We start from the raw sequence: 103682 nt of genomic DNA, 5'->3' as shown, positions 1-103682 counted from the left end.
CGGACTGTCCCCGAACTCTGGGATGCCATTCGCGATGCGCTGCCACGCTTCACACCCCACGAATGCACAAATTACTTTATCGCAGCAGGTTATGAGCCAGAGTGATCGGAATCTGCTCTAGTTCTTGCGGGTCTCCAGCTGACGTTCTCCCAGAACCATACCGGAATGACCGGGTCTGGTCGCGTCCTGCCGGAAACGGAACGCCGCTTCGTGGGACGAAGCGGCCGTTATTCTGTGCAGCGCGAACCGGCGGCTCCCACCCACTTGCGGACATAGCCGAACCCGTTTGGCTGATCGAGCGAAAGCAGGCGCATGACCGATGACGTAATTGCTCGGCGAGTTTTCATGATCGATGGGCAGCAGGCGGAGTGTCGTTTTCACAGACCCGAAGAAGATGCTGGCAGCTTCTTCTGCAAAGTTCAGATTGACTGGCCGGACGGTACGAAAAGCAAGAGAGCCGGAGGCGTTGATGAAGTTCAGGCTCTCCTGCTCGGTATGGTGTTGGCCCATACAGATCTACTCGCCGCCCGGAACGTCGATGGTCGCGTCGTCGAGTGGCTTGATGATCAGAGCCTTGGACTTCCAGCAACACCTGGCCTGAGAGATTGGGATTCAGACAACCGATTTTGAGGTAGGCGGAAGGTCCGCTTCCCACCATCTCGAGCTAGTCAGCACTCGCCCACTTGCGGACCATCGCCATATCGATGAAATAGTCCCGATGGATCGTTCCCCCTTGATACGCTGGGAGGGATGGTGCGGAGCGGCAATTGGCACTTTGGTAGCGCTTGCGGCAATCGTGGCTGCGGTTTTGTCAGGGGGAGCAGGTCATGGCTCTTATGTCGCTGCACGCGCACTTTTCCCGTTTTCTATGCTTCTGACGTTGCTCGAACGGAGCATTGGGCCAATTGGGATCGGCGTGGGCCTGGCTCAGTTTCCGCTGTACGGCACACTGATTGGCAGCGCGATAGCCACAAAAAATTACCGCGCCGTTGCTGTTGCGGCGGCTGCCCACCTCGTTGCCGGTCTCGCCTGTTTTTCGGGAATCCTGAGCGCTTTCGCTTAGCGAACGAATGACCGCTTCGCGCCACCAGGTGCGGCCGCAAATTGGATCGAGCAGCTGCCTGAAAGCGGACCTGCGGATTTTGCCGTGCGCTGGCTAGGAAGCCGCCCTTCAGCAACCGACGCCATTCCGAAAATTGTCGCAATGTGCTAAACCCTTTCAATGCTGCGAAAATCTGTCGCGATATTCTGCCTGCTGATTGGCGGCCTTTCTGCCGTCTATGGGTTAGTCTTCACCGTTGTGGCTTGGGGCGAGTGGCAATGCGGCCTCAACGGCTTCAACCTTGTTATCCTCGGCTTACTCGCGGCTATATTTCTCTCAACCTCAGCGGCCGTTTGGCGCACGAGGGTTCGATCAGGCGACCGCATTTCCGTTCGGTGGGTTTTGGGACCCTGGCTGATCTTGGGGGCGGCTTCGATTGTCATTTCCACCCAAGCATGTCCGTTCATTTCAAGGTGACGATGTCCATTTCCCACCCCGTTGCAGTCTTCAGCGGGGTCGAGGCTGAATCCTGAAAACCGCCTGGCAGCTTTCGGCGGATGCAGACGTTATTGTCGATGATCACGAACGGCCTAATCTGGGTCGCGTGCTGCCGGAAGCGGAACGCTGTATCGTGAGACAAAGCGGCCGATCGGCACCCCGTTACAGAGCGTCTCATTTGGCCAAATCCGGTCATTCGTGAAGCCGCGCAAGCTATTGCTAAGATTTCCGAACCAGCGGAGGGCGCGCTTCGCCGCCGCCAACGCCTTGAAGCGCAGTCATCTCCCGGCGGCCGACTGGTCAGGGCGCGCTGTACGATAGGTATCCGGACGATCATATCCACCCAGCCTGCCTGAGCGACGTTACGGCAGATCTGGCGACGGGGGCCTCCAGCCCGTTGTGCAATCTCAGCTTCATCGCGCGCGGTGTGCCTTGCACTTCCGCCACTGCCGCGCGGGCAACCCACCATGATCTGTGCGTGCGTAACCCTTCCGTTCTGCCGAGGGCCGCAATGCCCTGGCTCAACGGCATCAACACCAATTGGGACCCGTCCGACCGGTGCACTCGGATATAGTGATCCTCCATTTGCAGGGCGAGAACATCGCCGGAAAACGGCGACAAGTCCTCACCTGGTTGCTCGGTTGACGCGCTAGCGGTGCTGCCGGATATGAGGTCGCTCTTCCGGTCGCGGGTGAGCAGCAGGGCCACCCCGATCGTCCACGCGCCGCCCACCAGCACGGTCTGCCCATACCATGGCCAGAACGAAAGCGCTTGTTGGGGCAGCATCGGCCATAGCGCAAAGGCCAGCCTACGCGAAAACCAGGCTTCCGGGAGACTGGCGAACAACGAGCCGGCAATGATCATGCCCCACCGCCACCATGGCGCACTCTTCACCCACGACTGAACGCCCAGCAGCACGGCACCATACATCGCCAATCCCAGCCAGGCAGTTGCCAGCCAATAGGCGAGGCGGGAGGGCAACGGGCCATTGAGATAGGTTCCAAACGGCCCCAGAGCTGCCAGCAGGACGCCCAGCAGCGTGGTTCCGGCCAGGGCATGCAGAACATCGGGCGGACGGATGATCATGCCAAGACTTATACGGTGGCACGATGCGCTTGCGAAGACCATTCGCCCGCCCGCGAACCCATTCGCCCATTCACGAAGCAGCCCTGTTCTTTCTCTTTAAGGCCCGAAAGAGCGGCGAGATGGAACAGGAGATCGTGTCTTATGCGTTTGCATCTCGTCCTTGCCACCGTTTGCGCCGCCAGCATCCCGTCCGCGGCAACGAGCGCGTCGCTGCCGCTCGTCAGCGCGCCCGAGGCCGGTTTTGGGCATCTGATCATGCCTGACGGCGTCGAAGTCGGCATATGGTATCCCGCACAAGGGCAACCGGTGGCCATGCCGCTGGGCATTAGCGCACAACAAGTCATTCCCGGTGCTGCCCTGCCGGCGGGGAAGCATGCCTTGGTCGTCATCTCGCATGGCACGGGCGGTGTCTATTCCGGCCATGCGGATACGGCGATTGCCCTGGCCAAGGCCGGGTTCATCGTGGCCGCCCTTACGCATCCCGGGGACAACTGGCGTGACCAGAGCCGTGCCACCATGATTGAAGACCGGCCCCGCGCACTCTCTGCGCTGATCGACATGATGCTCACGACCTGGGATGGCGCTGCGGCGGTTGATGCGAAGCGCATTGGCGCTTTCGGCTTCTCCGCCGGGGGCTTCACCGTGCTGGCAGCGGCAGGCGGTAAGCCGGATCTTTCGACAATCCCACGCCACTGCGCCGATCATCCGGCATGGTTTGATTGCCGCTTGCTGGCTGGCCAGCCGCGTTCTGACCAGCCGGCTTGGTCGTGGCAGGGCGACCAGCGCATCAAGGCGCTGGTGGTCGCCGCGCCCGCGCTAGGATTTGCTTTTGATCGCGCGGGACTGGCCAACCTGACCATGCCCATCCAATTATGGCGAGCCGACGAGGACGCGATCCTCCCCTCGCCCGACTATGCCGATGCCGTCCGCCGCGCCTTGCCCAAAGCGCCCGAATTTCATGCCGTTCGCAAAGCGGGCCATTTCGATTTCCTCATGCCCTGCACATCCCCGTCCGCCCTGCCGGAAATATGCAGCAGCAAGCCCGGCTTCGATAGGACGGCCTTCCACCGCAGATTCAACGCCGAGGTTGTCCGCTTTCTGACAAAGGCGCTAGGAGGACATTGGACGGGCAAAGCCGACGGCCGAACCGCCGGTGTTGCCAGGCGGTTGCGGTCCAGCAGCGATCGGCTACGTGGTATGGGATTGCCCTATCCCCGTTTCTGACGGGCCGACCTTCGACCAAGACGCGCTCGTCCGTGGCGCTCTCGTCCCACCATGCGCCCAGCAATCCACCTCTGCCGCTCACGAAATCCCCGGCCCACTCCGCCCGCGGCCGATCGACCAGCTGATACCGCCCCCGCGGATCAATCCCGAGACCGATTTGCCCACCTGCTTCTCCAGCACCGGACGCCACGGCACGAGCGTAAAATCCCTGCTCCGCTCGATGAGAGCGAAGCGCCCGCTGACGAGCTCGACGGGCCGGCGGTAGAGGCCCTCGATCCGGGCGCCCTCGCCGGCTTCCCGGAACGGCAGCCCGAGCTCCTCGGAGAGCTGCCCGGCCACGCGCAGCAGTTCACGCCGCTGGAGCGCGGCGATCATGCCGCTCGAGAACCGCGTGCCGCTTGCCGTCTCCTCGGCAAAGCCCTGGGCCACCAGCCATTGCCGGCGGCGCGCCTGGGCTTCGCGCAGATCGTGGCCGAACCCCGCATCGCGGAGGGGCTCGGGCGCGCCCGACACCAGCTCGCGGTCAATCCAGGTCGCGGCTTCGGCCGCGACCAGCCGATCGAGCGGCTGCGCCGACAGCAGGACGAGCGCCACGGGGCGGTCGCGCAACCGCGCCGCTTCGTAGGCCGCGACGCGTTCGAGATGGTCGGGCGTCACGATCCAGCGCCCCGAGGGTTCGCGCGCGACAAGCCCGCCGGTCCGGCGCATGGCTTCGAGCCGCCGGACATGCGTCTCGGCAAAGGCCTCGGTGGCGGCCGGATCGTGGCGCAAGTGCGCGTCGATATCGTAGCGCCCGCCATTGGCGGCAGCGATCCTGGCGATCGTACGATCGACTTCGCGAATGGCGGGCCGGACGGGCTCGATCCGCACGATCGCGCCGCGAGGCATGGCATCGGCTTCGGCGGCCTTGCCGATCGCGACATAGTGGCTGCGCCCGTCGGTGCCATCGACGACGAGGTAATGGCGGTCGGCATGCTCGTCGGCGAGCCCGCGCGCAAGCACGCGCCCGACGAGGGGACGCGCGTTCGCAGCGGTCGGATCATAGATCGCCTGCTCGGCCGGCGCGCGCGCGACCGAGGCGCTGGACAGCGCACGCTGCATGGTGCGGATGATATCGTCGCGCTCGCCGATGCGGGTAAGCGTCTCGGCAAGCCCGGGCGCCAGCCGGAAGCGACCGGCACCGAGCGGTTCGGCAAGGCCAAGCCGGGCAAGCTTGGCGAGCCGGCCGGCGCGCAGGGCCTGGTCGGACGCATCGGGCGCGCGGCGCGAGACAATCCGTTCCGCGTCCGCGCTCCGCAGCAAGGCCCGGTCGAGCGAAGTCAGCCGCTCCTGCTCGACTTCGGCGCGCAGGCTCCGCGCGATGTCGCGCGCCGTGCGCGGCCCGAGATCGAGATCGACGAGTTCGCCGGCGCGCGCGCGAATGCCGGTCGTCAGATAGTCGCGGGCGATGACCAGGTCGCCGCCACGCTCGTCCTTGCCGCGCACGACGATATGGACATGCGGATGGCCGGTGTTGAAATGGTCGACCGCGACCCAGTCGAGTTTCGTGCCCAGATCCTCTTCCATGCGCGCCATCAGCCGCCGGGTCAGGGGTTTCAGGTCGTCATATTGGTCGCCATCCTCGGGCGAAACGATGAAGCGGAACTGGTGGCGATCGCCCGCCCCGCGCGCGCCGAACGTCTTGCCGTCGACCGCATCGCTGTCGCGGCCGTAGAGCGCACCGCGTGTCCCCTGGCGCGTGGTCCCGTCGCGCTGGAGATAACGCAAATGCGCCGCAGCGGCCGACGCGCCCTTGCCGGCGAGCTTGACCAGGCTTGCCTTGACGATGACGCGGCGGCCCGCACCGGCATGACCGCTCCGGCTGGCGAGCAGGCGTCCGATGCCCGCGCCGCGACCGCTGCGGCTGCCCGAGAAACGTGCCTTGCCGGACCCGCCGCTCGTACTTCCGCTCCGTGCCAGATGGGCGGCGGCAAGCACGCGGCCGAGATAGCGCCGGGACGGCGTGCCACCCTGGCTGCGCTGGCGCCCGAGGCGCGGCTCGAAGCTGTCGTTGTCGGCCATTGTCCTTGCCTTCCGAATGCCTGGCGGGGCGAGCATGACGCGGGCCGGCAGCAAAGGAAACCGGTGCCGCCCGGCGGCGCGGAAGGCCGTGGGTCTTGTGGCCGATGGCACTGCCCGCCACCGCGCAGTGCCATCAGAACCGCAAGAAAACGATGTGCAGGCAAGGGCTTATGGAAACGCAGTGCCATAGCTTTATCTTGCCTTACGCCGCCCTTCCCCGCCCAGCCGCCGTCGCTCCCCGTTTGCCGCCATGTCCGCCAATCCGCCCCTGCCGCCAACGCCAAGGCAGGAGCGGACAACGGAAGCCGGGACGCCGATGCCCGTCCGGCACCGGCGCCCCGGCGTTCCGATGCCGCGATCAGTGCGTGGCCGCGAATGCTGCGCGTGCCTGGCTTCCGCTGGCGAAGTCGCGCCGCCCGATCAATCCATGCGGGTTTCCATCGCCATCGACGATGCTCACCGCGACGAACCAGCGGCCATCGAGGCGGCCGATGATCGCGATCTGATCGAGCTCGACATCCCCTTCGCCCTGCGCATGATAGGTCCCGAGCCAGCGCTCGCAAGCCCGCGCATCCCACACGAAATCGCTCTCCTCGGCCTCCAGGAACCGTGCGGCCAGCGCCTCGCCCGCACCCGGTCCGAATTCGATGTCCAGGCCCGCGACGAGCCTTGCCACCACGCGGTCCGACACCGCATCAATGGGTTGAAACATGGTCATGATCGTCTCCTTCGCTTGACGTCCTCCGCATCGAGGACAGAGCTCCGGGGACGGGTGGCGGAGCGGCTGTCAGGGCCGCTGAAGGCGTAGCCGGAAGCGCCGCGCAGCGGCGGCGGAGGAACCGATTTTGTCGCGCCAAAAAACCAAAGGACGCGGCTGCGCAGCAGCCTCGCTTGCGCGGCAAAATTGGCGGGGCCGCCGGCCTTGCACAGCCGCTTTGCCACCCGTCATGCTGGGCCTTGCCGAGACGCGCCCCTCCCCACCCCCGCGTAGCGCGCCGCCCTTGCCACCAAGGCCCGGCAACGCCGCCGTCCCAGCGGCGTTCAGCGGGGCGCGCGAATGGCGAACAGCGGATCGGGTGGGGCTTCCGGCCCACGCGCGGAGAGCGGGTCGAGGGATGGCGCGCCGGATGGCAGAATGGATGGCGCAGGAGGCTTGCGCACCGCGAACAGCCCAGGCGGCGAACCAGGCGTCGCGGAAGCCGCCGCTGGCCTCTCCGGCCTCGCCGTGCCGAGGACCGTGGCGAGATAGGCGCGCGTTTCCGCCGGCAGCGCGCGGCCGGAGGCGAGATGCGCGGCGTAGCGCCCGGGGCCGGCGTTGTAGGCGGCGAACAGCCCCGGATAGCCGAAGCGGTCGTACATCGCGCGCAAGTAAGCGGTCCCGGCGAGGATATTGTCGCGCGGGTCATGGGGATCGCTGCCCAGGTCGTGCGCCGCGCGCATCGCCTTCCAGGTTGCCGGCATCAGCTGCATCAGCCCCATCGCGCCCACCCGGCTCACGATCGGCCGCCCGCCAAGCATGGTATGACCACCGCTTTCGGCGCGTATCACCCGTTCGATCCAGGCCACCGGCAGGCCGAACCGCGCCGACGCTGCAGCGATCTCGGCCCGCCAGCGATCGACGGGATCGGCGGCGGCGGGGCGCGCGACCAGCAACGCGACGGCGATCGCGAGCGTCCTCAGCGCAGCCACAGCGGGGTCGCCCTGCCGATGATATCTTGCGCCCGTGTCGGCCCGAAATAGCGTCCGTCGAACGAGTCCGGGGTGCTGGTCATGAGCAGGAAGACCATGCCTGGGGCCAGCCGGACGCAGCCCTGCCATGCCGGCAGTGGACGGCCTAGCGCATCGGCCGCGCGGCGCACCGCGACCGGCTTGCCGTCCACGGTCACGCTGCGACCGATCGCGCAGATCGTGTCGCCGCCGAGGCCGGCGACGCGCTTTACCAGCGGCACATTGTCGGGCAGATAGCGGCGGCGCGCGGCCAATTGCCGGGCGGCGCCCGGGGGCCAGGCGACGACCATGTCGCCGCGCCGGAGCGGCGCGCCGGGCGATACGGCATAGAGGCCGATCGGCGCGCTCGCGCTCGCGTTCCAGACCAGCCGGGGCCGCGGTGGCAGCGCGATGGTGAGACCGAGGCAGACGATGCCGCCGCCGAGCCAAGCGGCGCGGCGAAGCCGCCGCAAGCGGCGTGCGCGAAGGCGCAGGCGTTCCGCGCGCCGGACCTCGAACCAGGCGAACAGCGGCAGCGGGCGGTCCCGGGGCGGCGGCTCAGCCATGGTCGCCGCCCTGCGCGCGGGCCGCGGACCACGCCTCGATATCGTCGATATGATAGCGCCAGGTGCGGCCATGCCGGCGGCATTTCGGCCCGCGTCCCGTCTGGCGCAGGCGCTTGAGCGTCGAGTAGGCAAGGCCGAGATGAAAGGCCGCCTGCTTGGCGGTGAGGAACGGGCAGGCTTCGCGCGCGGCCTGCGCCCGGGTCCCGATCGTGATCGCGGTGTCGTCCATGAATCCAGTCCAGCGGCGCCGGTGCGGGGTGCGCCGGCTGATGAGCGCGGATTGGATCGTTCCGGCCGTCTTCGGCAGGGTCGCAGATCGACCCCTGCAATTGCGCCCCTCCCATCGGCACCGGCGTTTCGCGCCGATGGCGGTGCCCCGCGCCCTTGGCGGACGCGGGGCGGCTTGCTCAATCGGCGGGGTTCCAGATGATCACGAAAGCATCGTCGTCGTCCTGCCCGGCGGCGCGGCCGAGATTGGCGTAGAGGCGGCGCGGGCCGAATTCGGGGGCGGCGAGTGACAGCGATACATAGTCGCGGCCGGACATTTCGCCGCGCCGGACCCAGCCGGCCCCGACCTCGACGCCGGCCGCGGACACGCGATAGTCGGGCTGGCTGTCGCCGGACTTGCGGGTGTTGGGAATGATCTCGATGTCGGTGCGGATCGAGAGCGTCTTGAGCTGGCCCTTGAAGCCTTCTCCGTTGCGGGTGACATGACCGATGGCTGGCATTGTTCGTCTCCTTCAAAAGTCGCCCCGAACCGTTTCCGGGCGATGGGCGGACCAAGGGGACGGTCATAGCGGGCCTACGAACCGGCAGGCCGGAGCGGCAGCGGAGGACCGGAGCCCAAGGCTTATTTGCAAGCGCAGCGACCGCGAGGAGCCCGCAAGCTCGGGGTCCCCGCGCGGCCTGCCGCGGGGGGTGAGCGCGGGCGGGGAAATAAGCCGCACGGCGATGGTTTCGCAAGGGTCGCGGCCGTCCCAGGTCATGCGCCCGCGGAGCCGGAAACGGTGCGGGGCACGGCCTTGAGAACGATGACAATGCCAGTCTGGCCCATGCCATGGAGTGTTCCCGGACAGTACGGACGCATCACCGCGCCAGCCGATCGCGCCCGACATGCAGGCACGGCGGCGCTGCCGGCATTGCCGCCGGTCCGGCCGATGACGACGGATCGGGTTCCCGGTCCGCTGCGCAAGGCGGAAGGGCGAGCCCGATGGCGATGATCGCCATCCGCCTGCCGGCGCGCGGCGCCGCACGCCTGCCGGTCGCAGCCGCACCGCCGGATCAAGGGCGTGTCGGCGACGCCAACGAGTGCAAAACCGTCCGGCTGGAGAGCGGCCTGGCGCCCGCATGGCCGGGACCGAAGCCGCCGGAACCCGGGCGGGACGAGCCGGACGCGGCGCCGTGATCGCGTCCGGCCGGGCCGCGACGGCGCACCCAGATCCGACGCGGCGGCCGGACTGTCGCCCAACCGCGCTGTCGCCATCCCGCGGGTTGGGTGCCGCGCGCATCGCAAGGGGGTGCGCGGGTGGCGCCGGCCGGTCGCGACGCCGGGTCCGAACGGGTTGCGGGGTCGCGCGGGTGCCGCGCTGGCAGCGCAAGCCCGACGGGCCCCTGAGCGCACGCCGACGAGGACCAGGCGTGGCCATGCCCCGGCCACGCCCCGGCCGCACTGATGAACCGGCACGCGCGGCGCCCAGTGGCCGGAAGGGGCGCCCGATCAGGGCGCGCGAAGGGCAGGCCATGCGGGGCGCGCCGGCTTTCGACGCGCGCGAACCGACCCAGGGGCCTTGTCCTGCGCGATGCGCGCGCGGCACACGCTCGCGGACTATCGCAAGCGGAAAGATTTGGCCGTCCATGCGGAGACCCGTGCTTCTGCCGGCACAAGAGCAGCGAACGCGCGGCAGGGATCGTGGCAGCGTGCCGCTGGCAGGGATGCGCGCGGATACGCAGTCCGGCCATGGTCATCTCCCTTCCCGCGCGCCCGAGCCCACCAGGGCGAGGGCGCGCGGCGGCATTTTCGCGGATGCAAGGAATGCGGGCGGCGGTCCTGCCGCCGCCCGCAAGGGATCAGGCGGCGCGACGATCGGCCGCGTCATCGGGATCGGGCTGGGCGATCACCGCGCCCGGCGCGGTCTGATCGGGCACGTCCGCGCTGGGGCAGCGCCGCTCGCTCTGACGCGCTGCCTGCGCCTTGGCATGGGCCGCGACCGTGCCGACCCCGCCGCGCGCCGTATAGGCGGCGGGCGGAAACGCCATCCAGCGCGGCACCCAGTCCTCGCACAGCGCGCGCCCGTTGGTGCCGTCGAGATGATCGCGAACGATGCGCTTCAAGGTCGCGGTCTTCTCGCCCGCGTTGGCGCTGGCGACGGTTTCGCCCGCCACATCCGCGACGATGCGGGTCAGCACGTCGCGGTCGCGGAGCGCCGCGAAAAAGGCGTCGTCGGCCTGCCAGTAGCGGGCCATATCGACGCCGATCGCCAGACCCACCGCCTCGACGGCGGCACTGCCCGACGCCAAGGTTTCGCCCATGACGATAGCGACGACCTCCAACACCACGGCATCGGGAAGGTCGAGCAGCCGCTCGAAGATGCCGACGACGCCAAGGTCGTCGCCCGCATTATCGACAGCGCCGCCGGTCACGGTCGGTGCCTCGGGCGAGAAGCCGAGAACCGCCAGGACCGCGCGGCGACGCGTGTCGAACTCCGCCTCGGCCTTGCTGTTGTCGAGGCTGTCGCGGACTTCCTCGTTGCGCGTCGATTGCGGCTCGGGCGTGACGCGCCAGAGGTGCGAGCCGCCGATGGCATGGGCGACCATCAGGCGCAGCGCGATGGCCGGATGGCCGGTCAGCGCGGCGCGGACGGCGGCATGGCGATGCAGGTCGACATAGGTCTGCATCGTCGATGTCACCTCGGGCCGCGCCGCTTTCTGGCCGGTCCCGGTGCCGTTCTCCGATCCCTCGGCCTTGGCGATCCGGCGGGCCTCCTTGCCGGAGACATAGCCTTCGTGAACGATAACCTCGCCGGTGGCGCGCACGTCGATATAGACGCGCCCGCCCTTGCGCTTGCCCGCCTTCTCATATTCCCATGTCGAGAAATGATCGGACGGCGGCACGACGATCGCGTCGGCCCAGCCCTGTTCGACATAGGCCGCGCGGCGCGCCTCGATTTCGGCATTCTGCGCCGTCCAGAAGGCATCGGCATCGGCGACATAACGGTCCTCGCCGAACAGGTCGGCCACGGTCGCCAGCCCGCTCGCCTCCACGTCGAACAGCGCATGTTTCACCGGGATCGACGGCCCGCCGAACAGCCATGATTTCAACTGGTGGCCGGTCGGCAGATAGGCATTCTCGTCGTCGGCGAGCGCCAGCCATGCCTTTTGCTGGCTCTTGGACGCCATCGTCAGATGGCGCACGGTCGCCGCGTCGATCCGTTCCTTGCGATAGAGGTCGCGGATGGCGGGGAGCAGGTTACCGAGCGCCAGCACCCGTTTGACGGTGAGGTCGGGCAGTCCGAAAGTCGCGGCGATGTCCTCCACCTTGCGGCCCTCGCGGACGAGGCGGGTGAAATTTTCCCATTGCGTCACCTCGTCGGGGTCGAGCCGCGCCATGTTCTCGATCATCGACGCCTCGATGGCGGCGGCGTCGTCGCCGTCGTCGAGGATCGCGCAGGGGAGCATGGAATCCTGGTGTTCGGGTGCGATGTCGCCCACCGCGCGCCGTTCCGCGGCAACGATCTGCGCGGCATGGAAGCGGCGGCGGCCGGCGACGATTTCATAGCCGCCCTCATCGACGTCGGGGGCCGCGCCATCGGGACGGACGATGACCGGCTGGATGACGCCGCGGCGGCGCACGGTCGGGAGGAGGTCGGAGACGTCCGGGGCTTTCCTGCCGTGGCGCATGTTGGCCTTGCTCACGACCAGCTTGTCGAGGGGGATGAATGCGAGTTTCATAGGTCTGCTCCTGGTGGGGGTTGGGGAGTCACTTGGCTCCCGCACCGGTCCGTCGCGCTTTCAGGCGGGCGGACCGGCTTTGCGAAAAGCGGCGTACCGCGCCGCGCGTCATCCGCCGCTCCCCGCGTCGGGATCGGCCGGAAGCTTGGGGACCGGCGCGGCTTCGCCGCGGCGGATGATCGCCTGGGCCTCGCGGATCGAACCGGTGCGGCGCGCGGTGTCGGCCCAGACCGACAGGCTGGTGCTGGTCGCAAAGCCGATGTCGCGCTCGATGCCGAGGCCGAACGACAGGCGGATGTTCGCCAGTTCGGACAGGCTGAAACAACCAAGTTCGGGACAGCCCAAGCCGAGGTCGGCCAGCCCGAACAGGGTGTCGCCATCATGGCCCAGCGCGATCGCCAGCCATGTCGCCGCGCCGAGGGGCGAAAACAATTTGACGACCGGCGCGGGATCGTGATCGGGTTCGGCCGCGCGGACGGCGTTCGCACGCAGCGCGGCCCGGAGCGCGGGGGTGAGCAGGATCATGCCGCCCTCCGCTCGCCAGCTTGATCAGCGGGCGTGCCTTCATGGAGCGGTTCATCGCCGAAAGCGTCACCCTGGATGGCCTCGGCCTGCGCGGCGGCGTGCTTAGCCAGCAGCCAGTCGGCGGCCTTGCTCGCGGCGCTGGCGGCGCGGAAGATCGCGCGGTTGTCGGCGCGCAGCACGTCGAGCCAACTGCCAAGGTAATCGGCATGGCGCACGGTCGGGACGATGCCCAGCGCGGCGCAGAGAAAGGCCGAACCCATCTCGGCAATCAACTCCTCGCGGGCATAGTCCTTCGAGCCGAACGTATTGGTGAGCTTGCGCCCCAGCCGCGCGGCGTGGCCGGTGGCGTGGGTCAACTCGTGCAGGCAAGTCCGGTAGTAATTGATCTGCTCGAAGAAGGCCGGTTGCGGCGGCACCTGCACATAATCCTGCGCGGGCACATAGAAGGCGCGGTTACCCCCGATGCGGAAATCGATGCCGGATGCGGCGATGACCTGTTCGGCGACGGGCACGATCTCGCGTTCGGGCAAGGGCGCGGGTTCGGGCGAGAGCCCGGCGCGCAGCCCTTCGCACTGCGCGACGTTGAACACGGTAAAGCGCTTGAGAAACGGGATGGCGCGCGCCTCGCCGCCCGCGTCGTGGGCGCGGGCCTTCTCGGCTTCGGGGGTGAAGCGATCGGCATAGACGACCGTGGTGCCGCGCTCGCCCTTGCGGACGCAGCCACCCGCCTCCAGCGCCTGTTTGAAAGTCAGCCATCCCTGCGAGGGAAAGCCATGCGCGATCACCGCGCCCCACAGGATCAGGACATTGACGCCCGAATAGCGCCGGCCGGTCAGCGCGTTGCGCGGCAGGCCGGGCGCCGGCGCCAGGCCCTGGCTGTCGGGCCGGCCCCATGGCTGGACCCAGGGGAAGCGGCCGGCTTCGAGCTCGCCGATGATCCGCGCCGTCACCGCTTCATAGAGATTCGCGCGGGCCGCCCCGCTGTTTTCGCTCTCCTCGCTCTTCTCGCCTGCCAGCGGGGCCCTGGCCGGGCTGTGCCCGCGGCCGGCGCGGGCCTTGCCACGCTTGCCGGCCGGGCCATGGCCTGTCGAAACACGCATCGCTTACCTCCGCAACCCGCCCGAAAAACCACCATGGCCTCCCCGAAAAGCGGGGGTGGGCGGCAGACGCGACCGGAAAGGCCCGGCTGGAGCGGCGTCGGCACCCCAGCCGGGGTCCCCGTCGCGCCAGCGCGGCGGGGTGGCGCAGGGCCGCAACGGAGGTGGAGGAGCCGGTCCCGAGCGCAGCCGAGGGCCGGCTTGCCGGGGACGCGGACGGGCCTAGCAGGGCGCGCCGCCCACCCGCGCTTGACCGGGAGAGGCCACCTGCAGCGCCGCCGCGCGCCGCGCGGCGACCGCATCGCGGGCGGGCTGGCCCGTCCGCGCGCGCCAGCGATCGTTACCGCCAGGCCGAGACCCGGATGCCGGGGCGCGGCGGCGAGAAGCCAGGGCTTGTCGCCGTAGAGCGCGGCCGCGCCACCGGCGCGGGGCGCACAGGCCGGGTAGGACGGTCGACCCTTCAGGCTCCACTCATGCGGCACCGTGTCCTGGCGCGCGGACCACCGACGATGGATCGGCGCGCTGCAGACGTCCTGCGCCACGCGGCCGGCGCAAGCCGGCCGTAACCATGATCCCGCGCTCCAGGTCGCCATTTCCGGTGCGGGGCTACCGCGCGGCGATCCGGGACGCCGGCATCTGCTGGCAAGGCCGGCTACGGACGCTAGCGAGCGGTAACGTTCCGATCGGCCATGGGATTCTTTGCATCGCGCCGCAGCAGCTCGCGATAGCCGCCTTGCGCCAGGGCCCGCGCCTCGCGCACCAGCCGGCGGATGCGCGAACGCAGCGAATCCGAGCGGTCGTTCCAGTCTTCCGCCACGCGTTGCGCGCCGAACAGGGCGCGCGCGATGTCGCGCTGGCTCGCGCCATCGTCGAGCGCATCGTGGACGCGCAGCAACGCGATGCCGCGTTCGATCCAGGGATCGCGCGGGAACAGCGAGCGCCCGAACCGGCCATGGCGATAGAGATGGAGCAGGCGGCGCAGCGGCAGGATCGCCGCTTCGGCCTTGCCCAGGCCATGGAGGCGATAATGGAAATGGACCATCGTCGCGCCGGCCAGGCGTCCCTGCGCGACGTCGAGCCGGATATGGTGGCATCCATCGGAAAGGACGGCATGGTCACGTCCGTCCGGATCGGTGACCACGGTCAGCCAGGGCGCGACCCGCTGCAGGTCGAAGCATTCCGGGTCGGCGGGATCGCTCGGGATCGCCGCGGCGCTGAGCGTGGCGGGATCGAGATCGGCATGCCAAAGCAGCCGCGCCTCGGGTGCCGACCGGGCCGGATCTTCAGCGAAAGTGCAGCCCCCACGCGCGCGAATCGGCGGGGCCGCGGGTCACCCGGCTCGCCCTCGCGTGCCAGGCAATGTAGTGCGCGTCGCGCCGGAGCCATTCCCACATCAGCCCGGCGCGATCGACACCGCGCAGGCGGGCATAGGCCGTGCCGTCGCGCCACGCCCGGAACGCGGTCATCGGCCCAGGCTCGTCACCGCCGCGACCCTGCGCCGAGCGCGGACAAGCGCGCTTCTGCGCGCCACCGCGAGATGATATGGCAGTGCGATGACAGACCTTGCCAGGCGGTGGCTTGAGGCCCCGCCGCCTGGCCCGCAGGAGGAAGAAAGGGCGATTGCCGGGTTCCGGGCGCCACGAGACCCCGCCGACGGTCGCGACAGGACCAGATGCCGCTTTCGGGCATGGCCGAGCAGCTTGCGCGGCTCGTCGAAACGGTCGAGAGCGCCGACGCCCTGGCGGCGGCCATGGCCGCGATCAGCGTGGAGCTTGGCTTCCAGTATTTCGCGCTCAGCCATCATGGCGATCTGGCCGCGGCGGGAGACGAAGCGATCCGGCTGCACAACTACCCGCAGCGCTGGGCGGACTACTACGACGCCCATGCGCTGGGGGTCAGCGATCCGGTGCACCGTGCCAGCCACGTCACCAGCATCGGCTTTTCCTGGTCGCAGATGGCATCGATGATCGCCCTCACCCCTGGCGATCTGCGGATTCTGGCGCTCGGCCGCGCCCAGGGCATCGGCAACGGCTTTACCGTTCCGGCCCATGTGCCGGGCGAAGCCTGCGGCTCGTGCTCGTTCGCCTGCGCGGCGGGGCAGCCGCTGCCGGGCGCCATGCTGCCGCTGGCGCAACTGGCCGGCAATTTCGCGTTCGAAGCGGCGCGCCGGCTGTGGACAGGCCGCGGGCGGCGTCCGCCCGGGCGTGCCATCGCCCTGACCGACCGCCAGCGCGATTGCGTCCTGTGGGTCGCCCGCGGCAAGGGCGACTGGGAGATCGGCCGTATCCTGGGGATCAGCGAAGAGACGGTCGCCCGGCATATCAAGCAGGCCTGCGAGCGCTACGGCGTGAACAAGCGGACATTGCTGGTGACCCGGACGCTGTTCGACGGAACGATCACCTTCGCCGATCTCTTCCGCCGCCGCTATGACCCTTTTCGGGGATAGCGCGGCAACCGGCATCTCGCCGACCCTGGGCCGACCACGGCCAAGGGAGCAAGAGCCATGCTGCATATCGTGCAATCCGCCCCGCCGTCCGCGTCCGATGCCGCGCTGCGCGCGATGTTCGCGGCGCGCAAGTCGGTTTTCGTCGACCTGCTCAAATGGGACGTTCCGGTCCGCGACGGGCGCTACGAGGTCGACCAGTTCGACGATCTCCACGCGACCTATCTGATCCTTGCCGAAGCCGATGGATCGCACCTGGGTTCGGCGCGCCTGCTGCCGACCATGCGCCCGCACATTCTCGACAGCCTCTATCCGGGACTGTGCGCCGCGCCGCCGCCGCGCGCGGCGGATATCTTCGAGATCACCCGCTTCTGCCTCGATCGCCGGCTGCGCGCCGCCGCGCGCCGCGCGGCGCGCGACACGCTGGTGACCGCACTGGTCGATCATGCCCTGGCCCATGGCATCGTCGCCTATAGCGCGATCGCCGAAATGGGCTGGTACCAGCAGATCCTGGCGTTTGGCTGGCGCTGCCAGCCGCTTGGGCTGCCGCAGGTCGCCAGCGGCGCGACGCTTGCCGCGCTGCGCATCGACATCACCCCCGACACCCCCGCCCTGCTTGCCGCCGCCGGCATCCGCGCGGCCGCGGACAGCGGGATCGGCCGGCCCATCGCGGCCTGAAGCAGCAGGGACTGGCCATGACCGACGATCTCGACATTGCCGGCGCGGTCGCGCGCGGCGCGCGCACTCTGCTCGACCAGGGCTGGTGCATCCTGCCCGAGGCCTTGCCCCGGGCACAGATCGAAGCACTCGATGCGCAACTGGCGGACGATTTCGCGGCGACGCCGTTCGGCGAGGGCGGCTTCTACGGCCGCGAGACCAAGCGGTTCGGCCGCCTGCTCAAGCGGGCCCCGGGCGCGGCGGCCCTGGTCCAGCACCGCGTGGTGCTGGGCATTGCCGAGACCGTGCTGGCACCCTGGTGCGAATGCCTCCAGCTCAACACCACCCAGGCGATCGCCGTCCATCCCGGCGCGCCGGCGCAACTGCCGCACCGCGACCAGGACATGTGGCGTGGCCCGGTGGGCGCGATCGAATATCTCGTCAACGTGATGTGGCCGCTTACCCCGTTCACCGCCGATAACGGCGCCACGCGGGTCTGGCCCGGGAGCCATGGCGCCCATGCCCTGGCCGATCCCGGCAATGGTCCGCTGGCCGCGACAATGCAGCCGGGCGCGGCACTGCTGTTCCTGGGCTCGACCCTGCACGGCGCCGGGGCGAACCGCACGCGCGACGTGCGGCGGGGGATCGTGATCGGCTACGCGCTGGGCTGGCTCAAGCCCTACGAGAACCAGTGGCTCGCCTATCCGCCCGAGATTGCGCGCACGTTCCCCCCGGAGCTGGCGGCGCTGGTCGGCTATCGCCAGCATCGCCCCAATCTCGGCAATTTCGAAGGGCAATGCCCTTCGGTGCTGCTCGACGGACGCGCGGACCAGCCGCTCGGGGCGATCGATGCCCTGCGTGCGGACCAGCAGGCCCTGGTCGAGACTTACGTGCAAGAGCAGCGGAACGCGCCGTGAATGCCGGCGCGACCGCCGAGCGCGTCCACCAGGCCTTGCGCGCGCGGATCATGCGCCGGGCGTTCCGGCCCGGCGACCGGCTCGACCCGGCCATGCTGGCCGCGCCGCTGGCCGCCAGCGTCACGCCGGTGCGCGATGCGCTCCACCGGCTGACCGGCGAGGGACTGGTGGAAACCCGGGCCGCGGGGGGTTTCCATCTCCCACCGCTCGACGAACCGGGCCTTGAGGATCTCTACGACTGGTCGGCGGAACTGCTCGAACTGGCGATCCGCGCCTGGCGGCGTCCCGTTGCGCTATCCGGCTTTGACAATCTACCCGCCGGGGCGACCTTGGCCGAGCATGCCGCCGCCATATTTCTCGCGATCGCCCGCGGTTCGGCCAATCGCGAGCATGCCTTTGCCGTCGACCGGCTCAACGCCCGCCTCCATGCCGTGCGAACCGTCGAATCCCAGGTGCTCGCAGGCATGGCCGGCGAACTGGACGCGCTGCGGGACACGGCGATGGACGGCGCGCGCGACAGCCTCAAGCGCCTCTCCCGCCGCTACCATCGCCGCCGCCGCAAGGCCGCCGCCGATATCGTGCGCGCGGTCTACCGCGCCGATTGAGCCGGGCGCGCCGCCAGACAAAATGCATATAGAATCCGTATAAAGTTCGGATAGCCGGCAACGCTCCCTAGTCTGCCTGGGCTGCATGTTGCAGCAGGACGAAGGAGTGCATCATGGAACGCGAAGAAGACGTGATCGAACTCGGCACCGCCAGCGTCGAGACCAAGGGCGGCGCGGGCCTCGTCATCGATGCCAAGAACGGCCAGCAGCCGTTCGGCATGGTCGAGGACTGACACCGACGGACCGTGTCGGCGCGCGATCCCAAGGGTCGCGCGCCGATGCACGGAGCGGGGATCATGGGCTTCACCTTTCGTGGCGGCATTTCCTTTTGCCGCGTCGGCGACCGGATCGTTTTCCTCGACGTTGTTGCCGATCGGTACTTCTGCCTGTCCCGCGCGGCCGAATGCAGCGTCATGGCGCTGGTCGACGGCGGCGTGCCACCGCCGCGCGACGGCCACATCGCGGGGCTGGTGGCGCGCGGCCTGCTGATCCCCTCGCCCGACGTAGCCAGGCCCCGCCCCTGCCCGGCTCTCGCCGTGCCGCAGGCGAGCGTTCTCGACCGCAGCCTTCCCGCCGCGGGTGTCGCGGCGACGGCGCGCGCCTTGTCCGGCCTTATGACAGTGCGCCTGCGCCTGACCGGCCATGGGCTGGGGCGGACGCTCTCGTGGCTGTCTGCCCGCAAGGCCCGGATGCGGCCTCGCGCGGCGATGGAGCAGGACCAGGTGAAACGGATCATGGCCGGTTTTGCCGCGGCGGCGCGCATTGCCAGCCAGCGCGACAATTGCCTGGGGCAGTCGCTGGCGGTGGCGTCGCGGATGATCGCCGAGGGGATTTCGCCCGACATCGTCCTTGGCGTCCAGCTCGGACCGTTCGCGGCGCATTGCTGGGTCCAGCACCAGGGCAGGCTGGTCAACGACCGCGTCGACATGGTGCGGACGTTCACGCCGATTCTCGTCCTGTGACCGGCCGCCGCTTTGTCGCGATGCTGGCGATCACGGATACGCCACTTCCACCGGAGCGGATTGCCCTCGCGCGCCGGGCGGTCGGCCCCCTCCCGCTGCTGGTCGATAGCGATCGCCTGCTGCTGTGGAGCGACCACCGGCACCGGATCGCGCACCGCGCCGGTCATGCGGTCATCGGCCCGCTGTTCGATCGCGGCAGTACGCGGCCGGAAACCGCCCTTAGCGAGGCGGCGTGGGCAGCGATCGCCGGTTCGCGCGGACAGACGCTGATCGACCGCTACTGGGGCGGCTATGTCGCGTTCGTGACCAGCGAGCGGGGCACGGCGATCGTGCGGGCACCGTTCGGCGATCTGGGATGCTATGTTGCCCGGCACGAAGGCGTCCTCCTGGTCGCTTCCGATCTGGCGCTGCTTGCCGATCTCGGCTGCCGTTTCGCGATCGACCCGGCAGCGCTCGCCCGCCATATCGCCTATCCCGAATGGCGGCGCAGCGAGACCTGCCTTGCCGGCCTTGCCGAACTGCGCGGCGGCGATCGCCTGCTCGTCGCGGCGGAAGGGATAGAGCGCCACACCCTGTGGTCGCCTTGGCCTCTCGTCGCCCGGGACAGGGGGATCGATGACCCCGGGGAAGCGGCGCGCGTGGTGCGCAGTGCGATCGCGCTTGCCGTGCGCGCCCGCGCCACAGAGCATGAGCGCGCGATCCTGCTGCTGTCGGGAGGACTGGATTCGGCGATCGTCGCAGCAAGCCTGCAGGCCACGGATACCGAAGTGATCGGCCTCAACCTCGTTGGCGACGACGCGGCGAGCGATGAACGGCACTACGCGGCTTTGGCGGCCCGCGCGACCGGTATCGGCCTGCTCTGCCGGACGTTCGACGCGGCGCGTGTCGATATCCGCCGCTCGGGCGCGGCGCATATGCCCTATCCCGCACATCGCGGCTTTACCCAGGCCCAGGATGCGATCGCCGCCGAAACCGCTGCGCAAGCCCGCGCCTCGGCGATTTTCGACGGCGGCGGTGGCGACAATGTCTTCTTTGCCGCGCGCACTGTCGCGATCCTCGCCGATTGTCTGGTCACGGGCGGTTTCGACCGGCGGTTCCGGGAGGCATCGCGGACGCTGGGCGACCTGGCACAGGCGGGAACCTGGGCCTTGGCCTGGCGGGCCCTGCACCGCGCCTGGCTGCGCGCGCCCGCGCCGCGCCAGCTCCCAGCGGTCGCCTTTCTGTCCGCCGCGGCACGACCGATCGTCGAGGACGCGCCCCCTCATCCCTGGTTCACGCCACCGCCCGGGATGCTGCCCGGCCGGGCCAGCCACGTTGCCCTGCTGGTCCCCGCCGAGAACCTGGTGGAAGCGGTGAACGCGCAGGCCCCGCACCGCGCGATCTCGCCGCTGGTCTCGCAACCGGTGGTCGAGGCCTGCCTGCAAGTCCCGAGCTGGCACTGGCTCGCACCGGGCCAGGACCGGGCGATCGCACGCCGCGCCTTTGCGGCCGATTTGCCTGATGCGATCGTCGCACGCCGGTCGAAAGGCACCCCGACCGGCTTCGTCGCGACGCTCTTCGACCGGCACCGACAGGCCATCCGCGACATGCTGCTCGGCGGCCGCCTGGCCTCCCTGGGCCTGCTCGATCGCGACGCGCTTTCGTCGGCGTTAAATCAGCCCGGCCCGGTCCGCGACCTGCGCTTCGTGCGGATCATGGAACTGGTCGATGCCGAGGCTTGGGCCGCAACACGAGATTGAAATAGCACTGCCGTTCGGCGATGTCGGGCTTGTTCGGTACTGCCCGCGTTCAAGACGTCAATCCGCTGCCGTGGCTGACCGATCTCCGACCATGCCGAGCGTCAGATGACCGCTACCTTTTCCATATTATGTGAAGGCGAGCGAAGCTGGGGTTTTGCCGGCACACACGCCCCTCCATGAGGTCGCCGGTGTTATGCAGATAAAATTCGGGCTCCGTGGATATTGCGATCTCGCTAGCGAACTGGCGCTCCCGGCCGATACAATGCCCTCTCCTTTGATGCGCGCTGGGCGGAGCGCCAAGTACATCCGCCAAAGCAGGCTAGCAGGCGATTATCCCGTAACGTCGGATTGCCTGTCTTGCGTCGAGTTGAGCGCATGACAGGTCTTTTCCGCCGGCGGTGCAGCGCGCAACGGTCCGGCCATAGGCATCGGTGTCGACCGGCTGGCACCGTACGGCATTCCAGTCGACCAGCCGCTTCAGGCTCTCGGTGCTGGCTATTCCGTCACCGGGCGCACACCGGCGGCCAGGGCGACAATGTCCCGCGAGCTCCGGAGCATCGATCCCCTGCAACCTGATCCTGCTCCCGTCACAATCGAACGTATCGCCATCAATGACCCGGACCGAGGAACAGGCGAACTGACCTGCGCTTCCCTTTCCGGCCGTCAGCCAATGCCAGCCAGAAGCGCCCGCAAAGCCGGTGAAGGCCAGTCCCAATGCCACCAGTCGGGCAGTGCCCCAAGGAAAGCCCGAACGTCTTCGGGGCGGCTGCCGGCGGCGCTTGCGGTGTTGAAGACGGATGGGGCGGTGGCGGCGCATCTGCTTGTCTTTCATGACCGAGAGGCTGGGCGCAAGAAGCTTGGGGAGCAAACGATCCTGCAACGGGCTTGGTACCGCCCGCGATGTAAAGCGGTTTCGCGGCCCGTCTGGATGAGCGCTGGTTGGAGCCTGCACAGCGCACGCCAGTGCCATGCCAGGCATCATCAGCCGCACGGGCCCCATCGGCCGCGACGAACTTGCCTTAGCACCGGACCTGCCCGGCCAAGTCCGCAAGCTGCGCTCCATGCTGATCATGGGACTGGCCGATGCCCACGCCCGGGCCGCAGCGCAAGTGCGACGCAACACTGCCATTCGACGTCTCGGGATGGGCAGACGAAGCCCTTGACCTATGTAGGCACAACACGATTTATAGACGGCAGCCAGCTTTAGCCCCGATCGGCTACTGCTGCTTCGATCGCTTGCCTCAATTTATCGCCTGCATCGGCTGCGACGGTTTGCACCGTGCGCTTCCCGGTCTGAGGATCGGTTTGGTGAAAGTGGAACGCCTTGCCTCTCAGCGGTCCGGAGACCAGATCGGCTATCATGATTTCGCGCTGCCTGTTTTCCGCGTTGGCGAACGGCGCAATCAGATCGACCAGCCAGATGCGGTCGCCGCTGGTCCATTCTTCGAGGGTCAGGCGGTTTTGCGGATCGAGCATCCCAGCGTCGAGTTTGCGGGCAGCCGCCTCGTTGCATTTCGCCCACATGGCAAGGCCGACAGGTTGCTGCCCGTCGCGGAACAAATAGAATTGCTGATGGATAAGGGCCGGCATGATCAGCCATTCCAGATCGCCGATGGCGAGGACCTTGTGCAACGGAGAATGGCTCAAAAGCCAGGTCATTTCACCAAGAAAATGGCTGACCGTCGGTGCTGCGTTGGCGTCTCCTGCTGCGGCAGAGGACGTCTTGCCGTTCACCTTACCGTTCTTGCCGGTCGGGACCGCCCTCTTTTCGTCAACCTTCCTATTCATGGATTTTTTCGAATCTTTCTATCGTCGTTGATCGGGATCGTGACTGCAGCCGATGGTAGCAACGCGGCCTATCTGCAACCAGAGACAAAACACATGGCAGTTTCGGCTGCCTGCCACGTGCTGAAGTACTGGTCGATCTCAGGCAGTGGACGCTGCAAGCAGATTGGATTCACTCCACTGACTTGCCGCAACCGAGGAAAGTGTGCTGCCGTCCGCACCCGCTCCGAAACTGCTCATCGCCTCGCGCAACTGCGATGCCGCTGTTTGGGAAGCCAAAGCTCCGGTCGACAGCGTTTCAGGGGCAGATGCAGAGCTCGGGTCGAATGCCAGGGCGACCGTGCCGATCGTTCCGGTAATCCCGTTATCCCAGGTAAATGTCGCAGTCGAGAGCGCAATGTTGTCTCCCGGCTTCACCTGATCGTTCACGGCATTGGTGGACAGACCGATCTCCTTGATTCCCAGACCGGACAAGCCGCTGAGTTCGCCCTCGTCAGTAACCCCGTCGTGATCGCGGTCGACCCACACTTTGAGATCGGCAAAACGGGCATCGTTCTTATCCAGTTTGCCATCCTTGCTGCTGTCTAGCGACATCAAGGCTTCCCAGGAACTCTTGGCCTCATCCTTTTCCTTGAGGAGCGACAACTCGGCTGCGGTTGTGATCAAACCATCGTTATTGCGGTCGATCACCAGTATCCCGTCCTTGTCCGCAACCCAGCCCGTGTCATCGGTCACGCTGTCCCCGTCCATATCGAACAGGGCATTGGTTTTGTTTTTACGGCGGCCTTCCAGCCCATCGCCGTCAAGGTCGATGAAGATCGTCTGCAGCATCCCGATCGACCCGGTGTCGAACTTGACAATCGACGCTGCCGCAACCTGGCCTGCACGTGGATCGATTGCGCCCTGGGCCTTGCGGGGATTGAGCTGAAGCGTCCCATTGGATGAGGAAAACCGATAGTGCCTGCTTTTCCCGCCTCGGGTGCTGTGCTGGTACTCCACTTCGCGAAGCGGCTTGAAGGCGAAGCCCGCATCCATGAACGTTCCGGTCTGGCCGCTGGAGAGCGTATAACTCCCCATGTTGTACACGATGTTCGAGCCCGGCGTTTCGACTTCATCCGTTGCGGTGCCGGTCAGATTGATTGCTGTAACGCCAGCCTCGGCAAGGCTAAGCAGTTCGCCGGCGTCGGTCTTGCCGTTCGAATTGTTGTCTGCCCAGAGCTTGAATTCGACAAAGCGCGCGTCCTGCCCGTCAAGCAGGCCATCGCCATTGCTATCAAAAGCGGCCAGGCCTTCGAGATCGGTCTTTGCCCCGAGCTTGTCACTGACATAGGAAATCTCGCTGATATCGTCGATTGTGCCGTTGCCGTTGCGATCAAGCGCGAGCAAGGCGTCGCCCTGCTCGATCCAGCCTGTCTTGTCGGCAATGCCATCGCCGTTCATGTCGAAGCGGGTGACACTGTCTGCCAGCGATACCAGGCCTTGGTCGTCGTCGTCCAAATCGAACACGATTGGCGCTGCAAGTTCCGTGTCTTCCGCCGGTGCGTCCGGTGCCGGTACGGTGACCTCGTGAGCAAGAAACACGTCGCCTACGGCTGCGCTCGATCCGTCTGAACGCAGATATTCGGTGGTGCCGTAAAGGAAATTGTCGCTTTCATTGTGCTCAACGTCATTGAGCGTCAACGTCAGGTTGATCGCCTCGATGCCACGCTCGGCAAGCGTTTTGAGTTCGTCGTCCTGGCTTACGCCGTCGCTGTTGGCATCCTGCCATATGCGGAAGTCGGCAAACTGGGCGTCGTCGCTGTCGAAGAACCCGTCGCCGTTGGTATCATAGGCACGCAGCCCTTCAAGGTCGGACAATGCGCCATCAAGATCGGCCGCAAAGGAAATTTCGCCAATGTTGTCGATGGTGCCGTTGCCATCGCGATCAATGGCCAGAAGCCCATCGTCAGGCCCCACCCAACCCGTCTTGTCCCGCAGACCATCACCGTCCATGTCGAACATGGTGCTTGAAGCCAGCAAGCTAGTCAATTCAAGGCCATCGCCATCAAGGTCAAATATCAGCGGAGGCTTCACTGCACCTGATGGCATAAATCGAAAAGTTATGGTCGTCGATGTCGTTCGTCCACCAGCATCCGTTGCGTAAGCCGCAAATGTATATTCAAAGGATCCATAATTAGCTACATAGGTTCCGAATTGCGAATAATTAGATGACATAGGCGTCCATGCCGATGATATCGAAATTTGTCCTGAAGAATCTATAGATATATTCGGCCTATTTGCGACAGGCGTCTCTCCAGAAGCAAGAATATTGTTTCCGAAGGATGCGGTATATTGGGTAATCTGCCGATAGGAGACTGCGGAAAGGGAATAAGTCACGGTTGCCGGCAACACACCGACTGACTCGGGATCACGGCCTGCAGCAGACATCACAACGCCCGATTGACCGGCATAGATCTGGTAGGCATCGCCCACTCTTGCCGTTTTCGCGCCCACGACAGTCTGGGTAACAATCGGCGCTTCATCGACATTCTGCACGGCAAGCGTGATCGTCGCGCTACGAACCAAGCCGGTCGTATCGTCGATTGCCTGAACGCCCAGATTATAGACGGCCTTTGATGCGTCGAAACTGGCGACATAACTGACTGGTATGGTCTCGACGCCTCTGATCGTCACGTTATACGTCGCATTCACGGCCGCGATCTTGTCAAAATCGACACCCTGATACATCTTAAGAGTTCCATCGGGGTCGATATGCCACGGCCCCCAATCGGCAGTGCCGTTGGTAAACTGCCAGCGCATGTTCCGCCCTTCAGGGTCAGACAAGATACTGTTGCGAAGGCTGATCGGCGTACCGCTCGTATTGGCAAGTGGTACGGCGGGTCCCAGTGCAGCATCCGATTCGTTAACGTTGAACGTCGCGTTGCTCAGGTTGTGTGGTTCGTTGATGTCAGAGATGAACACTTGCAATTTCTCATCGGCTGACCAGGCGTTGCCGTCGAAAGCCTTGACCCAGACGTCAGCCACATGGGCATCGAGGCGCCCGTCGCCGTTCCAGTCGTAGATGTTTGAGCCGTTCGCGCGGAACCACTCGAAATCAAAATTGAGATTGGGGTTTATGCGCACCGTGTTGCCGTCGATATAGAACCAGCCTTGGCTGGTGCTGCCGTCCGAGAAACGCAGCACGGGCGCCGTCCCGTCCGGATCGCTCATCGCAAACGAGGCAACGACGCTGTAGGCATTGGCGGGGTTGGAGCCAAGGCCGGTCTCGTCGAGGAACGACCACTTGGTGACCCCGTTATCGGGAGCGTTGGGCGCTTCGTTGACGTCGGAAATGAAGACCTGCAGCAGTTCGTCACTCGACCAGGCGTTGCCATCGAACGCCTTTACCCAGACGTTTGCAATGTGTGCATCCTGCCGTCCATCCCCGTTCCAGTCGTTGATCCCGTAGCCATTGGCCCGGAGCCACTCGAAATCGAGATTTACGCCAGGATTGATCCTCACCGTGTTGCCATCGATATAAAACCATCCCTGGCTGGTGCTGCCATCGGAGAAACGCAGCACGGGCGTCGGACCGTCCGGATCGCTGAGCGTAAAGGAAGCAACTGCGGCAAAGGTATTGGCAGGGTTCGACCCCAAGCCGGTTTCATCAAGGAACGACCACTTGGTGACGCCGTTGTCCGGCGCATTTGGCGCTTCGTTCACGTCGGAAATGAACACCTGCAGCAAGGTCGACGTCGTCGACGCAAGGCTGCCGTCCCAAGCCTCGATCCGGACGTCGGCGATATGGGCTTCGAGCCGGCCGTCGCCATTCCAATCGTTGACTCCATAGCCATTGGCGCGGAACCACTCGAAGTCATAAGCGCCGTTGTTGAATTGGACCTGATTGCCGACGATCGTGAACCAGCCGTTGGGATTGCCACCAGCAGCAAAACGCAGCGCAGGTGTGGGGCCATCGGGGTCGCTGAGACTGAATGCAGCGATGGTCTTTCCTGTCGCAGCGGGATTCGATCCCATGCCGCTCTCGTCGAAGAACGACCATGCGGTCGAGCCACCGCCCGGCGCGCCTGGCGCTTCAGCCACGTTCGTGACCGGTACGACGATGTTCACGTCCTTCCAAAGCCCGGTGCTGTCCGTAACGCGGACCGTTATCGTATTGTCCGCGTCGCGCGTGGCAGACTCAAAGTTGAGGTTCGCTCCACCGTTGTTGACCAACAGGCGGCTCGGGTTGGATGAATCGAGGATGTAGCGGCCACCGGCATTATTGATGAGCTGGAAGCTTACCGGGGCCGGTGCACCCTCGGCCGTATCCGGATCCACGCCCGCCAATGTTCCCACAAACGTACCGTTTGCGGCATTCTCGGCCACGGAGCCAGTCAAGGTGATATTTGTGGGTGCGGCATTGACGACGACAGTGAGCGCCTGCCAGGCAGAGGTCAGGCTCGAGCCGCCGTCGAGAGACTGCGCAGCGACCTGGAGCGCAGCGTTCTCGAAACGCCCCGCCGGGACGCGCAGTTTCAGTCCTGAAAGCTGCGCGGTGGTCAAGCGCCACCAACCATTGGTGGAATCCCAGGTTCCGACCGCGCTACCGCTGGCATTAACCAGGCTATAGCCCGAAGGTACATTCTTGATAAGCACATCGACGCGTTCGGAACCATCAACATCGACGCTGCCCGCGGCGATGTTCAGCGGTATGTCGGTCCCGGCGTTGCCTCCGCTGCTTGCCAGCTGGCTAAAACTCGGCGTGTCCGCTGTCGGGGTAATCGTGAGAGCGATCCCCCCTGCGTCCAGTGCAGTGCGCGTCGTTCCGCGAATCTGCGCCTGCAATTGCAAGGGCAGCGTTCCACCAGACAGCAGATGGGTGCTCGCGTTGGGCTGAAGCGTCAGCGTAACGGTCCGGTTGCCGTTGCTGTCGGGCGTCCCATAGTCTACCGCGCTCACGTAGTTCGAGAGCACATGACCGCCCGTCGCGGTAAGCAGAAGGTCGATCTGGCTGGCAGGGATGACGAGACCCAGGCCCTGATCATCCTGGAACCAGGCCCGAACCGCGAAGCTGACAGTAGCAGTGCCATTGTTCAGTGCTTCGACGCCCGAGATGGCCACCGTGTCGCTGATCTTTGGCGGGCTCAGGCGTCCCCAGTAGTCCTCCAACGCATTGCTGAAGCTCTGGTTGCTGCTGCGCAGCGCGGCCATCTGCGCCTGCGTCGTTGGCCGGCTGGCAGACGGAATCGCCGCCATGGTCGTAACGAGCGCATTGACATTGACGGGGAGTGCAGCGCGAACCACCCCGTCGGAAACCAGATCGATCTTGAAGTAGCTGTCGGGCAGCCCGAAGTCGGGACTGGTGTACCAATTCTCGATTATGACCGAACCTTCCGGTCCTGCCGCCCCGAGTATTGTCATTTTCAGATGCGCGCCGGTTGCGCTGGTCACGCCGGCATCGTCGACACGGTCGAACCAGACGTCGGTATAGAGGATCGTGCCATCGAGCGCGATATGGTCGAAATTGGTACCCGTCGAGTCGAAGTTGCGGATGCGGTCGTTGCCCTGGTTGCGGCCGATGAAATAAACGTCGTTATCGACGCCGCCTTTCAGCAGATCGTTGCCGGCACCGCCGTCGAGGTAGTCGTCCCCCGCCTCCGCGTCGAGATCATCGTCCCCCGCACCACCAAGCAGGAAGTCATTGCCCGCACCGCCCTTGATGATGTCGTTGCCCGCACCGCCGAGAAGCACGTCGGACAAGGCAGACCCGGTGATCGTGTCGGCAAATGCCGAACCCTGCACAAGTTCGATGCCTGAGAAGAAGTCCCCCTGCGCGCTGCCGCCGCTCGCGGTGCTTGCGGTGGACGTATGCAACGCGAGGTTGACCACCACGCCGGCTGCGGATGCGCCATAATCGACGCCATCGAAGCCGACGCCGCCAATCAACTGATCGGCACCGAGACCGCCATCGAGATAATCGTCACCGTCGCCGCCGTTAAGGATATCGTTCCCGTCGCCACCTGCCAGACCGGCCACGGTAAAGCCACGCCAGGCATCGGTTCCCGTAGCCCGCGTTCCGTCGTTCCCGAGACCTCCGTTAAGCGTGTCGTTCCCATCACCGCCGCTGAGCACGTCGGCACCGTCGCCGCCGTCGAGGCTGTCGTTACCGGCGTTTCCATGAAGGATGTCATTGCCGAGCTGGCCGAGCATGGTATCGTCGCCATTGCCGCCATAAAGGGTATCGTTGCCGTCCCCGCCCTCTAGCTGGTCGCTGCCGTCCAGTCCCCACAGCGTGTCGTCTCCGGCAAATCCGCGGAGGATGTCGCGATTCTGCTGTCCGGTCAGCGCCTCCGCCGCGGCCGTGCCATCGACAATATCGTCAGCGTTGTTGATCGCAAACACGAATGTCCGATCGAGAGTAAGCGGATTTGTTGACTTGTCAGTAGCCCGCACCTTGAGCGTAATCGAAGCGCCATCGGTCTCGAAGTCGAGACTTTGATCGGCGAGCAAGATCAGCTGATTGCTCCCGTTGACAGCAAAGCGCGTGCTCACGCTGGTCGATGAGCCCTCATAGACCGCATAGCTGTGTTGGCCGGTAAGCTGGCCAGCCAGATCAGGGTCGGTAACGTTCAGCGTCCCCAGCACCAGCGCCGGACGCACCGAACCTGCGGCGAGGCGATCGCGCTCGCTGATCGAGGCTGCGGGCGACCCCAAGGTGATGGCGGTCTGTTGCTGATTGACATCTTCCACTTTCACCGAGAAGGCTGTCGACGTTCCGGAAAGCAACGCACCGTCGCTGGTGAGCACCTTTCCAGTCAGCGTCACTTCACCAAGTCCGTCACCATCGCTGTCGGCGATCGCGAAACCTGCTCCTACCAGCGCTTCGAAATCGGGCTCGACCGCAAACTGGACCTGATTCCCGACGATCTTGAAGCGGTTGCCGGGATTCCCCGTGGCGTCGGACGCGAAAACGAGCGTGAGGGACTGCGCGCCATCGGGATCGCTGGTCGTAAACTGTGCCACCGAAGTGCTGATGTTTGCGCTGTTGACCCCGGCGACATATTCGGCGGCCACACCCCGCGACGAGGTCAGGGACGGCGCATTGGGGGCCTCGTTGACATTACCGATGCTGACAACGAACGAAGCTACCGCAGAAGCACCAATTGCGTCAGTCGCCCGTACCTGGATCGTGTGACTGGAGGCCGTTTCGCGATTGAGCAAAGCGGCGTTTGCCACCTGAAGCTGGCCGCCTGCTGTGATGGAGAAGCGTCCACCCGCATTGTCGGCCAGCGACCAGCTGAACGGATCGCCTTCTACATCGACCCCCGCAAACTGGCCGACGACCGTTCCATTGGCTGTCGTGCTGCCGGGCGCGCTTTCCAGAACCGTGAGGCTTCCTCCACCGGATACGACAAAGTTGCGGGGCGCATCATTGACTGGAGCGATCGTGACGTTGACCGGCAGCTCGACCGACTGGCCGTCAGCATCGGTCGCGATGACGACAAAACTGTCGGCACCATTAGCATCCGCAAACGGCGTATAGGTTAGCGCACCGGTAGACGCGTTGAAGTTGGTGATTGCACCTTTGGTTGGACCGCTGTCGGCCTTGAGGCGATAGCCTGTAAGGTTCTGGTCGTGATCGATCACGCCGTAATTGCCATCGATAGCCAGGACGGCATCTTCGGCAAGAGAGATCGCGCGCGGCACCGCAGGACCCGTTGGTGCAGCCTTGTCGCCTTCATGCCAATAGGTCGCGAGCTTGGGCATGATCGCATCCGGCATTGCAGCGGGCGTCGCGGAGGGTGTCGCGGTGGCGACCGACATTGCCGTCACAAGATTGAGCGTGTCGGGGTGGTCGAGGAAAATGGTGTGCGTGGTGGTCTGGATCGCGCCGACGCGGCTTTGCCCGGTGCTCAGGAAAAAGCCCGTGACCGTAACAGCTGTGTTACCGCCGATCACGCCGACCCGCAGATCGTTGCCGACACGGGTCAGCCAGAGCTGATCGTAGCGTACCGAGCTATCGAACGTCAGGATGTTCGTACCCACCGTGTCGACCAATGTGTCGGCGCCGGACATCCGCTCAAACTTGTACACGTCGTTGCCGCTGCCGCCCTGGAGGTTGTCATTGCCGGCATCCCCACTCAGCGTGTCGTTGCCCGCCCCTCCCAAAAGGACATCGTTGTCCGCTCCTCCAACGAGGACGTCGTCGCCATCGCCGCCATCCAGGCGATCGGCACCAGCCTGCCCGGTCAAGGTGTCGTTGCCAGCTTCTCCATAGAGTTGGTCGGTGCCATCGCCACCGTCGAGGGTGTCGTTTTCGGTGCCTCCATAGAGGACATCGTTGCCATCGCCGCCCGACAGGCCGTCTTCGCCGGCATCGCCGTAGAGCATGTCATTGCCACCATCGCCACTGACGATGTCAGCACCTGCGCCGCCGCGCAGGATGTCGACGCCGCCAAGGCCGAACAGGCGGTTATCGTTGGCATCGCCCGTCAAGGTATCGTCGAACGCAGAGCCGACGAGGTTCTCGATACCGTTCAGAACGTCACCGAGCGCATCGGACCCAGCGGCGCCCCCTTGGGCGGTAGCGAGGTTGAGATCCACCGTAACGCCCAGCGCCGATCGCACATATCGTGCAGTGTCGCCGGCATCGGAACCCGCGTTCGACGGGCTATTGGCACCGCCGGTAAGCGTATCCGCGCCCAGACCGCCTTCGAACAGGTCATCGCCATTGCCACCACTGAGAACATCGTCACCGGCGTAGCCGACGAGCACGTCGTTTCCGTCGCCCCCCGACAGACTGTCGGCAAGCTCTCCCGCCTGTCCCGCCAGGAGATCATCGCCGCTCGTTCCAAGGAGCTGTGCGCTGCTCGACGCGACCAGGACACTCGACAAAGAAACCGAAAGCCCGTCGTTGAGCTTGAGCGTCTCGACCGCGCTGTTCGCCAGGAACTGGTCCTTGATCGTCACTTGCGACGACGCCAATCCGCCATGGCGGACGACCAGGTCATTGCCGTTCTTGATGAACGTGAGATCGTTGAGGCTGATATTTGCCCCGAACTCGAGCTCGTCATTGCCCGCGTTGCGGCTTGTATCGAGCTTTTGGCGCGTGACCTGGACACCATTGGTCCGGGCAAAGCCGCCGAGCCATTTGCCGAGATTGTAGCTGCTCGGGCTTGGTGCTGCGGGATTGGTTCCGTTGGCATAGGACCAGGTCGCATCATCGTGTACGAGTTCATTGGCGCTATTGCGGATCTGCAGGCGCCAGTATGTTGATCCCGACACCGAAACCGTCCCGGTGTTGGTCCAGCTAACGGTATATCCCGCGTTGAGCACACCCGCGGCAGTCACGGCCTCTTCCATGACAAAGCTGCTGTCATAGATCGTGTCCGCGCCGCTCCCGGCGTTCCAGACGTAGGTATCGTCACCTTCGTTGCCGAACAGGGAGTCGTTGCCTGCGCCACCGGTCAGTTCGTTCTGGCCGCTATCGCCGCCGAGCACGTCGGCACCGCTGCCGCCGACAAGATCTTCGATGCTATGGTACTCGTCGCCGACAGCATCGCCGGCATTCATATTTGGCGCGCTGAGCTGGACACGAACTGCCGCCGTGCTTGACGCGTAAGATGCCGCGTCCTGACCCGCGCCCCCGATGAGAACGTCCTTGCCGGCGCCGCCATCGAGCGTGTCGTTGCCGGTGCCGCCATAGAGAACGTCGTCACCGGCCTCGCCTCTCAGCGTATCGAACCCGCTGTTGCCGGCAAGGATATCGTTGCCCGTTCCTCCCGAAATGACGTCGTTGCCCGCCGCGCCCGTGATCCAATCGGCAATGGCCGTGCCTGAAAGGGGCGTGGACAACGTCCCGTCTGCACCGTCGGTCCCGGCGATCAACGAGGTCTTGGTGGGGATGATGTCGAGTATTCCGGTCTGATAGAACGCAAGCTTTTCAATGCTTCCCGGCGAGTCATACCAGTCTCTGATGGTGATGCTGTCCTTGGCGAGCGAGGTATCGGCGAGTTCTTCGTCCTCGTCGCTGATCGCCAGCACAAGATCGTCGGTGCCGGCGGGCCGGCGAAGGATCACGTCCTGGAGATTGATGCCAGGCGCGAATTCGATCGTATCGACACCGCTGTTGGCCGTAACGGTTGGCGCATCCACGGGCGGGTTGAACCGCTTGAGCGTCTGGCTCGCGCTGTCGTAGTCATAACGACCGAGCCAGCGCAGATCGGGCTCGGCGGTAGTGCCGAAGTTCTTGCGGATCAGCGTGGCGTCGGGGCCGGTCACCTCACCGGTCAAGGCGTTGTAGCTGTAGCCCGTGCCCCAGCGCCCCCCAGGTACGCTGGCATCGGCGCTCCATACCGTATCCCAGTAGGCTGCATATTCATCGAAAACCGTGTCGCGGCCATCGCCGCGAGTATAGCGGAAGGTATCGTCACCCGCCCCCCCGACAACGACGTCGCCATCGCCGCGGCCGCCGGAAACAATGTCCCGGTCGGCTCCGCCATAGATATCGTCGGCGCCGGCATCCCCGGTGATCGCGTCCATGCCGCCGCCACCGATCAGCTCGTCATCGCCGAGCCCGCCGATCAGCAGATCGCGGCCGATATCGCCGGCCACCATGTCATTGCCCGTGCCGCCGTTGCCGACATCGTCACCGCCCAGCAGGAACAACTTGTCGTTACCCGCACCGCCATAGACGAAATCATTGCCGCCGGTTCCAACGAGCACGTCGCTGCCTGACCCTCCAGCGATGAAACTGGTGATATCGCCGATCCGAATCTCGTTGCCATCGGCAAACTTGAGCCATTCGATCCGCTTGAACGGATTGGTGAACCAGTCTTTGACCGTGAGCTGGGTGCCGCTGAACGTCTCGACGTTGTTGACCGTCTGCATGACCATGACCAGCAGGTCGTTGCCCGGTGCAGCGGACGTACCCGAGCGCTGCAGCTTGATGTCGCCAATCGTGATCCCGGCGCCAAAGACGATAGCGTCTTCCCCGCCCGTGATCGTTCCGTTCTGCACCCCTGCCGACGTGCCCGTCCAATCCGGCCGAATGGCGTCAGCCGTGGCGGAATTGAGCTTCCACTTCTCGATGTTGGCAATGCGCTGCGTCATCGCATCGCCTGCACCGGTCGAGACCGGTGCTCCCGTTGCGTCCTCCTCGGCAATATCAAGGCCGTCGCCCAGGCGGACCACATACTGGTCACTATCCTGGCCGCCTTTCAGGTTGTCACCACCGCCGGCTCCACCCGCAAGAATGTCATCGCCCGCACCGCCCGTCAGCGTATCCACGCCATCGCCGCCTTCGAGCCAATCGGAGCCTTCCCGCCCTTTGAGGATGTCGTTACCGGCACCGCCGTTCAGGTAGTTGCCATCGCCGCCAAGCGCCGCCTGATCTAGAGTACCTGCATCGAGCCTGTCATCGCCGTCGCCGCCAAGCAGCCAGTCGTCCAACCGACCGCCATAGAGCGTATCGTTGCCTGCGCCGCCGAAGACATTGTCGCCAAGGTTCGAGGCATAGATCGTATCGTTGCCGTCGCCGCCATCGACGGTGGCCGCGATGTCGATATCGAGCACGCGACGGTCCGAAGTTGCAAAATCGACAGTCGCAGTCGTGGCGAGCGGGCGCGAGCGAGACAGGGTAAACACCGCCTGTCCGCTCGCTTCGTCGAGTACGACATCGTCGATCCAGACGAGCGGCTCGTTACCCGCGCCGTCGACGATCGTTCCGGTCCCGCTGACAACGGAAGTGCCATTGGCAAGCGCCGCCGCGCCTGCGGTGACGGTGGCCGACAGCGTAAAGCGTTCGTTGCCCTCGACGTTGAGGTACTGCGGCTCCGTTCCCTCAGGATCATAGGCCGGATTGGGGGTGTTATCGGCGACAATAGCCGTTCGCACGAAGCGCTCTCGAGATCCCGCGGTGAACGTCAGGCTCGTCGCGTTGACCCAATTGATGCCGTCGTCCGAAACTTGGATATTGGCTACACCCGCGCTACCGAAATCGACACCGGCACCCGACGCACCGTCGCCACCAAGGGCCAAGGACAGCGTAACCGCGGTAGCAGCCGCCTTGGACAGCGAAATGCGGAATACGGCATAGCCGTCGCCTTCCCAGGCATAGCTGTCGCCAACCATCAGCGTCGGCAAGGTCGCTGTGCCGTCTGTCACGGTTGCAACGGCGTCTCCGCCCATGATGCGCATGGTTGGCGCATTGGACAGGCTCGCGAGGAACGTTTCCGTTGCTTCCGCAATGCCGTCGTTGGCAACCGCCACCGACACGCTGGTCCGCCGGCTGTTGGCGGCGAACGACACCGCTACTGTCCTGGCAGAAAAGTCACTGCCGGTAACCGCGATGTCGTTATTCAGATGTCCGTCGACTTCGAAACCGCGCTGGTCAGTAAGCTTGGCGGACCTCAGGTCTATGGTATCGGTACCGGATGTGGCTTCGATAGTGGTTTGGCCGGCAATGTCGATGGTGTCGCCAAACGTATAGCGGCCGATACCGATAAGGCGACTTATCTGACCGCTGCCATAATCATAGTCGAATCTGAAATTGACATTGCCCGCGTTGGTATCGGCTTCCTTCAGCACATAAGTGAAACCACCAAACCAGTCGCTGCGATGCCGGCGCGTGAGCCCGAGTTCATCGGCCCGCGCCAGATTTATAAGAGTCTCTGCTGTGAAGGCACTATCAGGCTCTGCGGAAACGAGCGCATTGATCACCGACGAATTGGAGAGGTAACTTTCGTAGCTCTGTGCAGACGATATGTTGCCGACCAAGACATTGGTGTCGAAGTTCGTGGCATCGACGCCGCCGAGCTCGAAGGTATTGTAGATCGCGCGCTTGACGTAGACATTGCCTCCGGCAATCTGAAAATCAGGGTCCGTCAGGCCTTGATAAACGCCGTAACCAACCACACGGCCAAAGGCATTCTGCTGCTTTGAAGAGACTCGGAACGCTATGTAGCTCTGGTCCATCGATCCGCGTGTTTGATAGACGTAGTCCTTCTTGCGCATGCCATAGTTGCCGGCAAGCACCCCGGTCGGGTTCAGGAGCGTGCCCCCGGCAGCCGCGATAACGGCATTGAAAGTTTCCGCCGCCGAACTGGCCAGACTGCGCGCCGCATCCTGCGAGCCGCCTTTCCGTGACCAGACGTTGGTGACGACGAATTTCTGCTCGGCCCCGTTCCAAGTCGCATCGGCACCGGAGCGGGGGGTGCCACCGAAGATCGAGCCGATCAAACCGCCGACGATAAATCCAACAAAGGCGCCTATGGCTGCACCAACCGGGCCACCCATTAATATGCCCGCCTTGGCAAGCTCTGCAGCTGCCATAACACCGAGTGCCGACCCCACAGATGCCCCGATCTGCCCGCCGATGGTGTCGAAAGTGACTACCTTGGAGGCAAGGTATGACCCCAGGAATCCTCCAACGGCGTTACCAAGCTGCGTGCGACTCAGCCCATCGAAAAGCTCTTTGCCCGATGCAATATTCGTAACGATTCGACCGACTGCATAGCCAGCTGCGCTATTAGTGAGCTCGCCTACAAATCCGTCAAAACCTAACACTGCAACGAGTTCTGCCGTTAGGAACGATGAAATTGCCCCCAAGCCAGCAGATTTGAGGTTCCGCAATAACTCCTGATCAAAGTCTGCAAAAGCAACTTTTACGTTTTCACCTATTGCCTCTGGCGACCCGAATACAATTGCATCAACTGCCTCTCCAAGGTTCTCGCCTAACGTTCGAAGCCCCGCCGAGTACAGAGCGCCAGCAAGTTCATCACCACCAGCAAGGCGATATCCCAAGACGCTGCCTAACGTCGCGGCACCATCAGTAAAACTGATCATTTGTTCGTCGCTGGTCAGTCTCAACGCAGTATTTTTAATTTTACCATCCGGTTTACGTTCAATATAAACAGTAATATTACCGCTTTTATACTCACGTAAAGTCTCGACGAATTTAGGTGCTCCACCATCATTAACGACAAAGCCGTGAAACAGCATGCCGCTCTCTTCGTTCTGCAATACAAATCCGCTCTTACCATCACTCCACTTTGCTTTGGCCTTGAACCCTCCGACAGTCACAATGCCGTTCTTGTCCACCATTGCGACCGGTAATGTGCCCCCCCGCGCTGCGCCAGCGCTCTTCGCTCCCGAAAGAGTGGATGGAGCAGCAATAGCATTCGCGCTACTACCGCCATCGCTAGCACCAATATCTTGTCCGCTTTGGACGAACGCCAAAAGCGCCGAAGCCAAGCCTTCAGAAAGTTCTGGCGACGCTTGAAGAGCCGTCATCGCTCCAGTGTATGTGACGGTCGGCTTGCCACCCGTCCGGCTTGCCGTGACGACAATTTGCCCTTCTTCCGCGGTATCGCTTGCTGGTGTAAATAACGTGACGATATCGACCTTACCGCCGATCAATTCTTTTGAGATCTTTGCAAGATAGCGGGTGCCATCACCAAGTGACTGGGTAACATAAGTGTATGCGGAAGTGGCCGAGCTTGCGAAATAAGCTATAGGATCGGTCGATGCCTTACTCCATTCCTCTTGGATTGCAGCAGCATAGGGGCTAACGAACTGCTTAACAGTCTGATAAGTTTCAGTCCCACCTTGAATAACACGGTCCCTAAGATCCTTGATATAGCTAACCGCATCACTGGTTTTCTGAGCAACTGCTGTAACAGTTCCATTGAAATATTCTTGATGCTCTCTCCACATCGTATTGCTAAAAAGTGTATTTGGGTTTTTTTCAGCAATTACTGAAGCAACACCAAGACTAATTGTGACAACTCCTAAAACTGCCAATACAGCTGGCGTGCTGACAGTGATTGCAGCTAGACCAATTACTGCTGCAGCAGATCCAAATAACCAAGCTTCATATTTGTTTTCCTTTTCCTGATCTGTTTTATCGTTTCGACTCAGGTAATTTTTTAACTCAACGGTATCTGCCACAAAGCCCGTAAAAGCAGCTACGCTACCAGCTCTTTTTAGTGCTTTACCACCCACCTCCGCCGCGACGCCGGTTGCGGTACTGCCTAGATTCGCCAACTCGATTACTGGGCGAACGAGACTATCGACTGTCTGCACAACAGTGGAAGCGAACGAGACACGGGCTGCCTGCGAAGTAGGCTCATTCGCATTTGCAATATCGCCCACTTTCGCCGAAAGGGACACTCCGTTCGGCGCAGTTTGCCAGAAATCAACGGCTGTACTGAGGGACTCATCCAAAAGTTTGTTATTTGACACGGGGCACTCTCCGTTTCGCAGCCATACGCTCTTTGCGCCGCACCATAAGTTCTAGTACAATCCCGAAGGGGATTAGAAATGTACCAATCCACAGTCCGGTATTTAAACGGCTTCGTGGCGTATCATTAGCGTAGTGCAATGATACCATTTTTAATATTTCCATACGCTTATTACGATCTAAAATCGTATTTTTAGAATTTATTTCAATTACAGTTAATATTATGAGTGATTTTCTATATTGAAATAATTCTACTTTTGCTTTTAAAGGGAAATTTCTTGCAAATAAACAATCTGATCCACTTAAACGATCCATGAAACAACGAATTTCATGTGATGAGCCGTTTGCATCTGTCAGCTGCAACCTTCTTCCCCGTGGATCAGGCCGAGTTATCGTACCCTCAAGCCAGAACGTGGGGGCTTTCGTCGCAACGTCGTAAATGTCGGCATATTGCGAGTTTGCTCCACCCCAAGCAGCAAAACCACCAAGAAGAGGCAAACCAAAAATGACATGAAGGAACCATTTGCGGCAGAACTTCCAAACGCGTTCCAGCCAAGCAAAAAGTTTGACCGTTGCAGACCACAAGGCCTCTACCTTAGATCGACTACCACTGATCATTTAATGCCCTTGCTCATTGAGCTTTGCCAAACGGTCCTTGGCTTTTATCAAGCCTGCTACCCTGGGGATATCGCCAGCTTGAATAACACGTCCTATGGTTCGATTTCCTACAGAGGGCAGGTAGACCCATACTGGCCCTCCGCTGTCGGTTGATGCTAGCCGGTATAAACGGCGAGCCATTTTTACGTCTTTCTCCAGCCCTCGCCCTTCTTCAAATGCAGTGCCGAGTTCAAACTGCGCCTGTTTGTCGCCAGCCCGCGCACGCTGTGCCAACTGCTGCAACATCGGGTTAGTGGCACCTGGTGCGAGGCTGATTCCCATGTAGTTGGGCGATATGCATCCGCCCGCTATGAGGCATGGTAAAATGCAGAAGGTTATCAAAATCGGGCGACGCTGCACTTATTGGCTCTCCCGTACCCCTACTGATTCTTTGAAATTTATTGAAAAGATTGGGGTTGCACAAGCCAATTCCGATATAATTCAGTCGGTTCTGGCAGAAATCCCTGCATGCCTGACGCTATTTCTCATGCCCCGCCTGAGCGAGGCTGGTCTGCAACGGGCTGACCAGGTAGCTGATGATACGTCGTGTCCCGGTCTTCACATCGACAGTCGCTGCAAGGCCCGGTGCCAATGCATAGCGCCGCCCATCCGCGTTCACAAAGCTGCGGTCCAGAGCGATTGTTGCCATGTAAACCAGCCCCAATTCCTTGTCCTGCACGGCATCGCGACTGATCGAGCGAACACGGCCTGGCACCGTACCATAACGCGTGAACGGAAATGCCTCGAGCTTGACCGCCGCCTCCTGTCCTACCCGCACAAAACCCACATCCTTGTTAAGAACGCGGGCCTGAACTTCCAGTCCGCCCTTTGCTGGTACGACTGTCATCAGCGATTTGGCGGCTTCGACGACCCCGCCGACAGTATGCACCTCAAGGTTCTGCACGACACCGTCGACCGGGGCAGTCAGCTGTTGAAAGCGATTGAGCTGTTTGGCTTTCGTCACCTCTTCACGACGAAGGATCGCTTCCGCTTCCGATTTCGCAAGGTCGGCCAGCGCTGTCCGCCGCGCCTGTTCCCGCGTCTGCGCAATCTGCTGGGTCAACTTTCTTGCTTCGGAATTCCCCCGGTCGATCTGTGCAAGCGCAACCGATCGGTCGCCCACTTCGGAGCGGCGTTGACGCTCAAGCTCGAGCAGACGCTGCCCGGGGGCATAGCCTTTTGCATCAAGCCGGTTCATTCGCTCAATCTGACGATCAAGGATCGGCACCGTGTCTGCCAGCCTTGCCGCAGTTGCCCGCGCCGCATTTGCGTCAGCCAGGGCCGACTGCCGGGCATTCTCCAGGCTTGCCGCGGTCGCTTCGATCTCGGCGAGCTGCGCAGCGATCAGACGATGCTGCGTCTCGGCCACATCGGAAGGAGTGCCTGCGGGTGCTGCAAAATGCAATCCTCGGCCCGACAAGGCGTCGGCAATTGCCCGGTTGCGGGCGATTTCCAGTTCCGCCGCCGCCAGCGCCTTTTGCGCCGCCGCAAGATCCGCCCCCGCGATGGTCGGATCGAGATCGAGCAGAGGCTGCCCTTTCTTGACGACATCACCATTCTGAACGTGGATGGCGCGCACTACTCCTGTTCCGGGCGACTGCACGAGTTTGACATTCCCGGTGGGGATGATGCTGCCCGGCGCCGTTGCGACCACATCCACCCGTCCAAAAACAGTCCAGGCGATCGCCAGGGCGAGACCGACCAGCAGCACCCATGCGGTAACGCGTGCCGTGGGAGAAACCGGCCTTTCAGCCACTTCCAGCGCCGCCGGCAAAAAATCCGCTTCACTGCTTGGCACGAGCAGCCGTCTGCGCTCCCGGTCCGCGCGGATGGCCTCCCGCAATACGGCCCAGTGATGACCCCAGTTGCTCACAGTGTGCGCTCCACGGCATAGCCGCTTTGCCGGCGATGCAGATCGGCATAACGCCCCTCATTCTGCAGCAGGTCGTCATGCGTTCCGCGTTCGACAATGCAGCCGCTTTCCAGAGTAATGAGCCTGTCGCACTGCCTCACCGCCGACAGCCGGTGTGCGATGATGATGACAGTCCTTCCCGCCGAAATGGCCTTAAGATTGTTTTGAATGATCTCTTCGCTTTCAGCATCCAAAGCGCTGGTCGCCTCGTCGAGAATGAGAATACGCGGCTCTGTCACCAAGGCGCGGGCAATGGCTAGACGCTGCCGCTGCCCCCCCGAAAGATTGGTGCCCCTCTCCTCCACTGGCGTATCGTAGCCTTGGGGCAAACGGACAATAAACTCGTGCGCGCCTGCAAGTTCCGCCGCGCGCAAGACCTGCTCCAGAGGCATGGCGGGGTTGGCGAGGGCAATATTCTCGCGGATCGAGCGGTTGAACAAAAGATTTTCCTGAAGAACGACGCCGATCTGCCGCCGCAGCCAAGCAGGATCGATCTGTGCGATATCGACCCCATCGATCAGTATCCGCCCCGCAGCAGGCACGTATAAGCGCTGTAGCAATTTCGTAAGAGTCGATTTGCCCGAGCCTGAGGAGCCGACAATCCCGAGAGACGAACCAGCGGGTATATCGAGATCGATATCCTCGATCGTCCAAGGACCCTCGAGCGCATAACGAAAACGGACACGCTCGAAACGGACTTGACCCTTGATCGAGGGCAGAGCGACTGTGCTTCCGCTGCCCGGCTCAACTGGCTGATTGAGCACGTCGCCAAGGCGCTCGACGGCAATTCTGACTTGTTGGAAATCCTGCCAGAGTTGTGCCATGCGAATGACCGGCCCGGAGACCCGCTGGGCAAACATGTTGAAGGCGACGAGGCCACCGACGGTCAGGTCCTTGTCTATCACGGCCCTGGCGCCGAAATAGAGAATCAGCACCATGTTGATCTTTGAGATCAATTGGATCAGTTGCGTGCCGGTGTTGCCGAGATTGATAACTTTCTGCGACGCAAAACTATAACCTGCCAGTTGTCGCTCCCAGCGGTCCTGCCATTGCGGCTCGACCGCACCGGCCTTTACGGTCTGAATACCGCCGATGCTTTCGACGAGAAGCGCGTTGTTCGCGGCAGAGCGCTCGAATTTTTCCTCGATCCGACTGCGAAGGGGGGCGGTTATGAATATTGCCACTGCGATATAGCAGGGAATGGCAAGCACCGAGATCAGGAACAGCTGCGTCGAATAGATCCACATCACAATGAGGAATACGATCGTGAACAGCGGATCGATAAGCACTGTCAGCGAGGTGTTGGTCAGGAATTCCCGGATCGTTTCAAGTTGCCGGACGCGCATGGCGATGTCACCGACCCTGCGCGCTTCAAAGTACGACAAGTTCAAACCAAGGAGGTGACGGAAGAGTTTGGCGCCAAGCTCTACGTCGATTTTCTGGCTGGTTTCAGAATAGAGCCGGGTTCTGAGCCAACCAAAAAGGGTCTCCCAGATCGAAACAATCGCATATCCCACAACAAGAATGGTCAATGTATCCAGGGTATTGTGAACCAGAACCTTGTCTATAACATTCTGGAAAAAAAGGGGGGAGGCAAGACCAAGAAGATTTATTCCGAGCGTGACGAGAAGCACTTCACCGATGAGGCGGCGATATTTGACTATCTGGGGAATGAACCAAGATACGTCAAACGCCCGAGATATCCCGCCTATGCCTTCGCGGGTCGTCACTAATACCAGTTCGCCTGACCACATGGCTTCGAGGGCTGCCCGGGCGATTTTCATGATTTGGGGCTGCACTCCCTCCATTGTCGGACAGGGTGGCTGGATAAGCGCTTCATCCTCGCTGACCTTGGCAAGAATGAACCAGCCAGCTGGTCCATTTGCCAATGCCGGAAGCGGCGTCTGCCTCAGTTTCTCGAATGTCGTCCTGATGTTTTTAACGCGCACATCAGGGTTACGCTTGGCCAGTCTCTGCAGGTCCCCCGCGTCGATCGCCCGTTCGTGACCGAGACCATGGCGCAGCTGGGCAGGATCGACGGCGATCCTATGCAAAGCTAGCAACGTCGCATAGGCCGTAAGGCCGGAGTCGTCCCTGAAATTCGCAGCGCTCTCGACGCCAGCGCCTGGCATAGCTTCGCTCATGGGTTGGCAGATCCTTTGCGCTCGCTGCGAGCCGGAATGGGATTTGGCTGGCTTCCACCCTGCAACAAGGTGGTCGGCACTTGGGGCGTCTCTCCTGGGCGAATTCCCCCAGTGATAGTCTGTTGCAGCCGCTGACGCTTTTGAGGCTTGCCGCCCGGGGCGCCGAGTTTGTCCAGAGCGCGAGCCAACCCACCCCACGGAACTGAGTCGCGCGATTTGACCTGGGCAAGATATCGGTCGGGATCATAGGCAGGTACACTCGCCAGCAGGCGACGGGCTTCCAATTGACCCATTTGTCGCAAAAGGACCGCCTGCGCGACATACCGATCACGCTTGTTCTGCAGCAGCGCGACTTCCGTTTCGTTCAGTGAATTCTGCGCGTAGAGGACATCGAATGTCGAACGAAGACCCTCGCGATATTCCTCGAGCGTGCCTTCATAGAACAGCCGAGCTGCCCGGACCTGCAACTCTTGCGCTGTCACATTGCGATCTGAAGTAACCCACTGATTCCACCCGTTGATAATGGCTTCCACCACCCGGCGTCTTGTCGCTTCGATGCGAAGCGTGTCGGCACTTTCCCTGTTTCGCGCCTGGGCCACAAGCGATCTTACCCGGCCGCCCGTGAAAAGGGGAACCGTCAAGGTCGCGCGTCCGGTGAATGTTACATCGTGCTCGGTCCTGTCGAACGGGACCGCGGGGCCTGTCGTACCCGCCGTGCCCCGGAGCGAAAGCTCTGGGCGCCCCTCGGCCTGCGCCACGGCGATATTTTCTCGCGAAGCCCGAGCCTGGGCGATGGCTGCGGCAAGATCGGGATTCAGGGCCTCCGCCTGAACGAAAGCTTCGTCTGCAGAGCCTGGCAGATTGGGCAACGCCGGCTCATTTGCGAGCCTACCTGGTTTCCGGCCGACGATGGCCGTAAACGATGCCGTGCTTGCCTCTAGCTGAGCTTCGACCGCGTTGAGTTGCACGCGCGCTGCAAGCAGTTGCGTTTCGGCCTGGGCAATGTCTGTGCGCGTCAATTCGCCTGCGTCGCGACGAGCAACCACTTCGGCCAGCGTCGCTTCTAGCATCTGCAGATTATGCTTGCGGATCGCAACAGATTGGCGATCCCGGCGGACATCGGAATAGGCGGCTATCAAGTCGACCAGAAGATCGCCCTCAGCCCCCCTCAAGCTGGCCCTACCCACTGTGCTATTGGCATAGGCAGCGCGTAAAGCGCTTGCGGCTCGTCCACCAGTAGAAAGGGGTTGGTCTAGGACAAGTTGGGATGTGATTTCATTCCGCTCAACATTTGCATTGTTTAACCTGTCCGACAGGGGGCGAGTTGCCTGCGTAATTACGCCAGGGATGGTATAATCATATCCCCCGGCAATCTGACCTTGGATGCGTGGACGGGTTTGCGCCATGACGACCCCCACTTCATCGTCGGTCGCACGTAGATCATAGCGTCTGGCCTCCAATTCCGGGTTGGACTCAAGGGCGTCGGAAACTGCATTGGCGAGCGTATCGTCAAATGCCTCGCGTTCCGCATCATCGAGACGAGCAACATCAAGCGAACCGGACTCCGCGTACCCACCAGATGCCCTGACGCCGGCATTTCCGAAGGATTGTGCGAGGCAGTTCTGATACATTGTGACGACGACAAACGCAGACACCCACGCAAGGCACCCACATTTCCAGCGAGACAAATTGGCGCGCACTTGCACAACAGCAGCCTCGCGGCATATCACTATCGAAATTAAGAGCGATAGAAAATTACTCATGTCACTTCTTCAGATATAATCGCGTCTATTCATAGACCAGAACCGCTCTTCAGAGCTTATATTATATTATTTCAAATCATCGTCGATGCAGCAATTGCCTGGTAAGATCGCTTTGCGGCAGAAGTAACTACTGATTAGGTGTAGCTACGACTGCAGCCATGTAGTATCTGCCACCGACAGTGAGCCCCTCTTTTCCGGTTTATTGAACCAGGATCCGGCGGCAGGCCAGGCCGTGAGCCGACACCACGACGGGCTCTAAAGTGCTCCACGAAGCGCTGACAACCATGGTGATAACTCGCTCATCCCCCCTCCCTTTCGCATCCAAATTCCCTTTTGCCATATTTTGTTGCAATCAGAAAGTGTCTGAAATCAATTGTCTCGAATTTTTGATCGAGGTTCGGTGTTCGAAGCACCACGCCCGCCCGGACAAGCAGATTTGAAAGGTTGCTGTGCTGAAATTGGCTTGTCCGGCGATGGGGATGCTGGTCTTTCTGTTCATGGTGAAGGCAGCGAACGGATCTCAGCGATGACCAGCTTGCGGTCACCAACAGTTGAAGCATTGTGCGATGCGGTAAAGCTCAAGTTGCAGCAGTTGGCCGGCATCGACAGCTGTCGTCGTGCAATCAGCCAATACCTCGCCAATAAGACGCTGCGCAGTATCTGCACCTGCCGCAAGAACTGGTGTTTGCTGGCATCGAACGTGGTCGTGAGCGTGCTGCCGCCGCACGTCCGCAGGTCGAGGCCGCAAGGCTAAACAACGTTAGCCCGAGAGCATACCCAGCTAACGTGGCTAGGCCACATCGCAAGCGGCACCCGATCCGCCGGATCAACGATCTGCTGGCCTGGAATTGGTTGAAGGCAGATCGAGCTTCCAACGAGTTGGTGATGCTGGCTGCTCGGGGCTAGTCTCATGATCTCAAAGCCGATCAAATCCAGACGTCCATATATTCCAGGCGATTGAGCATGCATCACGATCGCAGTTGCCCTACATCGACCTTCTCATTTCGACGCATGCCGGACATTTACTGGAGTTCAGCGCACCGGAACAGCCACGGGCACCGGCGGAGTTCCCGCACGCATGGCACGCCAGCGGCCATACTGCGCGACCTTAGCGGGGCTCTCGTCCTCCCGAGCCTGCAGCCAGAACGCGAACCAATCCAGATTGCGCACGTAAACCGCACGCCGGTGGATGGGCTGCCACTTCACGTGATACTCGTCTGGATAGACATGCATTTCCACAGGCTTGTTCTGCTCGTGCAGTGCGCCAAACGCTTCCAGCGCCAGCCGGAACTCGTTGTCGGCGAGTTGCATGAGCAGCGGGGTATCGATCCTGGCGGCATTGCGAGCCAGCGACATGTCGCGCCAAAAGTCCGGATTGTCTTTGGTTGCTGGCGGATAACCCATCCCGCGCAGCCATTCCGCCCAAGCGATTCCGCCGTAAGTGGCGGTCGTATTGGGCTCCATGCAGCAAGTGCTGAGTGCCGCGGCCGCAAAAGCTTTCGAGTTGATCAAGGCAAAGGCAACGGTCGAGGCGCCGTCGCTCAAGCCGGTGATGCCGACGCGAGCAGGGTCGATGTCGCCGCGATCGACGGCCATATGCACACCGGCAAGAACCGAGGACAGCAGGCTGCGGCGTTCGCCCCAGTCCTTCTGGTTGGCCGCATTGATCTCGTACCACGTCTTCAGGTCCGGAAAGGCGGCCGCGAAGAAACTTGGCCGTTCGGTGCTCAGCACGGCGATCCCACGCTGGGCAAGAAGGAAGATGGGATATTCGTCCCCCGTACCGCCGCGCAAGAAACCGTCGCTATGGTATTGCACGACGACCATCGGCAACTTGGTGCCGGGCCTATGCCCCGGGGGCAAGACCAGGTCGCCCCATGCCTCGAGACCAAGATCGTTGCGCCATCTAAGGCGGGTAACCGATCCCAAGTGGATGCCGGCAAACGCGGGGTTGGGGTTGAAAATCTCCCGCATTCGGCCATTGGCCGTGTCGAGGGCAATCACCGTGCGTGGCGTCCTGCTGTCCTCGCGGGTACAGACCAGTTCGCTGCCCGCCTTGACGCAGCCATGCAGTACGTCGTTCGTGCGCAAGATCGTTGCGACGCGCGCTGCGCCCGGGCGCCAGCGGTAAAGTGTCGTCGTTTCCTTGGCCCAGCCCTCGCGGCGAAGAATGAGAACCGAGGAACCCTGCCACCAGAGCGCGATAATCCCACCGGCGCAAGCATCGGCATAGCAACGACGCCGAATGCCACCAATGGTGACGACCAGTCTGGCCGGGGCGAGCGGCGAACTGTCCTGGTGTTCGAGATGGGCTTTACGGCCATCGACGCCGACTGCTTCCGGATCGACCGGCATGTCGGCAGGCGCCGCGCGTTCGACCGTCACTCGGTCGGCCGCGTCTGCCGCACTGATCGCGCCCGTGCGCACGTCGACCGCGCGCACATCGAGCGCGTCGGTCGCCGGGGTCAGCGGCCGCGCCGAAATCTCGGGCGATATGCTGCGGTCGTACAGCCACCCGGACTGGCCCTGACGATCGATTTGTGCCTGTATGGCCGCCATGTCCTTTCGCGTGCCATAGAGCAGCCGCAATCCGTCGCCGCTCCAGGCTGCGACCTCGACATCGACACTCGATTGCGTCACGGCGCGCGCACCGCTTCCGTCGGCCCGGGCCACCCACGCTTGGGTGACGCCATTGTCGCGCCGCAGATACGCTATCGAACGTCCATCAGGCGACCATGATGGGACGATCACGCGCGTGGCACCGCTCGGCAGGTAGAACCCGCGCTGCACGTCCATGATCTTGATCAGTTCCCCGCCCCGATCGACGACGCTTGGTGGACCCGCGCTCGCAAGCCTGCTGACGACCAACGCCCGGCAATAGCCGTTTGCCGCAAGATCAGCGCGGTTGACGATATAGGCAATGCGCGTGCCGTCCGGCGAGACTGCAAACGGGCTTGGCCCGTTGAAGACCGCTGAATCAGGATCGCCGATCTCGCGCAGCTGGATAAGGTCGGCGGCCGTCAGGTCGCGGGTCGCCGTTCCACCGTGGCCTTCTGCCCGAGGCAGCACATCTTCGCAGCTTCCCCATGCCGGGTGGGGAAGGAGGAGGCAGAAAGCGGCGCACCAGGGGCGGAGCCAAGCGCTTACCATTGGCGGGTGATCCCGAAGGCAATCATCCGGCCGACCGGCGAATAGTTCGTCGAGTCGTACGGCGTGTCGTAGGGTATCGACGTCGCGATCGGGTCCGGCTTGGCATTGAACAGGTTCTGGACCGATACATTGAACTCAAGACCGCCGAGCGGGGCATCGGCATTGATGCGATAGCGCGCCGTGAGATCGAGCGTCGTCATCCCGCCTATACGCACCGCTGGCGTTGACCGCGTATCGTCGACACCGCCAGTGTAGTTGGCATTGGCGGACAGCGTCAGGTCTCCGCCGGTCCAGGCGATGCTCCCCTGCCCCCGCCAGTGCGGCGGGTTGAAAATGGTACCGGCCAGAGCATAGGTCGGTTGGCCGGCACTGAGTTGCTGGTCGCTTTCGAGATAGGCAATGTCGAGCGAAAGGCGCAATTGCTGGCCTGGCGCAACCGTCGAAGCGTAGCTGGCAAGGATATCCACGCCCCGCGCCCGCTGCCGGCCGGCATTGACATTGGCGTTGTTGACGATCGCGACCACATTGGCGGCGTCGTAAGGCGCCCCCGTGATGTTAAGGAACGTACTTGCGCTCGCAATCGCCGCGTCCTGGGCGCTGTCGCTCGGGTTGTAAGTGACCTGGTTTCGGTAGATCGGATTGCTGAGCGATTGGGTCAGCAAGGTAATCGGCGATACGATGCGGTCGCGATAACGCACGTTGAAATAACTGATTTCAAGGCTCGCGCCAGGCAGCGCGCGGGGATGGAGCGCAAGCGTGGTCGACCAAGTCGTTGCCTTTTCCGGCTTGAGATCAGGATTGCCACCGAGAACCAGGATAGCCCCGGCAGTGGAAGGCGTGCCCGTCGCCCCCAGCGTGGAGGCGGGAAACAGATAGACGGCCCGTGGCTGGTACTGCTGGTAAAGCGTCGGCGCGCGGAAGGATTTTCCCCAGCTCGCCTTCATGCTCAGGTCGGGGGTGACGGCCCAGGCCAAGCCGAGCTTGGGCGTGGCGACGTCCCCGATGCCGGGATAGCGCTCGTAGCGTAGGGCAGCGCTGGCATCGAGCTTCGAGACCAGCGGCAGGTTCTGGCCTGGGCCGACAAGAGGAAGGCTGAGCTCCCCGAAGGCGAACAGGTTGTCCTGAGACGCGACCGTGTTGACCGCGCTACCGGTCCCTGCAAAACGCTGGAAGCCAATGCCTCGATAGCCGCCGCCAATGGCGATCTTGGCAATCCCGCCAGGCAAGCGAAAGAGATTGCCATTGGCATTGATCTCAGCCGATCTGGCGGTGTTGCGATAGAAACTGGGACCGGAATCGCTACAGACGCCAAGAGTGCATTCGACCTGGTGATAATCGACCCGTTGCTTGCCATAGGTTCCGCCAAGCGCGATCTGCCAGCCGTTCGACAAACCCAGCGTAAACGTCGGCGCGACACCGAAGGACTTATCGGCGGACAGGAAGGTGGCCCTGCCTTCTTCGAGATCGCCGCCAGCCACCGTCGGAAACGTCAAGTCGCTCCAGCGGATATTGTAGAGCCCGTCGACAGAAAACGTCAGGCCGCCGCCAAGGTCCTGATGTCCGCTGGCAACGAGACTGTGATGCCGCAGCGCGGGAAACAGGTCGAGGCCCGGGGACCGCGTCGCCGCATACGACCGCTGGCTCGCGCGGATTGCGGTATTGCTGCCATATTCGTAGGCGGCAAACAGACCTCCTGATCGCCATTTGCGTCCAGCCAGAGCGCCATACTGCTGCTGGAAGTTGCCGCCGTCAGTCGTGCCGGCCAAGCGTGCGCTGGTTTCCAGCCCCTCATAATCCCGGCGCAGTATGATATTGGCGACCCCGGCGACCGCGTCCGACCCATAGACCGCCGAAGCGCCATCCGGCACGACCTCGATACGGTCGAGCGCAGACAGGGGAATGCCCGAGACGTCCACGCTTTGCCGGACAGCAGTGTAGGCAAGGCGATGCCCGTTGAGCAGCGTCAGGGTCGCGTCGCTGCCCAGGCCACGGAGATTGATCGACGATCCGCCGCCAACATCGACGCCGCTGGCTTCGGGGACATTCATGCCGATACCGGGATTTTGCCCACCGCCGAAGCTTTGTGGGATACGGCGAACAACATCACCCAGGCTGGCCTGACCTGAATCGCGAATGTCGTTCCGGCCGATGCGGACAACCGGCGAGGCAATCGCGGCACCGCGCAACCGGCTGCCGGTTACGACGATATCCGGCGCGTCGCTGGGGGAACGGTTATCGCTGCCGATTTGGCCCTGCCGTACCGTAAAACCGCCGTCGATAGAGGTATAGGAAAGCCCCGACCTGTCGAGCAGGAGGCGCAACGCGTCTTCAACCGTATAGGATCCCTGCAGTGCCGGGGCCTGCTTGCCCGCCACGACCGTGCTATCGGCCAGCACCGTTCTACCGGACTTGAGGGCCAGTGCCTTGAGCGATTCTCCCAGTGGCTGTGCTGGCAGATCGAAGGAAAGGCGCTCAACGCTCCGTGCTTGCAAGACCGATGGGCTCGCTACCAGCGTTACGGCCGCGATGCTGTCGAACAAATGTCTTTGGTGAATTCGAACCATGTTACGTGTCTCCCCCCTGGCCACGACGTGGCTGGTTGAGGGGAAGACGCCGAGGACGGGAAAGCCCCGACAGTTTTTTCAGCGGAGAGGCAGAGTGCGCGATGAGACCGGGCGCAGGCCGATCACGTCCGGTTCGGACCGGTCGATATCGAGCCCGAACGATGCTGCCACGGCCTGCGCGAAGGCATCCGGGTTGCGAACCTGGAAAGCCCCGGTCACCGACAGACGGGTCAGGTCAGCTTGAGCGAGGTGTATCTGGATGCGGTTGTAGCGATTGATGGCGGAGACGGCTTCCCCCAGTGGCGTGTTGTCGAGCGTCAGCATGCCGGACACCCATTGGCTCGCGCCTGACGGTGTCGGACGTGGCTGGTCAGCACCGGTCAGGTTCGCCGTCTGCCCGGCCTCAAGCACGCGGGCAGGACCAGAGGCTGCGCTAGGCGCGCTGGTCAGATCGACACGCCCCTGGAGCACGGCGACAACAGGACCTCCGCTTTCAACGCTGACATCGAACAGGGTGCTTCGCGCAACGATCGTGCCGCCGTGGACAGTAACGATGAATGGGCGTTGGCTATCTGGCGAGACGCGAAAACGCGCCCTGCCTCGTTCCAGCTGGACATGACGCTCCCCGGCTGAAAGCCTGACATGCACGCGCGTTGCAGTATCCAGCGTGAGTTGCGACCCATCCGCGAGCGACACGGTTCGGATTTCGCCAAGTGCGGTTTCATAAGTCGCGGCTTGCGCCGAGGCGATAATTGCGAAAGGCGGCCCGTATTGCAGCAGGCCTGCCGTTCCGATCCCAAGAACGGCGGCCAAGCTCAGGACGGTCGCAGCGACGCGGGTGTTGTGTCGCATCAGGAAAGGCGCGCGATCAAGTTTTCGCGCACGCCCAACCGCACGAGCGGCAAGCCAGTGACTTTCCGTCCAATACTGCTCGACCTGCTCATAGGCGATCCGGTGGCGAGGATCGGCCGCAATCCAGGCCGTAAAGGCCCTATCATCCTCCACGCCAGTATCCTGCTGGCGACGCGCCAGCCAATCGGCGGCGGCATCGTGGATGCGACCCGGAATTGGACCCGGCGCTTCAGTCATGATCGCGAAGATGCTGTCCAAGCTGCTTGATGGCCCGGCTCATCTGCTTTTCCACCCCCCGCACGCTCAGCCCCGTCTGTTCGGCAATTTCTGCATAAGTATAGCCGTCCAGGCGGCAAGCGAGAAATATCTGTCGGGTCAGTGGCTTTAGGCGAAGGACGGCTTGTTCGATCCGCGCCAGACGGTCACGCGCTTCCAAAGCAGCGACAGGATCTCCGCCGCCAATGTCGACATCCTCGATCGCCACATGCTGGGCTTGACAACGGCGGGCGGCGGTACGGGCATGATCGCGCAGAAGATTGCGCGCCGCTTCCCGCAGATAAGCGCCAGCTGACCCGACCCCTTCGGCATGGGATCCCGTCCGCGCAACGAGACGGGTAAATACCTGCTGGACGATCTCTTCGGCATGATCGCCGGAAACGCGCCGATCAAGGAACCGCAAGAGCCGCGGCCGTTCGGCGCGATACATCTCCTCGATCGCGGTTGTGCACGACAGCACACGATCGTGGACCGACGGCAATGGCTCGCCTTCTTCGAGAGGCAAGTGGGCCGCCCCTAGCGCAAACCGCATGATGTGCGGCGCCTGGCGCCGACCCCTTTTCCGGATCGCATCGATCGCATCTCCTCGCAACGGGCGAGGCGATGCCGGCGAAAGCCGGGTGTTGAGAACATGCACGAGCACATGCGCCGACGCCTTTGGCCGCGAACGGCTTGGACATGCGCGTCGGCCACCCGGCCAGATAACGGCGGATCGGTTTCATCTCGCACGAGGTTCTCACGCCTCGGCGCCATGACAGCATGGCGCAACACCAACTTACCGTAGGCAGGCCAAGACGCAAGCATTGCGCGAACGCTTGCAATTCAAGCATATAGGACGCCGTCCCGACGCGACCGGTCATGTCGGGAAAAACCGGTGGCAGGAGCGAAGCGTCATGTCGGATGATGAGGCAGTCTATTGCGCCGGTCTCGGAACTCTGGCCGATGGATATCCTCGTCATGGCGGGCTGGCGCAACATGCGCGAGCAGGTCCAATGGCGGCTCTATATTGTCACACAGCGCTGTTAGCGGGTAAATGCATGCGCACGTTATTCGGCCTCTCAGCCCTTGTTGCCGTTTCTGGCGCCTCTGCGGCCTGGGCCTGGGGCGCGGAAGGACACCGCATCACCGGCGCCATTGCCGATCAGCACCTGAGCGGCGTTGCCCGTGCCAACGTCCAACTCTTGCTGGGCGACGAGGATCTTGCGGAAGCCTCGACCTGGGCCGACGACATGCGGTCCGATCCTTCGCCGTTCTGGCAGAAGGAAGCGGGTCCCTGGCACTATGTGACGGTCAGGCAAGGCGATGTTTATCAACCCTCTGACGCGCCCCCAGAGGGTGATGCCATGACCGCACTTGCCCGGTTTACCGCGACGCTCAAGGACACTCGTGCTCCGCTTGAGGACCGCCGCCTCGCACTGCGTTTCATTGTCCACATCATCGGCGATCTCCACCAGCCTCTTCACGCTGGCGGCGGCACGGATCGGGGTGGCAATGATTTCAAAGTCACTTGGTTCGGCAAGCCCACAAATCTGCACGCAGTGTGGGACTCGGCCATGATCGAGCAGCGGTCGCTGTCCTATTCGGAATATGCGCGGTGGTTGTCCCGCTCCATCACCCCTGACCAGGTCATAACATGGAATGTTCGCGAGCCGCAGCAATGGGTGCGCGAGAGCATTGCGTTGCGCAAGATGATCTATCCGCAAGATACCGATCTCAGCTGGAGCTACGCGTATCAGCATCGCGCCGAAGTCGATTTGCGCTTGAAGCAGGCGGGGGTGCGGATTGCAGCGTATCTAAATGCGCTGTTCGACTATAAATAATTGAATAAAGCACTCTCAAGCAGGCGGCGCAGTCTTGTCTGTGCCAGCTGCCAACCCCAGGCAATATCGTCCCCAGGCAGCCATCAACTTCACCCGTGCGCCAGGCTGGTCCGACGTGCCAAGATAGGTCGTGCGGCGATAGGCTGCCTGCACTGCGTCGGGCGTCTTGTGCGCCAGCGCGGCTTCAACCACGGCATCGGGGAAGCCTTCGTTTGCGGCCCAATCGGTGAAGGCTGAGCGGAAGCCGTGGACGTGGTACGGTTCACTCATGTCGCGAAGCACCTTGAGCAGCGTCATGTCGGACATGGCCTTGCCAGCTACGCCGGGAAACACGACTTCGCTCTCGGGCATCCGCAGGGCACCAGCCTTTGCCAGCACCGCCATCGCCTCGTCAGACAGCGGCACGATGTGCGCCTTGCTCCGCTTCATGTGCTCGGCGGGGATCATCCACAGGCGGTTCTCCAGATCGAATTCGGCCCATGTCGCAAGCCGGACCTCCTGGCTGCGCACGCCGGTGAGGATGAGCAGTTCCAGTGCCAGCCGCCCGAAGGATGGTTTGCGCCGCAAGGCGGTGATGAAACCTGGCAGCGCCACATAGGGCATGGCTTTGCGGTTGCCCCTTTCCTTCACCTGTCGCGGCAACCCCCTACCCGCTTTCAGGCTGCCATTTCCCGAAGGTGCCTCGCGCGAGCGCCACCCCTTGGCATGGGAATAATCGAGCACGGCACAAATCCGGTTGCGCACCTGCCGCGCGGTTTCGGGGATTTCCTGCCAGATCGGCGTCAGCACCGTGATGATATCGGCGCTGGTGATGCTGCCCGTCGGCATGTCGCCCAGCTTCGAGAAGGCGTAGTTTTCGAGACTGGCGAGCCACTGGCGCGCATAGACCGCGCTTTTCCAGCCCGCCTCGTTCTCGCTGTGGTACTGGATCGCCGCAACGCGGAACGTCACCTTGGCGGCTGCCTCATCATTTTTCTCTGCCAAAACATCGCGCTGATCGACCTTGACCGCCTTGCGGAGCCCAGCGGCCCTATGACGCGCCTCCGCCAGCGTAAGCAGCTTGGCACCGCCTAGTCCGATATCCTGTCGCTTGCCATCCCGCTGGAGTCGCAAGAGCCAGTAGGCACCGCCGCGCTTGTCAACTTTCAGGAACAGCCCTTCCCCATCCTGATAAATTCCTGGATTCGCCAAGGCTGCCTTGACCGCAACTGCTGTGAGTTTGCCCATCGATTTACCCCCACATTCCTTGCCCCTACACCGGGGAGTCGAAGTGTGGGGGTAACCTATTTTACCCCCACATTACCCCCACACTAGGCTCCGGCTGCAGGCGAACGGGAGCGGTTGTCGGCGGCCTGATGAGGGCAAAATACCCTAGAAAATCGGGGATTTCCATGGGCCTTGGCGAATATCGATGAATAAGGGGGTGGTGGACAGGGCTAGATTCGAACTAGCGTACGCTTGCGCGGGCAGATTTACAGTCTGCTGCCTTTAACCACTCGGCCACCTGTCCACACCAGATTCGCCGGTGCCGGAATTGCCGTTTTCAGGCTTTTCCTGCTTTTGAAAAACCACGCCGCCCGATGCGGAATGGCCTGTCCGGCCGAGTGAGAGGCCCTTTGAAGAACCATCGCTTGCCTGTCAATGGGGGGGCTGGCTAAGGGCGTGGCAGTTTTCGTTCTTTTATGCACAGGTGTTCGCCATGCCCCGCCACGACGATGATGAAGACCACCGCCCCGAGAGTGGGCGCAAGACGCGCGCGCTGCGTGGCCGGGCCGGGCGCAACCAGGGCGGGCGCGGGTCCGGCCGTGGCAGTACCGGGACGGTTCGGCTATGGGGCCGCCATGCGGTGGAGGCCGCGCTGACCAATCCCGATCGCACGGCCAGGAAACTGTGGGGCACGCGAGAGGCGATCCAGGCGATGCTCGACGACCACGATGCCGAACTGCCGCGCGATCTGCCGGTGGAATATGCCCAGGCGGTGGACCTGGCCCGCCTGGTGGCGCGCGATGCCCCGCATCAGGGCCTGGTGCTGGAATGCCTGCCACTGGAAGACGTAGCGCTGGACGACGTGCTGGACGAGGCCGACGGCCGCACGCTCGTGCTGCTGGATCAGGTGACAGATCCGCACAACGTGGGCGCGATCCTGCGCAGCTGCGCCGCATTCGACGTGGCGGCGCTGATCACCCAGGATCGCCATGCGCCGCTCGAATCGGGCACGCTGGCCAAATCCGCCTCGGGCGCTCTGGAAGTGGTGCCATGGGTACGGGTGGTCAATCTGGCGCGCGCGCTCGAATCGATTTCCGAAGCCGGCTACTGGCGGATCGGACTTGATGGCGATGGGCCGGCCGCCTTTCCGGAGGCACTGCCCACCGGGCCGGTCGCGCTGGTGCTGGGGGCTGAAGGCGAAGGCCTGCGGCATAACGTGATGCAGCATTGCGATGCCATCGCCCGGCTGCCGATCGGCGGCGCGGTCGAAAGCCTCAACGTGTCGAATGCGGCAGCCATCGCTCTCTATGCCGCGGCGACGCGCGCGGCCGACGCGGACTGATGCCGGCAAGACGTTGCACCGACGAAAAAGGCCGCGTCGCCATGCAACGCGGCCCTGCTTGAAGCTTGCAACCGGTCGGGATCAGTTCACTGCGTCCTTGAGGCCCTTGCCCGCCTTGAATTTGGGCTGGGCCGAGGCCTTGATCGACATCGGCTCGCCCGTACGCGGGTTGCGGCCGGTAGACGCCTTGCGCTTGGCCACCGAAAAGGTGCCGAAACCGACAAGCCGGACTTCTTCACCCTTGGAGAGTGCCCCGGTGATCGATTCGAACACGGCTTCCACGGCCTTGATCGCATCGCCCTTGGACAGGCCGCTGACATCGGCAACAGCGCTGATCAGATCGTTCTTGTTCATCTGCGGGAACCCCCTACTTCTTATAGAATAGTCAGATTGGAAAAAGCGCGATTTCGGATGAGCGAAACAAGCCGAGAAAAAAAGCGCTGTCAAAGGCAAATATCCGGATCGGCGCTGATTGTCACGGCGGCGGGCAGCGCGGACGGCAAGAGACAAGCCGCGCGCAACACCGTTACGCGCGGCCTGGCCTGACGCACGGGAAAGCCGCCAAAGTCAATATGCGGACCCGGTCAATGTGCAGACCCGGTCAATGTGCAGTGGGTGCGGCCGGCACACCGGGGCCAAGCGCATTGGCGGCCGGCTGCGTAGCAAGGTCATCCGCCTCGGTCCATTCGATCGCTTCCACCGGCGCGGAAAGCGCGCGGGCCAGAACTTCGTCGACATGGCTTACCGGCACGATTTCCAGCCCTTCGCGGATGTTGGCGGGAATCTCGGCCAAGTCCTTGCGGTTTTCCTCGGGGATCAGCACCGTTTTGATGCCGCCGCGCAGGGCGGCCAGCAGTTTTTCCTTGAGGCCGCCGATCGCCAGTACGCGCCCTCGCAGCGTAACCTCGCCGGTCATCGCGACATCGGCACGCACGGCAATGCCCGTAAGGGTCGAAACCATCGCCGTGACCATACCGATGCCCGCGCTCGGCCCGTCTTTGGGCACCGCGCCTTCCGGCAGGTGGATGTGCAGGTCCTTCCGCTGAAAGATCGAGGGCTTGATGCCATAGGCCGGGCTGCGCGCCTTGACGAAGCTGAACGCCATCTGGACGCTCTCGCTCATCACCTCGCCCAGCTTGCCCGTGGTGCGCACCGCGCCCTTGCCCGGCACGGTCACACTTTCGATCGTCAACAATTCGCCGCCCACTTCGGTCCAGGCAAGGCCGGTCACCGCGCCCACCTGGTTCTCTTCGTCGGAAACGCCGTGGCGGAATTTGCGCACCCCGGCAAATTCGGCAAGGTTCTCGGGCGTGATGGTCACGCTCTTTTCCTTGCCTTCCAGAATCTTGCGCAAGGATTTGCGCGCCAGGCGGGCAATTTCCCGCTCCAATGTGCGGACACCGGCTTCGCGGGTGTAAAAGCGGATGAGATCGCGCAGCGCCGCTTGCGTCAGTGTGAACTCGTCGTGGCGGAGGCCATGCGCTTCCACCTGCTTGCTCACCAGATGACGCTCGGCGATTTCCACCTTCTCATCCTCGGTGTAGCCTTCGAGGCGAATGATTTCCATGCGATCGAGCAGCGGCTGCGGCAGGTTGAGGCTGTTGGCGGTGCAGACGAACATCACGTCGGACAGATCGACATCGAGTTCCAGATAGTGATCCTGAAACTTGGCGTTCTGTTCGGGATCGAGCACTTCGAGCAGAGCCGACGCCGGGTCACCACGGAAATCCTGGCCCAGCTTGTCGATCTCGTCGAGCAGGAACAGCGGGTTCGCCGTTCCGGCCTTGCGCAGGTTGGTCACGATCTTGCCCGGCAGCGAACCGATGTAAGTGCGACGGTGGCCACGGATTTCGGCCTCGTCGCGCACGCCGCCCAAAGACTGGCGGACGAACTGCCGCCCCGTTGCCTTGGCAATCGACTTGCCCAGCGACGTCTTGCCCACCCCCGGCGGGCCGACGAGGCACAGGATCGGCCCTTTCAGCTTGTTGGTGCGCGCCTGCACGGCAAGATATTCGACGATGCGATCCTTGACCTTGTCGAGCGCATAGTGATCGGCATCGAGAATCGCCTGGGCGCCGGCGATGTCCTTCTTCAGCTTGGACCGCTTGCCCCAGGGCAGGCCCAGCAGCACATCGAGATAATTGCGGATGACCGTGGCCTCCGCGCTCATCGGCTGCATGGTCTTGAGCTTCTTCAGCTCGGCATTGGCCTTGGCGCGGGCTTCCTTCGACAGCTTGAGGCTGTCGATCTTGTCCTGCAGCTCCTGGATTTCGTTGGCTTCTTCGCCATCGCCGCCGCCCAGTTCGGACTGGATCGCCTTCAGCTGCTCGTTGAGGTAATACTCGCGCTGGGTCTTTTCCATCTGGCGCTTCACGCGGCCGCGGATCTTGCGCTCCACCTGCAGCACGCCCAGTTCGCCTTCCATGAAGGAAAGCACCATTTCCAGGCGCTTGAGCGCATCGCTTTCCGAAAGCACGGCCTGCTTGTCGGCCACTTTGGCGGCAAGATTGGCGGCCACGGCGTCGGCGAGCTTGCCGGCATCCTCGATATCCCCCAGCTGCTGCCCGGCATCCTGGGGCAGTTTCTTGGAAAGCTTGGCATATTCGCCGAACTGATCGACTACCGAGCGCATCATGGCCGCGACTTCGGTGCCCGTGACGGCGTTGGGGTCGATCGCGTCGACTTCGGCCATGAGCATGTCGCCGTGGCTTGTCGCCTCGGCATTGAGCGTCTTGAGCTGAGCGCGCTGATTGCCTTCCACCAGCACGCGCACCGTGCCGTCGGGCAGCTTGAGCAGTTGCAGCACGGTGGCGATCACGCCGGTTTCGTAAAGATCGTCGCGATCGGGATCGTCGCAGCCCGGATCGAGCTGGGCCAGAAGGAAAATGTCCTTTGATCCGGCCATCGCGGTTTCCAGCGCCGCCACCGATTTCTCGCGGCCGACGAAAAGCGGCACGACCATGCCGGGAAACACGACGATGTCACGCAAGGGTAGCAGGGGATAAGAAGTCATAAGCACAAATGTCCGTCCCACCTGCCGTGAAGGGCCGAAACCGGCAGGCCTTGTCGCAAATATGGGGTGGAAGCCCCGGCCCCGCAATGCCCCTGCGACAAGACGGTGGGGGATTGCCCGATTTCAACCCGCGCGGGTTATTTTTGCAGCACCTGCCGTCAGGGCGTGGTGAGCGCAGGGGCCGGGGCCGGAGCCGCCGGGGCCAGTGCGGGAGCCGCCGGCGTGGGGGACGGCAGCATGATGGGCGGCAGGACCTGCCCGTCGGGCGCCCGTGCCGGGCCGGGCGCCACGGAAACGGGGGGCACTGCCGGCGCGGGAACCACCTGAGAGCCCGCCTGCGGCACGGCCGGCGTGGATTTCTTGCCTTTGAGGGCATCGATCTGGGCCTGGCGGGCGGCTAGATAGGCCTGTTTGGTGGCCAGATAAGGATCGCCGGCCTTGCGGATAGCCTGGATCTGGCGATCATCGTCAAGTCGATCGTTGAGCGAGCGCACGACAAAACCGCCTACCACCAGGTACGGGCTGCGCAAAGGACCACCGACAGCGAGCGGCAGCAACGAGCGATCGATACCAAGGCCGATTACATCACGCAGCGTCGTCGGGCCGACCAGCGGCAGGAACAGGAACGGCCCCGGCCCGACGCCATAATAGGCCATCGTGTTGGCAAAGCCGTTGCGGCGGTAAGGCAGCTTGAATGGCTTGGCCACAGCCACATCGATCAGGCCGGCGACGCCGACCGTCGAATTGAGCGCGAACCGGCCAAGGGTTTCGGCGGCCTTGCCCGGCTTCAACTGCAGCAGGAAATTGAGCGCGACGACCGGTTCGGTGAGATTGGTGAAGAAATGGCGCAAGCCGGCGCGGATCGGCGAGGGCACGACCGAGCCATAGGCCTTGGCCGCCGGGGCGATCAGAGCCCGGTCGACCGCCTGGGTCGCGGCAAAGGTAACCTTGTTGACAGCGATTGCCGGATCGCCCGGCGGCGGACCGCGCCGGGCATTGACGATGATGCCCGCCTCATCGCCGGGCTGTTCTGCAACCGCGGCCGGTAGCGATGCCGCCGGCGTCGAAGCGGATGTCGGCAGGGCGGGCAGGACGATCGGCGGCAGGATCTGGCCATCGGGCGCGCGGGCGGGCTCTGCCGGGGGCACCGCAGGCAAAGCCGCTGGTGCCGCGCCGGATGCCACGACCGGCGCAGGGGCGCTGGCAGCCGCCTGCTGCGGCGCGGTACCTTCGTCAAGCGGCGTGGTTCCGGCCAACGCGGCGGCAAGCAATACGATCATCTCGTCTCCGTTGTCCGTTACGCCATGACTGAAGGCTGAACGGTTGCAAAGCTCCGTCCATGGCGAAACAGCGAGCGGTAATGCAGCAAGAAAGCGCAAGTCAGAAGGGCAGCTTGAACCCCGGCGGGATGCCCGCTGCCATCTGCACCTTCTGCATCTCTTCGCCGGCAGCGGCGTCGGCCTTGGCGCGCGCATCGTTGAAAGCGGCCGCCACGAGGTCTTCGAGAATGCCCTTGTCGGCCACGACAAGAAGGCTGTCGTCGATAGAAACGCCGATCACGCGGCCCTTGGCCGATGCCTTGATCCTGACCAGGCCGCCCCCGGCCGCGCCTTCCACCTCGATCGCGTCGAGACGGCCCTGGGCGTCCTCCATCTGGCGTTGAATGGTTTCGGCGGCTTTCTGCGCCGCCTGGATCATTTCTTCCATGGACTTCATGCTTGTCTGCTCCGCGCGGGCGACCACGGCCGGCGCTCGGCCGTGGCAGGGTTGGATTCATCGAGGATTTCCGCATCGGGAAAGGCTTCGAGCGTTGCGCGGACGAGAGGATCGGCGCGCATCGCGGCTTCGGCCTGTGCTTCCCGGGCAGCCCTGGCTTCTTCCAGGCTGGGCTGCGCACCTTCCGCTGCAGCACCTTCCAGGCGCTCGACCTGCCAGTCCCGACCAGTCGTTTTGGTCAGCGCCTTGCGTATGTCGGCGGTGGGATCACCGGGCAAGCCGGGGGCGAGTTGATAGCGCAGCAGACCCAGGCGCAGTTCGATCACGCGGACGGACAGACGCATGGTCGCGCCGACGAGCGGTGAGGCTTCCTCCACCCGTTCGACCAGCGCCTGCCAATCCATGTCCACGGTACCGGCAGGCGCGGTGCCGAGGGCCGCAACCGGGGCTCCGGCGCCGGCCGGCGCCGGCCCGGGCTGCGCGGCACCTTGTGCCAGCATCGCCTCGAGCTTGCGCACCAGGCCGCCGGGATCGGGCATTTCCGCCGCGTGCAGCACGCGCAGCAGGGCCATCTGCGCCGCCACCAGCGGATCGGGCGCGGTTTTCACTTCGTCATGGCCTTTGAGCAGCAATTGCCACAGGCGGTGCAACTGCCCGGCGGAAAGCGTGCCGGCCCAGCCTTGCAACGCGGCTGCTTCCTCGGGAGAGCGCGCTTCGCCGCCCGGGCCGCTGATCTGCGCAACGGTGATCCTGTGCACCAGATCGAGTTGCGCTCGCAGCATGGCGACAGGCTCTATCCCCAGCGCATACTGATGGGCCACTTCGGCCAGCAGCGCCGGGCCGTCGCCGTCCAGCATGGCCGAGAACAGGCGGCGTTGCAGAGTCTTGTCGGCAAGGCCGAGCATGTCCTGCACCTGCGCGGCGGTGATCGCGATTGCCGCCCCATTGCCCCCCTCGGCAATATCGGCGCCGGCCATATCGGCATGGCTGATCGCCTGATCGAGAATGGAAAGCCCGTCGCGCGCCGATCCTTCGGCCGCGGCGGCGACCATGGCCAGCGCCTCGGCCTCGGCCTCGACGCCTTCGGCCTTGCATACCTGGGCGAAATGATCGGCAAGCAGCGCGGCCGGAATGCGGCGCAGATCGAAGCGCTGGCAGCGCGAAAGCACCGTCACCGGCAGCTTGTCCACCTCGGTGGTGGCGAACAGGAATTTGACGTGCGCCGGCGGTTCCTCCAGCGTCTTGAGCAAGGCATTGAACGCATTGCGCGACAGCATGTGAACTTCGTCGATGATATAGATCTTGTAGCGCGCCGAAACCGCGGCATAACGTACCGCCTCGATGATCTCCCGCACGTCGTCAACGCCGGTATGGCTGGCCGCATCCATCTCGATCACGTCGATATGGCGCCCCTCGGCAATGGCGCGGCACGGCTCGCACTGGCCGCACGGATCGATCGTCGGCCCGCCCTGCCCGTCGGCCCCCACGCAGTTGAGCGCCTTGGCAATGAGGCGCGCGGTGCTGGTCTTGCCCACCCCGCGCACCCCGGTCATCAGGAAAGCATGGGCCAGGCGATCGCGGCGGATCGCGTTCGCCAGGGTCTGCACCATGGCTTCCTGTCCGATCAGCGCCGAAAAGGTTTGCGGGCGATATTTGCGGGCCAGCACGCGATAGGGCTGTGCCGGCGTGGCGGCGGGCGCAGGGGGGGGAATTGGGGGTGCCGGCGCCGTGTCGCCGAACATTGCGCCCTGCCCGGCCGCTTCGAGTTCGGCCGCGGTGGCCAGGTCCGGAGCGGGCTCCGCATCCTGCGCTTCGGGTTCGTGCCCAAACATGTCGGTTGAATCGGCCATCGCTGCCCTAGGTAGGCGCAAAGGGCGCGAATGTCGAACCGCCGCGCATCCTTTCTTCGCCGATTGCGTCGCACCGCAGCCCGGCGTATTCCAGCGTAATGCCTGCAATCGTTCCCGGCCGCCAGACCGCCCCCGCCGCCGGCCCGTTGGTGATCTTCCTGATCGGCATGCGCATCAACCGCTTTCGCGCGGTCGGCGCCTGGCTGCCGGTGGCGCGTGCCATGGGGCCGATGCTGGCCGAACTTTCGGCCGCGCCCGATAGCGGGTTTCTGGGATATGAGCCGGTGCTGCGCGGATTGCGCACGATCATGCTGGTGCAATACTGGCGCGATTTCGACAGCCTCGAGGCCTATGCCCGCGCGGCCGACAAGGCGCACTGGCCCGCCTGGGTAGCGTTCAACAAGGCCGCGAAAGCGCGCGTCGGGGCCGTTGGCATTTTCCATGAAACCTATGCCGTGCCGGCGGGAAGCAGCGAAACTCTCTATGTCGACATGCCGGCATTCGGACTGGGAAAAATAACCGGCCTTGTTCCGGCAACCGGATCGCGCCAGGCTGCGCGTGCGCGGATGACAGCAGAAGGCTGACCCGCGCGAGGCCGCTCCGCAAAAGGAGCCGGGCGACCCGCCGCAATCCGTTGTGGCTGCTTCCTTCCGGACCTGACCAGGTTGGCGAACGCAAACGCCCGCCCGACTCCCGGGCCGGCATATGGCGCCCGCGCTGCCCGATTGCAAGCGCCGGGGCGATAGTCAGCGGAAATTGTCGGCGTAGCTTTGCAACTTGAGCCGGCGCGGCGGCGTGGGCGTGACATGCACGGCAATGCCGTACTTTTCGGCATAGGCGCGTGCTTCGGCCTCGCTGGCGAAATTCAGGACCACTTGCGACTGGGTATCGCCGGAGCCGGCCCAGCCCATCAGCGGATCGGGGCGCCGGGCCTCTGCCGGGGCGAATTCCAGGACCCAGTCGGCAGTCCGGGCCTTGCCGGACTGCATGGCGTTCTTCGGGCGTTGATAGATGCGTGCTGGCATGACGGTGCTTTCGTGGGTTTCGGCGCGCAAATCAAGGGGGATATGGTGCCTTGGCCGGCCGGTCAGCGCTGCATTCGGGCCACCAGATGGCGTGCCGCCTGGCTCACATCCTCCCACGCGTCGACAAAATCCTGCTCGTCGCCATAATAAGGGTCGATCACTGCCTGCCCTTCGCGGCCGGGCACCAGATCCATCAGCAGGCCAATGCGGGCCAGGATACGGCGCGGCGCCATGTTCCTGAGGTCTTGCAGGTTCTGCGGATCGAGCGCGAAAATCTGGCCGAAGCGGGTGAAATCGGTTTCCACCACCTGGCGGGCGCGGTGAGTGGAAATGTCCAGCCCGTGGCGCTGGGCCACGGCCACGGCACGCGGATCGGCCGGGTTGCCGGCATGCCATCCGCCCGTGCCGGCCGAATCGATCGTGACGGCAAGCCCCGCTTTCACCGCCTCGGCCCGAAACGCGGCTTCGGCCAGTGGCGAGCGACAGATGTTGCCCAGGCAAACGAACAGCACGGCCGGCTGGCTCACCGCATTTCTCCCGCCCGTTCTGCGGCCACGCGGGTTTCGCGCCGCTATCCGGCATCAAGCGCGGCGCCATCCGCCGCAGCGCAATAAAATACGCTGCGGTGCAAAATGTCCAGCGTTAAGCAGGCCGACAGGCCGGCGGCTCAGCCCCCGTCCACGGCGCGGCGGCCCAAGGCGGGATCGTCGGTAAAGAAGCCATCGATGCCGGCGGCAAGATAGGCCCGGATTTCCGCGATGCTGCCGCTTTCGCAGCGCAGCGCATCGCCGCACTGGCGCAGGCTTTCGGGCAGGAACTTCGCCTCGGGCCGGAAAGTATAGCAGCCGACCTTGAGACCGGCGCGGTGCGCATCGGCAATGACCGGTCCCGGTGGCTGCAGGGCCCCGTCGGCGCCGACGCCGATCAGGTTGCGATTCCAGGGGGCGATCCAGTCGGCATAGGCGGCGACACCGGCAAGGCCCGGCGCCGACAGCATCTCGCCATAAGTGAGGCTGCCCCCGGCGGCCAGCACGTCGCCCGGGTGACGGGCCGGATCATCGGCAAGTTGCATCAGCGCGATGTTGCGCCACGGGGCCAGCGCGCGGCGCAGGCGCTTGAGATTGGCAATCTCGAACGATTGCACGATCACCGGCGCCTGCTGCAGCCAGGCATGGGCGCGGACGCGATCGATCAGCCTGGCTTCCATGTCAAAGCCAAGGGTGGCGAAATAGGTGGAATGCTTGATTTCGGGAATGATGCCCAGCGGGCGCCTGCGGCCTTTGGCAGCCGCGGCGGCAAAGGCCACGATTTCATCGAACGTCAGGATCTGGAATTGTCCGTCGAATGCCATGCTTTCGGGGCGCAGTGGACCCAGCCGCTCTTTCGCGCGCAACGTTTTCAGCTCGGCAAGGGTGAAATCGGTCGTGAACCACCCTTCCTGCTGCTCTCCGTCGATCACCGCCACTTTTCTGCGGGCCGCGAATTCGGGGCGGGAAGCGACGTCGGTGGTTTCGGCAATATTGGGTTCGTGGCGCGAAACCAGCACGCCGTCGCGGGTCGGCACCAGATCGGGCTCGATGAAATCGGCGCCGTCGGCCACGGCGCGCTGATAGGAGCCCAGGGTATGTTCGGGCCGGTGCGCGCAGGCCCCGCGATGACCCAGCACCAGGGGATGGGCCGGCTGCCCCTGCGCCTTCCCGCCACCGCCCCGGCGCGCCAGCGCGGGCACCCCGGCCGTGGCGGCAAGCCCCGCCCCGGCGGCAAGAAGACGGCGACGCGAAACCGGCCCGTTCATGATCAAAGCCCCAGCGAAAGTGTGGCGAACCACTGGCGCGGCGCCAGCGGATAGACGGCGTACGAATTGGTATTCGAAGTGACCGACAGCGTCGAGACACCCTTTTCGTCGAACAGGTTGGTGACGTTCACCGAAATCTCCGCCCGGCGCAGGCCGAACCGTTCGGCCGGCAACCTGTAAGCCAGACGCGCAGCGACGGTGAAAATGGGATCGACCCAGGCATCGTTGGTATAAGTGGCATAGCGGCGCCCGATGTAATCGCCCACCAGTTGTCCCTCGAACCCGCCCGTCGTCAGGGTGGCGACCGTCTTGTTGAGCACCGACGGGCTGCCTGGAATGCGCTTGCCGCCGGTGGGAACCACTCCATTCACCGTTGCCGTACCGCCGATGCGGGTGCCGGTGGCAGCATTGATGCTGGCGCTCTGCGTCGAATAGTCGCTGTCATAGATCGAGCGGTTGTAGCTGAACGCGTTGTAGAGCGAGAACGCCTGGCCCAGGCGCAGGGTCAGCGCCACGTCGATGCCGTCGGTCTTGACGCTTCCCACGTTGTAGATGGCCGGCGTCCCCCCGGCGATCGATCCGCCGGCAAGGCCACCCACCGCCGCGGTGATGCCCAGCAGGCGATCGCGGAAATCGACGTGATAGACGTTGACCTGCGCGTTGACGCCCACGCCGCCGCCCAGTTCGCGGTTGGTGCGCACGCCCAGCTCATAGGTCCACGAGGTTTCGGGTTTGCCGTTCCGCTTGAATTCGTCGAACGCGGCCTGGCTGCCCGTGCTCCAGGGTGAAACGCCGCCGGCGCCATAGGTCATGAACTGGCGCAGGTTTTTCTGCACGTTGAGATAGACCTGTTCGGTGGCGGTGACGTCCCACTTGGCGCCGAACGTGGGCAGGAACCAGCGCTTGGTATTGATCTCGCCGCTGGGCAGGGCCGACGAGGACCCGGGCAGCGAGCCGATGATCGGCTGCACCACCATGTCGCCGCGTGCGAACTGCAGGCTGGATTTCACCCCGGCCTGAAGCAGCAGATTGGGCATGAGGTGCCAATCGTCTTGCGCGTGAAGCTGCACCACGGTGTTGCGGATCTCGCTGCCATATTGCGTGAACAGCGGGTTGCTGGGGCGGATATAGGGGCTGTAGTTCTGCGGCTGGTTCACATCCAGCGCATACCAGCGGCGATAGGCGGCCGAACTGTTGTATTCGATCCAGGCCCCCGCCTCGATATGGTGATCGCCGGCATCGGCGGTGATGTTGGAAATCGCCCCGCCGCGATCGACCCGGTATTCGGTGGTGCGGATGGCGTAGCCGGAATTACCGGTGGCCTCCTTCAGATTCTCCCCCGGAAAATAAAGCGCGAACAGCGAGGGCAGCGATGCCACAGTAATCGGCCCGGCCACCATGCCCACGCCATCGTTGTGATGGTAATAGACCTGAGTGGCCCAATCCATCGTGCTGGTCAGGTGTGCCTGATACTTGAGATATCCGACATAGTCGGTGCGCTGGGCGGCGGAATAATAGTTGCGATAGTTGTTGGCTTCGCGGGCAGGCACGTTGCCATTGGCATCGAGATACGCCACCGCCGACGAAAAATCGGGATATGTGAAAGGCCGCGTGTAAGGCTGATAGGCCTGGGCCGGCGTGGCTGCCACCTTGTAGACCGTGGTGGCATCCTCGTTCGGCTCGGTCTTGTCGGAATAGGCGAAGTATGCCGTCAGCCTGCCCACGCTGTCATCATGCACGAACTTGGCGTTGGCCTGCCAGCCGCCCTGGCGTCCGTTGAAATCCCAGGCGCGGGCGCGCTGCCGCACGCCCGAAACGTAAAAGCTGTTGCCATTGCCGAACGTGCCGGAATCGAGCCGCACGAACGTGCGCGACGTGCCGTAGCTGCCGATCGTCTGGTTGAGCGTGGCACCGCGCTGGGCCGCCGGGTCCTGGGTGAAGGTTTCGATGCCACCGCCAAGATTGCTGGTCGAGGCAAGGCCCAGATCGGCCGCACCGGTCGACACGATGACGCGGGCGACGTTTTCGGAAATCACTGCCCGCTGCGGCGAAAGACCGTTGTAGTTGCCGTAGGATTGATCGCCAAGCGGCACGCCATCGAGCGTGTAACCCAGCTGATTGCTGGCAAAGCCGTGAATGAACAGCGAGGAGTTCTGTTCGTTGTTGCCCCAGGGATCGGCATTGACGAACGCGACGCCGGGCAGGGTCTGGATCGCCTTGAGCGGGTTGATGCCCGGCAGCAGCTTCTGCATTTCGGCGCCGGGGATCGCCGTGGCAGAGCGGGTCGCCTTGACCGCGGTAACGACGATCGTGCTTTGCCCAGATGCCGCGGCCGCATCGTCCGCCGCCGGCGCTGGGGTATCGGCTGCATCGGCAGACCCGGCCGCATGGGCCGGCGTGGCCAGCGTTATGGCCATGGCAAGTACGGCGCCGGCACCATGGAAACGGCCGGGAAAGCGGCAGTAAGCGATCGACATTGCAGGTAACCCTCATGGTGCATCGCAACAGGCGATGCCGGGGCCGCCTAGGATCTGCTCAAGACGTTCATATTACACGATTTCAATCCGTTGAAATATTGTCGCCCAAGACCACCCGCTCGATGCGCGGCAAAGGCGCGGCGCCGGGTTGTTCATCCCAATGCGCGACGGTGAGCACCCCGCCGTCGCGGCGCAGCGCATCGACCCTGGCCGTGTCGATCGTGGCATAGACCCACTGCGCCTGCCCCTCCCGCCCCAGCGCCAGAACGCCGTCGGCCGGCATCGCGCTCTCGGCAAGCGCGGCATCGGGCGGGCCATAGATCCCCGCCGCGCCGCGGTTGACATCAACCGCCGGGGACCACGCCGCTTCGCCGACAGTGGGTGCCTGCACGACATAGCATTGCCCCTCCAGCGCCCGCGCCTGGCTGCCGATGCGTACGCGCCAATAGCCGTGCAGCGTATCGGTGCAACTGGGCACCAGCAGCACTTGCGCGCCGGATTCCACCGCCGCACGGGCAATCAACGGAAACTCGCTGTCATAGCAGATCGCGATGGCAAGGCGCCCCAGCGCGGTTTCGAACAGCCGCAGCCTGTCGCCACCGCTGATGAACCAGGCCTCGCGCTCGAAGCGGGTCATGATCAGCTTTTCCTGCGTGGCCATGGCGCCATCGGGCGCGAACAGGCGCGCGGCATTGCGCACTTTGCCGTCGGGATCGCGACGGGGGGCGCTCGCCGCCAGGATATGCACGCCGTGGCGCCGCGCCAGATCGGCGTGCAAGGCATCGACCCGGGGCAGCAGCCGCGAAACCGTATCGATCGACACGGCCAGATCGCCCATGGTCGCCGGATCGAGGCTGGCCAGTTCCATTGCGCCATATTCGGGAAAGACCAGCAGGGCTGCCCCGGCGGCGGCCGCTTCGCCCACCCATGCGGCCAGCTTGGCTTCATAGGCGGCCCAATCGGCCAGGCGATCGACCGGGTATTGTGCGGCGGCGACAAGAAAGCGCGGCATCGGCAGCCCCGTTACAGATGCTTGAACCAGTACTGCATGGCCTTGGGCGTTTCCCGCACCTCACCCAGGTCTTTCCAGGCCAGGTGAGTGACGAGGCCGGGAATCAGGCCATAGCCGCGTCTTTGCCAGAACGCATCGAGCGGGCGATAGCCAGCGGGCCGCGCAGGATGGCTCTCGGGCCGGATCACCGCGGCAAAGCAGGCTGCATCGGCCCCGGCCCGGCGCGCGGCGATTTCGCGATGATCGAAAAAGGCATGGCCGATGCCCTGGCCGCGGTAGGCGGGCAACAGCACGCTTTCGCCAAAGTAAAACAGGCGTGCGGTATCGATGCCGCGCTGTTCGAACGGCGTACGAAATTCGGCTTTCTGGTGGTGCATCGGCGCGGCGGTGGCGGCACCGACGATCCTTGGGCCATCGAACGCGGCCACCAGCACGGCGCCGGGCGCGGCGGCATATTCGGCCAGATAGCGTGCCTCATAGTCCCGGTCTCCGTCATAGAGATAGGGCCAGGCCGCGAAAACCGCGATGCGCAGGGTGGCCAGATCATCCAGCGCTGCATCCAGTTCGGCTTCGCGCAGCGGGCGAACGTCAATCATCCTGCGACAGGATCTGGGCGGTCCAGCCGGCAAGGTTGTAGTGCGTCGAAATGCGCGCGATTCTGCCGTCTTCCACCGCCAGAAAAGCACCGGCAGGCAGGAGGTAGCTCTGGCCCCGCGCTTCGGGCAGGCCCTCATCGGTGGCGATGTAGCGGCCAAGGACGACGAATTCAGCGGCGGCGCGGGCACCGTCATCGTCGGCCATCAACACCAGGTGCCCTACCTGCTCGTCATAGCAGCGTTCCATGTGCGCCAGAAACGCGCGAAAGGCGTGCTTGCCGTATTGACGGCTGCCCTGGTTTATATCGTGCGCCACATCGTCGGCAAGGCAAGCCAGCATACCGTCCCAGTCCTTCGCGTTGAACGCGGCATAATAGGTTTGGAGCAGGGCAAGCGTTGCTGCGCGCGACATCGGCAGGGGCTCCGGCAAGAGGGAATACGCCACCCGCGCTAGCCGATTGTCGGCCGGCCTGCCAATACCGCTTTTGGCCAATATCGCTTTTGGCCAATACCGTTTTCGCGGCCGTGCGGCGGCGCGGGCAACCCCGCACCGCCGGGCCTCGGGCCGGAACGAACCGTTTCAGCCGAACAGCTTGTTGGCCGTGTCGGCCACGCGGCGGCCCAGATAGCGCGCGCCGTCGAGTTCGATGTCGCTGGGCTGGCGGCTGCCGTCCGCGCCGGCGATCGTCGTGGCGCCGTAAGGCGCGCCGCCGTGTACCGCATCGAGCGTCATCTGGCCCTGGAACCCGTAATCCAGGCCCACGATGGTCATGCCGAAGTGCAGCAGATTGGTGATGATCGAAAACAGCGTGGTTTCCTGGCCGCCATGCTGGCTGCCGGTGGAGGTGAACGCGGCGCCCACCTTGCCGTTGAGCGCGCCCCTGGCCCAAAGCCCGCCGGCCTGATCGAGAAACGCAGCCATCTGCGAGCTGATGCGGCCAAAGCGGGTGCCGGTGCCCACGATGATGGCGTCGTAATCGGCCAGTTCCGCCACGGTGGCGATGGGGGCGGCCTGGTCCAGCTTGAAATGGGCGGACTGCGCCACTTCGAGCGGGGCGGTTTCGGGAACGCGCTTCACATCGACAGTCGCGCCGGCTTCGCGCGCGCCTTCGGCAATGGCATTGGCCATGGTTTCGATATGGCCATAGCTGGAATAGTAAAGAACCAGAACCTTGCTCATCGCATGTCATCCTCTGACAGAATTGAAAGGGTGCCGCGTGCCGGTGGCCGTCACGCCGCATTGCCCGCCTTGTGCCGCCGTCGCGCACTTCCAGATAGAGCGATAAGATTGCACCAAACGTTCGAAATCGTAGAACGCGCGCCCGGCGTTTGCGTTTCTGCCCGTTTTCGCATATGGGCGGTGGTGAAATGCCCCGGCCCACGCGATGCAGTCGCCCTGCGACTCCTTCGTTTTGCCGGGGTTTCTTGTTTTTTCATGGGGGCATGCCGATCGCCCCCGCCGTTCGGGAAGAAGTCGCATGTCGCGTCGCCGCCAGATCTATGAAGGCAAGGCCAAGATCCTTTACGAAGGCCCCGAGCCGGGCACGCTCATCCAGTATTTCAAGGACGATGCCACCGCGTTCAACGCGCAGAAGCGGGGGACGATCAACGGCAAGGGCGTGATCAACAACCGCATCAGCGAATATGTGTTCACGCGCCTTGCCCATATCGGCATCCCCACGCACTTCATCCGCCGCCTCAACATGCGCGAACAACTGGTGCGCCAGGTGGAAATCGTGCCGATCGAAGTGGTGGTGCGCAATGTGGCCGCCGGTTCGATTTCCAAGCGGCTGGGCATTCCCGAAGGCGAGCCCCTGCCCCACACGCTGATCGAATATTACTACAAGGACGATGCGCTGGGCGATCCGATGGTGGCCGAAGAGCATATCGCCTGCTTCGGCTGGGCCAGCCAGGAGGAAATGCAGGACATTTCCGCGATGGCGATCCGGGTCAACGATTTCCTTGTGGGCATGTTCGCGGCGATCAATATCCGCCTGGTCGATTTCAAGCTGGAATTCGGCCGCATCTGGGACGGGGATTACAGCCGGGTGATCCTGGCCGACGAGATCAGCCCCGACGGTTGTCGCCTGTGGGACATGACAACCGGCGAAAAGCTGGACAAGGATCGGTTCCGCCGCGACCTGGGCGGCGAGGAGGAAGCCTATCAGGAAGTGGCGCGCCGCCTGGGCCTGCTTGACAACGACGGGCCCAGCGAAGTGCTGGACCTGGGCGCGCACCGCAAGCTGCGCACGAAGAAGTAAACGCCCGACAGGGGCGGCTTGCTTTGAGCGATAAGCCCTTGCGGCGCGCGGAAAAGGCCGCCACACCGGCCGCGATGATCCGCTATCGTCCGGCCGTGCCACGCCCGCTTCGCACCCTGCCCCTGGCCGTCCTGCTGCTGGTGGCGGCCTGCGCCGGCTTGGACCGTGGGCCACCGCCGCGGGCCGCGGCACCGGCATCTGCCTGGGTGTTCCAGCGATCGGACCTGGCACCCGATCCCAACTTCCGCTTCGGGCGCCTGGCCAACGGCATGCGCTTTATCATCGTGCCCAACGCGCGGCCCAAAGGCACGGTGCAGGTGCGGCTGGACGTTGCCACGGGATCGCTCGACGAAGGGCCGGACCAGCGCGGGTTTGCCCATTTCGTCGAACACATGGCGTTCAACGGAAGCACTCATGTGCCCGAAGGGGAGATGGTGCGCCTGCTGGAGCGCAAGGGGCTGGCCTTTGGCGCCGATACCAATGCACAGACGAACTTCGAAAACACCACCTACATGCTCGATCTGCCGCGCAACGACGCCGATCTGATCGACACCGCGCTGATGCTGATGCGCGAAACGGCCAGCGAACTGATCTTTTCGGAAGAGGCGGTAAACCGCGAACGCGGCGTGGTGCTGTCGGAATTGCGCGATCGGCAAGGCTATGCGCTGGACAACTTCCAGGATCAGTTGGCATTTCTCTATCCCGCTGCCACGTATCCCGCGCGATTGCCGATCGGAACCGTGGCCACGATCGAAAATGCCACCGGGCAAAGCCTGAAAGACTTCTGGCGGCGGCACTATGTGCCTGAAAAAACCACTCTGGTGGTGGTGGGAGACATCGACCCCGCGCGCGTCGAACAGGGGATCGCGGCGCGTTTCGGCGATTGGCAGGCGGCCGGCGCCCCGCCCCGCCCGGACCAGGGCAACGTTCTGCCCGGCCAGCGCGGGCAGACCGACATCTGGATCAATCCCGCCCTTGCCGAGCGGGTCTCCGTGTCTCGCCACGGCCCATGGCAGAACGAACCCGACAGCGTCGCGACCCGGCGCGAGGGCCTGCTGCGCCAGATCGGCTATGCCATTGTCAACCGCCGTTTCCAAAGCCTGTCGCGCCGGGCAGACGCACCGTTTCGCGGCGCCGGCTTCGGCACCAGCGACGTGTTCAAGATCGGCCGCACGACCAATCTCGTCATCGACACGGTGGACGGCGGCTGGGCACGCGGATTGACCGCGGCGGCCGGCGTCTGGCGGGAAGCGCTGACCAAGGGCTTTACGCGGGCCGAAGTGGCCGAGCAGGTGGCCAACCTGCGCGCGGGCATCGAAAACGCCGCCGCCGGCGAAGCGACCCGCAGCAATGCCGCGCTGACAGGGCTGGCCCTCGCCCTGTTGCACGATGACAAGGTGCCCACCACGCCCAGCAGCGGCCTTGCCCGGTTCAACGCCCTGGCCCCCGCGATCACCCCCGAAACCGTCATGGCCGCCCTGAAACGCGAGGCCGTGCCGCTGGAGCGGCCGCTGATCCGCTTTCAGGGCCGCAAAGCACCGGTCGGCGGCGCGAAGGCCTTGCGCCGGGCTTGGCAAGCGGCCATGGCCCTGCCGCTCGAAACAGCCAGTGCCGCCGCGCCGGCAAGCTTTGCCTATACCGATTTCGGGACACCCGGCACCGTTGCGGCCGACAGTACCGATCCCGCGCTCGGCATCCGCACTGTCCGCTTTGCCAACGGGGTGATGCTCAATATCAAGCGCACGGTCCTCGAAGCCGACCGCATCCGTTTCAGCATGACGCTGGACGGTGGCGAAATGCTGGAAACGCGCGACAATCCCCTGGCGGTCGACATGGCCCCCAGCCTGCCGGCCGGTGGCCTTGGCCGTTATAGTCAGGATCAGTTGCAGACCATGCTGGCCGGGCATTTCGTCGGCATGAATTTTGCCGCCAACGGTGACAGATTCAGCTCCGGTGGCATCACCACGCGGCAGGACCTGCTGCTGCAACTGCAGTTCATGGCGGCCTATCTCACCGATCCCGGCTATCGCCCCGAAGCCGAACAGCTTTTTCGCCAGGGCATGGCCAACTATTTCGCACGGGTGAAAGCCACGCCGGGGTCGGCGCTCGAGGCCGCGCTGGGCGGCATCCTGTCGGGCAACGACCCACGGTTCACGCTGCAACCGCCACAGGCGTATCAACAGCTTGGTTTTGCCCAGCTCAAATCCGCGCTGGCCGACAGGCTGGCCCGCGGGGCGCTTGAGATTGCGCTGGTGGGCGATGTGGATGAAGCAGCGGCCATCGACGCGGTTGCCCGCACTTTCGGCGCGCTGCCTCCGCGCGAGCCGGCATTCGGCGCCTGGACGCAGGCGCGCCAGCGCGGCTTTGCCGCCGCCCCCGGCGTGCACGTGGTGCGCCACCAGGGACCGGCCAACCAGGCGATCGTGCGCATGGAATGGCCCACGACCGACGATCGCGACCCGGTGCTCACCCTGACTATGGAACTGGTGGAACAAGTCGCGGGGATCGAAGTGATCGAAACGGTGCGGGAAAAGCTGGGCAAGGCCTATTCCCCCAGCGTGTCGAGCGCGATGTCGTCGGTGTGGACCGGCTGGGGCACGTTCGCGCTTCAGGCCTCGGTCAACGTGGCCGACGTGGCTGCCACGCGCGCGGCGCTCAACCAGACTTTGGCCGATCTGGCCGCGCGGCCGGTGGAGGCCGACGTGCTCGAGCGGGCCCGCGCGCCCATGCTGGAACGGCTGGACAACGCATTGAAAAGCAACGATGGCTGGCTGAGTTTGACAGCCTCCGCGCAATCGCGGCCAGACCGCATTGCCCGTTTTCAGGCGGCCCGCGCGCGGTTGGCCGCACTGACCGCGGCAGACGTGCAGGCGGCCGCCGGGGCCTGGCTCAAGCCGGACAAGGCCGTGACGATCCTGGTTATGCCGGAAGGCGCGGCAGCGCCCTAGAAGCGCTGGACGCGTCTGTCAGGGGCAAGGGTTGCCCTTCGCGCCGTACGGGGGCATAGGCGCACGAGTCCCGTATCCGACGAGCAGTCCAATCTTGCGAAAGGCCCACCGGCGATGAAGGTCCGCGTCCATGTCAGCCTGAAAAACGGCGTGCTCGATCCGCAGGGCCGCGCCATTCACCACGCGCTGGAAGGGCTGGGCTTTGCCGGCGTCAGCGACGTGCGGGCAGGCCGTCTGTTCGAACTGGACGTGGCCGATGACACCAGCGACGAAACGCTCGACGCGATGTGCCGCAAGCTGTTGGCCAACATGGTCATCGAAAACTACCGCATCGAAAAGGTTTCCGCCTGATGCCTTTCACCGCCGCCGTCATCACGTTTCCGGGATCGAACTGCGACCGCGACATGGCGGTTGCGGTGCAGGATGTTTGCGGTGGTACGGTGCACCGCGTGTGGCATGGTGACGCGGCCCTGCCCGACAGCGTCGATTTCATCGCTTTGCCCGGCGGTTTTTCCTATGGCGACTATCTGCGTTCGGGCGCGATGGCGGCGCGTTCGCCGGTGATGCAGGCTGTGGTCGAGGCGGCGGAACGTGGCGTTCCGGTACTGGGCGTGTGCAACGGTTTCCAGATCCTGACCGAGGCGGGCCTGCTGCCCGGCGCGCTGATGCGCAATGCGGGCATCCGTTTCGTGTGCCGCGACGTGCAACTGAAAGTGGAAAACACCGCCTCGCTGTTCACCCAGCGCTATTTCAGGAACCAGGTGATCACGATCCCCGTGGCGCACCACGACGGCAACTATTTTGCCGATGCCGAAACGCTGGACCGGCTGGAAAGTACCGGCCGGGTAGCGTTCCGCTATGCGCAGCCGGTCAATGGCTCGCAGCGGGACATCGCCGGCGTGCTGAACGAAAAGGGCAACGTGCTGGGCATGATGCCGCATCCGGAACGCATGATCGAGGCTGCCCAGGGCGGCAGCGATGGGCGCAAGCTGTTCGAAGGCGTGCTGGCGGGGCTTGGCGTCGCGGCTTGACGGTCACGCCGTTTCCCGATCCCTCGTGGTTGAAGCAGGGATCGGGACAGCGTTTCCGACCTGCGCTCACTCCACCGTCACGCTCTTGGCCAGGTTGCGCGGCTGGTCCACGTCGGTGCCTTTGGCCACGGCCACGTGATAGGCCAGGAGTTGCGCCGGCACGGCATAGACCAGCGGCGCGATCAGGGGGTGTACTTTGGGCATCTCGATCGTGGCAAGGCAGCCCTCGCCCGCTTCGGCCAGCCCTTCGGCATCGGAAACCAGCACGATCTTGCCGCCCCGCGCGCGCACTTCCTGCATGTTGGACACGGTCTTTTCGAAAAGCGGGCCCGACGGGGCCAGCACGATGACCGGCACGCTTTCGTCGATCAGCGCTATGGGGCCGTGCTTCATTTCGCCCGAGGCATAGCCTTCTGCATGGATATAGCTGATTTCCTTGAGCTTCAGCGCGCCTTCCAGGGCCAGCGGATAATCCGGCCCGCGGCCCAGATAAAGCACGTCCCGCGCCGGGGCGATCAGCGGGGCCATGGCGGCGATTTCCTCGTCATGCGCCAGCGCGGCGTTGAGCGCGGCCGGCGTTTCGGCCAGTTGATCGACAATGTTCGCCTCGTCCTCGCGCGAGAGGCGCCCGCGCTTGACCGCCAGATGCGCGGCAAGCGCGGCGAGCACGGCAAGCTGGCAGGTGAACGCCTTGGTCGAAGCCACGCCGATTTCCGGCCCGGCGTGGGTCGGCAGCAGCAGATCCGCCTCGCGCGCCATGGAACTGGTCGGGACATTGACCACCACGGCAATGGTCTGCCCCGCCGCGCGGCAGTGGCGCAGGGCGGCCAGCGTATCGGCGGTTTCGCCCGATTGCGAGATGAACAGGGCAAGCCCGCCCGGCTCCAGAACCGGATCGCGATAGCGAAACTCGCTGGCCACATCGATGTCGACCGGCAGACGGGCGAACTGTTCGAACCAGTACTTGGCCACCATGCCGGCGTAATAGCTGGTGCCGCAAGCCACGATCGTGACGCGGTTGATGCTGGCGAGGTCGAAATCGATCTGGGGCAGCGCTACCGTCTGTTCCACCCGGCGCAGATAGGAGCGCAAAGTCTGCGCGACGACGACCGGCTGTTCGAAGATTTCCTTCTGCATGAAGTGGCGATAGTTGCCCTTCTCGATCGCGGCGGCCGTCGCGCCCGAGGTTACCACCGGCCGGTCGACGGGATTGTTGCCGGCGTCGAACACTTCCACGCCATCGCGCCGCAGAATGACCCAATCGCCTTCTTCCAGATAGGAGACCTTCTGCGTCAACGGGGCCAGGGCCAGCGCGTCGGACCCGAGAAAGGTTTCGTCGTTGCCGAAACCCACCACCAGCGGAGAACCCAGCCGCGCGCCGATCAACAGATCGGGATGCTGCCGAAACGCGATGGCAAGGGCGAAAGCCCCCCGCAATTGCGGCAGGACGATCTGCACCGCTTCTGCCGGAGACTTGCCCGCCTCCACCTGCTCGGACACCAGGTGCGCCACCACTTCGGTGTCGGTTTCGCTTTCGAACGTGCGGCCGCGCGCGATCAGCGCCTCGCGCAAGGGGCGGAAGTTTTCGATGATGCCGTTGTGCACCAGCGCCACTTCGCCCGTGGCATGGGGATGGGCATTGCTGGTGGTGGGCGCACCGTGAGTGGCCCAGCGGGTGTGGGCAATGCCGATCAGGCCGGGCGCGGGATTGGCCGCCAGTTCTCTCACCAGGTTGTTGAGCTTGCCTTCGGCGCGACGGCGCACGAGTTGGCCACCATCGACCATGCACACCCCGGCGCTGTCATAGCCGCGATATTCCATGCGGCGCAGGCCGTCGACCAAGCGGTCCGCCACTTCTTCCTTGCCGACGATTCCAATAATTCCGCACATGAATCCTGGCCCAGCTTTCTTCGAAAATGGAAAACCCCAACCGGCGCCTTGGCCGGAAACCCGTCGCTTGTCGTGTCTGCGCGCCGTTCCTCTAACGCTGCGTGCTTGCCATCAGGTGAACCGGTTGATGAATTTGCGGAAAGGATCGCGCCGGCCGGATCGCGACCACGCCTACTTCTTTCCTTCCGCCTTTTTCTTTTTCATCGCATCGTGAAAGCGGTCGGCCCAGCCCGGCTTGACCAGTTGCTCGGCCCGCACCAGGCGCAGCTCTCCGTCGGACACGTCGCGCGAGACCGCGCTGCCGGCCGCGACGATGGCATCCGCGCCGATCCGCACCGGGGCGATGAGAGCGGAATTGGAGCCGACGAACGCCCGCTCGCCGATCACCGTGCGATACTTGAAATAGCCGTCATAATTGCAGGTGATGGTACCCGCGCCGATATTGGCGCCTGCTCCCACGTCGGCATCGCCAAGGTAAGTGAGGTGGTTGGCCTTGGCCCCCTGCCCCAGACGCGCGTTTTTCACTTCCACGAAATTGCCCACGCGGCTGCCCTCCTCGAGCGCGGTGCCGGGGCGCAGGCGGGCGAAAGGCCCCACCGAAACGCCGCTGGCAAGGGTGCAGCCTTCGAGATGGCAGAACGCGTGGATCACCACATTGTCGGCCACGGTCACGCCCGGGCCGAACACCACGTTCTGTTCGACAGTCACGTCGCGCCCCAGCACGGTATCGTGCGAAAACCACACGGTCTCCGGCGCCACCAGGGTCGCCCCGTCGGCCATGGCGGCCTGGCGGCGGCGGTCCTGCCAGCGCGCCTCGGCCTGGGCGAGTTCGCCGCGGCTGTTGATGCCGGCCACTTCGTCGGCATCGTCGGTTTCCACGACCGCGCAGGTCAATCCTCGCGCATTGGCCACGTTGACGATGTCGGTCAGATAATATTCGCCCTGGGCGTTATCGTTGCCCACCTGCGCCAAAAGCGCGAAGAGGTTGCTGCCTTTCACGGCCATGAGGCCGGAATTGCACAGAGTGCAGGCCCGCTCTTCCGCGCTGGCGTCCTTGTGCTCCACCATTTTTACCACGCGGTTGCCCTGGGCAATGACCCGGCCATATTGCAGCGCATCGGCCGGGCGGAAGCCGAGCACCACGACCGCGGGCGCATCGGGCGCATGAAGCCGATCGAGCATGGCCTGCATCGTCTGCGCACGCACGAACGGCACGTCGCCATAGAGAATGAGCACGTCGCCGGCAAAATCGGCCAGTGCCTGCTGCGCCTGCAGCACGGCATGGCCGGTGCCAAGCTGCGGTTCCTGCACGGCGATGGTCACGTCCGCGCCCAGCGCTCTTGCCAATTGATCGCGCCCGTGGCCGGCCACCACCACCTGCCGCGCCGGGGCAAGATCGGCCGCGCTGGCCATCAGATGCAGCAGCATGGGCCGGCCGGCAACCGGGTGCAGCACTTTATGCAGATCGCTTTTCATGCGCGTGCCCTTGCCCGCCGCCAGGATGACAAGAGCAAGAGGAGCCGCGGTTTCCGTTACCGTGGTTTTTGTCGTGGTTTTCGTCGTCATGGCGCCATCCTTGCCAGCTTATGCTTGCAGTTTCCAGAACGGGTAGGCACGGGGGCCTGCACATGAACGATTTTCCATTTTCCACGGTTGGTTTCGATCTCGACGGCACGCTGTGCGACACTGCGGCCGATCTGGGCAACGCGCTCAACCGCACGCTGGCACAGGCCGGGCGCCGCACGTTTCCGCTTGAGGTGATGCGGCAGTTCATCGGCGGTGGATCGGGGCAGATGCTGCGGACGGCGCTGGCCGAATCGGGCGGGATCGACGAAGCCGCGTTCCCGCCGCTGCAGGACATGTTCTTCCATCATTACAGCCAGGCGATTGCCGTGCATTCGTGCCTTTATCCCGGCGGCGCCGCCATGCTCGACCTGCTTGCCGCACACGGGGTGAAACTCGCCGTGGCGACCAACAAACGCGAACAGTTCGCCCGCCAGCTGCTCGACGCGCTGGGTCTGTCGCATCGCTTTGTCGCGATCATCGGCGGTGATACGCTGGGGTCGGGCACGGCCAAGCCCGCACCCGCCATGCTGCACGCCATGGTGGCGCGTTGCGGCGGCGGCCGCGCGGCATTCGTGGGCGATACCACGTTCGACGTGGGCGCGGCACGTGCGGCGGGCATCCCGGTGGTGGCCGTCAGTTTCGGCTTCAACGATCGTCCGGCGGCGGAACTGGGCGCCGACGCCGTGATCGACCATTTCGACGCCCTGGTGCCGGCGCTGATGCAACTGGCCGATCGCTAGCCGCCCAGCAGGGCCAGCAGGCCGCGCTCTTCCCGGCTCAGCCAGCGGGTGGCGCGGGGCAGCCTGAGCGCGGCACGCCATTGCGTCTGGTCGGGCACCAGCGCCAGCACGGCGGGGTGGATATAGCTTTTGCGCGCGATCGTGGGCGTGTTGCCCAGCCGTTCGGATACCAGCGCCAGCAGCGCCTTTATCGACATATTCTGTTCGGCATGGGCCAGGGCGCCAAAGGCCAGGGCGCTGGCATGCCAGGTACGGAAATGCTTGGCTGTGAACGGGGCGCCGGTCACCGCGCGCAGCCAGGCGTTGACATCGGCCGATCCCACCGGACAGGGCGCGCCGTGTTCGTCCAGATACTGGAACAGATGCTGTCCCGGCAGATCCTGCATCCGCCGTACGAAACGGGCCAGCGCGCGATCTGTCAGGCGCATGTCGCGCTCTATGCCCGACTTGGCGCGAAAGCGCAGGCGCAGGCTCTGGCCTTTCAAGTCGGCATGCGACATGCGCAGCGTGGTGGCGCCGAAACTGGCATTGGCCCGGGCATAGGCTTCGTTCCCCACCCGGATCGCCCCGGTATCGAGCAACCGCACCACGCAGGCGATGCAGCGCTCTTGACTGAGCGTGCGGGCGCCGAGTGCGGCTTCCACCCGCGCGCGCACCTTGGGCAGCAAGGCGCCGAACGCGGCGCACCCTTCGAACTTTTCCGCTTCGCGCGCGGCCCGGAAATCGGGGTGATAGCGATATTGCTTGCGCCCGCGCGCATCGATGCCCGTTGCCAGGATATGGCCGTGCGGCTGCGGACAGAACCACGCCTCGCGATAGGCCGGCGGCAAGGCGATCGCGTTGAGCCGGTCGATCTCGGCACGATCGACAATGCGGTTTCCGGCGTGGTCGCGATAGCACCAGCCCCGCCCGGCGCGCCGACGGGTAATGCCCGGGACACCGTCATCGACATAGACCAGCTCGGCCCCGCCCGTTTCCGGCAAACCGTTTTTTTCTATCATGGGCCAGACCTTTCCCTTCACGCCAACGCCACAACATGTCTTGCAGTTCCGCCAGCGCTGGCCGAACAATAGGTGGCTTAACGAAACTGTTGTGGAAGGATCGACCATGTCCGAAGAATATATCCCGCCCAAAGTCTGGACCTGGAACACGGGCAACGGGGGTGCCTTCGCCGGCGTCAACCGCCCGATCGCCGGCGCCACGCACGACAAGGATCTGCCGGTGGGCGATCATCCGTTCCAGCTCTATTCGCTCGGCACGCCCAACGGCCAGAAAGCCACGATCCTGCTGGAAGAGCTGCTGGAAGCCGGGGTGCGCGAAGCCGAATACGACGCCTGGCTGATCAAGATCATGGATGGCGAGCAGTTTTCGTCCGGGTTCGTGGACATCAACCCCAATTCCAAGATTCCCGCGCTGGTCGATCGCAGCGGGCCGGAGTCGATCCGGATTTTCGAATCCGGCGCGATCCTTGTGCATCTGGCCGAAAAGTTCGGCATGTTCCTGCCCACGAGCGGCGCAGCGCGGGCGGAGTGCCTTTCCTGGTTGTTCTGGCAGGTCGGTTCGGCGCCTTTCATCGGCGGAGGCTTTGGCCATTTCTATCAGTATGCGCCGGTCAAGATCGCCTATGCCATCGATCGCTATGCCATGGAAACCAAGCGCCTGTTCGACGTGGCCAACCGTCGGCTGGCGGAAAGCCGGTTTCTGGCAGGCGACGACTACACGATCGCCGATATGGCCACCTATCCCTGGCTGGGCAATCTCTATCGGGGGCAGGCCTACGGCGAAGCCGCCACGTTCCTTTCCACCCACGAATACGAGAACGTCGGCCGCTGGGTGGGCGAGATCGACCAGCGCCCCGGCACAGTGCGCGGCCGCCTGGTCAACAGCCCCAATGGCCTCGCCGAACGCCACAGCGCAGCCGATTTCGCCACGCTGCCGCCGGAAAAGCTGAAAGCCATCGGCTGAGCGAGCACGCGTTTCCATCTCCTTTTCCGCACGGCTGGAGAGGGGGTGGAACGCACGCGTTTTATTCCCTGCTACCCTCTTCCCATTCACCGCACGCCCGCTATAAGCGCGCGCTCTGCTGGGGCGTCGCCAAGTGGTAAGGCACCGGTTTTTGGTACCGGCATTCGCAGGTTCGAATCCTGCCGCCCCAGCCAGCTTCGCTGTCCGCGCCGCCAGGTGGCGCAGGTTCGAATCCTGCCGCCCCAGCCAGCTTCGCTGTCCGCGCCGCCAGGTGGCGCAGGTTCGAATCCTGCCGCCCCAGCCAGCTTCTTTTGCTCATAAGCCACACCGATCGGGGCCGGTTCAGTAATCCTTGCTGGCGCTTATGCTCACCTGCTCGTCGCCGATGGTCGAGATCGTGCCCAGCAAGGCAAGCCAGCGGGTGATGCGGAATTCGATCGAGGTCGCGTTATAGCCGCGCCCGTCGGTCACCAGTTCCAGATAGAACCGGCGCCCGAGATACTTGCCCACCGCGATCGACGTGCTGCGCCCGGTGGCCGCATCGGCGCCGACAATGCGCAGGCGATCGAGCCCGATGGCGTTGCGCACCTTGTTGATCGGATCGCCCCCGCCGCCGCCGCGCAACGAGGCCAGGGCGGACGCGAGCTGCACCGCTTCGGGCGCGGAAATCTGCGTGATCGACGTGCCGAACAGCAGGCGGCTGAGCAGTTCCTCTTCGGGCAGGGCCGGGGTGGAACTGAACGCGATGGAGGTGTGCGCCGCCGTACCCGAAATCGTGATCGTGGCATTGACGCCGTTGGCATCGCCGGTTGCGACGATATCGAGCTGCGGATCGATCGGCGTCGATCCGGTAAAGCGGATGCGGCCGCGCGACAGATCGAATCGCTTGCCGGCGAATTCGTAGCTGCCGCGGATCACTTCGGCCGTGCCGACGATTTCGGGAGCGGCAGTGGTGCCGCGCAGGCGGATATCGGCGCCCCATTCGCTGTCCAGCCCCATGCCGCGTACCGCCACGCGATTGGCCGCCACCGCATCGATCATGAATTGCCAGGGGGCCGATGGGGCCTTGGTGGGGGCTGCATCGGCCGGCGCGTTGACTTCGCGGGTCTTGATCGTCGGCAGGTCTGCCGCGGCGCTGGCCTTGCCCAGCGCCCAGCTTGCCTGGTCGATGCGGACGCGCCCGGCGATGATGCCGCCGTTGCCGCTGCTGATCACGCGCAGTGGCCCGGTTACCGTAGCCGACATGTCGTCACGCCGGATCAACTGGGCATTGCTGGCTGCCAGGCGCAAATCGATCCCCACGCCCTTGGTGGCAACGGCCGAAAGATCGATCGTGCCGCTGCCTTCCACCCGGCCGCCATTGCCGGTCGTGCCGGTGAATTGCTGAAGCGACAGCCGCGATGCATCGAAACTGCCGGTTGCTGTCACGTTCTGGATGTCGGCCCCGACCAGCGAAGAGCGCAAGCGCATGCCTTTTCCGGCAAGCGCGCCGCTGAGCACCGGTGCATCGACCGTGCCGCCGATATTGGCAACGGCGCCCAAGGGACCGGTGAAATCGAACGCGTCGATCGCGGCAAGGCGCCACAGGGCTTCGGACGGACCGCTGTAGCGTACTTGTGCATTGAGCCGTCCGCCGCGCAGCCGCTCGGGCAAAGTGCCGCCCCGGGGCAGGCTGGAAATCGCCGCCTGGAGCCGGCCGCGCACTGCGCCCTGATCCTTGACCACGGCCCGCATCTGCAACGCCTGGGCATCGAGCTGGCCCACCAGATAGAGATCGACCGGGTGCGACGTGAGCACCAGGCCCGAGCGCGAGAAATTGCGAACCTGCAGTGCGACATGGCTTTGCGGCGCACCCGTGCCGTCGTCGGTATAGTCGATCAGGCCCGAAGCGATACCGCCAAGCCCAAGGTCGGCCACCGCGATATCGAGCACTGATAGCGGCATGCGCGCGACCTTGAGATCGATCCGGGTCGGCCCGCCGAGGATATGCCCTTCGGCAATCACGATACCGCGTCCGAACGTGATTTGCGTGGGCGCCAGCGTCCACCCTTCGCCGTCGCGCTCCATCACCATGCGGCGCGGCATGTCCACCGCACGGCCGGCATAATTGCCGGCTACATAGGCCACGATCCTGTTCGGCTCGAACGCCGCGGTGCCCTGCAAAGCGAATTGCGTGCCGCGCCGCCCGGCGATCGAGGCGGTAACGCTGCCCGATCCGTTGACCAGCGCCGCGCTGGCGGCCAGCCGCCCGATGAAGACCTTGCCGGCTGAAATGCCCTGGGCCGAAACCTCGGCCGTCAGCGTGCTGTTGCCCTGGGCGAACAGGCCATCGACCGCGACCCTGGCACTGCCGATCGCCAACAGCGTATCGCCGCCAAAGCGTGCGTTGCGCGCCAGCAGCAACGCCTTGACTGTCTGCCCACCGTCCTGCGGCGCCAGGTGGATCGTGCCGTCCAGCCCTCCGCCCCGGAGCGCGAGGTCGCCGGTGACGCCGCCCTGGCCCAGGGTGACACCGCCGGTGATGTCGGTCTGCCACACGCGCAGGAACTGGATCTGCAGGCGCGTAGGACCTCCCTTGGGCGAAAACAGGCCCAGCGAACCGTTGAACGGCCCCAACCGGGACTGGCCCTGTGCGGTTATCCCCAGGCCATCGCGAATGGGATCAATGCCCACGCGCACGTCCTTGAGGCCTGCCGCCGGCAAGGGGTTGGCAAAGACGAGCTGGGCATGCGGCCCGTCGCTGGCCATGCGCGCATCTACCGTGAAAGCGCCATAATCGGCCGAGCGCCCCTGCCCCACCACGCTGCCGGTGCCATCCTGGCGCAACTGGCCATCTATCGTCAGCGTAAGCTTGGGTGCGTTGACCGATACCTGCCGCAGAGTAAGCGGAATGGCGCCGCCCATGCTCGCGCTGCCGCGGAAGCGCACGTCGCCGCCGGCAAGATTGGCCAGCGTGGCATTGCGCAGCCGCGAAACCCGCCCGGCGGCATTTGCCTGGATCGACCAGGGCAGACGATCCCCCACCTTGATCAGCACTTTGGCGGTGCCGTCCAGCGTGCCGACATCGGGCACGGCAAAACCGCGCGCCACGATCGGCCCGGCCAGGGCGTAGCCGCCCCGGGCAATATCGCCGCGCAGCGTCAGCCGGGCATCAAGCCCCTTGAGGCGCAGTGCCAGCGGATCGGCCGAAAGGGCGTTGCCGCGCAGCACCAGGCTGCCCTGCAGCCGCGCGCCGGGCAAATGCGGATCGACCATGGCCTGGCCGCTGCGCAGCGCCCGCGCCGTGACATCGAGCGGCAGGACGAGCGCTTTGCCGTCCCACCGCGCCACGCCGGCGCTGCGCAGTCCTTGTGCGGACATAGCCCCCGAACGCAGGCTGCTGATCGTCAGTTCGTGCTGAAAGGAAAGATCGGAAAAAGACCCGTCGAGCGTGCCCCTAAGCGCCACGCCTTCCATCCGGGGATTGGGCAGGATCCTGTCGGGGCGCAGCACTTGCGCCTTGATCGCGATCGCTTCTGCCCGGTTGCGGGCAAGGTCAAGCCCACCCTGCGCCATTGCCCGCATGGTCGGGGTCACCGCAAAAGCCGTGCCTTGCGCCTGGCTTTGCGCAAAGGTGCCCTGATAGACCAGCGAAACCTTGTCGCCCGCCGCGGCCGCCGGCATGCCCTTGACGAGATCGGCGGGAAAGACCTGGCCCGCCAGGCGATAGGCGCCACCGCGATTGTCGAGCAGGAACGCGGCCATGGTCTTGCCGTTCTGCTGCGCCCAGGCAAAACCGTGCCAATCGGCAAAGCGCCCGCGTCCCGCAACGCGCAGGTGCACGTCGCGACGCACGCCCGACAGGCCGGCGAGCAGGCCATCGCGCGGTGCATCGTAAATGCCGCCCAACTCGAAACGATCGCGGTCAGGCTCGCTGTCGAGATGCACGACCAGCCGGTCCCGCCCGCCCAGCCTGCCGGTGATGTCCACCAGCGCGCGGCCATCGCGTATATCGGCGCGGGCCTGCACGTCGATGCGCCGCCGGTCACCCACGATGCCTTTGGCAACCGTCAGGTCGTCCAGCGCGAAACGATCGATGCGGATGTTGAAATCGGGCAGGATCGGCGCATTGGGATCGCCGGGGTTCGTTTTCGGCGTGCACCACAAGGTGCCGCGATGGAGCACGAGCGTGCGGATGTCGAGGCCGCTGTTCAGCCACGAGAGCGGCCGCCAGTCCAGTTCCACTTCCGGTATCGTCATGAACCGGCCCTGCGGATCGCTCAGCACCACGTCGCGCAGGGTCGAAGCGCCAAACAGCGAACCATCGATCCGCCCGATCCTGACCCGCAGGCCGGATCCGGGCGTCACCTGGGCGATCCGGTCGACGACGAAGCGGTGGCCGATCGCCGAATCGAGAATAAGGAACAGCGCGCCCAGCCCGGCCGCGATCAGCAGCACGGCCATTGCCAGCCGCCGTGCCCAGCGCGCGGCTAATCCGGGCTGAGCCCGGGGCTGGCCGCCACCTGCGTCACCGGTCGGCGTCCCTGCCGGCGCAGGCAAATTGTCGTGCGGATCCTGCGCCATCAGAAAGCCTGCCCCAGCGCGATGTAGACACCCACGCTCTTGTCACCCTGGCGCGGATTGAGCGGCAGGCCCACATCGACGCGGATCGGGCCGAAGTTGGTCTGATAGCGCAGCCCCAGCCCTGCCCCCAGGCGCAGGCCGCTGAGCGTCGGGGTTACGCGCGGGCCGATCGTGCCGGCGTCGACGAACGGCACCAGGCCCACGGCGCCGCCGAACAGCCCCGTCTTGATCCGCGCTTCCAGCGAAAACTCGGTCAGGGCGCGGCCGCCCGTGGGCTCTCCGGCCGCATCGAGCGGCCCCACCCGCTGGAACGCATAACCGCGGATCGACGCGCCGCCCCCGGCATAGAGGCGCCGCGAAGGCGCGATGTTCTGCAGTGCCGTGCCGGCAATGGTGCCAAGGCGCGTTCGAGCGGCAAGCACCACGTTGCTGCTCACCCGCTGATAGATGCTGCCATCGAGCTGTGCCCGCACATAGCTGGATTTGGTGCCGTCGGTCGTGGAGATTTCCGGAGACACCCGCAGCGAAAGCCGCCAGCCTTTCGTCGGGTCGAGCAGGCTGTCGCTGCCATCGTAAGCCCCGCGCAGCGGCAGCGCGGCAATGAAATAGGTGGTGCGCGGCGTCGTGCTGGTCGTTTCCTGCGTTCCGATCAGTTCGAAGCCGAACGAATAAGTCCAGGGCTTCTGGAATATCAGGGTGGACTGCTTTTCCAGGCTGGCTGTGGCGGAAAGCGTGTTGGCGCTATAGGCGCGAACCTGAATCGTCTGGGCGTAAAGATCGGCGGTGAGCACCTGGTCCCGCTCGCGGAAATTGTTGCGGCGGAACGTAAAGCCGGCAAGCTGTTCCTGCGTGCCCAGCACGCCGCGCACCCGGATCATCCCCTCGGGCGGGAAGAAGTTGCGGTGTTCCCAACTGCCCGCCAGGCGCGCGCCTTCGCCACTGGAATAGCCGATCAGCCCCGCCAACGTGCGCTGCGGTGCCTTGGTGAGATCGACATCCACGTCCACGATGCCGGGCCGGCCATCGGCGGGCGGGGCCACCTCGCGCGCTTTGACCGTGGCTGTCGAAACGAGACCGGTTGCGAGAATGCCCTGGCGCAGATCGTCCATGTCGCTGCGCTGGTACATATCCCCGGGGCGGAAACGGGCGATCCGCCCGAGATGGCGCGAACTGAGATAGGCAGGGAGACCGCTGTTGACGTGGCCGAAGCGATACTTGCCGCCGGTGCTGACCGGCAGATCCAGATCGCCGGTACGCGGCTCGTGATCTATGACCAGTCCCGGCTCGCCCAGCTTGGCAAAGGCATAACCGCGCTCGCCCAGTTCCTTGCCGAGACTGTCCCGTTCGGCAAGGATCTTGTCGGTATTGATCGGATCGCCCTCTTTCAGGCGGAACGAGGCGCGCAAATCGGCAGCATCGCTGGCCGCCGGCACATCGCCCAGCGCGATCTTGGCGAAGCGGTATTGCGGGCCGGGCTGGATGTCGAAGCGAACCACCGTTCTGGCAAGATCGGCCACGCGCCGGGCCCGCGCCGTCTCGGCCGTTGCGGGTGGCGCGGCTGGTGCCTGCGAACCCGTCGTTGCCCCGCCCGGCCCCGGCCCGGCAGGCGCCGCCGGCGGTGTCGGGCGCTCGATCGTCTGGACGACGTCGGGATCGTAATAGCCATAGACGCGCAGGACCTGTTGCAGCAGATCGGCATCGCTTTTCGCGCGGCGGGTCAACTGCGCCAGATTGTCTTCATCGTCCTTGAGCGTGGCCAGCGCCGAAAGCCCCTTGAAGCGGGCCACGATGGCATCGCGATCAGGCATGGCGATGTCGGCCGCAAAAGCGAGGACGAGCTTGTCGCCCACCCGGACCAGCGTGGCGTTGGCAATGCGCACGCCCTGCGCGGAATCATCGGTTTCCAGGGCCGTACCCGCCGCTCTTGCCTGTTCCTGGGCATCGGCAATGTCGGGATCGGGAGTCAGCGGCTGGATCGCGGGCAGATCGGCCTGATCGGGCCAATTGAGCGTGATGCCCGGCAGCGCCGGCAAGGGCGGCGTCGGATCAGGGCTGATGAGGGTGGATACGTCGGGCTTCGGCGTGCGGGCCGCATCGGTATCGCGGGCCCATGCCCGGGGATCGTCGATCGCGGAATCCGGGATCAGCGCTTCCAGCGCGGGATCGGCGGTGCGTGACTGGCCCAGCGCCGGCAGCGGTCCCAGCACGAGGCCGAGCGCCGCCAGCCCCCGCGCCAGATGAGAACCGGCCAGACATGAACCTGAAAGACGTGAACCCGACAGGCATGAACCGGACAGAATTTCAGAGCGGCGGAAAACCTTGCGCCGGCCCCGAGCCCACCGGCTGCGACATGAGTTCGGGCTTGGCCGGCAAGGCGCTGTCGCTGCGGTTCGCGGCAAGCCGGTCGATAGCCACGGCCTGATCGTCGGGTTCGAAAGCATGCCAGCCATCGCGGCCCAGCCGTTCCAGCGGGCGATAGCGGACTTTGTACTGCATGCGTGCCGACCCCTCGACCCAGTAGCCGAGGTAGACATAGGGCAGGCCGATCCTCTGTGCATGGAGGATGTGATCGAGAATGATGAAGTTTCCAAGCCCGCCGCGCGTTTCGTGATGTGGATCGTAAAAACTGTAGACCATCGAGAGGCCATCCCCCTGCTGATCGGTCAGGCAGGCCCCCACGAGTTTACCCTGGCTGCCATCGGCAGTGGGCTCCCGGTATTCGATCACGTAACTTTTTACCGAAGTATGTTCCACCATGTCCGCGAAGTCCATCTCGTCCATGGTGGCCATGCCACCGCCCGGATGCCGGGCGGCAAGATAACGCCGCAACAGCGCGAATTGTTCCGTCGTGGCCCAGGGCCGGCACGCCGTCACCACAAGATCGCCGTTGCGGCGCAGATCGCGGCGCTGCGTGGTCGAAGGCCGGAACTGGCCCGCCACCACCCGCACGGAAACGCAGGCCGCGCAATCGGTGCACGACGGGCGATAGGCCACGGTCTGGCTGCGCCGGAAACCGATCCGGCTCAATGCATCGTTGAGCTCGTCGGCGCCAGGCCCTTTCAGCTCGGTGAACACCTTGCGCTCCTGGCGACCGGGCAGGTAGGGGCACGGCGCCGGGCTGGTGACGAAAAAGCGGGGGAAACTTGCAGACGCGGTCACGGCCAGAACGGTTCCTTGTCGCGCGCCGGCCCATCCTGCGCACGCCTTGCCCGTAACCGTGCCTGCGCATGGCTATGAGTTAAAGTTCGTTAACCATGAAATTCGGCATGCGGACAAGGCTTGTCGGCTGTTCCGCTGCAAATTTTCCTGCCGCCCTGCGTGCCCGTGCCAAGGCAGGACACCCTGCCCGGCACGGGTTAATGCAAAGTCAGCCCAGCTCCACTTGCGTCACGTCATAGCCCCGGGTGCGCAGCGACCGCACCAGAAGATCGATCTGCTCGCGGTTGCGCGCCTCGCATTCGATTTCGGCAGTCAGGCCCTTGGCAGGCAGCGAGGTGAAAATGCGCTGGTGCCATACCTCGAGGATATTGACCTGGTGCCGGTTGAATTCCTCCACCACTCCGTAAAGCGCGCCGGGGCGATCCTGCAGCACGATGCGCAGACGTCCAAGGCGGCCCGAACGCGCCAGATCGCGCAGCAGCACGTTGGCCAGAAGGCGCGTGTCGATATTGCCGCCGGTCAGCACGATGCCCACCTTGCGTCCTTCGAACATCCGGCGGTTGGCGAGAACGGCGGCGAGGCCCGCGGCGCCGGCGCCTTCGACCACGGTCTTTTCGATCTGAAGGAGCAAGGCGACGGCCGCTTCGAGTGCGGCTTCGTCAACCAGCACGATATCGTCCACCAGCGTTGCCAGCATGGCCGAGGTGAACGCGCCCGGCTCTTTCACCGCGATGCCTTCGGCCAGGGTATCGCCACCGCATGGCAGGCTCTGGTGCTTGAGCTTGTCATACATCGAGGGAAACAACTGCGCCTGGACGCCGATCAGGCCGATGCCCGGCTTCATGGCACGCGCCGCCGTGCCCATGCCCGTCAGCAGCCCGCCCCCGCCGATCGGCACGGCCAGGATATCGATCTCCGGCACGTCGGTCAGCATTTCCAGCGCCACGGTGCCCTGGCCGGCGGCAACGGCGGGATCGTCGAACGGGTGCACGAACGTCAGCCCGCGCTCTGCCTCGAGCGCGCGGGCATGGGCATAGGCTTCGTCGAAGGTTTCGCCTTCCAGCACCACGTTGCCGCCCACGCTTTCGGTCTGCATGATCTTCACCGCCGGCGTGGTGCGCGGCATGACGATCGTGACCGGAACGCCAAGCCGCGTGCCGTGATAAGACAAACCCTGGGCATGATTGCCAGCAGAAGCGGCGATGACCCCGCGCGCGCGCTGTTCCTCGGGCAGAAGCAGAAGGGCATTGAGCGCGCCGCGCTCCTTGTAGGCGGCGGTGAACTGAAGATTTTCGAACTTGAGATAGATGTCGGCGCCGGTGATCCGGCTCAACGTCTGGCTGTACAATGTCTGGGTGCGTACCACCTTGCCCATAATTCGCCCGGCCGCCGCGTGAACGTCGGCAAGGGACAGCTGGGCATGGGCCTGCTGCTGGGCGAGCGGGTGGACGAGGTTTTTCATAGCGGCCTCCCCCTAAAGCAAAGGCACCGGCAAAGAAACCGTTTCCGGCACGCGCGAGCTATCCCAAAGGAGGGCTGGCGCCACTGCGCAAACCGGCTAAACAACCCATCATGAGCGAACCACTTTCCATCGCATGCATCGGCCTTGGCACGATGGGCGGGCCGATCGCGCGCCATCTCGGTCAGGCCGGCCATCGCCTGACCATCTTCAACCGCAGCCATGCCCGGCGCGATGCCTGGCTTGCCGCCAATCCCGGCCTGGCCCCGCGCGTGGCGGCGAGCCCGGCCGAAGCGGCGGAAGGTGCGGATGCGGTGATCACCTGCGTCGGCAACGACGATGATCTGGCCGATGTCGTGCTCAGCCCCCAGGGCGCCTTTGCCACCCTGCGCTCGGGCGCGGTGCTGATCGACCACACCACGGTCTCGGCCCGCATTGCGCGCCAGATCGCGGTGGAAGGGCGCGACAAGGAAATCCTGTGCGTCGATGCGCCGGTCACAGGCGGGCAATCGGGCGCGGAAAGCGGCACGCTTTCGATCATGTGCGGGGGCAGTGACAAGGCCATCGCCGCGGCGAGGCCCGTCCTTTCCGCCTATGCCAAGCGCGTGGTCCATGTCGGCAAATCGGGCGCCGGACAGACGACCAAGATGGTCAACCAGATGTGCCTGGCCGCCACGATCGCCGGCCTTTCCGAAGCCATGCGCTTTGCCCAGGCCGCACACCTCGATCTGGCCAAGGTGTTCGAGGCGATTTCGGGCGGTGCGGCCCAATCCTGGCAGATGGACAACCGCTGGGACACGATGGCTGCCGATTCCTTCGACTTCGGCTTTGCTGTCGACTGGATGCGCAAGGATCTGGGCCTGGCGATCGAGGAAGCGCGCGGCCTGGGTGCCAGCGTACCGACGACGGCATTGATCGACCAGTTCTATGCCGATGTACAGGCACTGGGCGGCGGCCGGCAGGATACCAGCGCGCTGATCCGCCGCCTGCCCCTGCGCGGGCAGAAGCCGGCATGATGCGCTTGCGGCTGGCAGCGATTGCCGCCCTCGTCGCCGGAAGTGCTTTCCTGCCGCTTACCGCCAGGGCCGCGCGCGCGCCGTCCACGGATACGCTGGTGGACAATGTCCAGGGTGAAACCATCGGCGCCGATGGCCAGGTGGAAAAAGTGATCGGCCTGCTGTTCGACCAGTCGGGGGTGATCCGCCAGGTGTTCCACCCCGGCGACCGGCTGCCCAGGAAAGGCTTTGGCTATCATGTCGACGGTCAGGGCCAGGTGATCCTGCCCGGGCTGATCGATGCTCATGTGCACGTGATGGACCTGGGGCTGGCGGCGCTCACGCTCGACCTCTCGGGCACGCGTTCCCTGCCCGAGGCGCTGAACGCGATCCGCGCCTATGCGGCAGAACATCCCGATCGCAGTTGGATCACCGGAGGCGGCTGGAACCAGGAGCAATGGGGCCTGAAAGACAGCGCCGGGCAAAGCCGCTATCCCACCGCGGCGGAACTGGACTCGGTGGTTGGCGACAGGCCGGTGTGGCTGGACCGGGTAGACGGCCACGCCGGCTGGGCCAACAGCGCGGCGCTGAAAGTCGCAGGGATCACGGCTGCGACCAAGGCGCCCGAAGGCGGTGCGATCGATCGCAGGCCCGATGGTACGCCCGCCGGGGTGCTGGTCGATGCGGCAAGGGGCCTGCTGACGCCTCACCTGCCCGCGCCGCGCCCGGCCGATCGCGATGCGGCGCTGGCCAAGGCGCAGGCGCTACTGTTCCAGCGCGGCGTGACCGCCGTTGCCGACATGGGCACCACGATCGAGGATTGGCAGGCCTTTCGCCGCGCGGGCGACGCCAACCGGCTTTATGTACGGATCATGGCCTATGCCCTGGGTATCGACCAGATGGTATTGATTGCCGGCGGCGGACCGACGCCATGGCTCTATGCCGACCGGTTGCGCCTGGGCGGAGTGAAGCTGTTCATGGATGGCGCGCTGGGGTCGCGGGGGGCCTGGCTCAAGGCGCCCTATGCCGATGCGCCGGGCACGCGCGGTCTGCCGCGCATGACCGATACCCAACTGGGCAACATGATGAGCCGGGCGGCGATGGACGATTTCCAGGTCGCGGTCCATGCCATCGGCGATGCAGCCAACGCCGTCGTGGTCGGCTCGATCGGCGATCTTTCCGCCACATACAAGGGCGACCGGCGCTGGCGCGTGGAACATGCCCAGATCGTCGACCCCGCAGATATCCCCCGCTTCGGCCGGAACGGGATTATCGCCTCGATGCAGCCGGTGCACGAAACGTCGGACCGTCTGATGGCGGAAGCCCGCTTGGGGCCGCGGCGACTGACGGGCGCCTATGCCTGGCAGGCAATGGCCAAGGCCGGGGCCCGGCTGGCGTTCGGATCGGACGCCCCGGTCGAAGTGCCCGACCCCTTTGCAGGAATTGCCGCGGCGATCAGCCGCCAGGGCCCTGATGGTCAACCAGCCGGCGGCTGGCAGCCGCAGGAAGCGGTGACCCCGGTTCAGGCGCTGGCCGCCTATACCACGGGCGGCGCCTATGCCGGCTTTGCCGAAAGCCGTTTTGGCCGGCTCGCGCCGGGGCTGCGGGCCGATTTCATCCTGGTCGATACCGATCCGCTGACAGCATCGGCCGATGCCATCCGGCGCACCAAAGTGCGGCAGACCTGGATCGGCGGCGGCAAAGTCTGGGCCGCTCCGGATGAGACCGCCCCGGCGGAGGCCAGGCCGGGCGAAGACGGAAACAAAAAGCGCTGAAGGCCGTTACGGGAGCAGCGCGATAAGGCGTCGGATCTCCCCTCGTCCGGCGTCGCGTTGCCGGGCCTGGTGGTGTTTTCCCCTCGCACCCGGGCAAGGCCATGCAGGCATCGGAAAGATCCGGCCGCGCATGCAATTTCTTCGGACCGTAGACGGTGGAGGCCGGCCCTGGCCTCCACCACATTTGCACAATTCCTGGTATCAGGTTTCGGGAAGCGCTGGATCGGTGGCAGCGGCCTGTTCCGTTTCTGCCCGCGCCTTCTCCTCCGCATCCTTCTTTTCGGCAAAGCGCATTACCACAAGAGTGCCTTCGAACAGGATCAACAGCGGAATGGCCAGCATCAGTTGCGAAACCACGTCGGGCGGCGTGATCAGCGCCGCCAGCGCCACGATCCCGACGATCACGTAGCGCCGCGCCTTGATCAGCGCATCGCGGCTGACGATCCCGGCGCGGTTGAGCAGCATCAGCAGCACGGGCAGCAGGAAGCTGATGCCGAACGCCAGGATGAACTGCATCACCAGCGCCAGGTATTCCTCGATCCCCGGCAGCGCTTCCAACTGCAGGCCGCCCTTGTCGCCCTGAAAGCCGACGAACCATTTGAACGCCGTTGGCATGACCACGAAATAGGCAAGGCTCGCGCCCATTGTGAACAGGATCGGCGTGGCGATGAGAAACGGCAGGAACGCCCGCTTTTCGCGCGCGTAGAGACCCGGCGCGACAAAGCCCCAGAGCTGGTTGGCAATGACCGGGAAACTGCACGCGAAGCCCGCGAACAAAGCGACTTTGACGTTCACGAAAAACGCGGAATAGAGTTTGGTATAGATCAGGCGGCCGTGGCCGGCCGGAAAAGCCTGGGTCAACGGGTGAACCAGGATCGCCAGGATCGTGTCGGCGAAATAATAACCGATCGCCGAAAGGATCGCGATGGAATATACGCAGCGCAGCAGGCGGGTGCGCAGTTCGATCAGATGATCGAGAAGCGGCGCCTGGGTCTCGTCGATATCGCGGATCTGGATCACTCAGGCACCGTCCGTCGTGGTTTCATCGGCAGCGCCACGCGGGCGGGCGCCACGTTGTTCGACCGGCAGCAGCTTTTCAGGGGGCGGGGGCAGTTCGCCGCCCGGCAACGCGCTTGTCGCCGGGTCCGTGGGGGCATAAGGCGCCAGCGCCGGACTGACGGGATAGGCGGCATGGGGCGTCTCGTCCGCGCTGGCCGCCGCGCTCTGCGCCATGATCTGGGCGTTCTGCTCCTGCCACTTCTTTTCCATCTCGGCCAGTTCGGCCTCACGGATCATGGTTTCGATCCCGGCGCGAAAATGGTTGGAAACGCGGCGCATCTTGCCGATCCAGCGGCCGGCGGTGCGCAACGCGAGCGGCAAGTCCTTCGGCCCGATCACCACGATCGCCACGATGACGACAAGCAGCAGTTCGGACGGCGCAATATCAAACATCGGTGCCCTGGCCCTGTCTTGTCGGGCCGGTCAGGCCTGCGGGCCCTGCTGATCGGTGCCTTGATGCGGCGATCCCTGCTGAACCGGAGCCTGCTGAACCGGAGCCTGCTGAACCGGGGCCTGCTGGGATACGACAGGGGGCGGCGCCTGCGGAATCTGTGCCGGGGGCGGCGGCACCGGGCGATCGGTCTCTTCGTTCATGCCCTGCTTGAAGCTTTTGATGCCTTTGCCGAAATCACCCATCATTTCGGAAATGCGGCCACGGCCGAACAGGACCAGCACGACAAGCGCGACGATGAGCAGGTGCGGTAGAGAAAGGCCACCCATTTCGAAATCTCCTTCGGCTGCCCAGATAGGGAATGTTGCGGCACTTCGCCAGCACGCATTGGCGAATCTCGTCGTTTAGTCCGGCTCGTCCGCCGCTTCGTCGGGCAATTCCCCGGCCGCGCCGGCCAGCACGGCATAGGCCTCGTCCGCCGGATCGAGCAGGCCGGCGGCGCGCAGTTCGCCGATGCCGGGCAGATCGGCACGGCTGGTCAGCCCGAAGTGCGTGAGAAACTGCGGCGTGGTGGCATAGATCGTAGGCCGCCCGGGCACCTCACGACGCCCGGCGATCCGCACCCAGCCTGCTTCCATCAGAACGTCGAGCGTGCCCTTGGCGGTTTGCACGCCACGAATGGCTTCGATTTCGGCGCGGCTTACCGGCTCGTGATAGGCAATGATCGCCAGGGCCTCTGTCGCCGCGCGCGAAAGGCGGCGCACATCTTCCCGTTCCCGCCGCAGCAGGTGCGCCAGATCGGGGGCCGTCTGGAAATGCCAGCGTCCGCCGCGCTCCACCAGAGTGATGCCCCGCCCGGCGTAGTGCGCGGCCAGTTCAGCCAGCGCATCGCGCACCGCCGCCCCGCCGAGATGGCGCGAAATTTCCGCTTCCAGCAACGGTTCGGTGGCGGCGAACAGCGTCGCTTCCACCCCGCGCACCAGATCGTCGGGTCCGCTCATTGCACCGGGCGCAACAGCAGCGGGCCAAAGCATTCGTGCTGGGCCAGTTCCACCCGCCCCTGCTTGGCCAGTTCCAGCGTGGCCAGGAAACTGGAGGCCAGGGCCGAACGCGCCAGTTGCCGGTCGGCCGGCCCGTTGATCGCCACCGGCGGCAGAAACGCGCGCAGTTCCCGCCATTCCAGGCTCGTGCCGAGCAGCGCGGACAGGCGCGCCAGCGCGGCATCGAGCGTCATTACCGGCCGCTCGCGTACCATGTGCACGACCGGGCGGTTGCGATGCTGGACTTGACCATAAGCCTGGATCAGATCGAACAGATCGGCTTGCCAGCGCGCGCGGCGCGCCAGCGTGATCCCTTCCGGCGCGCCACGCGCAAAGACATCGCGCCCCAGCCTGTCGCGCGCCATCAGCCGCGCGCCCGCCTCGCGCATCGCGCCCAGGCGTTGCAGCCGCAATTGCAGGCGCAGCGCCATCTCTTCCGGGCTGGGCTGCATATCGGGATCGCGTGGCAGCAGCAGCAGCGACTTGAGATAAGCGAGCCAGGCCGCCATCACCAGGTAATCGGCGGCCAGTTCCAGCCTCAGCGCCTGGGCGCCGCTGATGTACCGCAGATATTGATCCACCAGTTCCAGTATCGAAATCCGCCGCAGATCGACCTTCTGTCGGCGCGCCAGGTCGAGCAGCAGATCGAGCGGCCCTTCCCAGCCGTCGAGATCGAGGTGGAGCGCATCGTTGGCGGCCACCGCCTGTGGCAGCCCGTCCCAATCGGCGGCATCGGCGAACGGGGGAATTTCCGTCGCCATGCGCAATCAGGCGAGAGCCAGCAAGGCGTCGCGGCGAGCAACGAGGGCATCCTGGGCATCCACATCGCGTGACACGGCGGCCGGCGCGGCCGGCGCCAGCGCATGATCGAGGCGGTTCGCGGTCTGCGCGCTCATGGGTGCAAGTGTGGCGGCAATACCGATCATGTCAGGCATATTCGCCCAACAATTGAGCGCGATGTCGCACCCGGCCGCCTGGGCGCGCGCCGCCCGCTCGGGCACGGTGCCCTGCAGCGCCTGCATGTCGAGATCATCGGTCAGCAGCAGGCCATCGAAGCCGATACGGCCGCGGATCACTTCACGCACCACGAACGGCGAAAGCGTTGCCGGAAGGTCTGCATCCCAGGCCGTGAAACATACATGCCCGGTCATGCCGATCGAAGCGGACGCCAACGCCCGGAACGGGGCGAGGTCGGCCGCCAGGTCTTCCTCGCCAGCCGTGACAGTGGGCAGTTCCTTGTGGCTGTCGGCCAGGGCGCGGCCATGGCCGGGCATGTGCTTGATCACGCCCGTGACGCCGGCCCGCGCCAATCCGTCGAGCACGGCGCGGCCCAGGGCGGCGACCCGCTGCGGCTCGCTGCCAAAGGCGCGATCGCCGATCACGTCGTGGGCCCCGGGCTGGCGCACGTCGAGCAACGGCAGGCAACCGACATTGATGCCCGCTTCGGCCAGATCCATGCCCAGTGCATGGGCATTGGCACGCACGGCTTCGATCGCGCTGGCAGGTGCCACATCATAAAGCCGGTCGAACGCCGCACCGGCGGGATAGGCGGCCCATACCGGCGGCTTCATCCGCGCCACGCGGCCGCCTTCCTGATCGATGCAGACCAGCAGGCGGTCACGCCCGTGCAGATCGCGCAGGCTGTCTGTCAGCGCGCGCAGCTGTTCCCGGCTCTCCACGTTGCGCGCGAAGAGGATGTACCCGGCCGGATCGGCATCTTTGAAAAAAGCGCGCTCATCGGCGGTGACAACAGGGCCGGCTAGGCCGAAGATCGCAGGAAGCATGCCGCTGCCATCCCGAAAATCGCGCGCCAAGGCAAGCGCAAAGGGCAGCGAGGCTGCCCCCTATCGCCCGTTCAGCGCTTTACCTGGCATTTGATGCCCGCGCCCTGCAACGTGTTGCACAGCGCATTGGCGGCGGCCAGATCGCCAGGCACGGCCTGCAGGCGATAGACGGTGCCGATATCGGCTTTGCCGGCCACGATGCGATGGTTCATGCCCTTGAGGTCTTCATGGGCGAGAACCAGCTTGTTCCATCCCGCCTCGGCCAGGGCCTGGCTGGAAAAGGCGCCGACCTGCACGCCGACGCCACTGACCGACGGCGCGGCCGGAGCCGCCTTGCCCGCCGCCTTTTCCAGCGTCTTTTCAGGACGCGCAGAGGGGCTGGGCGCGGGGGCATCCTTGGCGGCAAGCGCAGCGGCGGGACGTTCGCCCTCGCTCACTTTGAAGCTGGAATCGCCGGTTCCCTGGAAGGTCTTGCCGCCCGGGTCCTTGGGCGCGACTTTGTATGGCTCCCTGCTCGCTTCGATCAGGCTGCCATCGGCCGCCGCCGGGGCGGTGTTGCGATGCGTGGCCCAATAGATCGCACCGACGATTCCCGCCAGAATGATCAGCGCCACGACGCCGAAGCCGATCAACCGCCCGCTGTCGGCGCCCTCTTCCTCCGGATCGACATCGTCAGCGCTTTCCAGCCACGGCAGGCGGTCTTCGGTGCCAAGGTCCAGCGCTTCGGACCCGCTGCCGTATCCGGCACCGTGCACCGCATCATCGGCCGGCTGGTCGCCGCCCGGTTGCTGATCCTCGTTGGTTTGCTGATCCCCGTTCACCATTGTTTTATAGCTCCTGCGCGGCCTCCACCCCCAGAATGGCCAGCCCGTTCTTGATAACCTGCCCGATTTGTGCGGCCAGGAAAAGTCGCGCTTCGGTAAGGTCCCTGTCCTGTGCCACTATGAACCGCTTCTCCGGCTTGTCGTTGCCGATGTTCCAATAGGCGTGGAACGCCCCCGCAAGGTCATAAAGGAAGAACGCGATGCGATGCGGCTCGCGTGCTGTGGCGGCGCCTTCGACAATGCGCGGAAACTGCGCGGCCAGCTTTACCATGGCCAATTCCTCCTGCCCCATCAGCGCCAGATGCGCATCGCCCGGCGCCCAGCCCAGTTCGGTGCCCTTGCGCAGCGTGGAACATATCCGGGCGTGGGCATACTGCACATAGAACACCGGATTGTCTTTCGAAGCTTCAACCACTTTGGCAAAGTCGAAATCCATCTGCGCGTCGGGTTTGCGGGTCAGCATGGTGAAGCGCACCACGTCCTTGCCCACTTCGTCGACCACCTCGGCCAGAGTGACGAAATTGCCCGCGCGCTTCGACATCTTGACCGGCTGCCCGTCGCGCAACAGCTGCACCATCTGCACTATTTTGATTTCAAAGGGTTTCGGCGGCCGCCCCTCGCCCCCCGTCAGGGCCGCGACGGCCGCTTTGATCCGCTTTACCGTGCCGGCATGGTCCGCGCCCCAGATATCGACCAGCGCATCGGCGGTTTCGGCCTTCTGGAAATGATAGGCCAGGTCCGCGCCGAAATAGGTCCAGCTACCGTCGGATTTCCTGATCGGGCGGTCCTGATCATCTCCGAAACGGGTCGAACGGAACAGCGGCAGTTCCACCGGCTCCCAATCTTCGGGCGTCTTGCCCTTGGGCGCTTCGAGATGGCCATCGTAAACCAGATCGTGCGCGCGCAGCCACGCCTCTGCCGCCTCGGGCTTGCCCGCAGCCTGAAGCGCCGCCTCTGACGAGAACAGATCGTGGACGATGCCCAGCTTGGCCAGGTCCTGCTTGATCATCGCCAGCATGGCCGCCACCGCGCGCGCGCGGAACGGCACCAGCCATTCGGCCTCGGGCACCGCGACATAGCGTTCGCCGAATTCGGCGGCCAGCCCCTGGCCCACCGGCACCAGGTACTCGCCCGGATAGAGCCCCTCGGGGATGCCGCCCACGTCTTCGCCCAGCGCTTCGCGATACCGCACGTGCGCCGAACGGGCGAGCACGTCGACCTGCGCGCCGGCGTCGTTGACGTAGTATTCCTTGATCACCTTGTGCCCGGCGAATTCCAGCAGCGCGGCCAAAGCATCGCCCACCACCGCGCCGCGGCAGTGGCCCATGTGCATAGGCCCGGTGGGATTGGCCGAAACATATTCGACATTGACCGTGCTGCCGCCCCCCAGGGTCGAACGGCCATAGGCACTGCCCCGGCTGCCGATCAACGCCAGTTCATCGATCCACGCTGCATCGGCAAGGCGCAGGTTGATGAAGCCGGGCCCGGCAATTTCCGCAGCGATCACGCCCGGATGAGCGCCCAGTTCATCCACCAGCAGCGCGGCCAGCGCACGTGGGTTCGTGCCGGCGGGCTTGGCCAGCACCATCGCCGCGTTGGTGGCCAGATCGCCATGCGCCGCATCGCGCGGCGGCTCGCAGGTGACCGCACCGCGCGGCAGGCCTGCCGGCAACGCGCCCTTGGCAACAAGGGCATCGAGCGCGGCATCGATCACGCCGGCATAGGCGGCAAACAGCGTCTGAGTGGCGGATGGGCTATCGGTGGTCATGCCCGGGCCGATAGCGAATTTGCCGGGCCTTGGAAACCCGAGGGTTTGCGATGATATGCCTGGGGTATGCCTGCTGGGGTATGCCTGGTGCCTGGCCGCGCCCCGCCCCGATCCCGGAGAGAAGGGGGCGGGTGGCCGGAACCTCAAGCTGCAGCGATCACGAACCCCAGCGCCCCGTCGCCTTCGTCGATAGTCACCGTGCTGCCATCCGGTACGTCTCCGGCCAGCAGCCGCTCGGCCAGCGGGTCCTGGAGATAGCGCTGCACCGCGCGTTTCAGCGGTCGGGCACCATAGACCGGATCATAGCCCACGCGGCCGAGCCAGCGCTTGGCAGCGTCGGTCAGATCAAGCGTGATCTTGCGGTCCTTGAGCAGCCGGGCCACGCGCGCCACCTGGATGTCGACGATCGGAGCCATGTGTTCCTGGCCCAGGCGATGGAACAGGATGACCTCGTCAAGCCGGTTGAGGAACTCCGGCCGGAAGTGCGCGCGCACCACGTCCATCACCTGCGGCTCCACGGTGCCGACATCTTCCCCCGCGCCCAGATTCGCCAGGTACTGGCTGCCAAGGTTGGAAGTAAGGATGATCAGGGTATTGGTGAAGTCCACCACGCGGCCCTGGCCATCGGTGAGGCGCCCGTCATCAAGCACCTGAAGCAGCACGTTGAACACGTCCTGGTGCGCTTTTTCCACCTCGTCGAACAGCACGACCTGATAGGGCCGGCGCCGCACCGCTTCGGTCAGCACGCCGCCTTCGTCGTAGCCGACATAGCCCGGAGGCGCGCCGATCAAGCGGCTGACCGCGTGCTTTTCCATGAACTCCGACATGTCGATGCGCACCATCGCGTTGTCGTCGTCGAACAGGAACCCGGCCAGCGCCTTGGTCAGCTCGGTCTTGCCGACGCCCGTGGGGCCAAGGAACAGGAAGCTGCCGAGCGGGCGGTTGGGGTCCTGCAACCCGGCGCGCGCGCGGCGCACGGCCTTCGACACGGCAAGCACCGCATCCTTCTGCCCGATCACCCGCTTGCCCAGCGCCTGTTCCATGTTGAGCAGCTTTTCGCGCTCGCCTTCCATCATGCGGTCGACGGGCACGCCGGTCCAGCGGCTGACCACGGCGGCAATGTCCTCGGCGGTCACTTCCTCGCGCAGCAGGGCGTTCTGGCTGGCGCCCTGCGCCTCGGCCAGTTGCCGCTCCAGTTCGGGAATGCGGCCATAGGCCAGCTCCCCGGCCTTGGCGAGATCGCCCACGCGCTGGGCCTGCTCCAGTTCCACGCGCGCGGCATCGAGCTGCTCCTTGATCCGGCCTTCGGCCTGGATCTTGTCGCGCTCGTTCTGCCAGCGGGTGGTAAGCTCGGCCGATTGCTGCTCCAGGTTGGCCAAGTCCTCGCGCAGGGTATCCAGCCGGTCGCGGCTGGCCTGGTCGGTCTCCTTGGCCAGTGCCATTTCCTCGATCTTGAGCTGGATGATCCGGCGATCGAGGTTCTCGATCTCCTCGGGCTTGCTTTCCACTTCCATGCGGATGCGGCTGGCGGCCTCGTCCATCAGGTCGATCGCCTTGTCGGGCAGGAAGCGGTCGGCGATATAGCGGTTGGACAGCGTGGCGGCGGCCACGATCGCGGCGTCGGCAATGCGCACGCCATGGTGCACCTCGTACTTCTCCTTGATCCCGCGCAGGATCGAGATCGTGTCTTCCACCGTCGGCTCGCCCACGAACACCGGCTGGAACCGGCGTTGCAGCGCCGGGTCCTTTTCCACGTACTTCTGGTATTCATCCAGCGTGGTGGCACCGATGCAGTGCAGTTCGCCGCGCGCCAGTGCGGGCTTGAGCAGGTTCGACGCGTCCATCGCGCCTTCGGTCTTGCCCGCCCCGATCAAGGTGTGCATCTCGTCGATGAACAGGATGATTTCGCCTTCCGCGCCTTTTACTTCGTCGAGCACGGCTTTCAGCCGTTCCTCGAACTCGCCACGATACTTCGCGCCGGCGATCAGCGCCCCCATGTCGAGCGCCATCAGGCGGCGATGCTTGAGGCTGTCGGGCACGTCGCCATTGGCGATGCGCAGGGCCAGGCCTTCGGCGATCGCGGTCTTGCCGACGCCCGGTTCGCCAATCAGCGCCGGGTTGTTCTTCGTGCGCCGCGCCAGGATCTGCACGGTGCGGCGGATTTCCTCGTCACGGCCGATCACCGGATCGAGCTTGCCTGCACGGGCCACCTCGGTCAGGTCGCGGGCATACTTCTTCATTGCGTCATAGGCGTTCTCCGCCCCCGCGCTATCAGCGGCACGCCCGCCACGCAGCGCAGTGATCGCCGCCTCAAGCGCCTGGGGCGAAAGGCCGGCAGCCTTGAGCGCCAGGCCCGCCGGTGTCGTGCCCGCCAGCGCCAGGGCCAGCAGCAGACGCTCCACCGTGACGAAACTGTCGCCGCTCTTGGCCGCAATCTGCTCGGCCTGGTCGAGCATGCGCACGGTATCGTTGTCGAGGCCCGGCGAAGCCTGCGCGCCCGATCCGGAAACGGCCGGCAGCTTGCCCAGCGCCTTGTCGAGATCGGCCAGAGCAACCGCCGGATTGCCGCCGGCACGCTGGATCAGCCCGCTGGCCATGCCTTCCTGGTCTTCCAGCAAAGCCTTGAGCACGTGTTCGGGGGTGATGCGCTGGTGGCTCAGGCGGATGGCCAGGGTCTGGGCCGCTTGGAGGAAACCCTTGGCGCGATCGGTGAATTTCTCGAGGTTCATAAAGTGTCTCGCTCTCCTGACCCGGCAAAGGTAATGTGGCCTTTATGCAACACAAGAGTGTGCCAGAAATTTAGCAAATCCGGTTGCAATCAAAACCAGCTCGATTCCGGGATCGCAATCGTTCAGCTTTGACTCAGCCGCCCGGCTCCTTACACAAGGGTGCGATGCCGTTTCCGAGTCAGGACAAGCCCCATTCCATGCAGCGCTTTTTCAACGCGTCCCGTTTCGCTCTAGCCGTTGCAACGGCTATCCCCGTGTCCGCGCAGGCCGCCCCTGCACCGGCCCAGATCCCGGCCCAGATCCCGGCCCAGATCCCGGCCCAGGCCCTGACTGTGCCCGCCCCGGCGCCGCTTGCCGATCTCGTCAACTCGGTGAGCATTCCCTACGAGCAATTCACTCTGCCCAATGGCCTGCGCGTGCTGGTCCATACCGATCGCAAGGCGCCGGTCGTGGCGCTTTCGGTCTGGTATGGCGTGGGCTCCA

Annotated in this window: 78 protein-coding genes, 2 tRNA genes, 1 other RNA gene and 1 pseudogene (1 of these 82 only partly in view); 26 read left to right on the top strand and 56 right to left on the bottom strand. The window is 64.5% G+C overall.

Features of this window, described 5'->3' with window-relative positions; all coding sequences use genetic code 11:
- Positions 1-105: pseudogene (locus AC3EDY_RS05955) on the top strand (IS630 family transposase); the annotation flags it as partial.
- A gap of 207 nt (positions 106-312) precedes the next feature.
- A complete protein-coding gene (locus tag AC3EDY_RS05950) occupies positions 313-630 on the top strand; it encodes a DUF6968 family protein (RefSeq protein ID WP_488571545.1) in 318 nt (105 codons plus the stop codon).
- Between the two features lie 1243 nt (positions 631-1873).
- Here the strand turns inward: AC3EDY_RS05950 and AC3EDY_RS05945 are convergent.
- The gene (locus AC3EDY_RS05945) at positions 1874-2626 is read right to left on the bottom strand and encodes a LytTR family DNA-binding domain-containing protein (RefSeq protein ID WP_488571544.1); all 753 of its coding nucleotides are present in this window, start codon (positions 2624-2626) and stop codon (positions 1874-1876) included.
- Here AC3EDY_RS05945 and AC3EDY_RS05940 point away from each other — a divergent pair.
- Positions 2597-3850 (top strand): alpha/beta hydrolase family protein, encoded by a 1254-nt coding sequence (locus AC3EDY_RS05940; protein ID WP_488571543.1) that lies wholly within the window; start codon positions 2597-2599, stop codon positions 3848-3850. The two genes, AC3EDY_RS05945 and AC3EDY_RS05940, sit on opposite strands and share 30 nt — an antisense overlap.
- Positions 3851-3928: 78 nt before the next feature.
- Here the strand turns inward: AC3EDY_RS05940 and rlxS are convergent, their stop codons facing one another.
- The 6 genes from rlxS to AC3EDY_RS05910 form a co-directional block, all read right to left on the bottom strand.
- On the bottom strand, positions 3929-5911 hold the full coding sequence (gene rlxS, locus AC3EDY_RS05935) for a relaxase/mobilization nuclease RlxS (protein WP_488571542.1): 1983 nt from the start codon (positions 5909-5911) through the stop codon (positions 3929-3931).
- 358 nt (positions 5912-6269) lie between these two features.
- Positions 6270-6629, bottom strand: a complete 360-nt coding sequence (locus AC3EDY_RS05930) for a hypothetical protein (protein WP_488571541.1) — start codon at positions 6627-6629, stop codon at positions 6270-6272.
- Between the two features lie 323 nt (positions 6630-6952).
- Complete coding sequence (locus AC3EDY_RS05925) at positions 6953-7600, bottom strand: lytic transglycosylase domain-containing protein (protein ID WP_488571540.1); 648 nt, start codon at positions 7598-7600, stop codon at positions 6953-6955.
- Positions 7588-8184: a conjugative transfer signal peptidase TraF gene (gene traF, locus AC3EDY_RS05920; protein ID WP_488571539.1), complete on the bottom strand. Its 597-nt coding sequence runs from the start codon at positions 8182-8184 to the stop codon at positions 7588-7590. The genes AC3EDY_RS05925 and traF overlap by 13 nt, the downstream gene beginning before the upstream one ends.
- Entirely contained in the window at positions 8177-8413 is a 237-nt protein-coding gene (locus tag AC3EDY_RS05915; protein ID WP_488571538.1) for a helix-turn-helix transcriptional regulator, read from the bottom strand. Before AC3EDY_RS05915 ends, traF begins: the two co-directional genes overlap by 8 nt.
- Positions 8414-8591: 178 nt before the next feature.
- A complete protein-coding gene (locus tag AC3EDY_RS05910; protein WP_488571537.1) occupies positions 8592-8912 on the bottom strand; it encodes a DUF736 domain-containing protein in 321 nt (106 codons plus the stop codon).
- Between the two features lie 482 nt (positions 8913-9394).
- Between AC3EDY_RS05910 and AC3EDY_RS05905 the strand changes: the two genes are divergently transcribed.
- Complete coding sequence (locus AC3EDY_RS05905; RefSeq protein WP_488571536.1) at positions 9395-9589, top strand: hypothetical protein; 195 nt, start codon at positions 9395-9397, stop codon at positions 9587-9589.
- 662 nt (positions 9590-10251) lie between these two features.
- Here AC3EDY_RS05905 and AC3EDY_RS05900 read toward each other — a convergent pair.
- From AC3EDY_RS05900 to AC3EDY_RS05880, 5 genes are all read right to left on the bottom strand, one after another.
- Positions 10252-12132, bottom strand: a complete 1881-nt coding sequence (locus tag AC3EDY_RS05900; protein ID WP_488571566.1) for a ParB/RepB/Spo0J family partition protein — start codon at positions 12130-12132, stop codon at positions 10252-10254.
- A 108-nt stretch (positions 12133-12240) separates the two neighbouring features.
- The gene (locus AC3EDY_RS05895; protein ID WP_488571535.1) at positions 12241-12657 is read right to left on the bottom strand and encodes a DUF2958 domain-containing protein; all 417 of its coding nucleotides are present in this window, start codon (positions 12655-12657) and stop codon (positions 12241-12243) included.
- Entirely contained in the window at positions 12654-13757 is a 1104-nt protein-coding gene (locus tag AC3EDY_RS05890) for an ArdC family protein (protein WP_488571534.1), read from the bottom strand. Before AC3EDY_RS05890 ends, AC3EDY_RS05895 begins: the two co-directional genes overlap by 4 nt.
- A 658-nt stretch (positions 13758-14415) precedes the next feature.
- Positions 14416-14895 (bottom strand): DUF2285 domain-containing protein, encoded by a 480-nt coding sequence (locus AC3EDY_RS05885; RefSeq protein ID WP_488571533.1) that lies wholly within the window; start codon positions 14893-14895, stop codon positions 14416-14418.
- Positions 14896-15037: 142 nt separating this feature from the next.
- A complete protein-coding gene (locus AC3EDY_RS05880) occupies positions 15038-15220 on the bottom strand; it encodes a transcriptional regulator domain-containing protein (protein WP_488571532.1) in 183 nt (60 codons plus the stop codon).
- A 221-nt stretch (positions 15221-15441) separates the two neighbouring features.
- Here AC3EDY_RS05880 and AC3EDY_RS05875 point away from each other — a divergent pair, with 221 nt between their 5' ends.
- The 7 genes from AC3EDY_RS05875 to AC3EDY_RS05845 all read left to right on the top strand — a co-directional run bounded on the left by AC3EDY_RS05875 (position 15442) and on the right by AC3EDY_RS05845 (position 21077).
- Positions 15442-16200, top strand: a complete 759-nt coding sequence (locus AC3EDY_RS05875; RefSeq protein ID WP_488571531.1) for a LuxR family transcriptional regulator — start codon at positions 15442-15444, stop codon at positions 16198-16200.
- A gap of 57 nt (positions 16201-16257) precedes the next feature.
- Positions 16258-16875 (top strand): acyl-homoserine-lactone synthase, encoded by a 618-nt coding sequence (locus AC3EDY_RS05870; RefSeq protein ID WP_488571530.1) that lies wholly within the window; start codon positions 16258-16260, stop codon positions 16873-16875.
- Between the two features lie 17 nt (positions 16876-16892).
- Entirely contained in the window at positions 16893-17771 is an 879-nt protein-coding gene (locus AC3EDY_RS05865) for a phytanoyl-CoA dioxygenase family protein (RefSeq protein ID WP_488571529.1), read from the top strand.
- On the top strand, positions 17768-18376 hold the full coding sequence (locus AC3EDY_RS05860) for a GntR family transcriptional regulator (RefSeq protein WP_488571528.1): 609 nt from the start codon (positions 17768-17770) through the stop codon (positions 18374-18376). The genes AC3EDY_RS05865 and AC3EDY_RS05860 overlap by 4 nt, the downstream gene beginning before the upstream one ends.
- 113 nt (positions 18377-18489) lie before the next feature.
- Entirely contained in the window at positions 18490-18609 is a 120-nt protein-coding gene (locus AC3EDY_RS05855; RefSeq protein WP_488571527.1) for a benenodin family lasso peptide, read from the top strand.
- A gap of 12 nt (positions 18610-18621) precedes the next feature.
- Positions 18622-19338 carry a lasso peptide biosynthesis B2 protein gene (locus AC3EDY_RS05850; protein WP_488571526.1) on the top strand — a complete coding sequence of 239 codons (717 nt, stop codon included), beginning with the start codon at positions 18622-18624 and terminating at the stop codon, positions 19336-19338.
- The gene (locus AC3EDY_RS05845; RefSeq protein WP_488571525.1) at positions 19335-21077 is read left to right on the top strand and encodes an asparagine synthase-related protein; all 1743 of its coding nucleotides are present in this window, start codon (positions 19335-19337) and stop codon (positions 21075-21077) included. The genes AC3EDY_RS05850 and AC3EDY_RS05845 overlap by 4 nt, the downstream gene beginning before the upstream one ends.
- 319 nt (positions 21078-21396) lie before the next feature.
- Here AC3EDY_RS05845 and AC3EDY_RS05840 read toward each other — a convergent pair whose 3' ends face one another.
- The 8 genes from AC3EDY_RS05840 to AC3EDY_RS05805 form a co-directional block, all read right to left on the bottom strand.
- The gene (locus tag AC3EDY_RS05840) at positions 21397-21909 is read right to left on the bottom strand and encodes a thermonuclease family protein (protein ID WP_488571524.1); all 513 of its coding nucleotides are present in this window, start codon (positions 21907-21909) and stop codon (positions 21397-21399) included.
- Between the two features lie 371 nt (positions 21910-22280).
- A complete protein-coding gene (locus tag AC3EDY_RS05835; protein ID WP_488571523.1) occupies positions 22281-22865 on the bottom strand; it encodes a toxin-activating lysine-acyltransferase in 585 nt (194 codons plus the stop codon).
- 138 nt (positions 22866-23003) lie between these two features.
- On the bottom strand, positions 23004-38084 hold the full coding sequence (locus AC3EDY_RS05830; RefSeq protein ID WP_488571522.1) for an Ig-like domain-containing protein: 15081 nt from the start codon (positions 38082-38084) through the stop codon (positions 23004-23006).
- The gene (locus tag AC3EDY_RS05825) at positions 38074-38700 is read right to left on the bottom strand and encodes a hypothetical protein (protein WP_488571521.1); all 627 of its coding nucleotides are present in this window, start codon (positions 38698-38700) and stop codon (positions 38074-38076) included. Before AC3EDY_RS05825 ends, AC3EDY_RS05830 begins: the two co-directional genes overlap by 11 nt.
- Positions 38701-39021 (bottom strand): hypothetical protein, encoded by a 321-nt coding sequence (locus AC3EDY_RS05820; RefSeq protein WP_488571520.1) that lies wholly within the window; start codon positions 39019-39021, stop codon positions 38701-38703.
- Positions 39022-39217: 196 nt separating this feature from the next.
- Entirely contained in the window at positions 39218-40612 is a 1395-nt protein-coding gene (locus AC3EDY_RS05815) for an HlyD family type I secretion periplasmic adaptor subunit (protein WP_488571519.1), read from the bottom strand.
- On the bottom strand, positions 40609-42795 hold the full coding sequence (locus tag AC3EDY_RS05810; protein WP_488571518.1) for a type I secretion system permease/ATPase: 2187 nt from the start codon (positions 42793-42795) through the stop codon (positions 40609-40611). Before AC3EDY_RS05810 ends, AC3EDY_RS05815 begins: the two co-directional genes overlap by 4 nt.
- Positions 42792-44558 (bottom strand): TolC family outer membrane protein, encoded by a 1767-nt coding sequence (locus tag AC3EDY_RS05805; protein ID WP_488571517.1) that lies wholly within the window; start codon positions 44556-44558, stop codon positions 42792-42794. The genes AC3EDY_RS05810 and AC3EDY_RS05805 overlap by 4 nt, the downstream gene beginning before the upstream one ends.
- Before the next feature lie 400 nt (positions 44559-44958).
- Between AC3EDY_RS05805 and AC3EDY_RS05800 the strand changes: the two genes are divergently transcribed.
- Entirely contained in the window at positions 44959-45312 is a 354-nt protein-coding gene (locus AC3EDY_RS05800) for a hypothetical protein (RefSeq protein WP_488571516.1), read from the top strand.
- Between the two features lie 278 nt (positions 45313-45590).
- On the opposite strand, the gene AC3EDY_RS05795 is transcribed toward AC3EDY_RS05800, so the two are convergent.
- The 4 genes from AC3EDY_RS05795 to AC3EDY_RS05780 all read right to left on the bottom strand — a co-directional run bounded on the left by AC3EDY_RS05795 (position 45591) and on the right by AC3EDY_RS05780 (position 51905).
- Positions 45591-47627 (bottom strand): Atxe2 family lasso peptide isopeptidase, encoded by a 2037-nt coding sequence (locus AC3EDY_RS05795; RefSeq protein ID WP_488571515.1) that lies wholly within the window; start codon positions 47625-47627, stop codon positions 45591-45593.
- Positions 47628-47701: 74 nt separating this feature from the next.
- A complete protein-coding gene (locus AC3EDY_RS05790) occupies positions 47702-50248 on the bottom strand; it encodes a TonB-dependent receptor domain-containing protein (RefSeq protein ID WP_488571514.1) in 2547 nt (848 codons plus the stop codon).
- Positions 50249-50350: 102 nt separating this feature from the next.
- Positions 50351-51361 carry a FecR family protein gene (locus AC3EDY_RS05785; protein ID WP_488571513.1) on the bottom strand — a complete coding sequence of 337 codons (1011 nt, stop codon included), beginning with the start codon at positions 51359-51361 and terminating at the stop codon, positions 50351-50353.
- Complete coding sequence (locus AC3EDY_RS05780) at positions 51354-51905, bottom strand: RNA polymerase sigma factor (protein WP_488571512.1); 552 nt, start codon at positions 51903-51905, stop codon at positions 51354-51356. Before AC3EDY_RS05780 ends, AC3EDY_RS05785 begins: the two co-directional genes overlap by 8 nt.
- A 532-nt stretch (positions 51906-52437) precedes the next feature.
- Between AC3EDY_RS05780 and AC3EDY_RS05775 the strand changes: the two genes are divergently transcribed.
- Positions 52438-53220, top strand: a complete 783-nt coding sequence (locus tag AC3EDY_RS05775; RefSeq protein WP_488571565.1) for a S1/P1 nuclease — start codon at positions 52438-52440, stop codon at positions 53218-53220.
- A 15-nt stretch (positions 53221-53235) separates the two neighbouring features.
- On the opposite strand, the gene AC3EDY_RS05770 is transcribed toward AC3EDY_RS05775, so the two are convergent.
- Complete coding sequence (locus AC3EDY_RS05770; RefSeq protein WP_488571511.1) at positions 53236-54447, bottom strand: tyrosine-type recombinase/integrase; 1212 nt, start codon at positions 54445-54447, stop codon at positions 53236-53238.
- A gap of 197 nt (positions 54448-54644) precedes the next feature.
- Positions 54645-54730, bottom strand: a tRNA-Tyr gene (locus AC3EDY_RS05765).
- A 189-nt stretch (positions 54731-54919) separates the two neighbouring features.
- Here AC3EDY_RS05765 and rlmB point away from each other — a divergent pair.
- Positions 54920-55768, top strand: coding sequence for a 23S rRNA (guanosine(2251)-2'-O)-methyltransferase RlmB (gene rlmB, locus AC3EDY_RS05760; protein WP_488571510.1), 849 nt, complete (start codon positions 54920-54922; stop codon positions 55766-55768).
- A gap of 81 nt (positions 55769-55849) precedes the next feature.
- On the opposite strand, the gene AC3EDY_RS05755 is transcribed toward rlmB, so the two are convergent.
- Entirely contained in the window at positions 55850-56146 is a 297-nt protein-coding gene (locus AC3EDY_RS05755) for an HU family DNA-binding protein (protein ID WP_488571564.1), read from the bottom strand.
- A gap of 33 nt (positions 56147-56179) precedes the next feature.
- Here AC3EDY_RS05755 and AC3EDY_RS05750 point away from each other — a divergent pair, with 33 nt between their 5' ends.
- Positions 56180-56314, top strand: coding sequence for a hypothetical protein (locus AC3EDY_RS05750; protein WP_488571567.1), 135 nt, complete (start codon positions 56180-56182; stop codon positions 56312-56314).
- A gap of 55 nt (positions 56315-56369) precedes the next feature.
- Here the strand turns inward: AC3EDY_RS05750 and lon are convergent, their stop codons facing one another.
- The 4 genes from lon to AC3EDY_RS05730 form a co-directional block, all read right to left on the bottom strand.
- Entirely contained in the window at positions 56370-58781 is a 2412-nt protein-coding gene (lon, locus tag AC3EDY_RS05745) for an endopeptidase La (RefSeq protein ID WP_488571509.1), read from the bottom strand.
- Between the two features lie 158 nt (positions 58782-58939).
- Entirely contained in the window at positions 58940-60061 is a 1122-nt protein-coding gene (locus tag AC3EDY_RS05740; RefSeq protein WP_488571508.1) for an MlaA family lipoprotein, read from the bottom strand.
- Positions 60062-60161: 100 nt separating this feature from the next.
- Positions 60162-60497: a YbaB/EbfC family nucleoid-associated protein gene (locus tag AC3EDY_RS05735; RefSeq protein WP_488571507.1), complete on the bottom strand. Its 336-nt coding sequence runs from the start codon at positions 60495-60497 to the stop codon at positions 60162-60164.
- Complete coding sequence (locus AC3EDY_RS05730) at positions 60494-62347, bottom strand: DNA polymerase III subunit gamma/tau (protein WP_488571506.1); 1854 nt, start codon at positions 62345-62347, stop codon at positions 60494-60496. The genes AC3EDY_RS05735 and AC3EDY_RS05730 overlap by 4 nt, the downstream gene beginning before the upstream one ends.
- Before the next feature lie 98 nt (positions 62348-62445).
- Here AC3EDY_RS05730 and AC3EDY_RS05725 point away from each other — a divergent pair, with 98 nt between their 5' ends.
- On the top strand, positions 62446-62931 hold the full coding sequence (locus AC3EDY_RS05725; RefSeq protein WP_488571505.1) for a DUF4188 domain-containing protein: 486 nt from the start codon (positions 62446-62448) through the stop codon (positions 62929-62931).
- An 18-nt stretch (positions 62932-62949) separates the two neighbouring features.
- Here the strand turns inward: AC3EDY_RS05725 and ffs are convergent.
- The 9 genes from ffs to wrbA form a co-directional block, all read right to left on the bottom strand.
- An RNA gene (gene ffs, locus AC3EDY_RS05720) (signal recognition particle sRNA small type) lies at positions 62950-63044 on the bottom strand.
- Positions 63045-63093: 49 nt separating this feature from the next.
- Entirely contained in the window at positions 63094-63372 is a 279-nt protein-coding gene (locus AC3EDY_RS05715; RefSeq protein ID WP_488571504.1) for an ETC complex I subunit, read from the bottom strand.
- A 62-nt stretch (positions 63373-63434) separates the two neighbouring features.
- Positions 63435-63899 (bottom strand): low molecular weight protein-tyrosine-phosphatase, encoded by a 465-nt coding sequence (locus tag AC3EDY_RS05710; protein WP_488571503.1) that lies wholly within the window; start codon positions 63897-63899, stop codon positions 63435-63437.
- 140 nt (positions 63900-64039) lie between these two features.
- Positions 64040-65167, bottom strand: a complete 1128-nt coding sequence (locus AC3EDY_RS05705; RefSeq protein ID WP_488571502.1) for a glycerophosphodiester phosphodiesterase family protein — start codon at positions 65165-65167, stop codon at positions 64040-64042.
- 2 nt (positions 65168-65169) lie between these two features.
- Entirely contained in the window at positions 65170-67644 is a 2475-nt protein-coding gene (locus AC3EDY_RS05700) for a TonB-dependent receptor (RefSeq protein WP_488571501.1), read from the bottom strand.
- 82 nt (positions 67645-67726) lie between these two features.
- Positions 67727-68656 (bottom strand): carbon-nitrogen hydrolase family protein, encoded by a 930-nt coding sequence (locus AC3EDY_RS05695; protein WP_488571500.1) that lies wholly within the window; start codon positions 68654-68656, stop codon positions 67727-67729.
- An 11-nt stretch (positions 68657-68667) separates the two neighbouring features.
- Positions 68668-69252, bottom strand: coding sequence for a GNAT family N-acetyltransferase (locus tag AC3EDY_RS05690; protein WP_488571499.1), 585 nt, complete (start codon positions 69250-69252; stop codon positions 68668-68670).
- A complete protein-coding gene (locus AC3EDY_RS05685; RefSeq protein WP_488571498.1) occupies positions 69245-69664 on the bottom strand; it encodes a ketosteroid isomerase-related protein in 420 nt (139 codons plus the stop codon). The genes AC3EDY_RS05690 and AC3EDY_RS05685 overlap by 8 nt, the downstream gene beginning before the upstream one ends.
- A 168-nt stretch (positions 69665-69832) precedes the next feature.
- Complete coding sequence (gene wrbA / locus AC3EDY_RS05680) at positions 69833-70432, bottom strand: NAD(P)H:quinone oxidoreductase (protein WP_488571497.1); 600 nt, start codon at positions 70430-70432, stop codon at positions 69833-69835.
- Positions 70433-70730: 298 nt separating this feature from the next.
- Between wrbA and purC the strand changes: the two genes are divergently transcribed.
- The 4 genes from purC (at position 70731) to purQ (ending at position 75492) form a co-directional block, all read left to right on the top strand.
- On the top strand, positions 70731-71513 hold the full coding sequence (gene purC, locus AC3EDY_RS05675) for a phosphoribosylaminoimidazolesuccinocarboxamide synthase (protein WP_488571496.1): 783 nt from the start codon (positions 70731-70733) through the stop codon (positions 71511-71513).
- A gap of 23 nt (positions 71514-71536) precedes the next feature.
- Positions 71537-74461: a M16 family metallopeptidase gene (locus tag AC3EDY_RS05670; protein WP_488571495.1), complete on the top strand. Its 2925-nt coding sequence runs from the start codon at positions 71537-71539 to the stop codon at positions 74459-74461.
- A 114-nt stretch (positions 74462-74575) separates the two neighbouring features.
- Positions 74576-74812: a phosphoribosylformylglycinamidine synthase subunit PurS gene (purS, locus tag AC3EDY_RS05665; RefSeq protein ID WP_488571494.1), complete on the top strand. Its 237-nt coding sequence runs from the start codon at positions 74576-74578 to the stop codon at positions 74810-74812.
- A complete protein-coding gene (gene purQ, locus AC3EDY_RS05660; RefSeq protein WP_488571493.1) occupies positions 74812-75492 on the top strand; it encodes a phosphoribosylformylglycinamidine synthase subunit PurQ in 681 nt (226 codons plus the stop codon). Before purS ends, purQ begins: the two co-directional genes overlap by 1 nt.
- A 66-nt stretch (positions 75493-75558) precedes the next feature.
- Here the strand turns inward: purQ and glmS are convergent, their stop codons facing one another.
- Together glmS and glmU are read right to left on the bottom strand one after the other, a co-directional pair.
- Entirely contained in the window at positions 75559-77382 is a 1824-nt protein-coding gene (gene glmS, locus AC3EDY_RS05655) for a glutamine--fructose-6-phosphate transaminase (isomerizing) (RefSeq protein WP_488571492.1), read from the bottom strand.
- Positions 77383-77553: 171 nt separating this feature from the next.
- Positions 77554-78948 carry a bifunctional UDP-N-acetylglucosamine diphosphorylase/glucosamine-1-phosphate N-acetyltransferase GlmU gene (gene glmU / locus AC3EDY_RS05650; protein WP_488571491.1) on the bottom strand — a complete coding sequence of 465 codons (1395 nt, stop codon included), beginning with the start codon at positions 78946-78948 and terminating at the stop codon, positions 77554-77556.
- 62 nt (positions 78949-79010) lie between these two features.
- Between glmU and AC3EDY_RS05645 the strand changes: the two genes are divergently transcribed.
- Positions 79011-79688 carry an HAD-IA family hydrolase gene (locus AC3EDY_RS05645; RefSeq protein WP_488571490.1) on the top strand — a complete coding sequence of 226 codons (678 nt, stop codon included), beginning with the start codon at positions 79011-79013 and terminating at the stop codon, positions 79686-79688.
- On the opposite strand, the gene AC3EDY_RS05640 is transcribed toward AC3EDY_RS05645, so the two are convergent.
- Positions 79685-80689: a DNA topoisomerase IB gene (locus AC3EDY_RS05640; protein WP_488571489.1), complete on the bottom strand. Its 1005-nt coding sequence runs from the start codon at positions 80687-80689 to the stop codon at positions 79685-79687. The genes AC3EDY_RS05645 and AC3EDY_RS05640 overlap by 4 nt on opposite strands.
- 106 nt (positions 80690-80795) lie before the next feature.
- Between AC3EDY_RS05640 and yghU the strand changes: the two genes are divergently transcribed.
- Together yghU and AC3EDY_RS05630 are read left to right on the top strand one after the other, a co-directional pair.
- On the top strand, positions 80796-81653 hold the full coding sequence (yghU, locus tag AC3EDY_RS05635) for a glutathione-dependent disulfide-bond oxidoreductase (RefSeq protein ID WP_488571488.1): 858 nt from the start codon (positions 80796-80798) through the stop codon (positions 81651-81653).
- Between the two features lie 119 nt (positions 81654-81772).
- Positions 81773-81847, top strand: a tRNA-Gln gene (locus AC3EDY_RS05630).
- 148 nt (positions 81848-81995) lie between these two features.
- On the opposite strand, the gene AC3EDY_RS05625 is transcribed toward AC3EDY_RS05630, so the two are convergent.
- The 4 genes from AC3EDY_RS05625 to AC3EDY_RS05610 all read right to left on the bottom strand — a co-directional run bounded on the left by AC3EDY_RS05625 (position 81996) and on the right by AC3EDY_RS05610 (position 90837).
- The gene (locus AC3EDY_RS05625) at positions 81996-86096 is read right to left on the bottom strand and encodes a translocation/assembly module TamB domain-containing protein (RefSeq protein WP_488571487.1); all 4101 of its coding nucleotides are present in this window, start codon (positions 86094-86096) and stop codon (positions 81996-81998) included.
- A gap of 119 nt (positions 86097-86215) precedes the next feature.
- Positions 86216-88423, bottom strand: a complete 2208-nt coding sequence (locus tag AC3EDY_RS05620; protein WP_488571486.1) for an autotransporter assembly complex protein TamA — start codon at positions 88421-88423, stop codon at positions 86216-86218.
- Positions 88424-88517: 94 nt separating this feature from the next.
- Positions 88518-89375 carry an arginyltransferase gene (locus AC3EDY_RS05615; protein ID WP_488571485.1) on the bottom strand — a complete coding sequence of 286 codons (858 nt, stop codon included), beginning with the start codon at positions 89373-89375 and terminating at the stop codon, positions 88518-88520.
- 208 nt (positions 89376-89583) lie between these two features.
- Complete coding sequence (locus AC3EDY_RS05610) at positions 89584-90837, bottom strand: threonine ammonia-lyase (protein WP_488571484.1); 1254 nt, start codon at positions 90835-90837, stop codon at positions 89584-89586.
- Between the two features lie 110 nt (positions 90838-90947).
- On the opposite strand from AC3EDY_RS05610, the gene AC3EDY_RS05605 reads away from it, so the two are divergent.
- Both AC3EDY_RS05605 and AC3EDY_RS05600 read left to right on the top strand, forming a co-directional pair.
- Positions 90948-91850: an NAD(P)-dependent oxidoreductase gene (locus AC3EDY_RS05605; RefSeq protein ID WP_488571483.1), complete on the top strand. Its 903-nt coding sequence runs from the start codon at positions 90948-90950 to the stop codon at positions 91848-91850.
- Positions 91850-93604, top strand: a complete 1755-nt coding sequence (locus tag AC3EDY_RS05600; protein WP_488571563.1) for an amidohydrolase — start codon at positions 91850-91852, stop codon at positions 93602-93604. The genes AC3EDY_RS05605 and AC3EDY_RS05600 overlap by 1 nt, the downstream gene beginning before the upstream one ends.
- Positions 93605-93805: 201 nt before the next feature.
- Here AC3EDY_RS05600 and tatC read toward each other — a convergent pair whose 3' ends face one another.
- From tatC to clpB, 9 genes are all read right to left on the bottom strand, one after another.
- Complete coding sequence (gene tatC, locus AC3EDY_RS05595; protein WP_488571562.1) at positions 93806-94615, bottom strand: twin-arginine translocase subunit TatC; 810 nt, start codon at positions 94613-94615, stop codon at positions 93806-93808.
- A 9-nt stretch (positions 94616-94624) separates the two neighbouring features.
- A complete protein-coding gene (tatB, locus tag AC3EDY_RS05590; RefSeq protein WP_488571482.1) occupies positions 94625-95056 on the bottom strand; it encodes a Sec-independent protein translocase protein TatB in 432 nt (143 codons plus the stop codon).
- A 30-nt stretch (positions 95057-95086) separates the two neighbouring features.
- Positions 95087-95383, bottom strand: a complete 297-nt coding sequence (locus AC3EDY_RS05585) for a twin-arginine translocase TatA/TatE family subunit (RefSeq protein WP_488571481.1) — start codon at positions 95381-95383, stop codon at positions 95087-95089.
- A 75-nt stretch (positions 95384-95458) separates the two neighbouring features.
- Complete coding sequence (gene scpB, locus AC3EDY_RS05580; RefSeq protein WP_488571480.1) at positions 95459-96055, bottom strand: SMC-Scp complex subunit ScpB; 597 nt, start codon at positions 96053-96055, stop codon at positions 95459-95461.
- Positions 96052-96855: a segregation and condensation protein A gene (locus tag AC3EDY_RS05575; protein WP_488571479.1), complete on the bottom strand. Its 804-nt coding sequence runs from the start codon at positions 96853-96855 to the stop codon at positions 96052-96054. The genes scpB and AC3EDY_RS05575 overlap by 4 nt, the downstream gene beginning before the upstream one ends.
- Before the next feature lie 6 nt (positions 96856-96861).
- Complete coding sequence (gene nagZ, locus AC3EDY_RS05570) at positions 96862-97878, bottom strand: beta-N-acetylhexosaminidase (protein ID WP_488571478.1); 1017 nt, start codon at positions 97876-97878, stop codon at positions 96862-96864.
- A gap of 71 nt (positions 97879-97949) precedes the next feature.
- Positions 97950-98702, bottom strand: coding sequence for an SPOR domain-containing protein (locus AC3EDY_RS05565; RefSeq protein WP_488571477.1), 753 nt, complete (start codon positions 98700-98702; stop codon positions 97950-97952).
- A gap of 4 nt (positions 98703-98706) precedes the next feature.
- Positions 98707-100470, bottom strand: a complete 1764-nt coding sequence (gene argS / locus AC3EDY_RS05560) for an arginine--tRNA ligase (RefSeq protein ID WP_488571476.1) — start codon at positions 100468-100470, stop codon at positions 98707-98709.
- A 143-nt stretch (positions 100471-100613) separates the two neighbouring features.
- On the bottom strand, positions 100614-103199 hold the full coding sequence (clpB, locus tag AC3EDY_RS05555; RefSeq protein WP_488571475.1) for an ATP-dependent chaperone ClpB: 2586 nt from the start codon (positions 103197-103199) through the stop codon (positions 100614-100616).
- 197 nt (positions 103200-103396) lie between these two features.
- Between clpB and AC3EDY_RS05550 the strand changes: the two genes are divergently transcribed.
- On the top strand, positions 103397-103682 hold the start of the coding sequence (locus AC3EDY_RS05550; protein ID WP_488571561.1) for a M16 family metallopeptidase. Its footprint extends 2669 nt past the window's final position; 286 of the gene's 2955 nt are visible here — the first part of the coding sequence; its start codon is at positions 103397-103399; its stop codon lies beyond the right edge, outside the window.

This window comes from Novosphingobium sp. DS6-6, from assembly GCF_057784975.1.
The sequence above is the reverse complement of the archived record's forward strand: the minus strand, read 5'-3'. Positions and strand labels throughout refer to the sequence as shown.

Coding starts and splice junctions, on each gene's coding strand:
- AC3EDY_RS05840 (WP_488571524.1), bottom strand. CDS start 21,909: ATGAAAGACAAGCAGATGCGCCGCCACCGCCCCATCCGTCTTCAACAC.
- AC3EDY_RS05565 (WP_488571477.1), bottom strand. CDS start 98,702: ATGGTGAACGGGGATCAGCAAACCAACGAGGATCAGCAACCGGGCGGC.
- AC3EDY_RS05950 (WP_488571545.1), top strand. CDS start 313: ATGACCGATGACGTAATTGCTCGGCGAGTTTTCATGATCGATGGGCAG.
- AC3EDY_RS05625 (WP_488571487.1), bottom strand. CDS start 86,096: ATGGCCGTGCTGCTGATCGCGGCCGGGCTGGGCGCGCTGTTCCTTATT.
- glmU (WP_488571491.1), bottom strand. CDS start 78,948: ATGACGACGAAAACCACGACAAAAACCACGGTAACGGAAACCGCGGCT.
- AC3EDY_RS05770 (WP_488571511.1), bottom strand. CDS start 54,447: ATGGGCAAACTCACAGCAGTTGCGGTCAAGGCAGCCTTGGCGAATCCA.
- AC3EDY_RS05785 (WP_488571513.1), bottom strand. CDS start 51,361: ATGACTGAAGCGCCGGGTCCAATTCCGGGTCGCATCCACGATGCCGCC.
- AC3EDY_RS05855 (WP_488571527.1), top strand. CDS start 18,490: ATGGAACGCGAAGAAGACGTGATCGAACTCGGCACCGCCAGCGTCGAG.
- purS (WP_488571494.1), top strand. CDS start 74,576: ATGAAGGTCCGCGTCCATGTCAGCCTGAAAAACGGCGTGCTCGATCCG.
- AC3EDY_RS05910 (WP_488571537.1), bottom strand. CDS start 8,912: ATGCCAGCCATCGGTCATGTCACCCGCAACGGAGAAGGCTTCAAGGGC.
- tatB (WP_488571482.1), bottom strand. CDS start 95,056: ATGTTTGATATTGCGCCGTCCGAACTGCTGCTTGTCGTCATCGTGGCG.
- scpB (WP_488571480.1), bottom strand. CDS start 96,055: ATGAGCGGACCCGACGATCTGGTGCGCGGGGTGGAAGCGACGCTGTTC.
- AC3EDY_RS05645 (WP_488571490.1), top strand. CDS start 79,011: ATGAACGATTTTCCATTTTCCACGGTTGGTTTCGATCTCGACGGCACG.
- AC3EDY_RS05945 (WP_488571544.1), bottom strand. CDS start 2,626: ATGATCATCCGTCCGCCCGATGTTCTGCATGCCCTGGCCGGAACCACG.
- AC3EDY_RS05715 (WP_488571504.1), bottom strand. CDS start 63,372: ATGCCAGCACGCATCTATCAACGCCCGAAGAACGCCATGCAGTCCGGC.
- AC3EDY_RS05805 (WP_488571517.1), bottom strand. CDS start 44,558: ATGAGTAATTTTCTATCGCTCTTAATTTCGATAGTGATATGCCGCGAG.
- AC3EDY_RS05610 (WP_488571484.1), bottom strand. CDS start 90,837: ATGAAAAACCTCGTCCACCCGCTCGCCCAGCAGCAGGCCCATGCCCAG.
- rlmB (WP_488571510.1), top strand. CDS start 54,920: ATGCCCCGCCACGACGATGATGAAGACCACCGCCCCGAGAGTGGGCGC.
- AC3EDY_RS05600 (WP_488571563.1), top strand. CDS start 91,850: ATGCGCTTGCGGCTGGCAGCGATTGCCGCCCTCGTCGCCGGAAGTGCT.
- nagZ (WP_488571478.1), bottom strand. CDS start 97,878: ATGCTTCCTGCGATCTTCGGCCTAGCCGGCCCTGTTGTCACCGCCGAT.
- AC3EDY_RS05775 (WP_488571565.1), top strand. CDS start 52,438: ATGCGCACGTTATTCGGCCTCTCAGCCCTTGTTGCCGTTTCTGGCGCC.
- AC3EDY_RS05695 (WP_488571500.1), bottom strand. CDS start 68,656: ATGCCGCGCTTTCTTGTCGCCGCCGCACAATACCCGGTCGATCGCCTG.
- AC3EDY_RS05825 (WP_488571521.1), bottom strand. CDS start 38,700: ATGATCAGTGGTAGTCGATCTAAGGTAGAGGCCTTGTGGTCTGCAACG.
- AC3EDY_RS05890 (WP_488571534.1), bottom strand. CDS start 13,757: ATGCGTGTTTCGACAGGCCATGGCCCGGCCGGCAAGCGTGGCAAGGCC.
- rlxS (WP_488571542.1), bottom strand. CDS start 5,911: ATGGCCGACAACGACAGCTTCGAGCCGCGCCTCGGGCGCCAGCGCAGC.
- purQ (WP_488571493.1), top strand. CDS start 74,812: ATGCCTTTCACCGCCGCCGTCATCACGTTTCCGGGATCGAACTGCGAC.
- AC3EDY_RS05940 (WP_488571543.1), top strand. CDS start 2,597: ATGCAGAACATCGGGCGGACGGATGATCATGCCAAGACTTATACGGTG.
- AC3EDY_RS05730 (WP_488571506.1), bottom strand. CDS start 62,347: ATGGCCGATTCAACCGACATGTTTGGGCACGAACCCGAAGCGCAGGAT.
- AC3EDY_RS05685 (WP_488571498.1), bottom strand. CDS start 69,664: ATGTCGCGCGCAGCAACGCTTGCCCTGCTCCAAACCTATTATGCCGCG.
- clpB (WP_488571475.1), bottom strand. CDS start 103,199: ATGAACCTCGAGAAATTCACCGATCGCGCCAAGGGTTTCCTCCAAGCG.
- purC (WP_488571496.1), top strand. CDS start 70,731: ATGTCGCGTCGCCGCCAGATCTATGAAGGCAAGGCCAAGATCCTTTAC.
- argS (WP_488571476.1), bottom strand. CDS start 100,470: ATGACCACCGATAGCCCATCCGCCACTCAGACGCTGTTTGCCGCCTAT.
- AC3EDY_RS05705 (WP_488571502.1), bottom strand. CDS start 65,167: ATGAACGGGCCGGTTTCGCGTCGCCGTCTTCTTGCCGCCGGGGCGGGG.
- AC3EDY_RS05605 (WP_488571483.1), top strand. CDS start 90,948: ATGAGCGAACCACTTTCCATCGCATGCATCGGCCTTGGCACGATGGGC.
- lon (WP_488571509.1), bottom strand. CDS start 58,781: ATGACTTCTTATCCCCTGCTACCCTTGCGTGACATCGTCGTGTTTCCC.
- AC3EDY_RS05930 (WP_488571541.1), bottom strand. CDS start 6,629: ATGACCATGTTTCAACCCATTGATGCGGTGTCGGACCGCGTGGTGGCA.
- AC3EDY_RS05900 (WP_488571566.1), bottom strand. CDS start 12,132: ATGAAACTCGCATTCATCCCCCTCGACAAGCTGGTCGTGAGCAAGGCC.
- AC3EDY_RS05835 (WP_488571523.1), bottom strand. CDS start 22,865: ATGAATAGGAAGGTTGACGAAAAGAGGGCGGTCCCGACCGGCAAGAAC.
- AC3EDY_RS05700 (WP_488571501.1), bottom strand. CDS start 67,644: ATGTCGATCGCTTACTGCCGCTTTCCCGGCCGTTTCCATGGTGCCGGC.
- AC3EDY_RS05690 (WP_488571499.1), bottom strand. CDS start 69,252: ATGATTGACGTTCGCCCGCTGCGCGAAGCCGAACTGGATGCAGCGCTG.
- AC3EDY_RS05895 (WP_488571535.1), bottom strand. CDS start 12,657: ATGATCCTGCTCACCCCCGCGCTCCGGGCCGCGCTGCGTGCGAACGCC.
- AC3EDY_RS05905 (WP_488571536.1), top strand. CDS start 9,395: ATGGCGATGATCGCCATCCGCCTGCCGGCGCGCGGCGCCGCACGCCTG.
- AC3EDY_RS05750 (WP_488571567.1), top strand. CDS start 56,180: ATGAGCGAAACAAGCCGAGAAAAAAAGCGCTGTCAAAGGCAAATATCC.
- glmS (WP_488571492.1), bottom strand. CDS start 77,382: ATGTGCGGAATTATTGGAATCGTCGGCAAGGAAGAAGTGGCGGACCGC.
- AC3EDY_RS05915 (WP_488571538.1), bottom strand. CDS start 8,413: ATGGACGACACCGCGATCACGATCGGGACCCGGGCGCAGGCCGCGCGC.
- AC3EDY_RS05740 (WP_488571508.1), bottom strand. CDS start 60,061: ATGATCGTATTGCTTGCCGCCGCGTTGGCCGGAACCACGCCGCTTGAC.
- AC3EDY_RS05870 (WP_488571530.1), top strand. CDS start 16,258: ATGCTGCATATCGTGCAATCCGCCCCGCCGTCCGCGTCCGATGCCGCG.
- yghU (WP_488571488.1), top strand. CDS start 80,796: ATGTCCGAAGAATATATCCCGCCCAAAGTCTGGACCTGGAACACGGGC.
- AC3EDY_RS05810 (WP_488571518.1), bottom strand. CDS start 42,795: ATGAGCGAAGCTATGCCAGGCGCTGGCGTCGAGAGCGCTGCGAATTTC.
- AC3EDY_RS05880 (WP_488571532.1), bottom strand. CDS start 15,220: ATGACCGCGTTCCGGGCGTGGCGCGACGGCACGGCCTATGCCCGCCTG.
- AC3EDY_RS05865 (WP_488571529.1), top strand. CDS start 16,893: ATGACCGACGATCTCGACATTGCCGGCGCGGTCGCGCGCGGCGCGCGC.
- AC3EDY_RS05735 (WP_488571507.1), bottom strand. CDS start 60,497: ATGAAGTCCATGGAAGAAATGATCCAGGCGGCGCAGAAAGCCGCCGAA.
- AC3EDY_RS05585 (WP_488571481.1), bottom strand. CDS start 95,383: ATGGGTGGCCTTTCTCTACCGCACCTGCTCATCGTCGCGCTTGTCGTG.
- AC3EDY_RS05575 (WP_488571479.1), bottom strand. CDS start 96,855: ATGGCGACGGAAATTCCCCCGTTCGCCGATGCCGCCGATTGGGACGGG.
- AC3EDY_RS05640 (WP_488571489.1), bottom strand. CDS start 80,689: ATGATAGAAAAAAACGGTTTGCCGGAAACGGGCGGGGCCGAGCTGGTC.
- traF (WP_488571539.1), bottom strand. CDS start 8,184: ATGGCTGAGCCGCCGCCCCGGGACCGCCCGCTGCCGCTGTTCGCCTGG.
- AC3EDY_RS05820 (WP_488571520.1), bottom strand. CDS start 39,021: ATGGGAATCAGCCTCGCACCAGGTGCCACTAACCCGATGTTGCAGCAG.
- AC3EDY_RS05725 (WP_488571505.1), top strand. CDS start 62,446: ATGCCTGCAATCGTTCCCGGCCGCCAGACCGCCCCCGCCGCCGGCCCG.
- AC3EDY_RS05875 (WP_488571531.1), top strand. CDS start 15,442: ATGGCCGAGCAGCTTGCGCGGCTCGTCGAAACGGTCGAGAGCGCCGAC.
- wrbA (WP_488571497.1), bottom strand. CDS start 70,432: ATGAGCAAGGTTCTGGTTCTTTACTATTCCAGCTATGGCCATATCGAA.